This window comes from Butyrivibrio sp. WCE2006, from assembly GCF_000701985.1.
In the GTDB taxonomy this organism is placed as follows: Bacteria; Bacillota; Clostridia; order Lachnospirales; family Lachnospiraceae; genus Butyrivibrio.
Window position 1 is genome coordinate 1 of record NZ_JNKH01000003.1, and the last position, 115,343, is coordinate 115,343.

81 protein-coding genes (1 of these 81 running past the window's edge) are annotated in these 115,343 nt (G+C 41.5%); 71 read left to right on the forward strand and 10 right to left on the reverse strand.

Features of this window, described 5'->3' with window-relative positions:
• The first annotated feature begins 321 nt into the window (after window positions 1-321).
• The 12 genes from T501_RS03165 to T501_RS03220 all read left to right on the forward strand — a co-directional run bounded on the left by T501_RS03165 (window position 322) and on the right by T501_RS03220 (window position 15,567).
• Entirely contained in the window at window positions 322-1,743 is a 1,422-nt protein-coding gene (locus T501_RS03165; RefSeq protein WP_044913270.1) for an L-fucose/L-arabinose isomerase family protein, read from the forward strand.
• 69 nt (window positions 1,744-1,812) lie between these two features.
• On the forward strand, window positions 1,813-2,637 hold the full coding sequence (locus T501_RS03170; protein WP_044913272.1) for a transketolase: 825 nt from the start codon (window positions 1,813-1,815) through the stop codon (window positions 2,635-2,637).
• Between the two features lie 29 nt (window positions 2,638-2,666).
• Window positions 2,667-3,599, forward strand: coding sequence for a transketolase family protein (locus tag T501_RS03175; protein ID WP_026510279.1), 933 nt, complete (start codon window positions 2,667-2,669; stop codon window positions 3,597-3,599).
• Window positions 3,596-5,074 carry an FGGY-family carbohydrate kinase gene (locus T501_RS03180; RefSeq protein WP_044913275.1) on the forward strand — a complete coding sequence of 493 codons (1,479 nt, stop codon included), beginning with the start codon at window positions 3,596-3,598 and terminating at the stop codon, window positions 5,072-5,074. The genes T501_RS03175 and T501_RS03180 overlap by 4 nt, the downstream gene beginning before the upstream one ends.
• A 30-nt stretch (window positions 5,075-5,104) precedes the next feature.
• Entirely contained in the window at window positions 5,105-6,064 is a 960-nt protein-coding gene (locus T501_RS03185; RefSeq protein WP_044913277.1) for a GTP-binding protein, read from the forward strand.
• A 150-nt stretch (window positions 6,065-6,214) separates the two neighbouring features.
• Window positions 6,215-8,242 (forward strand): efflux RND transporter periplasmic adaptor subunit, encoded by a 2,028-nt coding sequence (locus tag T501_RS03190; protein ID WP_197027911.1) that lies wholly within the window; start codon window positions 6,215-6,217, stop codon window positions 8,240-8,242.
• Complete coding sequence (locus T501_RS03195; protein WP_044913281.1) at window positions 8,239-8,961, forward strand: ABC transporter ATP-binding protein; 723 nt, start codon at window positions 8,239-8,241, stop codon at window positions 8,959-8,961. The genes T501_RS03190 and T501_RS03195 overlap by 4 nt, the downstream gene beginning before the upstream one ends.
• Window positions 8,951-10,228, forward strand: coding sequence for an ABC transporter permease (locus T501_RS03200; RefSeq protein ID WP_044913283.1), 1,278 nt, complete (start codon window positions 8,951-8,953; stop codon window positions 10,226-10,228). The genes T501_RS03195 and T501_RS03200 overlap by 11 nt, the downstream gene beginning before the upstream one ends.
• A complete protein-coding gene (locus T501_RS03205; protein ID WP_044913285.1) occupies window positions 10,221-10,928 on the forward strand; it encodes a response regulator transcription factor in 708 nt (235 codons plus the stop codon). The genes T501_RS03200 and T501_RS03205 overlap by 8 nt, the downstream gene beginning before the upstream one ends.
• 2 nt (window positions 10,929-10,930) lie before the next feature.
• Window positions 10,931-12,652, forward strand: coding sequence for a HAMP domain-containing sensor histidine kinase (locus tag T501_RS03210; protein ID WP_050008103.1), 1,722 nt, complete (start codon window positions 10,931-10,933; stop codon window positions 12,650-12,652).
• A 166-nt stretch (window positions 12,653-12,818) separates the two neighbouring features.
• Window positions 12,819-14,249, forward strand: coding sequence for a TldD/PmbA family protein (locus T501_RS03215; protein WP_044913288.1), 1,431 nt, complete (start codon window positions 12,819-12,821; stop codon window positions 14,247-14,249).
• A gap of 37 nt (window positions 14,250-14,286) precedes the next feature.
• A complete protein-coding gene (locus T501_RS03220; protein ID WP_044913455.1) occupies window positions 14,287-15,567 on the forward strand; it encodes a metallopeptidase TldD-related protein in 1,281 nt (426 codons plus the stop codon).
• A 49-nt stretch (window positions 15,568-15,616) separates the two neighbouring features.
• Here the strand turns inward: T501_RS03220 and T501_RS03225 are convergent, their stop codons facing one another.
• The gene (locus T501_RS03225; protein WP_044913290.1) at window positions 15,617-17,158 is read right to left on the reverse strand and encodes a DUF5597 domain-containing protein; all 1,542 of its coding nucleotides are present in this window, start codon (window positions 17,156-17,158) and stop codon (window positions 15,617-15,619) included.
• A gap of 152 nt (window positions 17,159-17,310) precedes the next feature.
• Here T501_RS03225 and T501_RS03230 point away from each other — a divergent pair, with 152 nt between their 5' ends.
• The 40 genes from T501_RS03230 to T501_RS03430 all read left to right on the forward strand — a co-directional run bounded on the left by T501_RS03230 (window position 17,311) and on the right by T501_RS03430 (window position 74,932).
• The gene (locus T501_RS03230; protein WP_044913292.1) at window positions 17,311-18,138 is read left to right on the forward strand and encodes a helix-turn-helix domain-containing protein; all 828 of its coding nucleotides are present in this window, start codon (window positions 17,311-17,313) and stop codon (window positions 18,136-18,138) included.
• 396 nt (window positions 18,139-18,534) lie between these two features.
• Window positions 18,535-20,412 carry an extracellular solute-binding protein gene (locus T501_RS03235; RefSeq protein WP_044913294.1) on the forward strand — a complete coding sequence of 626 codons (1,878 nt, stop codon included), beginning with the start codon at window positions 18,535-18,537 and terminating at the stop codon, window positions 20,410-20,412.
• Between the two features lie 190 nt (window positions 20,413-20,602).
• Window positions 20,603-21,520 carry an ABC transporter permease gene (locus T501_RS03240; protein ID WP_330363585.1) on the forward strand — a complete coding sequence of 306 codons (918 nt, stop codon included), beginning with the start codon at window positions 20,603-20,605 and terminating at the stop codon, window positions 21,518-21,520.
• 14 nt (window positions 21,521-21,534) lie between these two features.
• Window positions 21,535-22,428, forward strand: a complete 894-nt coding sequence (locus T501_RS03245) for a carbohydrate ABC transporter permease (protein ID WP_242832982.1) — start codon at window positions 21,535-21,537, stop codon at window positions 22,426-22,428.
• A gap of 35 nt (window positions 22,429-22,463) precedes the next feature.
• Window positions 22,464-24,731, forward strand: a complete 2,268-nt coding sequence (yicI, locus tag T501_RS03250) for an alpha-xylosidase (RefSeq protein ID WP_044913296.1) — start codon at window positions 22,464-22,466, stop codon at window positions 24,729-24,731.
• A 312-nt stretch (window positions 24,732-25,043) separates the two neighbouring features.
• Window positions 25,044-25,313: a hypothetical protein gene (locus T501_RS03255; protein ID WP_026510263.1), complete on the forward strand. Its 270-nt coding sequence runs from the start codon at window positions 25,044-25,046 to the stop codon at window positions 25,311-25,313.
• A gap of 132 nt (window positions 25,314-25,445) precedes the next feature.
• A complete protein-coding gene (gene hisS / locus T501_RS03260) occupies window positions 25,446-26,714 on the forward strand; it encodes a histidine--tRNA ligase (RefSeq protein ID WP_044913300.1) in 1,269 nt (422 codons plus the stop codon).
• Between the two features lie 103 nt (window positions 26,715-26,817).
• Window positions 26,818-27,477, forward strand: coding sequence for an HAD family hydrolase (locus T501_RS03265; RefSeq protein ID WP_044913302.1), 660 nt, complete (start codon window positions 26,818-26,820; stop codon window positions 27,475-27,477).
• A gap of 47 nt (window positions 27,478-27,524) precedes the next feature.
• Window positions 27,525-28,835: an HlyC/CorC family transporter gene (locus T501_RS03270; protein ID WP_155994779.1), complete on the forward strand. Its 1,311-nt coding sequence runs from the start codon at window positions 27,525-27,527 to the stop codon at window positions 28,833-28,835.
• Window positions 28,836-28,960: 125 nt separating this feature from the next.
• The gene (gene scfA / locus T501_RS03275; RefSeq protein WP_044913305.1) at window positions 28,961-29,107 is read left to right on the forward strand and encodes a six-cysteine ranthipeptide SCIFF; all 147 of its coding nucleotides are present in this window, start codon (window positions 28,961-28,963) and stop codon (window positions 29,105-29,107) included.
• Window positions 29,108-29,293: 186 nt separating this feature from the next.
• On the forward strand, window positions 29,294-30,721 hold the full coding sequence (gene scfB, locus T501_RS03280) for a thioether cross-link-forming SCIFF peptide maturase (RefSeq protein WP_044913308.1): 1,428 nt from the start codon (window positions 29,294-29,296) through the stop codon (window positions 30,719-30,721).
• A 21-nt stretch (window positions 30,722-30,742) separates the two neighbouring features.
• A complete protein-coding gene (locus tag T501_RS03285) occupies window positions 30,743-33,022 on the forward strand; it encodes a protein translocase subunit SecDF (protein ID WP_026510258.1) in 2,280 nt (759 codons plus the stop codon).
• Between the two features lie 121 nt (window positions 33,023-33,143).
• Window positions 33,144-34,925, forward strand: coding sequence for a single-stranded-DNA-specific exonuclease RecJ (recJ, locus tag T501_RS03290; RefSeq protein WP_044913309.1), 1,782 nt, complete (start codon window positions 33,144-33,146; stop codon window positions 34,923-34,925).
• 265 nt (window positions 34,926-35,190) lie between these two features.
• Window positions 35,191-36,687: a UDP-N-acetylmuramoyl-L-alanyl-D-glutamate--2,6-diaminopimelate ligase gene (locus tag T501_RS03295; protein WP_026510256.1), complete on the forward strand. Its 1,497-nt coding sequence runs from the start codon at window positions 35,191-35,193 to the stop codon at window positions 36,685-36,687.
• Window positions 36,687-38,951 carry a replication restart helicase PriA gene (gene priA, locus T501_RS03300; RefSeq protein WP_044913310.1) on the forward strand — a complete coding sequence of 755 codons (2,265 nt, stop codon included), beginning with the start codon at window positions 36,687-36,689 and terminating at the stop codon, window positions 38,949-38,951. The genes T501_RS03295 and priA overlap by 1 nt, the downstream gene beginning before the upstream one ends.
• Window positions 38,952-39,018: 67 nt before the next feature.
• Window positions 39,019-39,510 carry a peptide deformylase gene (def, locus tag T501_RS03305; protein ID WP_044913311.1) on the forward strand — a complete coding sequence of 164 codons (492 nt, stop codon included), beginning with the start codon at window positions 39,019-39,021 and terminating at the stop codon, window positions 39,508-39,510.
• A gap of 62 nt (window positions 39,511-39,572) precedes the next feature.
• On the forward strand, window positions 39,573-41,408 hold the full coding sequence (locus tag T501_RS03310; RefSeq protein ID WP_050008104.1) for a L,D-transpeptidase family protein: 1,836 nt from the start codon (window positions 39,573-39,575) through the stop codon (window positions 41,406-41,408).
• Window positions 41,409-41,736: 328 nt separating this feature from the next.
• Window positions 41,737-43,152 carry a sensor domain-containing diguanylate cyclase gene (locus T501_RS19920; protein ID WP_050008105.1) on the forward strand — a complete coding sequence of 472 codons (1,416 nt, stop codon included), beginning with the start codon at window positions 41,737-41,739 and terminating at the stop codon, window positions 43,150-43,152.
• A complete protein-coding gene (locus tag T501_RS03325; protein ID WP_050008106.1) occupies window positions 43,149-45,047 on the forward strand; it encodes a peptide ABC transporter substrate-binding protein in 1,899 nt (632 codons plus the stop codon). Before T501_RS19920 ends, T501_RS03325 begins: the two co-directional genes overlap by 4 nt.
• A gap of 20 nt (window positions 45,048-45,067) precedes the next feature.
• Window positions 45,068-46,018 (forward strand): ArsR/SmtB family transcription factor, encoded by a 951-nt coding sequence (locus tag T501_RS03330; RefSeq protein ID WP_044913312.1) that lies wholly within the window; start codon window positions 45,068-45,070, stop codon window positions 46,016-46,018.
• A gap of 300 nt (window positions 46,019-46,318) precedes the next feature.
• Window positions 46,319-48,112, forward strand: coding sequence for a glycoside hydrolase family 2 protein (locus T501_RS03335; protein WP_044913313.1), 1,794 nt, complete (start codon window positions 46,319-46,321; stop codon window positions 48,110-48,112).
• Between the two features lie 353 nt (window positions 48,113-48,465).
• Window positions 48,466-49,623 carry an MFS transporter gene (locus T501_RS03340; protein ID WP_044913314.1) on the forward strand — a complete coding sequence of 386 codons (1,158 nt, stop codon included), beginning with the start codon at window positions 48,466-48,468 and terminating at the stop codon, window positions 49,621-49,623.
• A gap of 1 nt (window position 49,624) precedes the next feature.
• A complete protein-coding gene (locus T501_RS03345) occupies window positions 49,625-52,744 on the forward strand; it encodes an alpha-mannosidase (protein WP_044913315.1) in 3,120 nt (1,039 codons plus the stop codon).
• A 203-nt stretch (window positions 52,745-52,947) separates the two neighbouring features.
• The gene (locus T501_RS03350; protein WP_026510249.1) at window positions 52,948-54,960 is read left to right on the forward strand and encodes an ABC transporter substrate-binding protein; all 2,013 of its coding nucleotides are present in this window, start codon (window positions 52,948-52,950) and stop codon (window positions 54,958-54,960) included.
• 203 nt (window positions 54,961-55,163) lie between these two features.
• Entirely contained in the window at window positions 55,164-56,162 is a 999-nt protein-coding gene (locus tag T501_RS03355; RefSeq protein WP_044913316.1) for an ABC transporter permease, read from the forward strand.
• Between the two features lie 72 nt (window positions 56,163-56,234).
• Window positions 56,235-57,071: an ABC transporter permease gene (locus tag T501_RS03360; protein WP_044913317.1), complete on the forward strand. Its 837-nt coding sequence runs from the start codon at window positions 56,235-56,237 to the stop codon at window positions 57,069-57,071.
• 6 nt (window positions 57,072-57,077) lie between these two features.
• A complete protein-coding gene (locus T501_RS03365) occupies window positions 57,078-58,061 on the forward strand; it encodes an ABC transporter ATP-binding protein (RefSeq protein ID WP_044913318.1) in 984 nt (327 codons plus the stop codon).
• Window positions 58,054-59,037 (forward strand): ABC transporter ATP-binding protein, encoded by a 984-nt coding sequence (locus tag T501_RS03370; protein WP_026510245.1) that lies wholly within the window; start codon window positions 58,054-58,056, stop codon window positions 59,035-59,037. Before T501_RS03365 ends, T501_RS03370 begins: the two co-directional genes overlap by 8 nt.
• Window positions 59,038-59,140: 103 nt before the next feature.
• Entirely contained in the window at window positions 59,141-60,685 is a 1,545-nt protein-coding gene (locus T501_RS03375) for an alpha-amylase family glycosyl hydrolase (protein ID WP_044913319.1), read from the forward strand.
• Between the two features lie 119 nt (window positions 60,686-60,804).
• Window positions 60,805-62,394 (forward strand): sensor histidine kinase, encoded by a 1,590-nt coding sequence (locus T501_RS19925; RefSeq protein ID WP_050008107.1) that lies wholly within the window; start codon window positions 60,805-60,807, stop codon window positions 62,392-62,394.
• Between the two features lie 18 nt (window positions 62,395-62,412).
• Window positions 62,413-63,261, forward strand: a complete 849-nt coding sequence (locus T501_RS03385) for a response regulator transcription factor (RefSeq protein WP_242845476.1) — start codon at window positions 62,413-62,415, stop codon at window positions 63,259-63,261.
• 149 nt (window positions 63,262-63,410) lie between these two features.
• Entirely contained in the window at window positions 63,411-65,714 is a 2,304-nt protein-coding gene (locus tag T501_RS19930) for a response regulator (protein WP_050008108.1), read from the forward strand.
• A gap of 277 nt (window positions 65,715-65,991) precedes the next feature.
• The gene (fmt, locus tag T501_RS03395; RefSeq protein WP_044913472.1) at window positions 65,992-66,933 is read left to right on the forward strand and encodes a methionyl-tRNA formyltransferase; all 942 of its coding nucleotides are present in this window, start codon (window positions 65,992-65,994) and stop codon (window positions 66,931-66,933) included.
• Window positions 66,934-66,961: 28 nt separating this feature from the next.
• Window positions 66,962-67,678 (forward strand): zinc metallopeptidase, encoded by a 717-nt coding sequence (locus tag T501_RS03400; protein ID WP_044913320.1) that lies wholly within the window; start codon window positions 66,962-66,964, stop codon window positions 67,676-67,678.
• Window position 67,679: 1 nt separating this feature from the next.
• Complete coding sequence (gene rsmB, locus T501_RS03405; RefSeq protein WP_044913321.1) at window positions 67,680-69,065, forward strand: 16S rRNA (cytosine(967)-C(5))-methyltransferase RsmB; 1,386 nt, start codon at window positions 67,680-67,682, stop codon at window positions 69,063-69,065.
• Complete coding sequence (gene rlmN / locus T501_RS03410; protein WP_044913322.1) at window positions 69,065-70,135, forward strand: dual-specificity RNA methyltransferase RlmN; 1,071 nt, start codon at window positions 69,065-69,067, stop codon at window positions 70,133-70,135. Before rsmB ends, rlmN begins: the two co-directional genes overlap by 1 nt.
• Before the next feature lie 268 nt (window positions 70,136-70,403).
• Window positions 70,404-71,885, forward strand: coding sequence for a DUF1846 domain-containing protein (locus T501_RS03415; RefSeq protein WP_026510237.1), 1,482 nt, complete (start codon window positions 70,404-70,406; stop codon window positions 71,883-71,885).
• Window positions 71,886-72,089: 204 nt separating this feature from the next.
• Window positions 72,090-72,545, forward strand: a complete 456-nt coding sequence (locus tag T501_RS03420) for a hypothetical protein (RefSeq protein WP_044913323.1) — start codon at window positions 72,090-72,092, stop codon at window positions 72,543-72,545.
• 258 nt (window positions 72,546-72,803) lie between these two features.
• Complete coding sequence (locus tag T501_RS03425; RefSeq protein WP_026510235.1) at window positions 72,804-73,316, forward strand: CarD family transcriptional regulator; 513 nt, start codon at window positions 72,804-72,806, stop codon at window positions 73,314-73,316.
• Between the two features lie 200 nt (window positions 73,317-73,516).
• A complete protein-coding gene (locus T501_RS03430) occupies window positions 73,517-74,932 on the forward strand; it encodes a carbon starvation CstA family protein (protein WP_044913324.1) in 1,416 nt (471 codons plus the stop codon).
• A gap of 19 nt (window positions 74,933-74,951) precedes the next feature.
• Here the strand turns inward: T501_RS03430 and T501_RS03435 are convergent, their stop codons facing one another.
• Window positions 74,952-75,926: an AraC family transcriptional regulator gene (locus tag T501_RS03435; RefSeq protein ID WP_044913473.1), complete on the reverse strand. Its 975-nt coding sequence runs from the start codon at window positions 75,924-75,926 to the stop codon at window positions 74,952-74,954.
• Between the two features lie 290 nt (window positions 75,927-76,216).
• On the opposite strand from T501_RS03435, the gene rhaB reads away from it, so the two are divergent.
• Genes rhaB through rhaD form a run of 3 tightly spaced genes read left to right on the forward strand, consistent with a single transcriptional unit; the run spans window position 76,217 to window position 79,901 of the window.
• The gene (gene rhaB / locus T501_RS03440) at window positions 76,217-77,644 is read left to right on the forward strand and encodes a rhamnulokinase (protein ID WP_044913325.1); all 1,428 of its coding nucleotides are present in this window, start codon (window positions 76,217-76,219) and stop codon (window positions 77,642-77,644) included.
• On the forward strand, window positions 77,638-79,059 hold the full coding sequence (locus T501_RS03445; RefSeq protein ID WP_026510231.1) for an arabinose isomerase: 1,422 nt from the start codon (window positions 77,638-77,640) through the stop codon (window positions 79,057-79,059). Before rhaB ends, T501_RS03445 begins: the two co-directional genes overlap by 7 nt.
• 14 nt (window positions 79,060-79,073) lie before the next feature.
• Complete coding sequence (gene rhaD / locus T501_RS03450) at window positions 79,074-79,901, forward strand: rhamnulose-1-phosphate aldolase (RefSeq protein WP_026510230.1); 828 nt, start codon at window positions 79,074-79,076, stop codon at window positions 79,899-79,901.
• Window positions 79,902-79,978: 77 nt separating this feature from the next.
• On the opposite strand, the gene T501_RS03455 is transcribed toward rhaD, so the two are convergent.
• Window positions 79,979-80,755, reverse strand: a complete 777-nt coding sequence (locus T501_RS03455) for a response regulator transcription factor (protein ID WP_044913326.1) — start codon at window positions 80,753-80,755, stop codon at window positions 79,979-79,981.
• A gap of 93 nt (window positions 80,756-80,848) precedes the next feature.
• The gene (locus tag T501_RS03460) at window positions 80,849-82,510 is read right to left on the reverse strand and encodes a sensor histidine kinase (RefSeq protein ID WP_044913327.1); all 1,662 of its coding nucleotides are present in this window, start codon (window positions 82,508-82,510) and stop codon (window positions 80,849-80,851) included.
• A 183-nt stretch (window positions 82,511-82,693) separates the two neighbouring features.
• On the opposite strand from T501_RS03460, the gene T501_RS03465 reads away from it, so the two are divergent.
• The 3 genes from T501_RS03465 to T501_RS03475 all read left to right on the forward strand — a co-directional run bounded on the left by T501_RS03465 (window position 82,694) and on the right by T501_RS03475 (window position 86,245).
• Entirely contained in the window at window positions 82,694-83,602 is a 909-nt protein-coding gene (locus T501_RS03465) for an ABC transporter permease (protein ID WP_044913328.1), read from the forward strand.
• 22 nt (window positions 83,603-83,624) lie between these two features.
• A complete protein-coding gene (locus T501_RS03470) occupies window positions 83,625-84,548 on the forward strand; it encodes a carbohydrate ABC transporter permease (RefSeq protein WP_044913329.1) in 924 nt (307 codons plus the stop codon).
• 98 nt (window positions 84,549-84,646) lie between these two features.
• Window positions 84,647-86,245 carry a type 2 periplasmic-binding domain-containing protein gene (locus T501_RS03475; protein WP_026510226.1) on the forward strand — a complete coding sequence of 533 codons (1,599 nt, stop codon included), beginning with the start codon at window positions 84,647-84,649 and terminating at the stop codon, window positions 86,243-86,245.
• 113 nt (window positions 86,246-86,358) lie between these two features.
• Here T501_RS03475 and T501_RS03480 read toward each other — a convergent pair whose 3' ends face one another.
• The gene (locus tag T501_RS03480) at window positions 86,359-86,790 is read right to left on the reverse strand and encodes a flavodoxin (RefSeq protein WP_026510225.1); all 432 of its coding nucleotides are present in this window, start codon (window positions 86,788-86,790) and stop codon (window positions 86,359-86,361) included.
• A gap of 230 nt (window positions 86,791-87,020) precedes the next feature.
• Here T501_RS03480 and T501_RS03485 point away from each other — a divergent pair, with 230 nt between their 5' ends.
• Window positions 87,021-88,400 (forward strand): sensor domain-containing diguanylate cyclase, encoded by a 1,380-nt coding sequence (locus T501_RS03485; protein ID WP_044913330.1) that lies wholly within the window; start codon window positions 87,021-87,023, stop codon window positions 88,398-88,400.
• A gap of 223 nt (window positions 88,401-88,623) precedes the next feature.
• Here T501_RS03485 and T501_RS03490 read toward each other — a convergent pair whose 3' ends face one another.
• On the reverse strand, window positions 88,624-89,412 hold the full coding sequence (locus tag T501_RS03490; protein ID WP_044913331.1) for a response regulator: 789 nt from the start codon (window positions 89,410-89,412) through the stop codon (window positions 88,624-88,626).
• The gene (locus tag T501_RS03495) at window positions 89,409-89,921 is read right to left on the reverse strand and encodes a hypothetical protein (RefSeq protein ID WP_044913332.1); all 513 of its coding nucleotides are present in this window, start codon (window positions 89,919-89,921) and stop codon (window positions 89,409-89,411) included. Before T501_RS03495 ends, T501_RS03490 begins: the two co-directional genes overlap by 4 nt.
• Before the next feature lie 364 nt (window positions 89,922-90,285).
• On the opposite strand from T501_RS03495, the gene T501_RS03500 reads away from it, so the two are divergent.
• From T501_RS03500 to T501_RS03555, 12 genes are all read left to right on the forward strand, one after another.
• Window positions 90,286-92,346, forward strand: a complete 2,061-nt coding sequence (locus T501_RS03500; RefSeq protein ID WP_044913333.1) for a response regulator — start codon at window positions 90,286-90,288, stop codon at window positions 92,344-92,346.
• Window positions 92,343-95,591 carry a DegV family protein gene (locus T501_RS03505; RefSeq protein ID WP_050008109.1) on the forward strand — a complete coding sequence of 1,083 codons (3,249 nt, stop codon included), beginning with the start codon at window positions 92,343-92,345 and terminating at the stop codon, window positions 95,589-95,591. The genes T501_RS03500 and T501_RS03505 overlap by 4 nt, the downstream gene beginning before the upstream one ends.
• 12 nt (window positions 95,592-95,603) lie before the next feature.
• Entirely contained in the window at window positions 95,604-97,727 is a 2,124-nt protein-coding gene (locus T501_RS03510) for a sensor domain-containing diguanylate cyclase (RefSeq protein ID WP_081675230.1), read from the forward strand.
• Window positions 97,728-97,963: 236 nt separating this feature from the next.
• On the forward strand, window positions 97,964-100,741 hold the full coding sequence (locus tag T501_RS03515) for a family 78 glycoside hydrolase catalytic domain (protein WP_044913334.1): 2,778 nt from the start codon (window positions 97,964-97,966) through the stop codon (window positions 100,739-100,741).
• A gap of 137 nt (window positions 100,742-100,878) precedes the next feature.
• Window positions 100,879-102,651: a sensor histidine kinase gene (locus tag T501_RS03520; RefSeq protein ID WP_197027912.1), complete on the forward strand. Its 1,773-nt coding sequence runs from the start codon at window positions 100,879-100,881 to the stop codon at window positions 102,649-102,651.
• The gene (locus tag T501_RS03525; RefSeq protein ID WP_044913336.1) at window positions 102,641-103,429 is read left to right on the forward strand and encodes a response regulator transcription factor; all 789 of its coding nucleotides are present in this window, start codon (window positions 102,641-102,643) and stop codon (window positions 103,427-103,429) included. Before T501_RS03520 ends, T501_RS03525 begins: the two co-directional genes overlap by 11 nt.
• Before the next feature lie 101 nt (window positions 103,430-103,530).
• On the forward strand, window positions 103,531-105,093 hold the full coding sequence (locus tag T501_RS03530; protein WP_044913337.1) for an ABC transporter substrate-binding protein: 1,563 nt from the start codon (window positions 103,531-103,533) through the stop codon (window positions 105,091-105,093).
• 27 nt (window positions 105,094-105,120) lie between these two features.
• Window positions 105,121-106,047, forward strand: a complete 927-nt coding sequence (locus T501_RS03535) for an ABC transporter permease (RefSeq protein ID WP_155831433.1) — start codon at window positions 105,121-105,123, stop codon at window positions 106,045-106,047.
• Window positions 106,048-106,068: 21 nt separating this feature from the next.
• Window positions 106,069-106,956 carry a carbohydrate ABC transporter permease gene (locus T501_RS03540; RefSeq protein ID WP_026510216.1) on the forward strand — a complete coding sequence of 296 codons (888 nt, stop codon included), beginning with the start codon at window positions 106,069-106,071 and terminating at the stop codon, window positions 106,954-106,956.
• Between the two features lie 123 nt (window positions 106,957-107,079).
• Window positions 107,080-108,420: a carboxylesterase/lipase family protein gene (locus T501_RS03545; RefSeq protein WP_044913338.1), complete on the forward strand. Its 1,341-nt coding sequence runs from the start codon at window positions 107,080-107,082 to the stop codon at window positions 108,418-108,420.
• 20 nt (window positions 108,421-108,440) lie between these two features.
• Complete coding sequence (locus T501_RS03550; protein ID WP_044913339.1) at window positions 108,441-110,339, forward strand: family 43 glycosylhydrolase; 1,899 nt, start codon at window positions 108,441-108,443, stop codon at window positions 110,337-110,339.
• Between the two features lie 139 nt (window positions 110,340-110,478).
• A complete protein-coding gene (locus T501_RS03555) occupies window positions 110,479-112,620 on the forward strand; it encodes an ATP-dependent helicase (protein WP_044913341.1) in 2,142 nt (713 codons plus the stop codon).
• 37 nt (window positions 112,621-112,657) lie between these two features.
• Here the strand turns inward: T501_RS03555 and T501_RS03560 are convergent, their stop codons facing one another.
• The 3 genes from T501_RS03560 to T501_RS21725 form a co-directional block, all read right to left on the reverse strand.
• Entirely contained in the window at window positions 112,658-113,239 is a 582-nt protein-coding gene (locus T501_RS03560) for an ECF transporter S component family protein (RefSeq protein ID WP_026510212.1), read from the reverse strand.
• A gap of 43 nt (window positions 113,240-113,282) precedes the next feature.
• Window positions 113,283-114,263 carry a nucleoside hydrolase gene (locus tag T501_RS03565; RefSeq protein ID WP_044913343.1) on the reverse strand — a complete coding sequence of 327 codons (981 nt, stop codon included), beginning with the start codon at window positions 114,261-114,263 and terminating at the stop codon, window positions 113,283-113,285.
• Window positions 114,264-114,802: 539 nt separating this feature from the next.
• Window positions 114,803-115,343, reverse strand: the 3' portion of a protein-coding gene (locus tag T501_RS21725; protein ID WP_050008110.1) for a methyl-accepting chemotaxis protein. 1,571 nt of this gene lie beyond the right edge of the window; the window shows 541 of its 2,112 coding nt (coding positions 1,572-2,112); its start codon lies off the right edge, out of view; it ends in the stop codon at window positions 114,803-114,805.

Genomic DNA, 115,343 nt, shown 5'->3' on the forward strand with positions numbered 1-115,343 from the left:
ACCCATGATCATGGAGCATCGACACCCTCGCATATAAGAATCCAGCTTAAGATGGACAGATGCGAAACCACACTGCTAGATGGTCGTCCATGCACTTAAGCAAACAGCCAGCCGGTTTGAAGCTAACTTCCATGTCAGGGGAACAGACTTTTAATTGAAGCAACCATTTCTGGTTCAACAGGAGATAATAGAACTATTACCTGATTGACACGGGGACAATTATATCATGGGCTTAACTAAGCCTATTGAACAAATATTTATTAAGTTATCAAGGTACATTTAATGTATCTAAAAATATTATACGAGGAGGTATAAGGATGAGTGGAAAAAGCAAAGATCAGAATCGGACTGGCACCCACAAGAAGAAGCATTTTCAGTGCACCGGATGCTATCAAATTTGCAAATCTTACAAGAGATAAGCTTGATGAGCTTGGTGTTGAATATGTTGACATTAAAGATATAAACGAAGAGGGACTTCTCTATGATGATGACGACCGCATAAAGATTGCGGAGAAATTCAAGAAAGAGAAGGTTGATGGACTTTTCATTCCTCATGGTAATTTCGGTACAGAGTACGAGTGCGCAAGACTTGCAAAAGAGCTGGGAGTTCCGGTTCTTCTCTGGGGACCAAGAGATGAGAGACCTGAACCTGACGGAATGAGACTTCGCGACTCACAGTGCGGACTCTTTGCGACAGGTAAGGTTCTTAGAAGATTCAGAGTTCCGTTCACTTACATGACAAACTGCAGACTTGATGATCCGGAATTTGAGAGAGGTGTTAAGGACTTCCTTGCTGTATGTAATGTGGTAAAGAAATTCAGAAGTATCAGAATTCTGCAGATCGGACCTCGTCCTTTCGATTTCTGGAGCACCATGTGTAACGAGGGAGAGCTTCTGGAAAAGTTCAATATTCAGCTTGCACCGATTCCGATTCCTGAGCTTACAGCAGAGATCAAAAAGGTAAAAGAAAAGACACCGGATAAGGTTTCTGAGGTCGTTAAATACTGTCACGAGAATATGACCTGTGATATTTCAGAGGATCTTCTTACAAATGTGGCAGCACTCAAAATAGCTATGAGAAATCTGGCAGATAAATATGGATGCAGTGCGATTGCAATCCAGTGCTGGAATGCCCTTCAGGGAGAGATTGGAATCATGCCCTGTGCAGCAAATGCACTTTTAAATGAAGAGGGACTTCCTGTAGTCTGCGAGACAGATATTCACGGTGCAATCACACAGATAATCGTCGAAGCTGCAGGCATGAATGAAAAGCGCGGACTATTTGCAGACTGGACAGTTCGTCATCCTGACAATGAAAATGGTGAGCTTCTTCAGCATTGCGGTCCATGGCCGATATCTGTTGCAAATGAAAAGCCTACAATCTGTGTTCCTGTAGCATTTGATCACAACGGTGCAGTTTCAGCTGAGGCTAAGCACGGTAAACTCACACTTGCAAGATTCGATGGAGATAACGGAGAGTACTCCATTTTGCTTGGACATGCAAAAGGCGTTGACGGTCCTTATACAAAGGGGACATACCTTTGGGTAGAGGTTGAGAATTTGAAGCGCCTTGAGGCAAAGGTTGTAGAAGGACCTTACATCCATCACTGTGTAGGAATTCATGAAGATGTAGTTCCGATCATCTACGAGGCATGCAAGTACATTGGTGTTACGCCGGATCTCTATGATCCTATCGAGGACAAGGTCAAGGCATATCTTCACGGCGAAGATGTTGAGTTTTAAAAGAAACACTTTTCCTCTGGAGTTATGAGCTTACTTCAGCAGCGGATGAGGGATAAACAGGAGGCAAAATTGAGTAATTTAAAAGCATTAGCATACAAATTAAGGAAAGATACCATAGACATAATTATGGAGGGTGGCGGCGGTCATATCGGCGGAGATATGAGCGTTATGGAGATTCTGGTTGATCTTTATTTCAAACAGATGAATATATCACCGGATAATCAGGACAGCCCCGATCGAGACTTTTTTATATTGAGTAAGGGACATTCAGTAGAAGCCTATTATGCGGTTCTTTGTGAAAAGGGATTCCTTGACTATGAAGAGGTTAAGAGTAAGTTTTCTAAATTCGGTTCACAGTATATCGGACATCCCAATAACAAGCTTCCCGGAATGGAGATGAATTCAGGCTCCCTTGGACACGGGCTTCCAGTGAGTGTAGGAATTGCGCTGGGTAACAGGATGAATGGCAAAACAAGTCGTACCTATGTGGTTATGGGAGATGGAGAGCTGGCGGAAGGTTCAGTGTGGGAAGGTTTTATGGCAGGAAATATGTATCATCTTGATAACCTCTGCGCCGTCATTGACAGAAACCGTCTTCAGATATCAGGAAGCACGGAGGATGTAATGGCTCATGAGGATCTGTTTAAGAGAGTTCAGAGCTTTGGCTGGCATGTCATAAGCGTTGATGGAAATGACCTTGATGAGCTTGATAAAGCCTTTGAAGAAGCAAAACAGACTAAAGGAAAACCAACCTGCATAATCGCTAATACCACAAAGGGCAAGGGCTCTAAGGTTATGGAAAATAAGGCATCCTGGCATCATCATGTTCCTTCATTGGAAGAATATGAGCAGATAGTAAAGGACCTTGAAGAATGCAGGAGCATGCAAGGCTAATTGATTTTGATAACGGAGGCTGATTTTTCATGAATAATATACCAAACAGAAAAGTAATATGTGATGTTTTGATGGAGCATGCAAAGGATGATCATGACATAGTTGTTCTTTGCAGCGATTCCAGAGGATCCGCGTCACTTACACCATTTTTTGAGAACTTCCCTGAGCAGGCTGTGGAGGTTGGAATTGCAGAGCAGGATCTTGTGAGCATAGCGGCAGGTCTTGCAAAGGTCGGAAAGAAACCATTTGCAGCATCTCCTGCAAGCTTTTTATCCACAAGAAGCTATGAGCAGGCTAAGGTTGACTGCGCATATTCAAATATGAATGTGAAGCTTATCGGAATAAGCGGCGGCGTTAGCTATGGAGCTCTTGGAATGAGCCATCACAGTGCTCAGGACATTGCGGCTATGGCAGCAATTCCCAATATGAGAGTTTACCTTCCATCTGACAGACATCAGACAAAATATCTTATAGAGGCTCTTCTTAAGGATGAAAAGCCTGCTTACATCAGAACAGGAAGAAATCCTGTGGAGGATACTTACGCAGAAGATAACTGTCCTTTTGAGATGGATAAGGCAACTATAGTAAATGAAGGCAGTGATGTAACAATAATTGCCTGCGGAGAGATGGTTAAGCCTTCCCTGGATGCTGCAAAGCTCCTTGAAAAGGAAGGGATAAGTGCAGAGGTTATTGATATGTACTGTGTAAAACCACTGGATACTGAGGCTATTATAAGGTCTGCGAAAAAGACAAAGGCAGTGATCACGGTAGAGGAGCATGCACCTTTTGGAGGACTTGGCTCTATGGTGGCTCAGGTTGTATCAGCAAACTGCCCTAAAAAGGTATTGGAAATTGCTCTTCCTGACGCACCTGTTATAACAGGAACTTCCAGGGAAGTGTTTGATTACTATGGAATGAATGCAGAGGGAATTGCAAAGAAAGCAAAGGAAGCACTCTCATGAGTAAATATATCATTGGAATAGATCAAAGCACTCAGGGAACAAAGGCAGTTTTGTTTGATGAGAAAGGTTCACTTTTAAAAAGAGAGGACCTGCCTCACAGACAGATAGTCGACTCCAGAGGATATGTTGAACATGACCCTGAGGAGATTTACAGAAATGTCATACAGGTTGTGAAAAATCTGGTAGAAGCATCCGGGATTGATAAAAATCAGATTGAGGGCGTCGGCATAAGCAATCAGCGAGAGACCTCAATAGCTTGGACAAGAGACGGAAAACCGTTATATAATGCTATCGTGTGGCAGTGCAAAAGAGCAGAAGATATATGTGACGATATTATGAGCAAGGGCTATGGGCAGATGATAAAGGAGAGAACAGGAATCAATCTTTCTCCATATTTTCCTGCCGGAAAGCTTTCCTGGATAATGAAGAATGTTGACGCAGCAAAAAAAGCGGCAAAGGATAAAAAGCTTTGCTGTGGTACGGTGGATGCATTTCTTGTTTACAGGCTGACAGGCGGAAGAGAGTTCAGGACAGATTATTCCAATGCCTCCAGAACCCAGCTCTTCAATATCGGTAATCTCAAATGGGACGAGCAGATATGCAAAGTATTTGAAGTTCCCATTGAAGCTCTTCCGGAAGTCACAGATTCAGATGGATATTTTGGCGAGACAGATTTTGAAGGCTTTTTGCCACATCCTGTTCCGATACGAGGTGTTCTTGGAGATTCTCACGGTGCACTTTTTGGGCAGGGGTGCTTGTCAGAAGGAATGGTAAAGGCAACTTATGGCACAGGTTCGTCAGTAATGATGAATATCGGTGATAAGCAGGTGCTTAGTTCTCACGGACTTGTAACCTCACTTGCCTGGAAAATCGGCGGAAAGGTTGATTACGTTCTTGAAGGAAATATTAACTATACAGGAGCTGTGATTACCTGGCTTAAGGATGATTTGCAACTGATAAATTCAGCGGCAGAGACAGAGGCCCTTGCAAGGGAGGCTGACCCTGAGGATCATTCATATATAGTACCTGCGTTTTCAGGTTTAGGGGCACCATACTGGGATGGGAAAGCAGAAGCTGTTATCTGCGGAATGACAAGAACTACAAAAAAGGCAGAAATTGTCAGGGACGCACTTGACTGCATCGCCTATCAGATTGCTGATATTGTAGGTGCTATGAACGATGATGTCAGTTTTTCCATTAAGGAGCTTCGCGTCGATGGCGGTCCTACAAAAAATGCATATCTTATGCAGTTCCAGACAGATATGGTAAGGGTACCGGTACTTGTTCCTCCGGCTGAAGAACTATCTGCAATGGGCGCGGCTTATGCTGCGGGAATTGCCCTTGGAATCTATGACAAAAACAAGCTGTTTTCCGGAATAAAGCGCACTGAATATAATGTAAAGATGAGTGAAAAAGAGTACGAAGGCCATTATAATGGCTGGAAAGCTGCTGTCAGAAAAGTTCTGCAGCCCTGATCTTTTACCTCTCTTAGACTGGTGGGTGCAATGGTTAAGATAGACCTGATAACCGGCTTTTTAGGATCCGGAAAAACAACTTTTATAAAAGAATATGCAAAATTCCTTTTGGAAAAGGGTGAGAAAATCTGCATTATTGAAAATGATTATGGTGCGGTAAACGTGGATATGGTTCTTTTACAGGACCTATATGGGGATAACTGTAATCTGGAAATGATTGTTGGAGGAGACGGGCAGGAAGCCCATAGAAGGCGCTTCAGGACGAAGCTTATTTCCATGGGAATGCACGGATATGACAGAGTTATAATTGAACCCTCCGGAATCTATGACGTGGATGAGTTTTTTGATGTGCTCTATGATGAGCCTTTGGACAGATGGTATGAGATAGGGAATGTAATCTCGATCGTCGATGCCAATACCGTGACAGATCTGACGGATATATCCCGTTATATTTTTATGACTGAAGCTGCATGTGCAGGAAAACTGGTACTGAGTAAGCTGCATGATGATGTCAGAGAGTCTGACATAGAAGGTATCGTTAAGAGAATAAATGACATAATGGCTGAGTTTACAACCGGAATCAGTTTCAGTCAGGGAGATGTGATTGCCAGGCCTTTTAATGAGCTTGATGCCGGGGACTTTGAGGGAATCATGGGCTGCGGTTACAGGCATGCTTCCTATGTGAAACTTCCTCTTGAGGACAGGCAGTTTACGCCATTATTTTACTTTGACGTTGAGATATCTGAAGAAGAACTCATTAAAAAGGCAGAAGCACTATTTACTGATGAAAAAGCCGGTCATATCATAAGAATTAAGGGCTTTGTCAAGACCGGCAAGGATGCTCAGGTACAGCTAAATGCCACTGAGAAAAAGACGGAGGTAAAGCCTGTCACAAGTAGCAGAAATGTACTGATAATCATTGGAGAAAACCTTAACAAAGAGTATATAAATGAAATATGGAAGGATTACTGCTCGGTGGTATCCTTGTGATATTCAGGTATAAGGACAAGCCAAATCCTTACAATTAAAACAAAATTTTGAGCCTTTGCTAATCTTAAGAAATCTTAAGATTACGCAAAGGTTTTTTTTATGTGCGGGTTTTATACTTCATTCAACAGACTCTTGAAAGGTGACAAACTTATGAAGATCAAAGAATTTTTAAGTGGAAAAAGAACCAAAGTATTAGTGATAACTTCAATTGTTCTTATTGTTTCAGTGACAGTCGGAACAATTAATTACACAAGGATTACTCATGCCAGTGCAGCTGCAGATGAATCTGTAAGTATGATCGAGACAGCAGAGGTTACACGGCAGGATTTAAAGAAAACAATAAGCCTTAACGGAACGATAACAGCTCTCGACAGTCAGAGCGTTGCAAGTGAACTTACAGGAGTGAAGATTAATTCATTAAAAGTAAGAGTAGGTGACAGGGTTAAAAAGGGCGATGTCATAGCGGTGCTTGATACTACAAGTATAGAAAAGTCCCTTGCACAGGCAAAGGAGGCACTTGAAATAGCAAAGAAAAAGGACTCACTTGAGCTTGCAACTGCACAGAGAAATTATGATGCTGCTGTTGAGACAGCCAGAATTCAGATCGAGCGTGCTGAAAGGGATGCACAAAAAGCTGACAAAGCTTATAACGATGCTATTGCTGCTTCAGATGCTGCAAATGCTGAAAACAGTAGTGCGGAAAGCTCTGTTAACGATATGACAGCCGCTGCAAGCGGAGCAAAGGATGCAGCAGGAAATGCCGCAGCTGAAGTGACAAGAAGTGATGACAAGTATTCAAAGGCCCAGGAAGCCTACGAGACTGCCAATAAAGACGTTGGTGCACTTGCTGATTCCATAAGCACCTTAAAGACAGATTATGAAGCTTTTACCAAAGGCGATTTCACAACGGCTTCAGACAGATTCAGTAAAGCGGGCGATGATCTTACAGCAGCCAATAATGCACTTAAGGATGCTGAGAGTAAAAAGACCGAGCTTGATTCAAATCCTGATGCAAACCCTCAGGATGTGGAAAATGCCCAGGGAGTTCTTGATAAGGCAAGGACAGATGCAGCAACTGCCCAGGGTGTTTATGATGAAGCAAAACAGAATTATGAGAATGCAAAGACTAAGCTTGAAGGTATTCAGAGTGCAATCAGCACAGCAGAGGGGCAGTACGAAGCTGCTGTAAAAGCAAGGGATAAAAAAGAAAAGAAAATGACCAAAGCTCAGGGGGAAAATGAGAGGGCGAAAAAAGACCTTGAGGAAAAGCAGAGTGCTCTGGAGGATGCCCAGACAAATCTTGCGGAGGCTAAGACAAAACAGGCAGAAAAGGAAGCGGATGCCAAGTCAGCAAAAGAGTCAATTCAGAGTGCCAAAGACAATGCAGAGAAAGCAAAGGAAGAAGAGGAAGATCAGAAGAGAGAAAACGGAAAAACTGTTGCGGACTCAAAAGACAGCTTTTCAGAGACACAGCTCAGTCAGGGCAGCAGTACGATACAGGCTCAGCAGGAGGTTGACAAGTACGAGCAGGAGCTGGAAAAAGCTACGATTGTCGCTCCCTGTGACGGACTGGTTACATCCGTAGGTGTAAAAGAGGGCGGTATCTATGATAACGGAAATGAAATTGCGCTGATCCAGAATGACAGTGGCTATAAAGTTACTGCAACAGTTGATCAGTATGATATCTGTGATATCAAAGAGGGTATGAAAGTTACGATAAAGACAGATTCTGTTGATAATGAGATGAATGGAACACTTTCATTTGTTTCTCCGATACCGCAGGGGGCAGCATCCCAGAATAGTCAGGAACAGAGCTCTTCCAGCACCTCCAGTGATTATCCTATCGAGGTTTCCATAGATGGCGGAATGGAAGACAGACTCAGAATAGGAATGACTGCCAAAATAACCATACTTCAGCAGGAAGCTGATAATGTTCTTACTGTTCCCGATAGCTGCGTTCAGACAGCAGAGGATGGAAGCCTGTATGTTGAAAGAGCAGATCTTGATGGAAATGGAAATGCAGTTGCAACAGGTGAACATATCACAGTAAGTTATGGCATAAAAACCGATTATTATGTGGAAGTAAAGGGTGATGGATTAGAGGAAGGAATGAACCTTGTTGTTCCATCCTACGATGAATTTATGAGTACTGATATAACCGGCGGGGTGGAAGGATGACAGATATAGTGACTTCAAATATCATGATTGATGCGAAGGGGATTGTAAAAAGCTTTAATATCGGAAGCGAAAATGAATTAGAGATACTTCATGGCATAGATATATGCGTAAAGAAGGGCGAATTTGTTTCGATAGTAGGTACTTCCGGCTCAGGTAAATCCACGCTGATGAATATCATAGGGCTTTTGGATAAGCCAACGGGCGGTTCATATCTTCTTGACGGTGTGGATGTATGTAAAGCAGGGGATACTGAGCTTTCCCATATCCGAAATAGAAAGATAGGGTTTGTTTTTCAGACCTACAATCTTATTGCCAGAACCAGTGCACTTAAAAATGTTGAACTTCCGATGCTCTACGGAGGTGTGAGGGCAAGGGAGAGAAAAGAGAGGGCAATGGAACTTTTGGAACTTGTCGAGATGAAGGAGAGAATGAATCACACTCCTGATGAATTATCCGGTGGACAAAAGCAGAGAGTTGCAATTGCAAGAGCTCTCGTAAACAGACCTTCAATAATTCTGGCAGATGAGCCCACAGGAGCTCTTGATTCTGCAACCGGAAGGAAAATCATGGACATTTTTCATAAGCTTCATGAGGAGCAGGGAATCACCATTGTTTTCATAACCCATTCACCGGAGCTTGCGCAGGAGACTGAGAGAATACTTACGCTTAAGGATGGCAGGATAGTAGATGAGAGGATGGGAATAAGATATGCTTCTTGAAAATGTAAAGCTTGCGCTTACGGGACTTCTGGCAAACAAAATGAGGACATTCCTTACTATGCTTGGAATTATAATAGGAATTGCTTCTGTAATCGCCATTATGACAGTCGGGGACGCAATGAATAAATCTGTCATGGGGCAGATGGGAGATATGGGCGTAAATAATATCAGCGCTTATGTAATGCAGAAGATGACTGAGGATTTCGATTACTCAGAGGATGCTTATATCCGCGAGATGAAGGATAAGGACTACTTTTCGGAGGATATGATTAATGATCTTTCGGAACATTTTTCAGACAGAATAGAGGGAATAGCACTTAAGAAAAGTGCAGGGGAAATCAAAGCTGAGGACGGTAAAAAATACGCAAACATTACTTTGGAAGGAGTTAACGCAGCAGCCATTAAACAATCAAAGATAAAGCTTATAGCCGGAAGAAGCTTTTCACAAAATGAGCAGCAGGAAGCAAGGAAAGTAATAATAGTATCAGACAGATATGTTAATAACATGCTTCAAGGCGATGCCAAAGCAGCCCTGGGGAAGGCTGTAGAGGTGGTTATAGACAACAAATATTATGACTATACGATAGTCGGAGTCTATGAATATTCGGAGAGCAGCGTCGGAGGTATGAGTGCAGGTAAAAATCAAAAGGATATAAGGACTTTTGCATATCTTCCGCTTCAGACCGCACTTATACAAATGAGAGAAAAGCAGCTCTATGATGAGATGGAAGTTGTTGCAAAAACAGGCGCAGATCAGGGAGCACTTGCACTGGATATCCAACAATATCTGAACAATAAGTATTACAAGGACAATGATACCTATGAGGCATATGCCTACAGCATGAAGGAAGAAATAAAATCGATGGAATCCATGCTGAATACACAGACTTATGCTTTTGCGGCAATTGGTGCCATATCTCTTTTGGTAGGAGGAATTGGTGTGATGAATATAATGATAGTGTCTATCACGGAGAGAACCAGAGAAATCGGCACCAGAAAAGCCCTTGGAGCAACCAACGGATATATCAGACTGCAGTTTATTACAGAGGCAGTTGTGGTGTGTTTTATCGGAGGAATTTTGGGCGTAATCGTTGGTCAGATTTTTGGAATAATGGCCTCCAAAATGATGGGGTATAGCGGTAGTGCTTCAATTGGCGGTATAATATTCTGTGTACTGTTTTCTATGGCATTTGGAGTATTTTTCGGATACTATCCTGCCAACAAGGCTGCAAAGCTGAATCCTATCGAGGCACTCAGATATGAATGATAAAAAGTACAAAATACTTATAGCCGAGGATGATGTTGATATCATAGATCTTCTAAGGCTTTATCTTGAAAATGCAAATTATGAAGTGATATCTGCAGAGGATGGAGAGGCGGCACTTAAAGCTGTTGAGGCTGAGAGTCCCGACCTTTTTATCTGCGATATTATGATGCCTAAGTTAAATGGTTATGAAGTAATAAGAACTATCAGAGAGAGGCAGAACAGCATTCCGGTTCTTGTTCTTTCTGCCAAAAATCAGGACAGTGACAAGATTCTTGGCCTCGACATTGGCGCTGATGACTATATGGTAAAGCCTTTTAATCCGCTTGAAATCGTTGCCAAGACAAAGGCTATGCTTAGACGTTTCTATAAATTCGGAAGCAGCCTTCCAAAGAACAATGACATCACGGTTGTGGGCGAGCTTTCCCTGGATGTGCCAAGGGCGAAATTCACAAAGAACGGAGTTGAGATTCTTCTTACTCCCACAGAGTTTAGAATCATGACTCTTCTTATGAATAATCCCGGAAGAGTTTTTACCAAGGTGCAGATCTACGAGTACATCAACGGCGAGTACTATGAAAATGATGACAATGCTCTTATGGTACATATGAGTAATCTCAGAGACAAAATAGAGGATGACAGCAAAAATCCCAAATATATTAAAACGGTGCGTGGGCTTGGTTATAAAATGGAGCGGGGCTGAAAATGAAATTATTTTTTTCTTCGATGAGGCGTGAAAAAGGTACGCTTTATTCACTTGTTACCAGGTATTATATTTTCTTTGCAGCAGCAGTTCTGCTGCTCGCTTTCATTGTGGTAAGACTGACTGATGAATCATTGGAAATGGCAAACATTACCATTGATGTAGACAAGATAATAAACAACAAAGAAGCGCTAAAGAGCGAAAAGTATGACAGACTAAGCACCGGAGGAATGCCTGGTAAAGGCAGCTATTTTGAAGTACTTGATGAAGCTGCAAAGGTCATTTACTCAAGCGATAAATCAAAGAGTAATGAATATAGTCCTGAGGTGCTTCAGTTTATTCCGGATGTATCAGGAAATACTTACTATTATCTTGACTCTGTTATTGGAGATGATGGGAAAAACAGGGGATATATCCTAAACAAATATATGACTGTGACTTCAGATGAGGATGAACAGTTTGGGCTTGGAGGAATAGCTGTTTTTGATGAAGACAGGAATGTTATTTTTCAGAATGAGGGAATAAACATTAAGCATATTTCAGACTCTGAATATAAGATATTGTTCGAGAATGATGAAGATACATATCTTCAGAAATTTGAGTTTACTACAGGTAGCGGTGATGTGAGAACTATGCTGATCCATCAGGATTTCAGCAGTTCTTCTGCAAACAATGCGTACAGGAAAATCTATATGACCGCAATTCTATCCTTCCTGTTTATCCTTTCTATTTTTGTGGTGTTCTTTGTTCTAAATACTGCATTTGCAGTGAGAAAGCCCATAAAAATGCTGCAGAATGCCATGGATGATTTTGGCAGTGGAAATAAGGATGTTGCGATAACCTACTCAGGACCCAAGGAATTTGTACAGATAATGGATTCCTTTAATGAAATGGCAGGGAAACTTGCCACAGCGGAGAGGGAGAAAGAAAAGCTTGAGGAAGAAAGGCAGAAGATTCTTGCTGATATTTCCCATGATTTAAAGACTCCTGTAACAGTAATTCAGGGATATGCCAGAGCAGTAGCAGACGGGCTTGTTCCGGAATCTGAAGTAAATAAGTATCTTGAGACCATCAGCCGAAAATCAGATAACCTTGCTGAACTTATAAATTCTTTTTATGAATATTCAAAACTTGAGCATCCTCAGTTTAGGATCTACAAAAAAGAATGTGATATCTGCGAGTATTTCAGAGAATATCTCGCTATTAAATATAGTGAGCTGGACTTATCAGGATATGAGATGGAGATCAACATACCTGAAAAGGTGATTAAAAAGAGCATTGATGAAGCACAGCTTAAACGGGTATTTGAAAATATCATCTCTAATTCTGTAAAGTCCAACCCAAAAGGCACCGTGATCTATGCAGGAATGGAAGTGCTTGAGGGTAAGACTGATATAGATAATAAAGTCTATAGAAATGATAATGTCAGCAAAACAGCTGGCAGTGAAAGAGGTAGTAAAAATGATAGAATGGCCCAAAACTATGATGACAGAAGTCCCAAGGTAGTTATTTATCTTGGAGATAATGGGGTAGGAGTCCCGGCTGCTATCAGGGATGATGTTTTTAAACCCTTTATAGTCGGAGATGACGCCAGAACCAGCGGGAAAGGAACAGGCCTTGGCCTTGCCATAGCAAAGCAGATCATTGAAGCCCACGGCGGAACAATAAGACTTATGGATGAAAATGAATCAGATTATTCAACAATGTTTGAAATAATATTGTGATGATGGTGGCAAAAGGTCATATATAGACAAAGTTTGCAATTTTTACATGGATTATTGCTTATGACATTTTAAATAATGTAAAATAAAACTCTGGGCTTGCTTATAGCTCAGAGTTTTTTAGTACAAATAACGAGGGGAATTAATATATTTGGAGGTAATGAAGTTAATGAAAGCAAAATTTTCATCATATCTGGAAAAGCTTGCACCAAGCCTCAAACAGCTGATTGATGCACTTTCTTCAGATTATGATTATGTAAGCGTTCTTGCAAGTGATTCCAAGGGCTTCTCTATCCAGGCATCACAAAAGAGCAAGGCGATAACAGGTGAAAACATGACAACAGAAAGAGGTTGTGTTGTCAGAGTTTATAAGGATGGACTTTACAGTGAGTATTCTTTTAATAAGCCTGATGTGGATGTGCAGGCCATGGCAGCTAAGCTTAAGACAATTCTCGATGATCAGATAGAAATCCTGAAGAGGACAGGTACAGAAATTTTTGATACTGCAAAGCTTGAGGATGAGCCGATTGAAGTCTTCACAGAGATGGAGACAGATGTGATGCCAGAGGATGTTGATCTTGGCGCTCTTATGAAAAAGCTTCAAAGCTACAGTGATAAGGCGGTTTCTCTTAAGGAGTTTATGATCGACGCTCCGGTTTCTGCAAAGTCTACTCATGTTTGTAAGCTTTTCCTTACAAAGAACAGAGATATGCGTCAGAGTTATGTGTATACTGAAGGATCTGTTCTTGCAATTGGTATGAAGAACGGAAGAAATACCATGACAGTTGAGGGCGTATCTGGAAGAACAGGCGCAGGCATACTTGACGGCCTTGAAGAAAAGGTTGAGATTGCAGTAAATGCAGTGGGAGATATGCTCAGTGCTTCTCCTGTTGTTCCCGGGGAATATGAGATTATTACAAGCCCCGAAGTTACAGGACTTATTGCCCATGAAGCCTTTGGCCACGGCGTTGAGATGGATATGTTTGTAAAGAAAAGAGCACTTGGAGCAGAGTATATCGACAAGCGCGTAGGTTCAGATCTTGTATCTATGCATGAAGGTGCAAACTGTGTTGTTGATGTTGCAAGCTATGCCTTTGATGATGAGGGTACTCTTGCCGGTGATGTGACAGAAATAGATCACGGAATTCTTAAGACAGGAGTCTGTGATGCTCTTGCGGCTCTTAGACTTGGAACCAAGCCCACCGGTAATGGAAAGAGAGAAAACTTCGAACACAAGGTTTATACAAGAATGACCAATACCATGTTTGATAGCGGAAGTGATTCCAAGGATGACATGATTGCGTCTGTTAAAAAGGGATATTATCTCGAGGGTATGTTCTCCGGCATGGAGGATCCCAAGCACTGGGGAATCCAGTGTATTGTGGCAAGAGGCCGCGAAATCATAGATGGTAAATTTACAGGAAAAGTAGTGGCACCTGTTGTAATGACCGGTTATGTGCCGGATCTTTTAGGATCAGTTTCCATGGTCAGCACCGACCGTGAATCCTTTGGTAATGGTGGCTGCGGTAAGGGACATAAGGAATGGGTCAAAGTATCTGATGGCGGCCCGTACCTTAAGGCAGTAGCAAGACTTGGATGATTTCACTGATTATAAGGCATATACGAAAGGAAACAAGATGACCGATAAAATTATAGAAATACTCAAGGCATCTTCTGCAGATGGCTTTGAGATTACAGATACAGTAACTCTTGGTTACGAATTTTACTTTATAAAGCATAAGCTTGATCAGAACAGAGTAAGAGACGTTGAACATATAAATGTTAAAGTTTATAAGAAGCTTGATGACGGGAAAATGCTTGGAAGTGCGTCTGGCGAGATATATCCTACACTTTCAGAGGAAGAGATAAAAGATGAGATAGATAAACTCATAGGACGTGCGGAGAACGTAAAGAATCCCTTTTATGAGTTAAATAAACCCGGTGATTTTGAGGCTTCAAAGGAAAGCAATGTTGATGTTTCAAAGATAGCAGAGAACTTTGTTGCTGCAATGAAAGAGCTTCCGGAGACTGACACAGAATACATAAACTCCTATGAGATTTTTGCTGAAAAAAACAAGAGAAGATTTGTCAACTCTGAGGGAATAGATATCACTTTTGAATATCCCTCATCAATGGTTGAAGTCGTTGTCAATGCGAAAGACAATGACCATGAGATAGAGCTCTACAGAATGTACAAGGCAGGAACCTGTGACAAGGAAAACTTAAAGAAGGATATCTCAGAGGTTCTTAAGTACGGAAAGGATAAGCTTATAGCAAAGCCTACACCGAAGCTTTCCAAAGCAGCAGTTGTATTTCCTACAAGTGATGCAGTTCAGATTTACAGCTGGTTTGTAGAAAAGTGTAATGCAGGATTTATCTACAGCAAGTATTCCGATTGGGAAATTGGCAAGGATGTTGCTCCTAAAGCGAAAGGTGACAAGGTTACACTTAAATCAGTGAGAAATCTTCCAAACTCATCCAGGAACTTTGATGTGGACGAAGAAGGTGCAGCTATTTACGACATGACAGTTCTTGAAAACAATGTGCCTCAGACTTTCTTTGGTGGCAGGAGATTCAGATATTATCTGAATATTAAGGATTCTTATCTTGCATACAATTTTGATGTTACAGGCGGAAGCAAGACAGCAGAGGAAATCAGAAGCGGTAAGTATCTCGAAATAGTGGAGTTTTCTGATTTTGAGGTGGACTCTATTTCTGGTGATATTGCAGGTGAAATCAGACTTGGCTATTACCATGACGGAGATAAGGTGACACCTGTAAGTGGTGGCTCCATCTCAGGATGCATGGAAAACTTTATTAATGAAATGTATATGTCAAAAGAGAAAAGACAGTACGATAATTTCAATATTCCGGCTCTCACAAGACTTGAAAATGTTATCGTTACCGGAGTTGAGTAAATAAATGACTTCCTGCGGGCAAAGTAGAAGTGCCCGCAGGAAGAAATTATCAATATTTATACAGTTCGGCAATGTATGCCTTAGGTATATCACCGAATTTCAAAGTCATCTTTTCATCGCCATTTAGAATGCGTCCGGGTTTCCATTCTCCGTTAATGAATTCACCTTCTTCAAGTTTTAAATAATCTGCCTTTTTATCCTCACCTGGCTTTGCTCTGAACTTAAGGGAGCACTCTGCCCCGACAATTATGAACTTATTGGGAGAGAGCTCGAATATGGATACATTTCCAAGAGGATGAGTTGCCATTCTCGGAGAATATGAGATTGCTACATCATAGCTTTCAAAACCGGCAAATACTCCAAAGTCATTTTCACCATGCCTTACAAAGGATTTAAGATGCTCTGTTCCTCTGTATTTAAGATATATTGGCTCCATGTTTTTGATAAGTCCGTAAGCAGCACTGAGTTTTTCCTTACTTCCCGTGATATCAAAGGCTGACGGATCGATATTGAGTGCAATCATCACTTCCATCGGCGGCTTGTCCACTACAGACGGATCAAGCGAAAGCTCCTCAATTCCAAAGGGTGAAAAGCATATTGCATTTTTACCAAAGAAGGAATACAGGCAATATGATGAAGCCACAGCATCCTTGCGGATTTCCGGAATAAACAGGGGATTCTCATCATATGTATATTCATCAATTACATCAGCACAATATGGCACATAAATATCAGGCGCCAGAGCAAAAAGGCTTTTTGCAATTTCCTTCCATATCTTATGAACGCCTCTTACAGGGCCGCCGGTGGGGTAGGAGCCTCTATACCAGGGGTATTGCTTAAGCCAGGCATTTACATAGCATGGAAGATCATATTCCTTTTTACCTGTACTTGCGATTTCCTCCACAGCTTTTGCATAGTAATAAGCCATGAAATATTCTTCTGCATCATCACCAAAAGCTTCCTTCCAGCTTCCTTTGGCATCGTAGATTTTTTCAACAACCTCAGGTATTTTACTGTCAAATGCATCGTTTGCAATCTTGCAATAATCCCTTTCACTGCCGAGTACTCCTATTTCATTTTCAACCTGCATAACGATGACAGTAGACTCTTTTTCATCATATTCTCTGATATGCTTCATGATATTTGAAAAAGCGCTCTTATCCTTTTCAACGGCCTCCCGGCAAAGGGGGGATATGATATTTAGCTTTTCTCCGTTTACCTTTTCTACATGAAAATACTTTTCCTGATCCTTTTTCATCCAGCCCGGAACATACATGGATTCACTGTTTTTCCAAAGTCCAAACCACAGAAAAATCAGCTTCATATCTTCCTTGCGAGCTTTATCAATTATACTGTCAATAAGTGTGAAATCATATTTGCCTTCCTCTTCCTCGATTTGTTCCCAGTAAAGCGGCACTATTACTGAGTTCATGTTGAGTCCGCTTAGCCTTTCCCACACTTCTTTTTCCATGAAATCCATGTTGGATGCGCTGGAGTTGTGAATTTCACCGCTCCTGCAAAAGAACGGTTTATCGTTTACAAAAAGTGTATATATTCCTTTTTCATCCTTCTTTACAACTGGTGTACTCATTCTGTTTCCCTTCCTTGTATAAAAATAATTCTGCTGTCACAGCTTTATCGACGCTTTGCTTTATGGATATTCTATTATTGACCGGTTGTCTGTCTCAATATTAAAATAGTGTTATGAATATAAATATTTTAATGTAATCTATAGAGGTAATTATGATTGAGTCATTTGAAATTATCCCGGGTGAGAGAAAAATGCTTCCGCTTATACTAAGAATGATAGGTATAAATCACCACCAGGAGCCTATAAACAGGCCAAGAGGACTTCCTGTTTATCAGTGGTTTTACTGCTCAGAGGGAATCGGAGAACTAATAATAAATGATGAAAAAAGGATAATAGAGGAGGATACCGGATTTTTTATAAATGCAAATGAAGGTCACAGCTATAAAGGACTCTCTGATAATTTCACTCTTCATTTTATTGGATTTGAAGGGCCGATCTGCAGCGTCCTGTTACAGACACTTGGACTTGTAAAATCGGGAACCTATCATCTGCGTTCCCCTGAGGAATTTTGCAAAAAACTGGAAAGTCTTTATCGGATGACAAAACGTGATATACCTGACAAAAAGTATATGTTTTCAGAGATTCTTTACAGTATTCTGGTTCAGCTATCCTTAAATATTTCCATGATAAATGATTTTACCAAAGTTGTTGATTCCCCTCTTGTTAAAGAAATAATGCTGGAGTTGGAAAACCACTATCAGGAGAATATTTCTATCACTGATATCAGTGGAAAACTTGGGAAAACACCTGAATATATCTGTACAATTTTTAAGCACCATATGAATTCTACTATCATTGCTGAACTTACAAAAATCCGAATGATGCACGCACAACATCTGCTTATTGATAATCCTGAGAAAAAGGCCTCAGAAATCGGAGAATTGTGCGGCTTTCAGAGCCCCAGCTATTTTGGCATGGTGTTTAAGAAAATGATGGGAATGACTCCAAATGAATTCAGAATGAGTAAATTAAAGAATTGATGGAACTTTTTTGATAGATGGTTGGTGATTTATAAGCATAGTATCTAAAAAAACACCCTACTTTTTTGACATCTTAGTAAATATGACTAAATTGTATTGACTTAACCACAATATATATCCATAATGTATTACAGAACAACTAATTTCGATAAATTCATATACAAATTTCACAAAAAGCAATACAAGTTGAATACATTTAAATTTAGATCAAGGAAAAACTCAATGCTAATGGGTTAACGTTAACACTGAATAAATATTCAATCAGATCATGTTTTTATGATTATATCTGAGAATATTGCTTTTTGACGAAAAGCAGGAAGATGCTTTTGATAAGACGAAGGCTGATCCTATATGGACAGAGAATTTATCGACAATATTTTTCTAAGGAGGGTGAATATGAAAAAGAAGGTTTTAGCAACCTTGCTGGCTACGGTTATGACAGTCAGCATGACAGCATGTGGAGGGTCAGGAAGCTCTTCAGGCGGAACTGCTCCGGAGAGTACAGATTCCGGCAAAACTGAGACGACCACAGAGGATTCTTCCAAAGATACTGCATCAGAAGAAACAGCAGCAGATACTATAGAAGAGAGCAGCGAGCCTGCAGCATCAGGTGAAGGAATTCAGGCTATCTGGAAGTCAGCAGATTCCGAGGCAGATGATGCGGTTCCCGGAGAGAATGATGACAGAGCATTCAAGAAGTTTGATCATGTAGTAGAAGTTCATTACGGCTATCAGGTTAATCCTGTAGATACCACACTTCCTGAGGGTGATGCGGTTGATAATAACCAGTACACAAGATATCTTCTTGATAACTACAACATTAAGATGGTTTGTGACTGGACAGCAGGTAATAATGCAGATTTCCAGCAGAAGGTTTCTCTTGCTATCGCATCTGATTCACTTCCGGATGCAGTTATAGCTCCTAACCGTAATTATCTTGTTCAGGCTGCAAGAGCAGACGAGCTTGCTGATTTGGGTTCAGTATTTAATGATTATGCTTCCAAACAGGTTAAGCAGATTGTAGAGACAACAGGCACGAGAGCATTTGAAAATGCTACGGTTGACGGAACATTCTGTGCACTTCCAAATATCACTGTTGATACAGATGGTGTTTATATTTACTTTATCCGTCAGGACTGGCTTGATAAGCTTGGTCTTGAGGCACCTAAGACAGTAGAAGAGCTTGGCGAAGCAGCTAAGAAATTTAAGGAAGAAGGACTTTCTCCTGATTATTCAATCGCAGGCATAGATGCAGGCGGACGTACATATTCAAACTTCCTTAATTCTTCAAATAACGGATATGGCTTTGATGCCCTTTATCAGGCATTTGATGCAACACCCGGATATTTCCTAAGAAATGATGCAGGTGAGCTTTATTGGGGAACAACAACTGATGAGATGAAGGAAGCTCTTACAACACTTCATGACTGGTATGAGCAGGGCCTTATCAATCCTGAGGTTGGTATCACTACAAACGGCGATAATGCAAACGGTGTTAAGAACGGTACCTGCGGTATCTTCATGGGACCCTGGTGGTCACTTGGATACGGCAATGGCGATTCCTTCAGAAATGATCCTAATGCTGACTGGCAGGCTTATCCTCTTTACAACAATAAGGGTGAGTGGAACATTCACATGAAGGATATCGGAACCACATACACAATGGTAAATAAGAATGCTTCTGATGATGTTAAGCAGGCTGTTATCATTGCTAACAACGTACTTGTAAGAGATGAGTCAATATTTGATACATCCGTGGCTATTGACTGGTATCCGCTTAGAAATACCATGGCAGCAGCAGATGAGTGCGAATATGAATATGAAGCTTTGATGAGTATTCTTAAAGGTGAGACTTCTGTTGAAGATTATCAGCAGGGCGGCTCAAAGTTCAATGGACTTTACAAGAATCTTGCAAATGATGCTGCTACACTTTCAGAGGTTATATCCCCTGATTACGATCCCAACAATGAGCTTCATGTAACAGATATGGATGTTATGACAAACAACGGCCAGTTCAATCGTTTCTATGCTATTTTCATAGGCGACCGTCCATATGCTACCGTTACACCTGACAAGAAGATCTATTCAGAACTTTATTACACAATCGATGGTATGGATACATACTGGACAACAGTATCTGATCTTGAGGATGCAGAAATCCTTAAGTTCATCACAGGTGCAAGAAGTCTTGATGAGTGGGATCAGTTCTGCTCAGACTGGCATGTTCAGGGTGGTGATCAGATTCTTGAGTTGGTTGATGAGTTTTTGAAATAATCCAGAATGCTTAATTAACCATTACTAAAGTTAGTCCGAGGCATTCCGGCAAAGAATTGCCGGGATGCCTTTTTAATACGAGGAAATTCCTTCGGATTTCCTATTGAATAAAAAGCGCTCCGCTATGGGGATGCGCATTAGAGCGCATAGCACTTGACGAGATTGTAATTACATAAAGGGGGTAATTGATTTGGCAGAAAAGAAATCTTCAGCAAAAGGAAGGACGCGCAGCAACGGTATAGCATACTGGATAATGGTAATTCCGGGATATATATGGTTGTTTATGTTTTCCATAGTACCTATGGTGGGTATCATAATGGCGTTTCAGGACTATAACCCCAGCAAGGGCTGGTTTGGATCAAAATGGGTAGGATTTAAATGGTTCGAATACCTGCTGGTTATACCTGATGCAAAGAGGGCGCTGGCGAACACTCTTATCATCGCTATATCTAAGGTGGTACTCAATATCGTGATACCCCTTATATTTGCACTTCTCTTAAATGAGATAAGGAATATGAAATTCAAGAAAACCGTGCAGACGATAGTTTACCTGCCTCATTTCATCTCATGGGTTATTCTGGCAAATATTGTCACAAATATGCTTGGTTCCAGCGGTATTTTGAATCTGATAATAAAGACCTTCGGAGGTGAACCCATACTTTTGATGACAATGCCTAAGACCTTCAGGCAGCTTCTTATCGGAACCGATGTATGGAAGGAATTCGGATATAACGCTGTTATTTACCTTGCAGCTCTCACAGGAATAGATCCTACATTATATGAAGCTGCAGCAATAGACGGATCCAGTAAATGGCAGTCTGTATGGCACATCACTATTCCCGGTCTGATCCCGACAATAGTACTTCTTACTACTCTTGCAATGGGTAATGTTTTAAATGCAGGTTTTGATCAGGTATTTAATATGTACAACTCACTGGTTATGGAAACCGGTGATATTCTCGATACTTATGTTTACAGAATAGGTATCACCAACATGCAGTTCTCACTTGCAACTGCAGCAGGTCTGTTTAAATCTGTTGTAAGCTTTATTTTGGTTGTGACATCTTATGTTCTGGCAAATAAGTATGCCGATTACAATATCTTCTAAGGGGGTTGCTGAATATGAATATGATCGAAAGTAAATCTCTGGGAAGTAAGATTTTCAAAATTTTTAATTACACATTGCTTACAATACTTGCCTTTAGTTGCCTGTATCCTTTGTGGTACACATTATGTGTATCTTTGTCGAACAAACTGGCAGCAGAGGGAGGTCTTGTTACTTTTTATCCTATAGGACTGACTGCAGCGACCTATAAGCTTATCATGAATGACGGTGCCTTCTGGAATTCCTTCAGAATTTCCATTATAAGAGTTGTTCTTGGTACGATATGGTCGATGGTTGCCATGATCATGATGGCGTACCCGCTTTCAAAGTCAAACAAGGTGTGGAAACCTAGAGGAATCCTTATGTGGATTCTGGTGTTCTGCATGCTTTTTAACGGTGGTACAATTCCGTGGTTTATTACAGTGAAAAATTATGGTCTTATTGATACTATGGCTGCACTGGTATTTGCAGGTTCAGTGCCGGTTTTCAATGTGCTCCTTCTGATGAATTTCTTCAGAAATCTTCCTTCAGATCTTGAGGAGGCAGCAGCAATTGATGGCGCAGGTCCCTGGCGTATACTCTGGCAGATCATCGTGCCTTGTTCAAAGCCTATAATCGCAACTGTAGTGCTCTTTGTTTCAGTAGGATACTGGAACGAGTATTTCCAGGGATTGGTTTTGATGAATAAGGAAACGAATTATCCGCTGCAGACATACATAAGACAGATATCCGTTCAGATACCTGTTGGAGTAACTCTTACAGCAGAGCAGTATCAGCAGTTGTCTCAGAATTCAAACAAATCATTGGAGGCTGCAAAGGTATTCATATCTATGGTGCCTATGCTTATAGTTTATCCTTTCCTGCAGAAATACTTTGTTACAGGTATCACAATAGGTGCAGTAAAGGGCTGATATGAAGGATTATTCTTAGGGAAGGGAATGACAAAATGAAATTTATAGATGGAAACTGGCTCATGGCCGACGGTATAAAGCCGGGATATGGTTTTAATATATTTGATTATGATATGACAGAGGACTCACTTACATTCTATCTGGCTGAAAGACCGGGTATGGACAGGCATACGGCGGTATCCTTACCATATGATACTGAGACGATCACTTCACCCATGGAAGGAGTTATAAAAGTAAATCTTGTCCACTTTGCCGGACAGGCTGGAAAAGTGCCTGCATTTAACATCAATGAGCAGCCGGTGAAGCCGAAAGTCAGCTATGAAAATAATGAGTTTTCCTTTAAGACAGGCGGCCTTGAAATGAAGGCTGCCCGCACGGAACCATTTGATATCCTCTTTTATGGGGACGGGAAGCTTTTGACTTCCTCAGGAACGAGATCCATGGCACATATGGAGGATGTAAAAAATGGTAAGACCTACATGACAGATGAACTAAGACTTAATGTAGGTGATATGGTTTATGGACTTGGAGAGCATTTCACGAATTTTGTTAAGAATGGTCAGAGTGTTGATATTTGGAATGAGGATGGCGGGTCAGGTACATGGCAGGCCTATAAGAATATTCCTTTTTATATCACAAGTTCGGGTTATGGCGTATTTATAAACACTCCCGGCAGAGTATCCCTTGAGATAGAGTCACAGAGAAACTTTAAAGTAGCGCTGTCTGTTCCCGGAGAGGAACTGGAGTATTTCATAATATATGGAGGAACTCCAAAGGGGGTTATTGAAAAGTATACAGCTCTCACCGGAAGACCGCCCATGGTTCCCGCATGGACAATGGGATTGTGGCTTTCAACATCATTTACGACAGAATATGACGAAGAGACTGTTACCAGCTTTATTCAGGGAATGGCAGATAGAAAGATTCCTTTGAGAGTATTCCACTTTGACTGTTTTTGGATGAGAGAAAACGAGTGGTGTAATTTCAAGTGGGATGAGAGATTTTTCCCTAATCCTCCTGAGATGTTAAAGAGACTAAAGAGCAGGGGAGTCAACATCTGTGTATGGATAAATTCCTACATAGGTCAGAAATCCTATCTTTTCAAAGAAGGAAAAGAGAACGGGTATCTGTTAAAACGTCCTGACGGAACGGTCTGGCAAAATGATGACTGGCAAGCAGGAAAAGCCATAGTGGATTTCACTAACCCTGATGCAGTTAAGTGGTACAAGGAAAAGCTTCGTGAGCTTCTCAAAATGGGCGTTGATGCATTCAAGACTGACTTTGGTGAGAGAATACCCACAGATGTAGAGTATTTTGATCACTCTGATCCAGAGCGTATGCATAACTACTATACATATTTGTATAACAAAGCAGTTTATGAAGTTATACAGGAGGAAAAGGGCGAAAAAGAAGCTGTACTTTTTGCCAGAAGTGCCACAACAGGCTGCCAGCAGTTCCCGGTTCACTGGGGAGGAGACTGTTTTTCAAATTATCAGGCAATGGCTGAAACCCTCCGTGGCGGACTGTCCCTCGGACTTGGTGGATTTGGTTATTGGAGTCATGACATAGGAGGCTTCGAAGCCACAAGTACTGAGGATGTTTATAAGCGCTGGATTCAGTTCGGACTTTTATCCTCACACAGCCGTCTCCATGGAAGCGGCTCCTACAGAGTACCGTGGAACTATAGTGATGAGGCCTGTGATGTTCTTAGAACCTTTGTAAATCTGAAGATGAGGCTCATGCCTTACCTTTATCTGACAGCAAAGGATGCAAGTGAGCATGGTTATCCTATGATGAGAGCGATGTTCCTGGAATTCCCCGAGGACAGAAACTGTAAAGTGCTGGACAGACAGTATATGCTGGGTGAAAACATCCTTGTGGCACCTATTTTCAATGATCAGGGAATTGGAGAGTACTACCTTCCTGATGGTACCTGGACCCATCTTATTTCCGGAGAAAAGAGAGAGGGTGGTAAGTGGTATACAGAGAAGTATGATTACTTCAGTCTTCCGCTTTTTGCAAGGCAGGGTTCAATAATTCCGTTTGGTGCGGATGAGACCAGGCCTGACTATGACTTTGAAGATGGAGTAACCTTCAGAATATTCCCTACTGATGAAGAAAAAGAAGTGACCTGCACTCTCGTAAAGCAGGATCAGACTTCAGGCTGCTCACTGACCGTGAGATTTAAGAAAGACAGTATAAGCTATAGCTATAAAGCAGAGGGAGAAAAGAAACCATACAAACTTCAGATTGGAGAGAAAGTGATAACTCCGGAATCTGATGAAGGAACAATAGAATTGTAATTACGAAAAGGCGCAGCTATAGGAGGTTGCGCCTTTTGTTGCAGTTTATATAGATTTTATGGAAGAATTACTAAAACATTAATGGATTACTCTTAGGATAGTCCTTGGTAAATATTGGATTAATATATTTTTTTAGCAGGATGATGATAGATAAATGGCGGATTTGACAAGGATAATATGAGCCTTGTCAGGTTCGCCTGTCTTTTATGCTTTGGTATGGTGCAGAAATCATATTGTCGACTGACTTGTAATTTTTGACGTTTACGTTTATTATTTTTGGATGAATATATTTCTTATTATGAGGGTAAAAAGATGAAGAATTTCGGGCAGTCGTTTAAGATGACACAGACAGGGTTCCTTACATCAAAATCAGGAAAGACCTTTATCCGGATTTATTTTACAAGACCCAGGAACCTTAGAGAGAATGATACAGCAGAAGGGATTATTCCAGGTTATAAGATTCTTAAGTCCGACGGCTTTAAAGAGGATGAAATCGCTGCGCTCGAATTCTATATCAAGCATAACCGTGAGGAAATAGTGAAAAGGGCCAGAGAGCTCAGCAATCCACTTAAATGGCTGTGAGCACCTGACGAGGTATTTTCGAGTCTGGTGCGAACGTGTCATGGCGAGCAAAGCGAGAGCATGACTTCCTTGGCTTTTCACCTGACGAGGTATTTTCGAGTCAAATTATAAAATAAAGAAGAGGTAACCTATATGGCATTAATTAAGAAACCGGTGACAGGCATGAAAGACATTCTTCCTGAGGAGATGAAGCTCAGGGACTATGTTATTGGAGTTATCAAGGAGACCTATGCCGGGTTTGGATTTACATCTATTGATACACCCTGTGTTGAATCACTTGCTAACCTGAATAGTAAGCAGGGCGGAGAGAATGAAAAACTGATCTTCAAGATTATGAAGAGAGGTGAGAAGCTTAAGCTTGAATCGGCTAAAGAGGAAAATGATCTTACTGATTCAGGACTTCGCTATGATCTGACAGTTCCGCTTGTAAGATATTATTCAAATCATCAGAATGAGCTGCCTTCACCTTTTAAGGCACTTCAGATGGGCTACGTGTGGAGAGCAGACAGACCTCAGAAGGGTAGATATCGTCAGTTTATGCAGTGTGATATTGATATCCTTGGCGAACCTACAAACCTCGCTGAAATTGAGCTTATCCTTGCAACCACAACTACTCTTGGAAGACTTGGATTTAAGGGCTTCCAGATAAGAATAAATGAGAGACGTATGCTCAAGGCCATGGCGGCTTACAGTGGATTCCCCGAGGAGAGCTATGATTCTGTTTTCATAACTCTTGATAAGATGGATAAGATTGGACTTGAGGGTGTTGCAGAGGAACTGGAGAAGGACGGCTTTTCCAAGGAGAGTATTGATAAGTACCTTAATCTTTTTAAGAACGTGGAAGGAAAGGGCGCAATTGACGGCATAAGATTCCTTGCAGATGAACTTGGTGACTTCCTTGATAGTGACGTAAAGAACAATCTCGAAGAGATTATCTCAAGTGTAGATTCCACTAAGAGTGCTGAATTTGAGCTTGTTTTTGATCCTACGCTTGTTCGCGGAATGTCATATTATACAGGAACAATTTTTGAGGTTGCTATGCCTCAGTATGGCGGAAGCTGTGGAGGCGGCGGACGTTATGACAAGATGGTAGGTAAATTTACAGGTCAGGATACACCGGCCTGCGGTTTCTCAATCGGATTTGAACGAATCATCATGATCATGATGGATGAGGGCTTCAAGATTCCTGATGAGAAGGACAAGGTGGCATTTCTTGTTGAGAAAGGCATCGGAGGAGAACAGCTTTCAGAGATTATTTCTGAGGCTCAGAAAGAAAGAGCCAATGGTAAACAGGTTCTGGTGGTCAGAATGAATAAAAACAAGAAGTTCCAGAAGGAACAGCTTACCAGCCAGGGCTATAATGACTTTAAGGATTTCTATAAGACAGAACTTAAACACTAATGTATGTAAATTAATTGCCGGATGAGGTTCCTCATCTGGCAATTTGCACGATATGAAACAAAAATAGTTTCCAATTGGAAACGGAAAGGCAGTATTGTCATAAATGTCAAAATTTAAAGCAGTAATATTTGATCTGGATGGTACACTTTTATATACTCTGGAAGATTTGAAAAACAGTGTAAACTATGCCCTGGCCAGGCATGGGATGGAAACCTGTACGCTTGGAGAAATACAGTACAGAGTAGGAAACGGTGTTCAAAAGCTTATGGAAAGATGTGTCCCTGATGGACTTTCAAATCCGGAATTTGAAGATACTTTTCAGGACTTTAAAGATCATTATAAAATACATTGTAATGATAACAGCGGCCCTTATGAAGGGATTCCTGAAGTTCTAAAAAAGCTTAAGAAAAACGGATATAAGCTGGCTATAGTATCGAATAAGTTTATGGATGCCACAAAAGAGCTTGCTGATCTGTATTTTAAGGATACTATTGACGTTGCCATAGGAGAGACTAAGGATATTCGAAAAAAACCGGCTCCGGATACAGTAATTGAGGCAATGAAAATTCTTGGAGTAACTTCGGATGAATGTATATATGTTGGAGATTCCGACGTGGATATAAATACAGCGAAGAATTCCCAAATGCCCTGTATAAGCGTGGCATGGGGATTCAGAACCAGGCAGGAGCAGATAGATGCAGGTGGAACAATTTTTGCTGAGAAACCTGACGATATTTTTGGTATAGTAGAAGGTAACAGATAATTTTTGAAATTCTATCAAAGAATATAAGACCTAAGGAGGTTACTAGCTTGCAACAGAACATAATACAGATGATCATTTTGATTCTTCTGGTATTCTTATCTGCATTTTTTTCATCTGCAGAAACAGCCATGAGCTGTGTCAGCAGAGTAAGGATAAAGACTCTTGTGGATGAGAATAACAGGCAGGCTCTGAGAGTCCAAAAGATATTGGATGATTATCAGGATATGTTATCTGCAGTACTTATAGGTAACAATATAGTCAATCTTTCTGCTTCAGCTCTGGCTACGATCTTTGTCCAGAGAATATGGGGCGACTGGGCGATAAGTATAGGAACCGGTGTACTAACGATAGTTGTACTTATACTTGGTGAAATTATTCCCAAGACTATAGCTACGACCTATGCTGAAAATATGGCTCTTTTTTATGCCGGAATAATCCTCTTTATAATGAAAATCCTTACTCCGCTGATCTGGATAGTGAATGCGGTGGCTGACATGGTCCTTAAGATTTTCAGAGTGGACAGAAATAATCATAAATTGATGACTGAAAATGAATTAAAGACATATGTTGATGTAAGCCATGAAGACGGTGTTATAGAGAGCGGCGAAAAGGAAATAATCTACAATGTGTTCGAATTTTCGGATGCAGTTGCCAAGGATGTAATGATCCCCAGAATAGACATGAGCTGTGTCAGCTCTGACGCCGAATACCATGAGGTATTAAGAGTTTTCAAGCAGGAGATGTACACAAGAATTCCGGTGTACGAAGGAAATCAGGATAATATCATAGGTCTGATAAACATTAAGGATATGGTTCTTGTTTCAGACAAAGATAATTTCAAAATCAGTGACTATCTGCGTGAAGCATATTACACCTACGAATATAAAAAGACAGCCGATCTTCTTATGGAGATGAGAAAAAATGCTCAGAATGTTGCGTTTGTTCTGAGTGAGTACGGAGCTACCGTCGGAATGATAACCCTTGAGGATCTTCTTGAGGAGATTGTCGGTGAGATCAGAGATGAATATGATTCTGATGAGGAAGAGCAGATAAGAGAGCTTGGTGATGGCAGATTCCTTGTAGAAGGCAATATGAAGCTTGATGATGTGAATGATGCTCTTGGAACTGCTTTTGAATCTGATGATTATGACTCGATTGGTGGTCTTATGATTGAAAACTTAGACAGACTTCCCAGAGGTGGCGAGACCACAAAGCTTCCAAATGGCGTTGAACTTACAGCAAGTGCCATAAAGAGAAACAGAATTACGGATGTTCTTGTCTATATTCCGGAAGGGGCATTTGAAGAGAAGGAAAGCATGGCAGAGGCTGAACAGCCCACTGAAGAGATTGTGAAATAGTCATATTCTTAAATTTATATAAATCCAAAAAGTTGCTTTTCGCAGTGCTCAAATTATGATATACTACTGAATTGTGGAAAACTGTTGTTTTTCAGTATTATTCCTGAATGAAAAGGAGACGTATTATGAAGCATGTAAAAACACTTGCAACAAGAAATCTTAAGGAGTCCATGAAGAAGGGTGGCTGCGGCGAATGCCAGACATCTTGCCAGTCTGCCTGCAAGACTTCCTGCACAGTTGGTAACCAGAGCTGCGAGCAGGTTGCTAAGTAATAGTTGTTTAAACTAAATAGTTTTTTAAAACCAGGCAGCGGCCATGCCGCTGCTTGATTTATGAAAACTATATCCGGCAAGAATCCGGCAGGATTTAAGGAAACTAATGAATTGGCAGAGAGGGCTGTAGCCTGTATGTCGATCAATTAGTCATATTTTAATTAGAAAAGGTAGTGAGAATTTTATATGGTACATGCATACAAGAACAACGGATACGATATTGTTCTGGATGTAAACAGTGGTTCTGTTCACGTAGTGGATGACATTGTTTTTGATCTCATCCACCCTGTGGAAGAGAATTTGATTAAGCGCTTTGGCTCTGCAGATATTACTGCAAAGGGCGCAGAGGCTGTAAGTGATGAGGTGCTTTTGGGAGAGCTTCTTTCTGAAGTGGCTGATAACTTTTCACAGTACAGCACAGAGGATATAAGTGATGCGATATCTGATATACTTGAGCTTCGCAGAGGCGAGGTTTTGTATACGGATGATGTATATGAGAATTATGTTGAGGAATTCAAGGAGAGAGATACCGTAATCAAGGCTCTTTGCCTTAATATCGCTCATGATTGTAACCTCAGATGTAAATACTGTTTTGCTGACGAGGGTGAATATCACGGAAGGAAAGCCCTTATGACCGAGGAAGTCGGTAAGGCAGCTCTTGATTTCCTGATTAAGCATTCAGGAAACAGGAAAAACCTTGAGGTTGATTTCTTTGGTGGTGAGCCTCTGCTTAACTGGGAAGTAGTTAAAAAGATTGTAGAGTACGGAAGAAGCCTTGAGAAGGAACATGATAAGAACTTCCGCTTTACACTTACAACAAATGGTACACTTCTTAATGACGAAATTTTAGAGTTCGCCAATAAGGAAATGGGTAATATAGTCCTTTCCATAGACGGACGTAAGGAAGTCAATGATAAGATGCGTCCTATGCGTGGCGGACAGGGTACTTACGATAATATAGTTCCCAAGTTTAAGAAGGTGGCAGAGAGCCGTCATCAGCTCAGATATTTTGTGAGAGGAACCTTTACTCACAACAATCTGGATTTCTGTGAGGATGTTAAGCATCTTGCAGATCTTGGATTTAAGCAGATATCTGTTGAACCGGTTGTGGCTAAGCCTGAGGACTGGTATGCTATCAAGGAAGAGGATATTCCTTATCTTTGCGAGCAGTACGATGAACTTGCAAAATTCTATCTTCAGAGACAGAAGGAAGGAAAAGGGTTTAATTTCTTCCACTTCAATATAGACCTTGAAGGTGGTCCATGTGTTGCCAAGAGACTTTCAGGATGCGGTTCAGGGTGTGAATATCTGGGTGTAACACCCTGGGGAGATCTTTATCCCTGTCATCAGTTTGTTGGTAATGAAGACTTTATTATGGGTAATGTTTTTGAAGGAATCACAAGACCTGATCTTCAGAAACAGTTTAAAGAGAGCAATGTGTACTCCAGACCTGAGTGTCAGAAGTGCTTTGCGAGATATTATTGCAGCGGAGGTTGTGCTGCAAACGCCTACAATTTTAACGGCGACATAAATACAACCTATCATACGGGATGTGAACTGCAGAGAAAGCGTGTAGAATGCGCTATAATGATCAAAGCAGCTCAAGCCGAATGAGCTTAATGGAGGGTGAAAGAAATGAAAAGAGTAAAATCAGTAGTCGCTTTGCTTGTGGCACTTTTGCTGCTTGCAGGTCTTGGGTTTACATCTGTGTATGGCCTGGGAAGCGATAAGTCAGGATCACTTAAGAGTATTGATCTCGGACTTGATCTTGCGGGTGGTGTCAGCATCACTTATGAAGTACTTGGGGATGGAACTCCCAGTGCTGAAGACATGTCAGATACTATTTACAAGCTGCAGCAGCGTGTAGATCAGTACAGCACAGAGTCACAGGTTTATCAGGAAGGTTCAAACCGTATTAACATCGAAATTCCCGGTGTTACAGATGCTAACAAGATTCTCGAAGAACTTGGACAGCCCGGTAATTTGTACTTCATTGCGCAGACTGACAGTGAGGGTAATGAAAACTATACATATAATTCCGGATTCACAGTTGATGATGACGGCAATTATGTTCTTAGTGAAGATGGTCAGATAGGCTATGCTCTTAACAAGTCTATCGAAGAGCTTGAAGCAAACGGTTCAATCGTACTTAAGGGTGAGGATGTTGCTGATGCTCAGGCCGGCTATCAGAATTCAGGTACAGCAAATACACAGGAAGTAGTTGTTTCTCTTGAGTTCACTGATGAAGGAAAACAGAAATTCGCTGATGCTACAAAGAAGGCATTTGCAAATGGCGAGTCAATCGGTATCTACTATGATGGAGAGTTTATTTCCGTTCCTAATGTTCAGGCTGAGATTACAGACGGAAGAGCAGTAATCACAGGTGAGGAATCATTTGAGTCAGCTTCAAACCTTGCTTCAATGATCCGTATCGGTGGACTTAAGCTTCAGCTTAATGAACTTCGTTCAAACGTTGTAGGTGCCCAGCTTGGTTCAGATGCTATTCATACAAGTATGATCGCTGCTATTGCAGGTTTTGTAGCAATCGTCCTGTTCATGATCGTGTTCTATAAGCTTCTGGGTGTAGCTGCGAGTGTAGCTCTTGCATTCTATTGCGGACTTGAGATACTTCTCCTTTCAGCATTTGAGATTACACTTACACTTCCCGGTATCGCAGGTATCATCCTTTCAGTAGGTATGGCGGTAGATGCTAACGTGCTTGTATTTGCCCGTATCAGAGAAGAGATTACAGGCGGTAAAGATGTTAAGGCTGCTATCAAGACCGGCTACGGTAAAGCTCTTTCAGCTATTCTTGATGGAAATATCACAACACTTATTGCTGCAGCAATCCTTGGTCTTCGTGGAACAGGTACCGTTAAGGGATTTGCTTCAACACTTGCACTTGGTATTGTTGTATCAATGTTTACAGCTCTGTTTGTTACAAGAGCAATCACAAATATCTTCTATGGCCTTGGTTTTGAGGATAAGAAGTGGTATGGAAAAGCTAAAGAACTTAAGCTTCGCGATTTCACCACAAAGAGAAAGATGTTCTACGGAATATCTGTTGCAATAATCGTTATCGGTTTCGTAGTTATGGGTATTAACGGCGGACGTGGCGAAGGCGCATTTAACTATAGTCTTGATTTCGTTGGCGGTACATCAACAAGTGTAACATTTAATGAGGCATGGACAACAGAGAAGCTTGATAGTGAAGTAGTTCCTAAGATCAGAGATCTTACAGGCGTTGATTCAGTTCAGGTTCAGACAGTTGCCGGTTCAAACCAGGTTATCTTCAAGACAGTAACACTTACTGTTGCACAGCGTGAAGCTATAGATAACATGTTCAGAACAGATTATTCTGTTCCTGCTGAGAACATTTCAGCTGAGAGTATCAGTTCAACAATCAGTAATGAGATGCGTGCAGATGCTACATCAGCTATGATTATTGCACTCATACTTATGCTTGCATATATCTGGATCAGATTCAGAGATATCAAATTTGGTGCAGCTGCAATTATTGCACTTGCGCATGATGCACTTATTGTTATTACCTGCTATGCACTTACAAGAATTCAGGTTGGCGGTACATTTATCGCAGCAATCCTTACTATCATTGGTTACTCAATCAACGATACAATCGTTACCTTTGACCGTATCCGTGAGAATCAGGTATTCATGAATCGTAAGGATCAGCTTGAAGAACTTGTTAATAAGAGTGTAAGTCAGACTATTACACGAAGCCTGTTTACTTCAATTACAACCTTTATCATGGTTCTTTCACTGTTCATTTTCGGTGTGCCGGATATTCGTAACTTTGCACTTCCGCTTATGACAGGTGTAGTTGCAGGTACATATTCATCAATCTTTATCGCATCACCGATATGGCTTGATCTTAAAAAGAAGTTTTCAAAATAATTATTTTAAATAATTTTCAGAGGGGCTGCCGCATACGCGGCAGCCTTTTTATCTTTAAGGGGCATTACTTTTGAATGGACTTTGAACTGTAAAGCCCCAAATGACAAGACAGAGGTTTAATATGGCAAAATGGTTAGAAATCAGAAAAGGTGCGGATTTTCAGAAAATAGCTAAGGATCATGGAATTTCACCAATAACTGCACGCATATTACGAAACAGAGATGTTTTTGAAGATGCAGATATAGATATGTACCTTAGCAGGGATGAAAAGTATCTGCATGATCCTCATCTTCTGAAGGATATAGATCTTGCAGCTGATATCATGAAGAATAGGATAGAGGCAGGTGATTCCATAAGAATAATAGGTGATTATGATGTAGACGGAATATGCTCATCCTACATATTGCTTGCAGGAATTAAGCTCTGCGGTGGAAATGTAGATGTTGTATTGCCACATCGTATTCATGATGGATATGGACTTAGCGTTTCACTTGTAGACAAGGCCTATGAAGATGGAAAGCAGATGATCATTACCTGTGATAATGGTATCGCCGCTATTCCTCAGATAGCACATGCTAAGGAACTGGGAATGACAGTTATTGTAACAGACCATCATGAAGTGAGCTATTCAGAGGAGGACAAGGATCAGATGGTTTTACCACCGGCTGATGCTGTCGTTGATCCCAAAAGAAGGGATGAGATTTATCCTTTTCATGAGATATGCGGAGCTATGGTTGCATATAAGTTCATCCAGGTTCTGACTGAAAAAATGGGACTTACAAAAGAGAAGGATCTTAGACCATTTTTTGATGAAATGACCATATTTGCAGGATGGGCTACGGTATGTGATGTCATGCCGCTTAAGGATGAGAACAGAATAATTGTCAAAAGATCCTTTGATGCCATAACACGAACCGGTAATGAAGGTTTAAAGGCACTTCTCAGGGTTAATGATATAGATCCCTACAATGTAAGCTGCTATATCTACGGGTTTGTAATCGGCCCTTGTTTGAATGCCACAGGAAGGCTTGATACTGCAATGAGAGGCATTGAGCTTTTGACGGAGCAGAATGTGAGTAAAGCGGCTGAGATTGCCCTGGAGCTTAAGGAACTAAATGACAGCAGAAAGGATATGACTCAGCAGGGAAAAGATGAAGCTATGGAGCTTCTTTCTGAATATGGTGATAATTTGCCGGATGTTCTTGTTTTGTACATGCCAGAGCTTCATGAATCATTGGCTGGAATAATTGCAGGTAAGGTTAGGGAAGAAGTAAACCATCCGGTAATGATAGTAACTGATGCGAAGGATGATCTTGTAAAGGGCTCTGGAAGATCAATAGAGGCGTATCACATGTTTGACGGCTTAAGCCAGTGCAGAGAACTTCTTACAAAATACGGCGGACATAAGCTTGCTGCAGGATTTTCATTAAAGAAAGAAAATCTTGAGATGTTCAGGGAAGCGCTTAATAAGAACAGTACTTTGAAAGCCGAGGATTTTGTGGAGATTCTTCACCTTGATATGGAGCTTCCCATAAGATATCTTTCTTTGAATCTTTTAAGAGAAATTGAGAGTCTCGCACCTTTTGGACAAGGAAATCCCGAGCCTCTTTTTGCAGCCAGAAATGTCAGGCTCATAAAAGGACGCATTATTGGTAAGAATGCCAATGTTGCAAAGATGACGGTAAGAGATGAAGAGGGCCAATGCTTTGAAATGATGGTGTTTGGAAGCATTTTCGACAGATGGAATGAATTTCTTGACATTAACTTTGGTGCAGAGAGAAGAGAAAAGCTATATAATGGTGGATGTAATGATAATATGTCAATTAAGATTGCATATCAGCCAAAGATTAATGAATTTAGAGGTGAAGAAAGTGTACAGATTATACTCAAGGACTTTTGCTGAAAATCTTTCAAAAATAAAAAGGACTTTATCTGCTGAATCTATATGGTTCACAGATAAGTCCTTTATAATCTTCAAAAATTTCTTCATAAACCACAAAACACACGCTTAAAAAGCGTGTGTCTGCGGTTTCTTATGAGGGGGAGATAGTTAGTTCATCAACTATCTTGATAATAATATACATTTAAAATGTGAACTGTTTGTGTTCAAAAACTTAAGAAAAACAGTAGATTTATTTATGAATTTATTAAGAATAGGAGAGAGAGTTATGAAACTTGAAAAATTGCTTGAAAAGCTGGAATTTGAAGCTTATGTAGGGGGAACTGACAAAGCTGCTGATGTATCTGCAGTAGAGATAACAGAAGTGGTTAATGATAATAGAAAGATCACTCCCGGATGCCTTTTTATCTGCATTGAAGGCATGAACTTTGACGGACACAGTGTCGCTAATGAGGCAGCTAAGAAAGGAGCTGCAGCTATTCTTGTTCAGAAGGATGTAGAGATTGAAGAAGGAACAGATACAGTTGTTGTTAAGGTAGACAGCACTAGATATGCCATGGCATTCGTATCAGCCCAGTGGTTTGGCAATCCTGCAGAAAGTCTTAAGACAATAGGTATTACCGGAACAAAAGGAAAAACCACTACAACTTATCTTATTAAGAATATGTTGGAAAATGCAGGACATAAGTGCGGACTTATCGGAACGATTGAGGTAATAATTGGTGATGAGCATATTCATGCTGAAAACACCACACCTGAGTCCTACGATCTTCAGAGATATATGCGCAAAATGGTAGATGCCGGTTGTGATTGTGTTGTTATGGAGGTGTCTTCACAGGCGCTTATGCTCCACAGAAGTCAGGGCTTTATATATGACATTGGCGTATTTACCAATATCGAAGCTGACCATATTGGTCCTGGTGAGCATAAGGACTTTGAGGATTATATGCACTGTAAGGGATTATTGTTTAAACAGTGCAGAATTGGTATTGCCAATGCAGATGACCTTAGAATGGAAGAGGTTACAAAGGATCACACCTGCAAGCTTACAACCTATGGATTTTCAGAAAAAGCGGATCTCAGAGCCATAAATCTTGCATATCTTCACAAGCCGGGTGAACTTGGTGTTATGTTCGATACCACAGGAGTAGTTGAGATGCATGCACAGGTTCCCACACCTGGTAGATTTAGTGTCTATAATGCTCTTTGTGCAATCGATGTTGCAAAGCAGCTCGGATGTGAAGAGGATGTAATAGCTGAAGCACTTAAAAAGGCTCATGTTAAGGGAAGAATTGAGATGGTCAAGGTGTCAGATGATTTTACGCTTATGATAGATTACGCTCACAATGCAATGGCACTTAAGAGTCTTCTCAGCACTCTTCGTGATTATCATCCTACACGTCTTATCAGTGTATTTGGATGTGGCGGTAACAGATCAAAGCTCAGAAGATTTGAAATGGGTGAAGTCAGTGGAAAACTTGCTGATTTTACTATCATAACCTCAGATAATCCACGTTTTGAGGATCCGATGGATATCATGAATGATATTGAAACCGGCATGAAGAAGACCGATGGCGAATATATTAAGATTGAAGACAGAAAAGAAGCTATACGTTATGCTATAGAGCATGGAGAGCAGGGAGATATTATTGTACTTGCTGGAAAAGGACACGAGGACTATCAGGAAATCAAGGGTGTTAAGTATCCTATGGATGAAAGAGTCCTTATACAGGAGATTTTGAAGGAAATTCAGGAAAAGGCTTGATGGAAAAGCAGAGCTACTCTTTTGCAAACATAATAGTTGATATCTCACATGAGAAGGTAGACAGACCTTTTCAGTACAAGATTCCTGCTGAGCTTGCAGACAGAATTAAACCGGGGAACTGCGTTAGTATTCCATTTGGGAAAGGAAACACGGTAAGAACGGGTTATGTTGTTGAGATAACTGACATCCCTAAGTTTGATCCGGAAAAGACCAAGGAAATATTAGGTCTGAATGAAGGAGAGATGTCGGCAGAAGGCATCATGATAAAGCTTGCCGCCTGGATGAAAAATAACTACGGCTCAACGATGATAAATGCTTTGAGAACAGTTATTCCTGTGAGGAAAAAATCAAAAGCGCTTACACATCGCTATGTAAAGCTAAAAGTTGACAGCAAGGTAGCCCGGGAGCTTTATAACACTTTTGTGAAAAAGCATCAGGTTGCAAGAGCCAGGCTCCTGGAAGCTCTGCTTGAGAATCCTGCGGAGCGGATTCCTTATGAGCTTGTGACAGGAAAACTTAATGTAACCTCGGCAGTTATTAAGGCACTTTCTGATAAAGGAATCATTCTGCTCGAGAGTGAAGAGTACTACAGGAATCCTGTAGGAGATGTCAATGCTTTAGAAAAACAGATTGTTCTTAGCAATGAGCAAAGAGAAATAGTCGACAGTGTGATAGGTGACTATGACAATGGAAAAAGACAGACATATCTTATCCATGGGATAACAGGAAGCGGCAAAACAGAAGTATATATCGCCATGATAGATGAGATAATAAACAGAGGGAAGCAGGCAATAGTGCTCATTCCTGAAATAGCGCTTACATATCAGACACTTATGCGATTTTACAGGCATTTCGGGGAGAGAGTTTCAGTTATGAACTCAACGCTCTCTTCGGGAGAAAAGTATGATCAGGCAAGGCGCGCGAGAGAAGGAGATATAGATATAATTATCGGACCAAGATCTGCGCTGTTTACACCTTTTCCTAATGTGGGACTCATCATAATTGATGAAGAGCATGAAACCTCCTATAAAAGTGAAACAATGCCTAAGTATCACGCAAGAGAGACAGCAATTGAACTGGCAAAGCTTGTTCCGGGAGGAGCCAGCGTAGTACTTGGGTCAGCAACTCCATCACTGGAAGCTTATTACAGGGCGCAGCTTGGAGAATATAAACTTTTTGAGCTAAACAGAAGGCTGACCGGAGGTACACTTCCTGAGGTTGAAATTGCAGATCTCAGGGAAGAGCTTAGGAGTGGAAATAGATCAATTTTCAGCAGAAGTCTGCAGGAAAAACTGCAGGATTGTCTGGATACAGGACACCAGGCGATGCTTTTTATCAACAGAAGAGGACTTGCGGGCTTTGTGTCATGCAGGTCCTGTGGCTATGTATTTAAATGCCCTCACTGTGATGTTTCAATGTCAGAGCACAGAGGCGGCATGCTGGTATGTCATTACTGCGGATATACAAAGCCTGTTTCCAGAATTTGTCCGGAATGCGGATCTAAATATGTTTCAGCTTTCAGAGCAGGAACTGAGCAGATAGAGAAGGAAGTAAATAAGCTTTATCCAAAGGCACGAGTACTTCGAATGGATGCTGATACTACAAGAGCCAAGGGCAGCTATGAGAAGATTTTGTCAGCCTTTGCGTCAGAAGAGGCAGACATCCTCGTGGGAACTCAGATGATAGTTAAGGGGCATGATTTCCCAAACGTGACACTGGTAGGAATCCTGGCAGCTGATATGTCTTTAAATGCCTCAGATTACAGGGCAGGAGAGCGTACATTCCAGCTTCTGACCCAGGCTGCAGGAAGAGCCGGAAGAGGAACTCATCCCGGAAATGTAGTGATACAGACTTATCAGCCTGACAACTACGCAGTGGTAAGCGCTGCAGCTCAGGATTACAAGGCTTTTTACGAGGAAGAGATTTCTTACAGGAGTCTCCTTCGTTATCCTCCTGCGGCGCATATGCTGGCGATACAGATATGGGCTAAGGATGAGAGCTTTGGAAAAGAACGGTCAAATCAGCTCAGAGCCTACATAGACAGAATGCAGATAAGAGATGCTGCTGTCATAGGGCCTTCTTTTGCTGCTATAAGTAAGATTAACGATATATATCGCATAGTTATTTATGTAAAGCACAAGGATCATGCTGAGCTTATGAGAATAAAGGATGTATTGGAAAAAGTTCTCGATACATGGGAGATGAAAGGCATTATGAGGCAGCTCCAGGTACAGTTCGATTTTGACCCGATGAATTTTATGTAATTATTTATATTTCTGTGTTATACTAATGTACTAATTATATTAATTATTATTATAGAAAGGTAGAAAAATGGCACTTAGAGAAATCAGAGAATATGGTGATGATGTACTTGTACGCCCCTGCAAAGAGGTTAAGGAAGTTACTCCCAGAATCCGCGAACTTATAGATGATATGTTTGAAACAATGTACGATGCAAATGGTGTAGGTCTTGCTGCACCTCAGGTTGGAGTTTTAAAGAGAATTGTTGTTATCGACTGCTCACCTGAGTGTGATGAGCCTCATCTTCTCATCAATCCTGTTATTTTAGAGACCAGCGGAGAGCAGACAGGATATGAGGGATGTCTTTCAATCCCCGGAAAATCCGGAATTGTAACAAGACCCAATTATGTTAAGGTAAGAGCTTTGGATATAGACATGAAACCTTTTGAGCTTGAAGGAACAGAGCTTCTTGCCAGAGCCATCTGCCACGAATGTGATCATCTTGACGGACACATGTATGTTGAGAAGGTAGAGGGCGACCTTGTTAATAACGAGGATTTACAGCAACAGGAAGAAGAATAAACTTGAATTGAGGAGTTTGTTTTTATAGAGGGGTTCGGGGGCTTCCCCGATTATGAAAAAATATGAGTAAAGTTAAGACAAGAGGCAACATGGCAGGCTTTGTCATCGGAGCTGTAATTCTGGTTCTGGTGGCTGTTTATGTAGGAATATCAGTATATTTTATGAGTCATTTCTCATTTAATACTTATGTTAATGATATTCCTTCTTATAAACTGACTGCAGCTGATATTGAAAAGATTGTAACAGACGGAGTAAAACAGTATTCCCTTACAGTTCATGCCAGAGGTGATATTACTGATGTCATCAGTTCAGATGATATCAGTCTTTCTCTCAGGATGGACGGGCAGTTTGAGGATGCACTCAAAAAGCAGAATCCGTTTCTATGGCCGAAGTATCTTTTTACTGAGACTCATCTTACGACGGATAATATTGTTGTTTATTCCAAGGATGTTGTAGAGGCTAAGATAGCTGCACTTGATCTTTTTTCACCGGCCAATGTCATAGAGCCTGTGGATGCTTATATTCCAGAGGAATCAGGTGAAGACGGATTTTACATTGTACCCGAGGATTATGGGCAGACACCGATAATGGAAAGCGTTTCTGAAAAGATATGTGCTGCTCTGGACGTTCTTGACAGTGAAGTAACAATCGATGATGAATGCTATAAGGTTCCTGAGATATACTCAGATAATGCTGAGCTGGTTGCATTTTGTAACAATTTAAATACCTACTGTAAGGCATCAATTACCTATGAGTTTGGTGCTGATACTGTTGTGGTAGATGGCACTAAGATCAAGGAATGGTGTAATATAAACGGCACAGAGGTAAGCCTTGATGAGGAAAAAGTCAGAGACTTTGTAAATAGTATGGCAAGGCAGTATGACACTTTCGGAAAAGACCGGACAATCACTTCTCACAGCGGAGAGCAGGTTACTGTAACAGGCGGTGATTATGGCTGGTGGATGGATAGGGCAACTGAGACATCAGAACTTATCGCTGCAATCAAAAATGGAGAAAAAGGAGTAAGAACTCCTGTCTATTTTGGAACGGCTGCTCAGTACGGCGAGAACGACTGGGGGAATTCCTATGTCGAGATTGATCTTTCGGCACAGCATCTTTGGGTATATCAGGATGGTGCGATGGTTATTGATTCTGATTTTGTCTCAGGCTGCGTTAATAAGAAGAGAGCGACGCCCAGAGGCTCCTATGCCATCACATATAAGGAGAGAGATGCTACCCTTGTCGGAGAGAACTACGAATCAGCAGTAAAATACTGGATGCCCTTTAATGGCAACGTGGGTATGCATGATGCGAGCTGGAGATCCAATTTTGGAGGTTATGACTACATTCTCAATGGTTCACATGGATGTGTAAATCTTCCTACAGCCAAGGCAGAACAGATTTACGAAACAGTTACTAAAGGAGAAGCTGTTTTTGTATACGGCGGACTAACGGATCCTGTCCCTGTCGTGGAACAGGAGATTGTTAATCCGGAAACCGGTGAAGTTACGATAAAAAGAGTTCCTGTGATTAACGGAAAAATAGCAGGAACAGATACTCCGGTACAGACTACATCACCTGCGGAGACAGCACCGGCAGCAGAAGGTCAGGCACCTGCTGCGGAGACAACACCAGCAGCGGAAGGTCAGGCACCTGCTGCGGAGACAACACCTGCGGCAGAAGGTCAGGCACCTGCTGCGGAGACAACACCTGCGGCAGAAGGTCAGGCGCCCGCAGCGGAGACAGCACCAGCAGCAGAAGGTCAGGCACCAGCTGCGGAGACAACACCAGCAGCAGAAGAGCAGGCGCCCGCAGCGGAGACAGCACCAGCAGCAGAAGAGCAGGCGCCCGCAGCGGAGACAGCACCAGCAGCAGAAGAGCAGGCGCCCGCAGAATAGTCATCCCCGGAAACAGAAGTCTAAGTCAGGCTGTCACACTATTATTTAGTGTGACAGCCTGTTTTTCTGTACTCCATAGTGGCGATTTGTGTACATCTTTCAGTAAATCTAATTACTTCCGATAATCCATATTTAATAAATAAATTCATAAAAAAACTATAAATTCAATGTCGCTGAAGGCATTAGATTTAGATTTTTACTGATAATTCTTAATTCTTAAATAATATATTCCCGTTTATTTTATAGTTTGTATATATTGCGATGCTATAATCAAGCTAGTTAAGTTTACCCTTTTTTATTTATGTGATTAAGTGAGAACTTAAATAGAATGAGGAATAAGGAACAGGATAGTTATAAAAAGTATAGCTTGATTGCTACAATTCTGATGGTTGTATGTATCAGTATTTTTTCTGCTATCTACGTTATTGTAATTTACGGATACACCTACGATCAGAGCTTTATGAAGCTTAAGAGCGCAACAGAGGAAACCATCGATTCAATCGAGGGTGAGTTTCGTGCGGACAGAAATATGCTTCGAATTATAGCTAATATCATATCGTCTTCAGATGATTCACTACATGCACTAAGTGTAAATACATACCTGAATATGTATGATGTGAACTCGCTTATTTCTGATATTGCCATCCTCACATCTGACAATAAAGTCATTAGAATCAGTGGCATGGATCTGGACTCGGAGGGAGTCCTTGATTTTGATGAGATTAAAACCCGTGGAGAGCATATTTCCACGCTTCTTAAGGATCTGGAAAAAGAAGGAGTATATGACTTAAGAAGCTTTGTACCAATTAGAAGAAATGATGAGACTATTGCATTTTTGTATGGAACTACAACTCCGGAAGACATCCTGAATGCATGGGTTCCTGAGATTTATGACGGACATGCCACAGTAAGTGTGATAGAGAGAAGCAGTGGAATTTTCCTCATAGATGGAGCCGGCAGAATGAATAAAAACCTTGCTGACGTGGATATAAATGTTACGAGCATAAGTGTTGATGATACACTGAAAAATGCTATTTTAAGTGGGCGAAGAGGCTATGCCATAGGTAAAGACAATGAGACAGGTATCACGAAGTACTATTGTTTTTTGCCTATGAGGCTGGCAGATTGGGAGATGGTTGTAAGCGTATCCGAGGAAGATGTTTTTGCTCAGGTTAAGCCCATGAGAGTATATCTGTATGCTTACCTTTTGGTGGTTATTGCGACACTTGTAGGATATCTGCTGTTCCTTCTTAGAATAACCCATGGATCCCTTGTAGGAATTGAAAGAAGAGCCAATATGGATGCCCTTACGGGATTGCAAAACAGAAACCGGTACGAATACTTTTGCCAGCATCTGCAGCAGGGAACAGATGGCCTTGCATGCATTTATTTTGATGTAAACGGGCTGCATGAAATTAATAACACTATGGGACATATTGCAGGCGATGCGATGCTTAAGACCGTAGCCAGGATAATCAGTGAAGAATTTGGCGAAGCTAATACTTACAGAATCGGCGGAGACGAGTTTGTGGCGTTTCGCTACGAGAGAGAAGAGGAAAATGTAAGAAAAGACCTTAGGAAGGTAGAGAAGGAAATCGAGGAGAAGGGATATCATGTTGCCAGCGGCCTTGCTATGGCTACACCTGATAAAAAGCTAGCGGTTGTAATTAAGACTGCTGAGGAGGAAATGTACGACAACAAGCGTAAATACTATGAATCCATAGGAAAGGAGATGAGAGGATGAGCAGGAGACTAGGTGTTATTCTTGGCTTTTTTTTCATCCATATGGTGATTCTTTCCGGGTGTGGATCCAAGCTGCCGGATATCGAAAATCATGTTTTTGAGGAAGCTTTTAAGGATGATGCACAGGTTTTCAGGACTCTGTATTCATCCGAAGTGCAGGATCTTCATTATTTGAGAACAATCTCAGCGGTTGATACTGCTATTACGGCAAATATAGTTGATGCTCTTGTGGATTATGATTCCAAGGGTAATATTATCCCCGGGCTTGCAAAAAGCTGGGAGTCTAACGATGATGCCACAGAATGGACTTTTCATCTGAGAAACGGGATAAAATGGGTTGACTGTGAAGGAGAATATTACGCAGATGTGGTAGCAGATGACTTTGTTACTGCAGCTGAATATGTTAATAATGCAGCAAATGGCTGCGACTGTCAGTACATGTATTCCACCGGATCCGTTGTTTTAAATGCTCAGGAGTACTATGATTACACATCATATCTGATTTCTCCTGACAGTTTTAGTGAAGCTCCTAAGAAGGTCGAGGCGTCGGAGCTTGGGGTCATAGCGCTTGATAGTAAAACTCTTGTCTACAAGCTGGAACGACCCTGTACATTTTTCCCAAGCGTTTTGTCATATACATCATATCTTCCCATATGCAGAAAGTATTTAAATGAAGTCGGCAGTATGTTTGCAAGAAGCAATAAAAATTTGCTCTATAACGGTGCCTATATCCTGGAATACTATCAGCCCCACGAAAAGCAGATTCTTGTAAAAAATCCTTATTATTGGGATTCTGATCATGTATATATAGACAGGATTGAGAATTACTATGACACAGAGAGCGTTTCTATTGCTCCTGAGCAATATATGGAAGGTAACATTGATAAAGCTGTCGTAAGTCCTGATAAATTGGACGAATATATGGAAAATCCGCAGATCATGGATGAAATTCATCATTCAAGACCGGATGTTTCTTTTACATATTTCTATGCATTTAATTTTGCTCCTAATTTTGATTCCAAGTATCAGCCTGAGAACTGGTCTAAAGCTGTCGTAAACAGTTACTTTAGAAAAGCGATAATGGCATCAATCAATAAGAGTGAAATAATGAAAATATACGAGCCCTATAATCCTGAAAGTCTCGTAAACAACACATTCACGCCTCAGGGAGTGTTGTCGATAAATGAAATTGATTATACTTCTATGGGCGGTCTGGAAGCCATAAAGGAGAGGGACAGCTATAATCCTATATTGGCTAAAAAGTATGCAAAAGTTGCCAGGCAGGATTTATCCAACGAAGGAGTTATGTTTCCTGTAAAGGTTCTCATGCCCTACAATCCCAATGTGAAAGGCTGGCAGGAAGAGGCTTATCTTATAGAAAAACAGATAGAGTCTACTCTGGGAAAAGACTTTATAGATATCAATGTCCAGGTTGGAGGTGATACGGGATATCTTATAGGGGCCAGAAGAAGTGGAAAATATGCCTTTATGAAATGCAGATGGGGAGCTGATTATGAGGATCCACAGACCTGGACAGAACCCTTTATGGATGATGGCGAGTATATGTTCTGGCATTTGACTGACAATAGTAATATAATGAAAATCCGTGAAGAATGGAATGCCCGAATTGACGAAGCTTCCAGGATCACCTCGGATATTGAAAAAAGAATGGAAACCTTTGCACAGGCAGAGGAGATTATACTGAAAAACACAATTGTAATACCATTATCCATAATGAATGGTGAGGGGTATGTCATGTCAAAGCTCAATGATTTTGAGGGCGAATATGCACCCTATGGAATGGCAAATCAGCGATATAAGAATTATAAGCTCCATGAAGATTCAATGAATATCGAGGAGTATGAAGCTGAGTATAAAAAGTGGTTAGTGCACTAAAAACAGACAGGAAAAATCTGATGGCTAAAAATATTTATCTTAACCTGGGAAAACCCGACGAATTAACCGCTGTCGGAAGAGCGTTGTCGGTACCAATAAGAGCCCGCATACTTTCTATTATTTCAAAGGAACCGCTAAGCATAGCAGATATCGCAAGGCAGCTTAATATTCCCGCATCCAGTTGTGCAGCACATGTTAAAGCGTTGCAGGAAGCCAGCCTTGTGAGGATAGAGCAGGTTCCCGGGACCCGGGGAAGTGTAAAAATGTGCAGACGAAGCGTTGACAGGATCGATATCAGGCTGGTGGAACCAACCGGAAATGTTGATGATGTCATCAGGATTGAGATGCCTATAGGTGCCTATACGGACTGCCAGGTGTTTGAGACCTGCGGACTTGCAGATGAGAATGGCCTTATAAGTATGGATGACCGGGAGGAAAACTTTTATCTTCCTGAAAGGACGAGAGCCAAAATACTTTGGACATCAAAAGGCTATATAGAGTACTCTTTTCCTAATCAGATTTTCTCACTTCCGTTTAAAGCAAGGCTTAACAGGATATCCGTCTCTGCTGAGATGTGCTCAGAGGCACCGGGATTTAACCCTGACTGGAAATCAGATATCACGCTCTGGATAAACGGAGTCGAGTGTGGAACCTGGACCTGCAGGGGGGATTATGGTGAGAGGAAAGGACTTAATAATCCTGACTACTGGAGTAGCGGAAGAACCCAATATGGTGAGCTTACCATTTGGGAGATAACAAGGAAAGGCGCTTATATAAATAATAACAAGGTTGGCGCGCTCACCATTGATGAGCTTGGCATAATGGATTCCCACAGAATCAATGTGAGAATCGGAAATAAAGAAGATGCCAAAAATGTTGGCGGATTTAACCTTTTTGGTAAAGAGTTCGGAGATTATAAACAGGATATAGTTATGGGACTTGCATATGAATATGCAGGTGGGAAACATTAGAACACAGAGAATGTCGCTTGCGACATTCTTTTTGTATGTACGGAAAAAAATCACGGTATTTAAACAAAAATCATGTTTAAATACCCCGAAAACGTTAAAATTCTGCATGTTTAAACAATATCTTCGTTGAATGAATCACCGCATTTTTCTATAGTTTAGATAGGGCTTTCCGGTATCAGTATCAAAACGAAATTAGTAAGAGGAGCATCGCTCAGGAAAAAAATGAGTGGGTTACGATACTGGTGACAGACCGGATTGAGTCACATAAAAACATTTATTTATAGATGAGGAGAACGAGTGATGAATAGCTATATAAAAGATTATCCAAGGCCGCAGCTTGTAAGAAGTGATTGGATTAACTTAAACGGACCCTGGGATTTTGCCTTTGACGATGATAACTGTGGTGAGAAACATGGGTGGACGAAGGGCTTTGATGCCGATTATGAGATAAATGTACCTTTTACCTATGAAACAAAAATGAGCGGAATAGGAATAGAGGAAGCTCACGAGCATGTGTGGTATCACAGAGAGCTTAATCTGACAAAAAAGGAACAGAAGAGATACATCATTCACCTGGAGGGGAGTGATTACAATTCCAGAATCTGGGTGAACGGGAAGTATGCAGGATCCCATAAGGGGGCGTATGAGCGTGCAAGCTTTGATGTCACTGAGCTCTTGAATGATGGAAACAATAATATAGTAATTTCTGTGTCGGATTCAAATAGCATAAGGCAGCCAAGGGGCAAGCAGCGCTGGATCAAAAACAACTTTGGCTGCTGGTATGTGCAGACCACCGGAATATGGAAAACCGTATGGCTTGAGGAGATTCCGGAGAAGCATATAAAGAGTATCAAGCTCACTCCTGACCTTGATAATGCAAGCATTATTATTCAGGCAGAATTCGGGAATATTCCGGTTTCTGTATTTGAAGATGAAGATAAGCCATATTCACTGTCAGGAGAAATATCCTTTAGCGGCGCTAAAATCAAGGAGTTTACTTCATCAATAAGCAGTGACCATTTGAAGGTAGTAATTAAGCTCTCCGATTACGCCGAGGCTGAGTGGGGAATACACGCCTGGACTCCTGAAAATCCCGAACTGTATGATCTTTCACTGACCCTGAAAGAAAATGGAGAGGACATTGATACTGTACTATCCTATTTTGGAATGCGAAGTATCAGTACAGAAAACGGGCAGGTTTTGTTAAATGGGACGCCTCTTTACCAAAGGCTTATCCTGGATCAGGGCTATTGGAAGGATTCCCACCTTACACCTCCAGGCGAAGAGGCTCTTATAGAGGATATAGATAAGATAAAGGAGCTTGGCTTTAACGGATTAAGAAAACACATGAAAATTGAGGATGAGAGATTCCTTTATTGGTGTGACGTTAAGGGAATGCTTGTGTGGAGTGAAATGGCAGCCTGTTATGACTTTGATGATGAAGCAATAAGTGCGTTTACGGATGAGTGGAAGGCTGTGGTTATGCAGAACTACAATCATCCCTGCATCATTACCTGGACACCTTTTAATGAATCCTGGGGAGTCTCTGACATCAGGATAAACGAAAGGCAGCAGGACTTCACAAAAGCCATATACTTTATGACTAAAGTCATCGATCCCATGCGCCCTGTTATAACCAATGACGGCTGGGAGCACACTGTTTCTGATGTTTTGACTCTCCATGATTATGAGGAGGACGGAGCTGTATTTGCTGAGCGTTATACCACAAAAAAAGATGAAATACTGAGTGGAACCTTTGCCCATAGCAAATATAAGAATGCCTTTGCAAAGGGATATACCTATACCGGTCAGCCGGTCATAATCAGTGAATATGGCGGCATTGCGTTCAACACATCAAAAGAAGACGAGTGGGGGTATGGAAATACCGTAGCTTCAGAGGATGAGTTTGTCGAGAGATACAGACGCATAACGGATGCGATATTAGACATTCCATATATTGTGGGCTTTTGCTATACGCAGGTCAGTGACGTGCAGCAGGAGGTCAACGGACTCATGACTATGGACAGAGAGTTCAAGGTTGATCCTGGAAAAATAAGGGCAATAAATGAGCGTGCCACATCTTTTCATAAGTAGATGACTACGACTTTTTGAATTGACAATGATATGGAAAATCTTGTGATACAACATGCCAATTTTTTATATTAATTGCCAATATATTTCATTTATGCCAAAAAAGATTGATGCTAATATCTAAGAAACCAATCAAAGGATAATAAAGTAATCATTTGATAGAATCGGGCTAAATGGAAACGATTTTTGCAGGCTAATCACCGTAAGCACGAATTTATGGGGACTTGCGGTATCTGACAGTTATAAAGCAAGGTGCCGTTCAAGAATGCGAAACATGATTGTGAACGGTACCGGTAGCAGACCGTAGTGAGTCTGATAAAAGGATTGGTTATAGATGTGGAGGAGTAGGGGATGCTATGAAAAAAGGTCATTTATTTCTGATCAATTCATTCATGTACATTGCCTGCGCGATATACATTCCCTTTTTGAATCTCTATTACAGACAAAACGGAATCACTTCTACCCAGATAGGAATTCTGGGAATGCTGGCCTGTGTCTCATCTTTGTTTATTCAGCCCCTGTGGGCGAAGAGAGTTGATGATACGGGAAAGGCGAAAAAGTATGCAGTGCTGATCGTATTGGGGACAGCTTTGGCACTGCAGACTTATTATCTTGGTACAAGTTTTGCCAGCTTTTTCTTTGCAGCATCATTCCTGGCGGTGTTTTCGACAACCATAATACCGCTGACAGATACCATAACACTGAGGAATGCTGCAAGATACGGCCATAGCTTTTCAATAATAAGACTTGGCGGGACCATTGGATATGCCATTGCAGTATATCTGTTTGGTATTTATCTGAAGGGAAGACCTGAGAGGTCCTTTGCAATAGCAGGGATAGCGTACCTTATAATGGCAGCTCTGCTCATAGGGCTTCCGGCACATGAAAACAGCCTGCCGATAGCTGCCCGGCATACTAAGAAGCAATTTCGCATATCTGAAATTTATAAGGACAATACCGTATGGCTGTTGCTGGTTCTGGCATTCTTTTTCCAGCTGGGAGCGAGCTTTTACAATGGCTTTATCACAGTTTTTGCAGCGGATAGAGGAATGGGCGAATCAGGAGTTGGACTTTTGCAAAGTATTTCAGCACTGAGTGAAATACCGATACTTCTGAGTTTTGGACTTATACCCAAAAAGGCCAGAGGTCTAAAACTCCTTTCCCTTGTGACAGTGCTTATGGGACTAAGGCTTCTCATAGCATCGATAGGAGTATTGCCTGCATTTCTTGTATCCCAGTCAATGAACGGACCAAGTGGAATGATATTTTATCTCGTCTGCATGGAATATATCTTCAGTCATGTTAAAAGCGGGAAAGAAACTGAGGGACAGAGCGTTCTTTACATAGTTCAGGCAGGCGCAGCAAGCATTCTGGGTAATCTTGCCGGAGGCGTTGCAATTGATGTACTGGGAATAGAAAAGGCGTTTGCATCATTAGGAATAATAGTAGCCTTAAGCGCGGTGATAATACTTTTATCACTCATGTTCAAGGCAAAAGACAGGGGAGGACATTGAGATGAATGTTATGCATTCAGAATGGAGAGGCAGAATATCTCATTGGGTGCGGACTTTAAAGGACGACTTCTATACGCCTCTTGGAGAGATTAAATGGGAAGCAGCAAGAACCATGGAGGAGCTATCTTTTGATGATCTTGGCTCTTTGAATTTTAGCAAGGTGAAACCCGGATTTACCTGGGGAAATGTCTGGGAATACTGCTGGTTTAGAGGCAAGGTTGCACTTCCAAAGGAGGCTGAAGGAAAACGAATAGTATTAAAGCTTAATCCCGGAGGAGAGAGCACTCTTTTTGTAAACGGGAAAAGCTTCGGAACCCACCGGGCAGAATGGGTATGGGTGCCGCATCATTACATAGAGGATAATGCGCTTACTATTTGCGGAAAAGAAGGGCAGGAATTTGAAATCCTGATGGAAACCTATGCAGGACATTATTATCCTGAGGCTCCGACAGGGGGCTGTGCTACAGGACCTGTTCTTCCGGGAAGCTATGAGGATCCTCTAAAGGAGGGCGAGAGAAGGACTCTTGGACTTTGCACCTATGGCATCTGGGATGAGGATGCATATCAGCTTTATATGGATGTTGATACATTGCAGCAGCTCCTTGATACGCTTGATCAGTCATCTCTTAGGGCTTCCAAAATAGCAGAGGCACTGGAAAAATTCACATTAGTAGTTGATTTTGAGCAGGATAAGGAAAAGAGGCAGCAGAGCTACAGGGAAGCCAGAGAAGTGCTAAGGCCTGTCCTGGAAGCGGAAAATGGCAGTACGATGCCAACCTACTATGCAGTGGGCAATTCGCATCTTGATCTTGCATGGCTATGGCCCATGGCTGAAACCTACAGAAAGACAGCAAGAACTTTTGCGGCACAGCTAAGGCTCATAGAGCAGTACCCTGAATATAAATACATTCAAAGTCAGCCGGCTGCATACGAGATGGTAAAAGAGTATTATCCCGAACTGTTCGAAAGAATAAAGGAAGCTATAAAAGGCGGCCAGTGGATTGCTGAAGGAGCAATGTGGGTTGAACCCGATACCAATATGGCAGGTGGTGAAGCTCTTATCAGACAGCTATTGTATGGAAAGAAATATTACAAAGAAGAACTCGGAGTAGACAGTATAGTTTTGTGGCTTCCGGATACATTCGGATACACAGCAGCACTTCCGCAGATACTTAATGGATGCGGAGTAAAGTATCTTGTTACTCAGAAAATCTTCTGGTCATATAACGAGGGCGATATCTTCCCATATCATTACTTCACCTGGGAAGGAATGGATGGCTCGAAAATAACAGCTTTTTTGCCCACAAGCTATACCTACAGAACAGACCCTTCACAGCTTGATGAAGTGTGGAAGGGAAGAAGCCAGGTGAGGGATCTTGATGCATTTCTTTTACCCTTTGGCTATGGTGACGGAGGCGGCGGACCAAGCAGAGACTACCTTGAATATGCCAAAAGAGAAAGTAATCTCGAAGGGGCACCAAAGGTCAAACTGGCAGGACCTGTAGAGTTTTTTGAGGACATGGAGAAAAAGGGAGGGCCGGTAAATACCTACACCGGAGAACTTTATTTCTCAGCTCACAGAGGAACTTATACCTCACAGGCTAAGGTTAAGAATAATAACAGACGCGCAGAGCTTGCTCTAAGAGATATGGAAATATTGGGCGCGGCAGCTCTTGTAAACGGAGCTTCCTATGACACTAAGGAAGCAGAAATCTTCTGGAGAGAGCTTTTACTTCATCAGTTCCATGACATACTTCCGGGCTCAGGAATACAGAGAATATATATTGAGTCCAATGAACGGATGGAAAAACTGATTGAAAAAGTAAGAAGCAATACAGAAAACTTTGCTGCAGCTGTTTGTAAGGAATCAGATGAAGCCGTAACAGTATTTAATTCATTATCTTTTGAGACCACAAGTCTCATAGAACTGCCAAAGCAGTTTGAACACGGAGCATCCTGTGATAATGGGGAAATAGTTCCGGTTCAGGTAGAAAATGGCAAGGTTATGGCACTTGTAAAGCTTCCTTCACTTGGTGCGGTTACTCTTATACCGGCTGAGGGTAATAGCTGCAGGGACATTGCAACAGCAACAAAGGAAGGCAATGAGTTCATCCTTGAAAATAAGAAGGTAAGAGCTTCGATAAACGAAAAAGGTGAAGTGACAAGCTTTAAATTAAAAGCCCCAGATACTGAGTTTGTAAGCGGAATCTCCAATCGTTTCCATATGTATAAGGATGTACCGAGATTATTTGATGCATGGGATATAGATTCAAATTATAAGCTTCAGGAGATAGAGGGAGTACGTAACACAAAGCTGGAAATAATAAGTGATTCGGGTCTTAAAGCAGCGGTTATGGTCACAGGTGAAATAGGGAATTCCACATTCAGGCAGGTGATATCCCTTAGATGCGATCTTGACAGAATAGAGTTTGAAACCGATGTCGAGTGGAATGAACTGCACAGACTCTTAAAGACAGAATTTGCCACAAACATTTACGCAACTGAAGGCATAAACGAGATGCAGTTTGGATATGTAAAGCGTCCGACCCACAGATCAAGGGCATATGAAAAGGACAGATTTGAAGTATGCAATCACAGATATTCAGCTCTCGAGGATGGAGGAAGAGGAGCAGCAGTATTAAATGACAGTAAGTATGGAATAAGCATGAACGGAAGCTCTTTGGAGCTTACCCTTTTGAGAGCTGCAGCATCTCCTGAGATGAGAGCAGATAATGGACATCATCACTTTACATATGCTTTTACAGCCTGGGAAGGCACTTTTGCAGACAGCGATGTGATCCGCGAAGGATATGAGCTTAATGTAAGTCCACTGATTACAGCAGGACATGCAGAGAGATTCTCAATGGCGCAGGTTGATAAAAAGAACATCTTTATTGATACGGTAAAACCTGCTGAAGACGGAAGCGGAGACCTGATACTCAGATTATATGAGGCAGCAGGGGCAGCAACAAAAGCGAAGGTTACAACAGACTTCAGGGGAGCAGCATACAACTGCAATATGCTTGAAGAAGATAAAAAAGAAATCAGCTTTGATGAAGGAATTCTTGAACTTGAATTTAGGGGATTTGAAGTTAAGACAATAAGAATTTCATTAGACTAAAAGAGTTAATTAAAAGCTGACCTTAATGGACTTCCCGGATGTGTCCGGATTGCAGGCTCCAAGGTGATGAGCTTGCACAGACATTGGGAAGAAGCTGGTACCTATCTGTGACAAGGGATAAATAAAAAAGGGAGGAGGCTTATAAGGGGAAAAATCTTTTGTACAGATCAGATATGACAATTTAGAGGAGGTATGACAATTATATGAGAAAGAAATTGGTTTCCATTTTAATGGCATCTGTGATGACTTTTTCACTCATGGCATGTGGTGGTGGTTCAGCTCCTGCAGGGACAGGTGGAGATACCGGAACATCTGCAGGTACATCAACTGACACTTCCGCTTCAGAGCAGACAGATGCGACTGCTGCAGAAAGTACAGATACATCTGACAGTAATGCTGAGTCAGCTCCCAGTGGAGAAATGACAGAAGTAGGAACACCGCGTAACGAGACACTAATTGTTGAAACACAGTCACCTACAGATGTTCCCGGACAGTTCAACACTTATATGCAGGGAACACAGGCAGGCTTTGGTATACATCAGCTTATGTCAGCTATGATGTGGGAAATGGACACTGCAAAGGGTGAGCAGTTTGGTGAAGTTGCAGATGGCATGCCGGAGTCGAATGAGGACTTTACAGAGCATACCGTAAAGATCAGACAGGGTATCAAGTGGTCAGATGGTGTGGATCTTACAGCTAAGGATGTGGCATTCACATTTAACATGATTATGAACACTCCCGGCATTGCAGCAAGTGATTACTACAACTCAATATTTGAATCTGTTGAAGCAACAGATGACTATACCGTAAAGATTAAGACTAAGGAATCTTTCCCGAGACTTGCACTTAAGATGGGTGTTACCATCTGGGGAAATGACCTTCGTATCGTTCCTGAGCATATCTATTCACAGGTTGACGATCCTTCAACCTTCAAGGATGAAAATCCTGTAGTTGCAGGTCCTTATACAGTTAAGTCCTATGATCCTCTTGGAAAATGGATTCTGTATGAGCGCCGTGAGGATTGGGAGAACACCACAGTAGGCGTAGTAACAGGAAAACAGTGCCCGGCAAAATATGTATGGATTCGTTATCTTGGCGATGACACAACTCGTCAGATGGCTATGATCCAGAATGAAGTTGATATCCTCTGCGAAGTTACTCCTGAGATTCTTCAGACTATGATGAGCTCAAATGATAAGATTTCAGCATGGTATAACGAATTCCCTTATGCTACAAGTGATGACCCCTGCTCTAAGGGCCTTGCTTTCTCAGAAGGACAGGGAGCTCCTTATGACAGCGCAGATTTCCGTTGGGGTATTGCACTTGCCATGAACTTTGATGAGATTTCAATGAACGTCTTTGACGGTGCCGGAAGGTCATCACCGTTCGGTATCCTTTGCAATACATCAGCTTTCCAGGAACTTTATGGAAAACCGCTTGAAGGATGGCTTAAGGATTTCGAGCTTGATCTTGGCGATGGAACCACAGTAAAGCCTTGGGATTCAGAATATAAGAATCGTATGGCTGAGAAACTTGGTATCACAGGCGATGATGCATATCTTGAAGATATGTTCGGTATGGGATGCATTAAGTATGACCCTGAAGCTGCAACAAAGCTTCTTACTAAAGCCGGCCTCGAGAAGAAGGATGATGGCTGGTACTTTAACGGTGAGCCTTTCACAATCAATCTTACTTACCTTGCAGACACAGAAGCGCAGGCAGGACGTGGCGTGCAGGCAGCATATGACCAGCTCACAAAGTTTGGTTTGAACTGCAACATTTCTTCTGAGTCATCTGCAACATGGGATGCAAATGGTGGAACAGGTAACTTTGAAATTGCAGGCTACTGGCCTACAGGTTTCATAACAAAGGACATCTACTCACAGATTAACGGCTGGGATGCTGATCTTATCACTCCTCTTGGAGAGATAGGCTCAGGTCAGGGTTCAAGATGGAACAATAAGGAAGCTACAGAGATTATTCACAAGCTTGCAAAAGTTTCTCCTGATTCTGATGAAGCATATGAGCTGGCAACTGACTTTATAAAGGTTCAGTTTACAGAGATGCCTTTCGTTTCTTTCCATTCAGGTGTTAAGTTTGTTCCTACAAATGCAACATATTGGGGCAACTATCCTAATGCAGATAATGCTTACAATGGACCATGGTGGTGGTGGAGCTGCTTTAAGTATATTCTTGCTGAATTCACTCCTCAGTAATATGGCAGCTTGGTTTATATTTTAGATTCTTGTTTTTCTAAGGAAATTCAGGGAAATGTTAAATTCGTATCTTGAGATTATCTCAAAAGCGAATGAAGATCGGGAGGCCGGATGGATATGTAGGGGTATCCATCCGGTGCAACCCACAACTATTAGTAATATATAAAGCAGATGCAGAAAACTAGTTAAAGGTTGGTGGTTTTGTGAAATTCAGGACATATTTCTTAAAACGTCTTTTGACGTGGGCGCTGACCATATGGATTGGCGTTACATTTATATTTTTTATACCCAGAATGTTCCCCTCTGACCCCGTAGAATCCATGATAGGACAGATATCTGCCCGCTCGGGTTCAATGGATCCTGTTCAGATGGAGTCTCTTAGAAGGTCACTCAGAGTCCAGTTCGGACTTGAAGGATCTTTGATGGAACAATATACAACATTCCTTTGGAAAGGACTTTTACATTTTGACTTTGGACCTTCTCTTATGAGTTATCCTGAGTCAGCAGGTAATATTATTTCGACTTACCTGCCTTATACTGTAGGACTCTCCATGACCGCTACTTTGCTGGCATGGATAATAGGTAATATCATAGGTCTTTTGGCAGGGTTCAGGAAAAACAAAAAATCATCGAAAATTCTGGAGGGCATTGCTATTTGCATATACCCTATCCCATATTTCATAGTTGCACTTGTTTTGCAGATTTTCTTTGCATATGTTTTGGGATGGTTCCCTCTTACAACTACTATAAATAGTTTTCAGGGATTTGCAGTATTTTTTGCTTCACTGATAAAATCCTCAATCCTTCCTGCAATATCTCTGTTACTTGTCGGAACAGGCTGGTGGATCATATCCATGAAATCTCTTGCAGCAACAACATCAGAGGAAGATTACGTACTCTATGCCCGTTACAGAGGCTTATCAGAGGGAGTAATAGGAACAAAATATGTTCTGAAAAACTCAATTCTTACTCAGGTAACAGCCCTTGCAATGAGTCTTGGTGGTGTGTTTGGCGGTTCAATCATGACAGAGATCATCTTCGGATATCCCGGCGTAGGTACGCTTATCCAGAAGGCTATACTTCAGTCTGATTATAATATGATACTAGGCTGCATAACAATTTCTATTGTAGCTATTGCAACCGCAACACTTATTGTGGATCTGGTATACCCGTTCATCGATCCCAGAATCAGGTATTCTTAGCATCGCACCGACCGACATGGCAGGATTACGAAGTAATCGTGCCGTTACATAATAATAAGAGAAGGATGAAGGATGAAAAAGTTTTGGAAAAATGCTAATTTCGCCCTCCGCTCGGGCTTGATAATAACGTCTATATTTTTGATCATTGGGTTTGTAATTTACCTGATTCCTCATAATGATCCATTTATGTTTAACACTTATGATCCGAAGCTCGGTTCAAGCAGTGAACATCTTTTGGGGACTACCTCAATGGGGCAGGATGCTCTGTGGCTTCTTATTGAAGCTATCCATAATTCACTGGTTATAGGTCTTATCGTTGCCACAATAGGAACCGTTGTTGGAGTTTTTGTGGGACTTCTCTCAGGATTTGCAGGAGGTGCACTGGACAGAATTCTTATGGTTATCACTGATACCTTTGTGGTAATCCCGTCACTTCCTATTTTGATTCTGATGACATCCCTCATGAAGGGAACATCTACGGTTATTCTTATAGCTTTGGTTCTGGCCATGTTTGCATGGGCATGGCCGAGCAGACAGATAAGATCAATGGCGCTTACTCTCAAGGAAAGAGACTTTATACAGACAGCAAGATTTTCAGGGGAGAGCACTATTCAGATAGTTGTGACAGAGATACTTCCCTTTGCACTTACCTGGTCACTTTCAAACTTCATGAATGCGACTTTGAATGCTATTGCTTCTGAATCATCCTTGGCAGTTTTGGGACTTTCACCTGCAAACCTTGTATCCCTTGGAAACATGATACAGTGGGCAAGGGAAAGAAATGCCATATTTAATAAGCAATGGCTCTGGATCGGATCACCGATCGTGGCTACTATCGTGATGTTTATAGGCTTGTTCCTGCTGATCACGGGATATAACGACTATCTGGCAATGAAGAGAGGCAGGTGATTATAAATGATAAAGGTTGAGAATCTGTCGACTTCATACAAGACGATCGATGGAGATGTACATGTTTTAAATGATCTTAATTTTACTATAGGCGACAATGAAATTTTTGGAATAGCCGGGGAGTCAGGCTGCGGTAAGACAACACTTCTTAAGACGCTTTACGACATCATTGAGTGGCCCCTGGTAATAGATAAAGGACAGATTGTACTGTCAGGAAAAAAGAACGGCAGGGATTTTGCCTATTCCTCAGGTGAGATCAAAAAGACCTGGTGGAACAACATAGCATATGTTCCGCAGGCTGCCCAGTCGGTTCTTGATCCCATAACAAGACTAAAAAAACAGTTTCTTGATTCCATTCCAAAGGAGGACAGGAAAAAGGAAACAAAAGAGGAGACTCTTAAAAGAGTGGCTAATTATCTTGAGGAGCTAAGTCTTTCACCTGATATTCTTGAAGCATATCCCTTCCAGCTGTCAGGCGGAATGAGACAGCGCGTTATCATAGCCCTCGCAACATTTATGTCGCCCAATGTTGTTCTGGCAGACGAACCTACAACTGCGCTGGACGTAGTTGTTCAGAGGGGAATTCTGATGATGCTTATGCGTTTGCAGAAGCAGCTCAAAAATACCATGGTAATTGTCAGCCATGATATGGGTGTTCACTATCAGATTACAGACAGAATGGGAATAATGTACTCAGGAAGCATGATTGAACTTGGACCTACGGAAGATATTTTCGAAGACCCGATTCATCCCTATACAACAATGCTTGTAAATGCGCTTCCAAAGGTTGGCGATAAGAGTGCGAAGGTTGGTATTCCCGGAAGACCTCCGGCACTTAGGAATCCTCCGCCGGGATGCAGATTTGCACCGCGTTGTCCCTATGCTACAGATAAGTGCAAGGCATCTGTTCCGGAATTCAGGGAGATCAGGCCCGGAAGATTTGCTGCATGCCACTTACTGAAAGAGGGAGGTGGAATGATCAATGTCTGATAAATATTTACTTGAAGTAAAAGGCGTTACCAAAAATTTCCGAATAGGCGGAATGATCAGAGGAAAAAAGATGACGGCTGTTGATAACGTATCGCTTTCAATAGATGCTGATAAGCCTGTCATTTTATCAATAGTTGGAGAGTCCGGATGCGGTAAGTCTACACTTTGCAAGATGATCTTAAGACTTCATACACCGGATGGAGGAGATATCATCCTCAATGGAAAATCCTACAGTGACAAGGAAAAGTATGACGCAAAGCAGTTCAAACTGGACGTACAACCGATTTTCCAAAATCCTTATGAATCTTTTTCTCCAAGAAAAGCTGTGGATACATATTTGTATAACACCGCGTTAAAGCTTGGAATAGCTAAAAATCAGCAAGAGGCAGAGCAAAAGGCTGACGAAGCTCTAAAGAGTGTAGGAATGTCCCTTGCAGTTGTAAAAGGTAAATATTCAGCACAATTTTCAGGTGGTGAGCTTCAGAGAGTTTCCATCGCCAGAGCGCTAATAACAAGGCCAAAGCTGATAATAGCAGACGAACCGGTTGCGGCTATTGATGCTTCAATGAAGATGAACATTGTCAATCTGTTCAAGGAGCTTAAGGATAAGTACAACATTTCATTTATATATATCACCCATGATCTGTCAACGGCATATTATGTGTCTGATTATATAGCAACTCTTTATCGCGGAGGCCTCATTGAGTACGGCCCCGCTAAGGAACTTATGGACAATCCCGCTCATCCCTATACACAACTGCTTATGGAAGCAGTTCCGAGAGTCGGGGACAAATGGAACCAGGAATTTGTCATGCCGGACATGGAAGCAAAAGAGTATGCGCTTACCTGCTGTAAGTTTGCACCACGCTGTCCTTATGCTACAGATGAATGCAGACAGAATAAGCCGGATGAAACAAAGCTTGATGGCGGACGAAGTGTTTACTGCTTCCATCATTTAACCGCTAAAGAAGCATAGATTCCTGTTTTCCTCAGAAAAAAAGTGGTTTCAATTTAAAGTAAAAAAAATCTTTGATGGGAAATAAATTTAATTTTTTGAAAGAAAGGAATAATAATCTAATATGGCAGCTACATGGTTAAAGGATACAGTGTTTTATGAGATTTATCCTCAGTCCTTCTATGACACAAATGGGGATGGAATCGGAGATTTTAATGGAATTATAGAAAAACTTGACTACATAAAGTCCCTTGGATGCAACGCACTCTGGATCAATCCCTGCTTTGATTCACCTTTTGCAGATGCGGGATATGATGTGAGGGATTATAAGAAGGTTGCTCCAAGATACGGTTGCAACAATGATCTTTACAGATTATTTGGAGAAGCTCATAAAAGAGGAATAAAAGTTCTTCTTGACCTTGTTCCCGGTCATACATCAGAGGAACATGAGTGGTTCAGACAGAGCCAGAAAGCTGAAAAGAACGAATACAGCAACAGATATATCTGGTCAGATTTTTGTTTTCAGAGGACAGCGGACCTTAATTATATTGGTGGCGAAAGTGAGAGAAGCGGGACCTATGCTCTTAATTTCTTTAAATGCCAGCCTGCTCTTAACTATGGATTCTTAAACCCCGAGGAGCCCTGGCAGCTTCCGATCGACCATCCTGACTGCATTGCAACAAGAGAAGCCATAAAGGATGTTATGAGATTCTGGCTCGATCATGGTTGCGATGGATTCAGAGTAGATATGGCAGGATCACTTGTAAAGCATGATGATGAAAAACAGACAGGAACCAGTGCGGTATGGCTTGATATCAGAAAAATGCTTGATGAAGAGTATCCGGAGGCTGCAATGGTCGCTGAGTGGAGCAGACCTTCAATAGCATTAAGAGCCGGATATGACATGGATTTTTATTTGAATCATCCGGGAAATGGCTATTCCACTCTTATGAGAGATTATTTTGTAAATGATAAGGAAAAAGAGGATAATTCATTCTTTAAAAAGGATAGTGATGGAGACATAAATCGTTTCCTTGATGAATATGTGAAGTGGTATGAGGATACAAAGGATATAGGTTATATTTCCATGCTAACCTGCAACCACGACACAAACAGACCCAGATATACACTTGAACCCGATGAGCTTAAGATAGCCTATGCATTCATCTTTACTATGCCCGGTGTTCCGTTCCTGTACTATGGTGATGAGATCGGCATGAGATATTTGGAGCTTCCCACAAAGGAGGGTGGCTATTACCGTACAGGTTCACGTACTCCCATGCAGTGGAAGAAGGGTAAAAACCTTGGGTTCTCCGAGGGCTGCAAGGACAGCCTGTATCTGCCTGTTGATGAAGCAGAAGATGCTCCTACCGTCGAGGAGCAGGAGAAGGATAAGGATTCACTTCTTAATGTAGTAAAAGAGCTCCTTAATCTTCGTCACAGAGAAGAAGACCTTCAGGCAGATGCTGAGTTTAAGGTTCTCTGCGCAGAAAAAAATGCTCCTTTTGTATATAAGAGAGGAAGTCTTACAATAGCGGTTAATCCTTCTTATAAAGAAAAAACTGCAGCTTTAACAGTAAAGGGAGAAAAAATATACAGTCTTGGAAATGCTGAAATTGGAGAGGATAAGCTTACTCTTTCTCCTCAGTCTTTTGTAGTAATACGTTAAAATAGCAAGAAACTAAGGCAATACCTTTCAGTTTTTACCTTTCCTATGCAACCCCGGTGCTATAAAATGGTACCGGGGTAAATGCGCTTTTAAATATTTTGACTTCCCGGAGGAATTTTTTGAAATCTAAAACGCTTTTTATACTGTTTTCAATATCATGGCTGATTCCAATAGCAGTATTGTTATCATTTATATTTAATCAATATCAGAACGCGTACATAGACAGAACTGAAAGTGAGGTTATGAATGCGGTCAATGTCTCGGGGGTCTTATTAAAATCCCATATTGATGAGGCGGCCTCGCGAATATACCGCCAAAGTTCCGGAGAAGAGTGGAGAAGTAATTACAGAAAACTCCAGACGGGGAATCTTAGCAAAGAGGACTATCTGACCTGGATCCGTCTTCAGATTATCAGTAAGTTTTCTCCGGATGATCAGTTTGCCTTTACGGCATTTTATCTGATAAATGAGGATGAGCCTTCGGTTTATGCTGCAAAAAGTGATTTTAATTATGATGACTATATGAAAAATGTGGATGGCTATTTAAAGCCCTTTGTTCACAATAAAGAAAAGCAGGCTCAGGTTGCCATAGTCGGTGATCAGATTTATCTTGTTCAGAATCTGTTTTTCTCAATATATGACATCAGTTATGGCGCAGTGGTAGTAGGTCTTGAAAGAGATAAATTCTTTAAGGACATACCTTTGGAAGAGCTTGAGAACATTTTTGTTGAGGTAAATAAAACCGGATATTTTCTCACATATTTCGGAGAGGTTAAAATTCCTGACAACAAAATGAATGTCCTTAGTGGGTTACGAAGCGGCTCCGCAGAGAATCATGAAAGGGGAATACGAAGAACCTTTCAGACAGGATATACAGGCTATAGATATAATGTTGATGAAAGTAATTACAGTCTGGACTTTTACTATATTAAGGATATGGGAGATCTGTACTATGAGATTTCCAGAGTCAATCTGATAGTAATAATTTCTGTCCTTGCAATGCTTCCAATAATGATAATGACCTATTATTACATGCAGAAGAACTCCAAGTACCAGCAGAGAATGGCCACAAAGGATGCCCAGATTGCAGCGCTTCAGGCTCAGATAAATCCGCACTTTTTAAATAATACGCTGGAGATGATGAATTGGCAGGCCAGGATGAACGGGGATACTGAAGTTAGCAAAATGATCGAGGCACTGGGAACAGTTCTTTCTTCCGGAATAAACAGGGACAATGTTGTACTCACAAGATTATCTGATGAAATCAGGTGCGCTGATGCATTTTTATATATCATGTCCATGCGTTTTGGTGACAGGCTGGAGGTTGAAAAGCTGGTGGACACTAATCTTGTAAATGCACTTGTTCCTCAGCTTATTCTGCAGCCAATATTGGAAAACGCCATAAAGCACGGAGTAGAGAGTGTAAGTCATGGTACAATCTGGCTTAATATCTTTGAAGAAAATAATGAGCTTATTATAGACGTAATAAATAGCGGAAAGAAAATGAAGACTGAGGATATCGATAGGATAAGCAGGATTATAAGCGGGGAAGATGCTCTTGATAAAAGTGTTCCCGGAGTTCATACCTCAATTGGAATATATAACGTAAACAAGAGAATAGAGCTTATTTTTGGAGAAAAGTATGGTCTGTCCGTTCATCTCATCGATGAGGATAAGATGCAGTTCAGGATGGTAATGCCACTATCCTGAAGCAGGTAGTACAAATCAATGAATATGGAGTATGGTAACCAGATGTATAAAGTGATGATAATAGATGATGAGCCGATAATAGTGGAAGGGCTTAGGAGAAGTGTTGCATGGGATAAGTTTGGCTGTGAAGTAATTGCTACAGCTTACAACGGAGTTGAAGGAAAGACGCTTATCACGGAAAAAAAGCCCGACATGGTTTTCCTTGATATATGCATGCCAGAAATGGACGGACTAAGCATGGTGGCAGCCCTTAAGTCAGAATACAGTAACATGCAGGTGACAATACTTACGGGCTTTCGCGATTTTGAATATGCAAAGACGGCCCTGAATCTGGGGGTTCGACGTTTCCTCCTAAAGCCTTCAAATATGGAAGAGATTGAAGAAGCGATTGCATTTATGGTAAGTAAGCTTGACTCTGAAAGCCAGTATGACAAAGCTGTATCAGAAGTGGATGCTGAGCCCGATTTATCAAAAGCAGGAGACCGAAAAGATGCAGATAATGGGAGCAGCATCGGGAGAAAGGCTGATAAGCATGAGGATGCTGCCAATAATTTCATAGTCAGAAATGCAATAGCATATATGGAAGAGCACTACAGTGAAAAAATAATGCTTGCAGAGGTCTCCGAGAAGGTATATGTGAGCCAGTGGCATCTTAGTAAGCTTCTAAACAAGGAGATGGGACAGAATTTTTCAGAGATATTAAACGGCATACGCATTAGAAAAGCCGAGGATTTTCTTAAAAATCCATCGCTACGGATAGCTGATGTTGCGGAAATGGTCGGCTTTGGTGAGGTCAATCATTTTTCTAAAGTATTTAAGAAAATAAATGGTGTTTCACCTAACGAATACCGCAATCATGGTTCCTGAAGTTTCCTAAAATGATTCGTTATTTAATAAAAAATTCATGTGCAATAGCGATAATATCAAATTATAATTAAATTAAGATATTGCGACTTCTTGTGGGCAAGAATTTAATGCGATTATTCTTATAAAGATATTTTATAATTGGAGAGATTATGAATTATTCAGGGTTTGGATTATTATCGCTTGCTGTGTATGTGATCATAAACAACAGACTTCTAAGGTCAATATCTAAAAAAGAGTTGTCTGAAAATGATATTAAATACAGATCTTTTCTTATAAGTGTCATACTCTATATGTTCACGGACATCATATGGGGAATTGCGTATGAATGGCATCTGATTAGGCTTGTTTATATTGATACTGCCGTTTATTTCATGCTGATGGCCCTTTCTGTTTTGATGTGGACAAGATTTGTGGTTTCATATCTGAATAACGGCAATTTGTTTGATACAATTCTGACATACACAGGGTGGATAATGTTCACCTTTGTAATGTCGTGTCTTTTAGTTAATTTCATGTATCCAATTCTTTTCTCATTTGATCAGAACGGAGTGTACACTCCTCATCCTGTCAGATATCTGTTTCTTATAGCCCAGGTTTTTCTGTTTGCAGCAACAACTTTATGTGCCCTGATTACATTTTTTAAGTCATCGGGAGAAAATAAACAGCATACAATTACGATAACTATTTCATGTATTGTCATGATCATATTTATAATTCTGCAGACCTGTGCGCCATTACTGCCTCTTTATAATATTGGCTGCCTTTTTGCATCGTGTCTTGTTCATGTTTTTCTTGAAGAGAATGAGGCTCGGAAGAAGAACAGGAAGCTTTCGAAGGCATTGTGGGATGCTGAGAAGGCAAGTGCTGCAAAGGCAGCTTTTCTGGCAAATATGAGTCATGAGATCCGCACTCCCATAAATACTATCATTGGAATGAATGAGATAATTCTTCGCGACAGTAATGATGATAAGGTCATATCCTGCGCAGAAAAAATCAGGGAGTCTGCCACCAGTCTGCTGAGAATAATAAGTGGAATTCTTGAGTTCTCTAATGTTCAAATAGGAGAAACAGAGCTTGTAAATGTAGAATACTACATGCCTGAACTTATAGATGATCTCTACAATTTTATCCGTTTCAGAGTGGAAGATAAGGGATTGGAATTACATATGGATATAGATCCAAATCTTCCTAAAAGAGTGATGGGTGATGAACTAAAGATAAAGCAGGTCATCACGCATCTTCTGACCAATGCAGTGAAGTTCACGGATAAAGGCAAGATAATTTTCAGGGCACGACTACGTGGCATAGAAGGAGAAAATGCCCATATCAGATTTACTGTCACCGATACTGGTCTTGGAATCAAGGATGCGGATAAGGAAAAACTGTTTATAGCATTTGAGCGTATAGATACTGAAAAGGAAAATTCAGAAAAAGGCCCAGGTGTAGGTCTTGCCATGTCAGCCCATTTGCTTGATATGATGGGATCAAAATTTAATGTTCAAAGTATCCATGGCATGGGCTCTGAATTCAGCTTTGAACTCACTCAGCAGATCACTGATAAAAATATTATCGGTTCAAACTGGAAGAATGAAGTTAACTCAGTAACTGAAACTAAAAAACAAGAGCACCATTCATTTAAAGCGCCTGATTGCAGAATGCTTCTTGTTGATGATACGGATCTTAACCTTGAGGTTATCTGCGGACTTCTTGAGCCTACAAAGATAAAGATAGATACTGCAAGTAGTGGAGAGGAATGTATCCGCAAATTCGGAGAAAACTCCTATGATATTGTTTTCCTTGATTATATGATGCCTAAGATGGATGGAATTGAGACATTAAAAAGGATGAAGGAAGACTATCCGGAAAAAACTCTGGCAACTCCTGTGATATCCTTTACCGCAAGTGCTGTTTCAGGAGAGCGGGAGCGTATGCTATCTGAAGGCTTCACCGATTATCTGACAAAACCGGTCGTGATTTCCAAAATGATGGATATGCTCATTAAGTATCTGCCGGAAAGTAAGATCAGTACAACGGATGAAAGCGATTTACAGGCTCAGGATGTAAGTTCTGAACAGACTCGTGAGGTCAGCTTTGAAGGAATACCCCGTGAGCTTTCTGAGCTTCCATGGATTAATGTAAGTGAAGGTATCGATTACTGTGGAACCCCGGAAACCTATATGCTGGCACTTTCAACATTCGTGAAGGGAATAGAGGAGAAGGCGGCGTTATTGGAAGACTGCCTTTCAAAGGATGATATAAAGCTGTTTACGATAAATGTTCACGCAATAAAGAGCAGTGCGCTTACCGTAGGTATGGCTGATATTTCAGCTAAGGCAAAAGAACTTGAACTGCTTGGCAAAGCCGGCGACAGGGAAAAGATTGACGATAAGTTCCCTGGCTTTATTGAAGATTTCAGAAATCTTGCGACGGTTTTGGAGAAGCTTGTAGGCTGAATTTTCTCTGAATAATATAGACTGGCAGAGTAAAAATATTGTTTTTAGCAATAACTTCGCTTATTGTAGTAAAATGTTTGTATATTTTGAATATCGAATTTCTGAAGAAATTCGGTATCCTATAGATTATTGAATTTCTTCAGAAATTCGATAATCGTATTGGACCAGTTCCTTGCGAAGCAAGGGGCGTGTCTGGCGAAGCCAGATTTCCGAACGATTTTCCTTGTTATCGTTCGGAAAGTCATAACTTATGTACTGCGAAGGAGATGGAAACGATATGAGAATTGTTTATATGGGAACGCCGGATTTTTCCGTGCCGCCTCTTGAAAAGATGATAGAAAACGGACATGAGATAGTAGCTGTAGTTACTCAGCCTGATAAGCCCAAGGGAAGAAGTGACAAGCTTATGCCCTCACCTGTAAAGGAGTGCGCATTAAAGCATGGACTTAAAATTCTGCAGCCGGTGAAAATAAGGGAAAAGGAGACAGTCGAGGAGCTAAAGGCTCTAAATGCAGATATTTTTGTTGTTGCTGCATTTGGTCAGATTTTATCCCAGGAGGTTTTGGATATTCCTAAGTTTGGATGCATAAACATTCATGCTTCCCTTCTTCCGAAGTACAGAGGGGCTGCTCCGATACAGATGTGTATCCTGAACGGAGACAAGACAACAGGTGTTACAATTATGCAGATGAATGCAGGAATGGATACCGGTGATATACTTATAACCAGGGAGATTCCCATTGAAGAGGAGGATACTGCAGGTACACTTTTTGATAAGCTCATGTATCTTGGAGCTGATCTTGTAGTTGAAGCTCTTCCCATGATTGAAAAAGGTGAGCTTACACCGGTACCCCAGAATGATGCAGAGGCTACAAAGTGCGGCAAGATTTCCAAGGAAATGGGACATATTGACTGGAATGATTCTGCAGAAAAGATTAACAACCTTGTAAGAGGCATGAATCCATGGCCCAGTGCATATACAGGTCTCAACGGGAAAATGCTTAAGATCTGGAAGGCAGGAATCTGCAGAAGCGCTGATGAGAAAGCTACGGCAGGGCAGCCGGGAACCATTAATTCTGTTTCCAGGGACAGTTTTTTCGTTAATACTGGTGACGGAATCCTTGAAGTCACAGAGATTCAGCTTGAAGGAAAAAAGCGCATGCCTGTTTCAGCTTTCCTTGCAGGAAACAGTATAGGTGCAGGGGATAAGCTGCAGTAAAAGATTTATAGATGTGGAGGAATGAAAAATGTATTCATATGGATATTACGGCGGAATGATGTTTGATTACACATATATTCTGGTTTTAATAGGTGCACTTCTTTGCATGCTTGCAAGTGCAAGGGTGAATTCAACCTATAACAAATATGCAAGAGTAAGAAGTATGTCAGGCATGACAGGTGCACAGGTCGCAGAAGAGATATTGAGGAGAAACGGAATTAATAATGTCTGTGTGGCGCATGTTCCGGGTAATCTTTCAGATCACTTTGATCCGAGGAATAATACGGTTAATCTGTCTGACAGCACCTATGGCTCAACCAGCGTAGCAGCCATCGGTGTTGCTGCTCATGAGTGCGGTCATGTACTTCAGCATCATCAGGGCTATGTGCCGATCAAGATCAGGTCTGCACTTGTTCCTGCAGCTAACTTTGGTTCGAAGATAGGGCTTCCTATTATTATCATAGGCCTTATCATAGGTATGACACCTCTTGCTAAAATAGGAATTTGGGTGTTCTCACTGGCAGTTTTATTCCAGCTTGTAACACTTCCTGTAGAATTTGATGCTTCTCACAGAGCACTTGTAATGCTGAATGAATACGGAATCCTTGCTGAGGATGAGGTAGATAAATCAAGAAAAGTTCTTAATGCAGCTGCACTTACCTATGTGGCAGCGGCCGCTTCATCTATTTTGCAGCTTCTCCGTCTGGTTTTGATTGTAAATGGCGGAAGACGCAATAGGAGGTAAAATGGCTGGAAAGGTCAATGAAAGAAAAATCGCATTGGATATACTGACAGAGATGGGAAAAAGTGAATCCTATCAGAAATCTGCAGTAAAACTGGCGCTTAATAAATATGATTTCCTTGAATCAAAACAGAAGGCTTTCATAAAATACCTCGCAGAGGGAACGATAGAGCGTCAGATAAGCCTTGATTATGTTATAAGTCAGTTTTCCAAAACTCCTATATCAAAAATGTCTAAGGTGATCCTGTATATAATCAGGATGGGAGCCTTCCAGATACTGTACATGGATTCAGTGCCTGATTCAGCTGCTGTAAATGAAGCAGTAAAGCTTACTTCCAAGATGCATTTATTTGGATTGAAAGGTTTTGTAAATGCAGTGCTTAGGAATATTTCCAGAAATAAGGATGAAATAGTATGGCCAAATCCCGGTGAGTCAAAGGAATCCAGGATAAAGTTTTTATCGGTTAAATATGCTGAGCCCGAGTGGTTATCAGAGATGTTTCTTGAGAACTATGGCTTTAAACAGACCAGAGATATTTTTAAGTTCTTCCTGGAGCCAAGACCTGTGACTGTGAGATTCAGCTCCAGGTTTAGCAACGAGGAGCTTCGTAAGATTCTGCTTAAGATGAAGCATGCAAATAACGGTACGATAGAAATGAAGCCAAGCTCTTTACTTCATTACGCCATGGATCTTTATCATACAGACAATATAAGATATCTGCCCGGATTTGAGGAGGGTGCTTTCATGGTTCAGGACATCAGCTCCATGCTGGTTACTGAGGTGGCAGGCATCAAAAAAGGTGACACAGTTATTGATGTCTGCGCTGCTCCCGGAGGAAAGAGCCTTCATGCAGCTGACGTACTTAGTCAGACAGGAAAGGTTATAGCAAGAGATATATCTGAAAATAAGTGCATTTTAATTCGTGAAAACGTCATGAGAATGAAGCTTTCAAATGTGACTGTTGAAGACTATGATGCTGAGAAGCACGATGCGGGACTTGAGAATAAGGCAGATGTTTTGTACTGTGATCTTCCCTGTTCAGGACTTGGAGTTATTGCAAGAAAGCCTGATATCAAAATGAATACGGACATAAATGCAATAAATAACCTTCAGATAAAGCAGCGCAATATCTTAAACAGCGTCTGGAATTATGTAAAGCCCGGCGGTACACTTATATACAGTACATGTACCATGACTAAGCAGGAAAACGAGGATAATTTCAGATGGATACTGCAAAATCTTCCCTTTGAAGCAGTGAGTATAAAGGAGCGACTTCCTGAGAAAATGAGGGAGATTCCTACAGCAGGTGCGGGATATATTCAGATTATTCCCGGAGAATATGGAACTGACGGATTTTTTATAGCAAAGTTTAAGCGTAAGGAAAACTAATGACAGATATAAAATCACTTACAAAAGAAGAATTAACAGACTTTATTAAAGACATGGGTGAGCCCGGCTTCAGAGCCGGGCAAATTTATGACTGGATGCACAAGAAGCAGGCAGCAGGTTTTGAGGAGATGACTAATCTCTCAAAGGGACTCCGTGACAAGCTCTCGAAGGAGTGCGAATATGTATCTCTCAAAATTGAGAGAGTACAGGAATCCAGGATTGACGGAACAAGAAAATACCTTTTTGAGCTTGCTGACGGCAATCTTATAGAGAGCGTTTTCATGAAATATCGCTTTGGAAACAGTGTATGCGTCTCATCACAGGTAGGATGCCGCATGGGATGCAGATTTTGTGCGTCAACTATCGACGGAGTTGAGAGGAATCTCAGACCCTCCGAGATACTTGATCAGATCTATGCAATAATGCGCGACACCGGGGAAAAGGTATCACGAGTTGTTGTCATGGGAAGCGGAGAGCCCCTCGATAACTATGATAATGTGATCAGATTTGTAAAACTCTTAACTGACGAGAACGGATACAACTTAGGGCAGAGAAATCTTACAATTTCAACCTGTGGCATAGTTCCTAATATGAAGAGACTGGCAGAGGATAAACTTCAGATCAATCTTGCGATTTCCCTCCATGCATCCAATCAGACAAAGCGTAAGGAGCTTATGCCTATCGCTAACAAGTACTCGATTGAAGAATTGCTTGATGCCTGCAGGGATTACTTTGATAAGACCGGACGCCAGCTGACATTTGAGTATTCACTGGTTGGTGGTGTTAATGATACGGATGCTGATGCTGATGAGCTTGCAGGTCTTCTTAAGGATCTTAACTGCGTGGTAAATCTCATTCCTGTTAATCCTATTAAAGAACGTGAGTATGTAGAGAGCACAGCTGAGAGAGTTCAGGCCTTTAAGAGGATGCTTGAAAAGAGGCATATAAATGCCACAATAAGGCGAGAGATGGGAAGAGATATCGATGGCGCCTGCGGACAGTTAAGACGCCGCCATATAAGTGAGAAGAAGGGTTACTGTTCAGACAGCTCTGCGCACTTGCTGCGCTGAGCGTGAGAATGTTCTACGTCTTGAATATAGGATTTGCCCCTTTGCCGAAGGCAACTGGAATGGGCAAATCCAGTTGCTGTGAGCACCGTAAGGTGTGAACAGTAACGAAGAAGCAGGAAAACTGAGAAATTAAAACTTTTTAGAATTGACAGGAAAATTGCAGTTGACTATTTTCCCTAATTCATTGTAAAAAATATTTTGGCTTGCATATTCTTGACTATCGGATATAATGCTAAAGAAAAACTTTGTAAGAAGAGAGGAATCATACATGAAACAGGCATTTGATAATGACAAATATCTCCAGATGCAGTCTGAGCGGATCCGTGAAAGAATCGGACAGTTTGGCGGAAAGCTCTATATGGAGTTCGGAGGAAAGCTTTTTGATGATTATCACGCTTCAAGAGTTTTACCCGGATTTCAGCCTGACTCAAAAATCCGCATGCTCACTCAGTTAAAAGAGGATGTTGAAATTGTTATAGTTATAAATGCGGGAGATATCGAGAAGAACAAGGTCAGAGGTGATCTTGGAATCACTTATGATATGGATGTTCTCAGACTTATCGATGCTTTTCATGGATATGGTTTATATGTAGGTTCTGTCGTACTTACAAGATATGACGGAACTGAGCAGGTGGTTGCTTATCAGAAAAAACTTGAAGCACTTGGACTTAAGGTTTACAGACATTACACAATTCCCGGATATCCGTCCAATATTCCTATGATAATAAGTGAAGATGGATACGGAAAGAATGAGTATATAGAGACCAAGCATTCTCTTGTCGTTGTGACTGCACCGGGTCCCGGAAGCGGAAAGATGGCAGTTTGCCTCTCACAGCTTTATCATGAAAACAGACATGGTGTTAAGGCAGGTTATGCGAAATTTGAGACATTCCCTATCTGGAATATTCCTCTTCAGCACCCTGTAAATCTTGCGTATGAAGCAGCTACCGTAGACCTTGCAGATATGAATATGATCGATCCCTATCACCTTGAGGCCTATGGCGTCACAACTGTTAACTATAACCGTGACGTTGCGGTATTCCCTGTTCTTAATACGATGTTTAAGCAGATTTACGGCGATTCACCCTACAAGTCACCTACTGATATGGGTGTTAATATGGCAGGTAACTGCATCATTGATGATGAAGCAGCACAGGCAGCAGGTAAGCAGGAGATAATAAGACGTTATTTCAAGGAATTGTGTGAACAGAGAAAGGGAGAAATCAACCAGGATAGAATTGATACCCTTGAGATTTTGATGCAGAAGGCCGGCTGCAGTATTCAGGACAGAGCTCCGGTTGCTGCCGCAAATCTGAAGGCTGAACTTACAGGTGCTCCCGCAGCAGCCATAGAGCTTCCGGATGGACAGGTTGTGACAGGTAAGACCAGTGCACTTATGGGTGCTACAAGTGCCATGCTCCTTAATGCTCTTAAGGTAATGGCAGGAATTCCTGATGAAGTAGAGCTGATATCCCATACGATCATTGAGCCTATACAGAATCTTAAGGTTCAGCAGCTTGGAGGACATAACCCTCACCTTCATATCGGTGAGATTCTCATTGCCCTTACAATCTGTGCTGCTACGGATGAAACTGCAAAGGCAGCTTTGGACCAGGTTGATAAGCTGAGAGGACTGGAGGTTCACTCCACAGTAATCCTTTCTCCCGCAGATGAGTCTACATTCCATAAGCTTGGAGTAAATCTTACCTGCGAGCCTAAATATCAGACCAAGAAGTTGTTCCACGGCTGATAATACGATTCTCTGGATGTCATAAGCAAAGGATGATTCCTTTGTATGACTTGTAATAAAGAAGCAGATATGAGCAGAGTTTTACACGCTTAACGAAAAAACATTTACTTCATAATGATTTTAGATATTGTTCAGAATTGTTTTTAACAGAGCGTGCTATAATTAACTCATGAAACTTATATCGGCGTGTGTAGGAGGTTCTCTATGAATCAGAGCTTATACGATGCGGTATTTTGTGTGGATGTTGGTGGACAGAAGATTGATCCGTTTGCAGCTGCCACAATCGATTTTGGAAGAGTTATTGGCGATATGAAACTTGGCGGATATGAGATTACATCTCTTCATGTGGCTGAGTTCATAGTTCTTCATTGGCTTGATGATATAAGAAAAAATAAAACGCAGCTTATCCATGATACTATGGATATGGATAACAGAGATGATTTCTGCAGACAGAAATATGGATTATCCTGGAAAGACATCGACGCCCTGGATCCGACTTCGGATTTTGAATTCGATTTAAAGAGCGGACAGGTTATTCTGTTCCTGGCACATGATGCTCAGTATAAAGAAGATGCTTATATGAAGATGTTTGGCCAGGAACTCAACAGATTCTGTCAGGAGACAGGATTCCTTTATACGAAGCTTGGCGAGGCTATTTAATTACCTTGCTTTACATTTTATTCCTCCTTTCCTTTCTAAAATATTGTTACAAAGATGGCCTGACGAGAGTATACCTCCGCCGGGTCTTCTTTTTGCGTGAAATAGCAGAGCCATGTGGTTTGAAAAACGACTTAATCCTTTTAGTTTCTTAAGGTTTTCTTAAAAACAATCCTCCAATATTATATTTTTATTACAAATTTGCTATGATATTTTTAGTGTCGCCTTAGTCTTTTTTGTTTTGTAATAGGAGGAAAAAATATGCTGAATAGAGGAGATTGCGTTGTTTATGGTAATCATGGGCTTTGCGAGGTAAAAGACATTTTGGTTCCGTCTTTCCTTGAGAGAGGTAACGAAACGCTCTACTACAGCATGGTTTCAAGTATTGACAATAAGGGAATCCTTTATGTTCCTGTTGATGGAGCAGAGGAGAAGATGAGAGAAGCTATTGATGCTGATGAAGCAGAAGAGCTTATCGATGAGATTGAGGAGCTTGAGGTTTATGATATTCCTCAGGGTAAGAAAGCAGAAGCAGTTATCGTTGATGTTATTAAGAGAAATAAGGCTCCTGAGATGATGTGCCTTGTTAAGTCACTTCGTCAGATCAAGGCTACCAGAGCCGCTGAAGGCAAGAAGTTTGCATCCATGGATGAGAAGTATTTAAGCATTGCAGAGAAGCTTCTTTATTCTGAGATGGCTTACTCCATGGAGTCAAAACTCGATGAGGTTAAAGAGAGAGTTTGTGGTGAACTTTCACAGCTTACTCTTGTTTGATTAAAATTTAATAAAAGAATTATAATGAATTGCTAAAGATGTCAGTGATTTTTCTCTGACATCTTTTTTATTTTTATTTTATAAAATTTATAGCCATTAAAACGTATAATTATTACATAGATATATTATTATTTCTTTTGATGCACACATCATATTTTCAGGAAGTGCAAAAAATAAAGTTGCAGAATGGAGGACTTTATATGGTTTCATTTCTGATTGCTTTAGGAGTACTTGTTATAGGATATAACGGATATGGAAGAATGGTGGAGATGATTTTCGGACCGGATGATCGGAAAACTCCTGCCTATGAGATCAATGATGGAGTTGACTTTATTCCCATGCCAACCTGGAAGGCACTTCTTATTCAGTTGCTAAACATTGCAGGTACAGGACCGATTTTTGGTGCTATCATGGGGGCATGCTTTGGACCGATTGTATTTTTCTGGATTGTGCTTGGAGCTATATTTGGAGGTGCAGTACATGATTTCATGTGCGGAATGATTTCAGAGAGACATAATGGTGCCTCTATATCAGAGCTTTCCGGTATATACATGAACAAAGTAGTGCTGTATATAATGCGTGTATTTTCACTGATTCTGCTGATTCTAACCGGAACTGTATTTGTTACCAGTCCTGCGGCGCTTATTGCCAGAATTACGCCGGATTTTCTGACGGAATCATTTTGGGTAGTTTTGATACTTATCTATTATTTGATTGCAACGCTTTTACCTATTGATAAGGTTATCGGTAAGCTTTATCCGATTTTTGCCGTAGTACTCATTATAATGGCTTTTGCAATTGCAGGTGGAACGCTTTTTTCAAAACAATATCATCTTCAGGAGATTTCACTTGTAAACATGCATCCGGACGGATTACCGGTTTGGCCATATATGTTTGTGACGGTAGCCTGTGGCGCTATTTCGGGATTTCACGCGACTCAGTCACCGATGATGTCCAAGTGTATTATAAGTGAGCGCAGAGGTCGAAGGGTTTTCTATGGAGCGATGATAATTGAGTCTGTCATTGCTCTTGTGTGGGCTGCCGGAGGATTGGCTTTTTATGGCAATACTACAGACTTAAATTCAGCAATAGCAACCTTGGGACAATCCGGGACAGTATATGACATCAGCAGCACCATGCTTAAAGGAGTTGGAGGTTTGCTGGCAATTATAGGTGTTGTTGTATGTCCTATAACATCCGGGGATACTGCATTTAGAAGTGCAAGACTCATTCTTGCAGAGTGGACCGGGCTTGATCAAAAGAGCATAAAGAAACGACTTATTCTCACGATTCCGCTCCTGCTGATCGGAGCGGTGCTTACACAGCTTGACTTTAATGTACTGTGGAGATATTTCTCATGGAGTAATCAGACACTGGCCATGATAGCACTGTGGATTGCTACATCTTATCTGATCAAAAATGGAAAAAGAAGATTCGATTCATTGATAACAGCGCTTCCTGCAACATTTATGTCAGCTGTCAGCATGACCTATTTCATGATGGGTAAGGAATGCCTTGGAATGTCAAAGACTATAGGTTATCCTATCGGAATTATTTTTGCAGCAGCTCTGTTTATTGTATATTTAAGGATAAATGCAAAACAGTGGAGCAATTAAGAATGACCTCTTAACTCTGTCAGGACTGGGGCTGACCAAGGCGGTAATCTCTGGGAGAAAGTCCATAGGCTTCCTTGAATTTTCTATAAAAATAGCTGCTATTGTCATAGCCGATGTAGGTGTAAATATCTTCAATAGTGAGGGTGGTATGGCTTAGAAGATAGGCAGCCTGTTGAAGACGCCTTGCAAGGAGCTGCTCTTTAAAATTTTTACCGGTATGCTTTTTTAGCAGTCTGCTTATGTAGTAAGCAGGCTGCTTTGTTTGTTTAGCGATAGTTTCAAGGGTTCCATGTTTGTAATGATCATCAATATACTTCAAGACCGTAAGCAACAGATTCTGCTCATACTGAGAAGGAGTCCCCTGGTTTACAAGTCCTGCATAGACAGACAGGGTTTGCAACAGAAGCCCCATAGTAGTGCGGTTGATGGTGTTTATAACTGTCTCGGATTCCTGATACAAAAGGGTGTATATCATGTTTTCCATAAGGTTCTGCACCGGAAGAATGTCTGAAGTAGGAAAGTGCAGGTAAGTAAGGAAGGATGAATCCGGAGAGAGGACTGAAATCAAAAAGTCTCTTAGAAGATCACCCTCCGGGATCATGTTCAAAGCTTCATCAAAGAATTCCGGTAGCAGTATGAAATTAACGGCAATATCATTTTCACCTGCGGGCATTATCTCCTGAGTAGTGTTCTGATTAAGAAAAAGCAGCTCGCCGGCTTTTAAAGTAATCTCATCAGTATCATTTAAAATGTGATGTGTTTCTCCCAAAACCATGTAGACCATTTCAACATAGTTGTGACTGTGCTTTGGAAAATGCACAAAGCGGGTATGGGGACGAATCTCTATAAGACGTCCCTTTTTTAATAACAGATCACTGTTAATTATGAAATTCTGACCTGTGGAGTATCGGCTCTTGTCAATTTCAAGACCGCTTAATATCTCTTTTTCTTCATCTGTCAGCTGCCTTAGCTGCTCTATAATCTGCTTATTCATAGCTATATTATAAATTTTTCGAATATGCAAATAAAGTCCTATTTTTTGTAGTATAAGGTCCTTAAGAATGGAGGTTCATATTTATATAATAATTTTAGATTCATGGGAATCACCTGGCATAAGCATTTGTAATCGTAAACTTATGTCAGGTGAAGCATATCCTTAGAATCTACAAGAGAAGTTTACAGAGGCGGAACCATCATGACGAAGTCATGATTTGGAATGGTTCCGACCGATAGGGCAGGATTACGAAGTAATCGTGCCGATACACACAGTGAGGAATAATTATTATGGGTAAGTATTACTTGGCGGTTGATATAGGGGCTTCAAGCGGACGCCATATGCTTTTTCATATGTCTGATGGGAAAATCCGCATGGAAGAGATCTATCGCTTTGAAAATGGCATGGTCTCAAAGGATGGGAAACTTCTCTGGGACACAGATAAACTGTTCAGGGAAATTGTAAGTGGAATGAAGGAATGTAAAAAACTTGGGAAGATTCCTGTTTCGATGGCAATAGATACCTGGGCGGTTGACTATGTTCTCCTTGATGAAAACGACAGGCTACTGGGTGACACCTATGGCTATCGAGATCACAGAACTACAGGGATGGATGAAGAGGTTTATAAGTGTATTCCGGAGAAGGAATTATATAGCAGGACAGGTATTCAAAAGGCAATCTTTAATACAATATATCAGCTCACTGCTGACAGGATTAAGAGACCGGATGTATTAAGAAGTGCAAAAACTTTTTTGATGATTCCGGATTATCTGAATTTCCTTCTTACAGGAAATAAGGCATCTGAATATACAAATGCCACCACAACACAGCTTGTAGATCCTGAGACAAAAAAGTGGGATAAGGAGCTTATCAGAAAGCTTGGACTTCCCAGGGACATTTTCCTGGATTTGCAGCTTCCCGGAAATGAAGTCGGAAAACTCAGGGATGAAATAAAAGAAGAAGTAGGCTTTGACTGCAGCGTAATCCAATGTGCAAGCCATGATACTGCATCAGCTGTAATGTCCATGCCTGATCCCGGCGATGATGGCTTATATATAAGTTCAGGAACCTGGTCACTCATGGGAGTAGAGACAAAAAAGGTGCTTTCAAGGGAGTGCGACAGGGAAAAGAACTTCACTAATGAAGGCGGTTATGATTACAGATTCAGATATCTTAAAAATATCATGGGACTTTGGATGATTCAGTCGGTAAGACATGAAGCTGATGATCAGCTTAGCTTTGCGGAGTATGCAAGTCTTGCGAAAGAGGCGGACAGCTTCCCGTCTTTAGTGGATGCAAATGACGACAGATTCTTATCACCTGAGAATATGACTGAGGAAATAAAAAGAGCCTGCAAGGAGTCAGGGCAGGAAGTTCCACAGACTCCGGGAGAAATAGCGGCGGTCATATATAAGAGTCTTGCCAAATGCTATGGAAATACCGTAAAGGAAATCATCAGCAACACCGGAGCGGATTACAAAGCGGTCCACATCATAGGTGGGGGCTGCAAGAACCGATATCTTAATCAGCTTACCGCAGATGCTACAGGACTTAAGGTTCTTGCAGGACCTTCTGAGGCAACAGCCATCGGAAATGCGATGGCTTTGATGATAAGAGAAGGAGAGCTGAAAGACCTTTCCGGAGCAAGAAATGTAGTCCGCGATTCATTTGAAATAGAGGAATTTAATCCTAATAGTAGGAGGATAATAAAATGTTAGTAGAAACAAAAGCGAGAGTTGGGGTATTCTCAATTGCTTTAGGGGCATATTTACCGCAGTTTCCCTCACTTGTACCTGAGTTTAACAAGCAGTTTGAGGATTTTAAGGCATCTATGCCTGATACGGTAGAGGTTATTGATGGGGGAGTTGTAACAACAAAGGAACAGTCACAGGAGGCAGGAGAGAAGTTCCGAGCAGCAGATGTTGACCTTGTTTTCATGCAGCTTCTTACATATGCTACCTCATACAATATGCTTCCTGCAGTAAAGGACCTGGATGTTCCTGTGGTTTTGGTAAATCTGCAGAAGCTTAAGGCACTTGATTATGATACAGCAGGAACAGCGGAGTGGCTTGGCGAAGCTTATGCCTGCGGTGCAGTAGGAGAGATGGTTGCAGATCTTAACAGATATGGCAAGCGCTCTGCGGTTATCACGGGTGTAGTAGAGGGCGGAGACCCGGCAGTAGCAAAGCAGATTGATGAGTGGTGCCGCGCTGCACAGGTGAGAAGACGTTTCAGAGATACAAACCTTGCCCAGATCGGAAGACCTTATCCCGGAATGATGGATCTTTATATAGATGAATCAAATCTCTACAGAAGAATGCATGTGTACACAAAACAGTTCGACTGGGAAAAAATCTGGGCTATTGCCGATGATATCACAGATGATGAAGTGATAAGGGCAAAAGCACAGGATATACTTGATACCTTTGATGTTGAAGGCGGCGGAACCATTGAGAAGGTATATGAGATGGCTAAATATGTTGTTGCTTTTGAGAGATGGGTAAAGGATGAGAAGCTTGGCTTTGTTGCTTCGCATTATGACGGATATGCGAAGGGACAGGCAGGTGTCGTTGACAGTCTTCTCATTCCGGCATTCTCAATGCTTATAAAGCAGGGAACAGCCTGTGCAGTTGAAGGCGATATCAAAGTGGCAATGGCTATGAGTATCCTTAAGACAATAGCAGGATCCGGCCAGCTTGCAGAGATGTACACCATTGACTTTAATGATGATGTTACACTCATTGGTCACAGCGGCTCTGGAGACTACGATTTCTCAACAGCAAAGAAGCCTACCATGAAGATTGTGGACGTGTTCCACGGAAAAACCGGTGGTGGATATCTAACACAGTTTTATCCACCTGCAGGAGATATCACTTATCTTGCAATCACTCAGGATGGTGACGGACATTTCAAATTCGTTGCAGCTGAAGGTGTTAATGAAGAGGGAAAAATCCTCCAGAACGGTGACACTATGATGCGTACAAGATTTGCATGCTCTGCAGCTGAGTTTGTTACAAAGTGGAGTGAGTGCGGACCTACCCATCATTTTGGTGCTGCAATAGGTCATCATATCGATACAATTGCAAAGGTTGCCAAGATATTTGATGTACCGCTTGAAATTGTGACCAGATAATAAAAGGAGAAAAAATGAGTATTTTAGATGTTAAATTTGTTAAGGGATTTATTCGTATGGCTAACGATGGATGGGAACAGGGCTGGCATGAGAGAAATGGCGGTAACCTTTCCTACAGAATGAAGGATGAGGATGTAGAAGCCGTTAAGGAGTACCTTAAAGAGGACGGTCCGTTTGCCGAAATCGGTACCGAGGTTCCGGGACTTGCAGGTGAGTATTTCATGGTAACAGGCAGCGGTAAGTATTTCCGCAATGTGATCATCGATCCTGAAGATTCAATCGGTATCATTAAAGTGGATGAGACCGGAACTAAGTATCAGATTCAGTGGGGCTTTGTAAATGGCGGGCGTCCTACCTCAGAGCTTCCTTCACATCTTATGAACCTTGAGGTTAAAAAGCGTGTTACCAACGGAAAATACAGAGTTGTTTATCATGCTCATACAACCAATACTATTGCACTTACATTTGTTCTTCCTTTAAAGGATGAGGTGTTTACAAGAGAACTTTGGGAGATGGCTACTGAGTGTCCTGTTGTATTCCCTTCAGGAATAGGCGTTGTTGATTGGATGGTTCCGGGAGGAAAAGACATCGCTGTTGCGACCTCTAAGCTAATGGAACAGTATGATGTAGCAATATGGGCTCATCATGGTATGTTTGCGGCAGGTGAAGATTTTGACCTTACATTTGGTCTCATGCACACTGTTGAGAAATCTGCAGAAATACTGGTAAAGGTATTGTCAATCACACCAAATAAGCTCCAGACCATAACACCTGATAATTTCAGGGATCTTGCAAGGGATTTCAAGGTTGAACTTCCTGAAAAGTTCCTGTTTGAAAAATAATAGTATTGTGCAACAGATATTACTTTTGCGGACTGTTTCATCTTTTTCGCAAAATGGCATATATTTGTTGCACTTTTTTATTCCGGAGTATCATCACCGCGGCCACGGTATTCAATAGGAGTGATGCCAAAGCTCTTTTTAAAAAGCCTTGTGAAGTAGGAGTAATTATCATAGCCCACATACTGTGAGATATCGTGGATTGGATAATCAGACTCTGATAACAGTTCTTTTGCAAGAGATAGGCGTTTTTCTATGACATAGTTTTTGTAGCTCATCCCGGTCTGTTTTTTGAAAATTTTTGTGATGTAATCAGGATCAAAGAAGAACATGACAGATAGCTGTTCACGGCTTATGTCTTCTCTGAAATGATCATCAACATATTTCAGCATTGCAGTGATGTTAGATTCATTTTCAATAGAATCTGTACTGATATCAGGAATATCAATCTTGCCTTCAGGGGACAGTGATTTCTGGTTTTGGACTTCCTCAGCTTCCTTTAATGCCTTTTTTATTATTCGTGTAAGTTCAGCATAATCTATAGGCTTTAGGAAATAGTGGAAGCTCCGCAGTTCAACGGCCTTCTGAGCATAGGAGAAATCTGCATAATTGGTAAGGAAAATAGTCGGTACGTTATTTCCCTGCTCACGAATATATTTCAGGAGATCCAGGCCTGTTCCATGGGGCATATCAATGTCGCTAAGGAGCAGGTCTATATCGTTGCTCTCCATTATTTCCTTTGCACTGTTTATATTATTTGCTGTAAAAACTTCGGTTATTCCAAGGCTCTCCCAGGCTATTCCCTTTTGAAGAGCTGCAATAACAAAGCGGTCATCATCAACCAGTAAAACTTGCATAGTGTATATCCTTTATGCTTTCTCTTAGCTTAAATACTTAGTTAATTTTGGGAATCTATGACTGTTCTGCTGTGTTTTTAGGGATACCTAAAATCACAACTCCGCCACCATTTTCCATGTTTTCAAGTCTGATTCATAATCGTCATTATAAAGAAGTTTAAGTCTTCTTATGCAATTGGTTATACCGATTCTTGCTCCATCGGTAGTAAGGTACTCACCATTTCTGATCTTTTCAATAACTTCAGAGGGGAATCCCTGTCCGTTATCTCTTATGGAAATCTCCAGGTAATCCTCACCATTTCTCACGTAATCCTTTCCGGTGATTGAGATTTTCAGGCTGTCCTCATTGGGCTCGGCATACTTGATGATATTCTCCACAAAACTGATCACAAGAAGAGGAGGTATAAGCACATCAAAGTCCTTTTCATCAATATCACAGGTGTATTCAATATCATCGGAAAGACGCATCATCTGGATATCAAGGTAATCCTCTGCATGGGCAATCTCACTGCTCAAGGGAACGAAATCCTTATCAGCCTGGAAAAGGTACCTGAAGTACTTCGAAGTAAATTGAAGCATCTTCTGGGCTGCTGATACATCACCAAGGCTCAGCATGCTGTCGATGGTTGTAAGGCAGTTCAGATAAAAGTGCGGCTTAATCTGCTGCTGTAAAAACAGGATTCTGAATTTATTCTGGTCAAGCTCAGCCTCATAAATGTTGATTTTCAGTCTTGTAATTTCATGGATCAGACTCTTAAACTGATCGTTTATCTGGTTCAGCTCCTGTATCTTACTGTCTGTAAGATCAAGTGAGAGAGAAGCTGTATCAGATATAGAATCCATCTTTGAAAGATTACTCGAAAAAATCTTTATGGGAAGTATCACTCTTTTATAGGTCGCAAGTATGTAGCCGCCCATGATGACGCTAAGGGCAAGGGCTGTCAAAAATACCAGAAACTGTAAAAGAAAAATTTTTCCATAGCTTCCAAGCATATCTGAGTCAATAACAAGAGTAAAGGGAAGTCCAGACTTTTCACCGGGGAAATACAGCTTATTGTAGTAATGGCTTAAAAATCCCCTGGGACTTTCCGCAGTCTCATAGAAGGACTCATCATTAAGATTCTGAAGCTTTATGTTCCCATAGCGTCCAAGGTTAGTCTTGGAGAGTGGAGCAACAATATCCTCCGCTGCGACAAACGCCACAAAGGTGCGGTGATTATAGGTTATCTGGTAGTAAAGGTATGGAACCCCGTCAACTACGCAGGTGTTCCAGGAAAAGCCCTCCGCACCGATTATCTTTACCGTATCCATTATGACTCGTTTTCTTATGGCCTTATAGGTTTTATAAGATACCTTGAGCTCAGAAGCATTCATAAAAATGTTCCCCTGATCCCAATAGAAAAAGTACATAAATTCGGAACCGGTTGAATACTGCATATCGCTTACTCGTAGTCTCAGATCATTTCCTGCCTGCCTGAAGATTCCTATGCTGTTATCCAGTGAAAAGGAATCCAGGATTGGATCGTGAACTACAGTCCATTGAACAAAATGTGCAACGGCATTAAGTTTTCCTTCTAATTCTGTTTGATAAATATTTACTGCATTCTCAACTGCAAGATTATTTTGTTTTCTTATTTCCAAAAAAGAAAAACTACTTATGATCACGAAAATTATCACAACCGGAATAGCGGACCAGAGAGTTTTTCTTAAAATCTGTACAACCGTGTATGCTCTGCGTTTTTCTAAATTTTTCATACGTTCATTATAATTAAAAGCTTTTTGTATCGCCACTTATTTTGTCAGCATGTTCGGAAAAGTGCTATCCATAAAACAGAAAAGTGCTATTTTTGGATCCCTAAAAACGATAAGATTTGAACTGTCAAAAATACAAGTTTTAATCAGCTTAAAGAAATTACGTTGAAAAGAGGATCGGACATAATGAAAGAAAAAGCCCTGAAAAACATTAAAAAGTATTATCAGTTGTATCTGTTACTATTACCATCAGCGGTTCTTTTATTCTGCTTCGCATACCTGCCCATGGCTGGGATTGTGATAGCATTCCAGAATTATTCACCGGCGCTTGGAATATTCAAAAGTCCGTTTGTTGGAATGAAAAATTTCATACAGTTTTTCAAGTCTTATCAGTTCACGGTAACGATAAAGAACACACTGGTGATTAGCTTGTATAGCATTCTGGTAGGATTTCCGCTTCCGATTCTTCTGGCACTTATGTGCAATCAGATGAAAACGAAGATGTTCAAGAAAGTCTTCCAGGTTATTACATATCTGCCACATTTTATATCAACCATGGTTATGTGCGGTTTGATACTGATCTTCCTTTCACCAAGCAGCGGTCTGTTCGCCAATCTTTTCAGACTGTTCGGACAGGAATTTCCAAATCTTATGTCAAGCGCAAGCGGATTCAAACACATCTATGTATGGAGCGATATCTGGCAGCACCTTGGATGGGACAGCATAATCTATCTGGCAGCTCTGGCAGGAATCGATCCTACCTATTACGAGGCTGCAACAGTAGACGGCGCAAGTACACTACAGAAGATTAAATACATAGATATACCGATGATCCTGCCAACAGCAATGGTACTTCTTATCATGAGAGCAGGCAGCATCCTGGGAATAGGATTCGAGAAGGTTTTCCTTCTTCAGAATGTTCAGAACATAATGAGCAGTGAAATCATATCAACCTATGTTTACAAGATGGGTATGCAGAGCATGCAGTACAGCCTTTCAACAGCAATCGGTCTGTTCAACACAGTGGTAAATGTAATTGTTCTGCTTTTAGTAAATCTTCTTGCTAAAAAGTTAACTGATAGTAGTTTGTTCTAAAAACAAATAAGGGGAATGGAAAATGGAATTAGTTGTTAGAAGTGTAGAAGAGACAGAAGTTAAAAAGAAGAGAGTATTTACTCAGGATAAGCTGGTGAATATTCTGTTTCATCTGATAGCAGTAATTATGATAATTGCGGTCATATATCCACTTTGGTTCGTTATCATAGCATCCTTTAGTAATCCTGCGGATGTAGCTAATGGAAAAGTCTGGTTATGGCCAAATGTAATTGATGTAAGGGGATACCAAAAGCTCTTCGAACAGAGTCAGATCTGGAAGAGTTATTGGAACACCATTGTATATACCTTCACCGGCACGTTCGTCGCGTTGTTCGTTAATATCACTGCCGGTTATGCTATGTCAAGAAAGGATCTGCCCGGAAGAAAATGGATCAATGTATTCTATTTGATTCCAATGTTTGTCGGAGGAGGCCTGATACCAACCTATCTGATAGTTAAGCAGTTCGGACTTCTTGACAATTTCCTCGTAATGATCGTTCCATTTGCGGTATCCACTTACAACATCATCGTGGCAAGGACATTCTTCCAGAACTCTTTGCCAGAATCCTTATGGGAAGCAGCCCAAATAGACGGATGCAGCACCTTGAGATACTTCGTTCAGTTTGCAGTACCTCTCTCCAAAGCGGTAATCGCTGTAGTAGGACTTTGGACCGCGGTAGGTCTTTGGAACTCCTGGTTCAATGCTCTGATTTATCTTCAGAACGAAGATCTCATACCGCTGCAACTACTTCTTAGAAGAATTCTTATTGCCAATGAATCTCTTCTTGGTGCAGCGACAGGTACCATGGCTCAGGAGCTCAGACAGCTCTCAGACATGATGAAATATGCTTCAATCGTGGTTTCTACATTGCCAATCATGGCTCTCTATCCGTTCTTGCAAAAGTACTTTAATCAGGGAGTAATGATAGGCGCAGTAAAGGGTTAATCAGGCTCAGTTTTTTATGAGCTGAAGATTCCTGAATACATTTTCATTTGTGTTTTCAGGAAGTCACTATTTATATAGTTAAGGAGAAGGAGAAGAAAATGAAAAAGACACTAAAAATGACAGCAGGCGTGTTAGCACTTAGCACTGTACTTGCAGCATGTGGTCAGAGCGCACAGGTTTCTGAGAATGCAGGAAACACAAAGACTGAGACTTCAGCAGATACTGTAGCTGCTTCATCAGAGACTTCCTATAAGGTTGCGACTGTAAGATGGGCAGACTGGGGTGAGGATTACCATACAGGTTTTCCGGATGCTGCAGCAAGTGAAGCGGGAATAACAGTTAATTGGGATACTATCCTTAATTCTGACTGGGGCGATAAAAAGGCTGTTCTTCTTGCAGGTGGTGATCTGCCTGATGCATTTATGGGTTCAATATGCTTTTCAGAGTCAGACATACTTACTAATACAGGATCTTTCATAGCTCTTGATGATTACATCGATGAGTATATGCCTAATTTCAAGGGCATAATTGAAAGTGATCCTACAATGAAGGCACTGGCAACATCAGCTGACGGTCATATCTATGGTCTTCCTTCCAAGAAGCCCTGCAGACCTACTGTTGCAAACCAAATGTTCATAAATAAGCAGTGGCTTGATAATCTTGGACTTGAAGTTCCTACTACCTACGAAGAATTTGAAAATGCTCTTGTTGCTTTCAAAGAGCAGGATGCAAACGGCAACGGTGATCCTAATGATGAGATTCCTTTCGGACAGGGATATGCTGATTCTGTAATGTTCTTCAGCCTTCCTTTCGGAACAACATTAGGTGCAGACGGAACATACATGATGGCAATTCAGAACGGTGAGCCTGTATACCTTCCTGTTACTGAAGGATACAAGGAAGGTGTTCAGTGGATGCACGAGTGCTTTGAAAAGGGCCTTATCGATCCTGAGCTTTTTACAGAAGATTCTTCCATGCGTGATGCTAAGCTCATGAACGAGACACCTATTATCGGTGCAGCTCCCGGCTGGACAGCAGATTCAACCTTTGGTGCAAATGCAGGAGAGTACGTTGCACTTCCGGCTCTTACAGGTCCCAGCGGAGAAAGCTATATCTCATCTGATCCTGAGCATTGGAACTACAGCAGATATGAGTTCGTTGTAACTTCTTCATGTGAGAATCCCGGTCCCCTTCTTTCATGGGTAGACAAGTTCTACACAGAGGATGCTTCAATCCAGAACTTCTATGGTTCATTCGGTGTTGGTATCGAGAAGAATGATGCAGACGGAACATACACAGTTCTTGAGCCTCAGGACGGAAATTCAGCAGATACATTTGCATGGATCGAGTCACTTCGCGATTTTGGTCCTAAGTATGTAGCTGAAGGCTTTAACGATAAGGTTAAATATGCTGCAGAAAACGGTGATGCTTCCAAGCTTGCTCTTGATAAGGAACTTGGAAAATATGCAAAGGAAGCATTCCCTAATGTAAGTTACACAACAGACCAGCTTAATACACTTTCTACACTTTTCACAGACCTTGATGCTTATGTTGCATCTAACCAGGCAACATGGGTAACAGAGGGCGGAATTGATGAGCAGTGGGATGATTACATCAAGATGCTTGAGACAATGGGCTACAATGAGTTCATCAAGATCCAGCAGGATGCATACAATACCTACAACTCAAATAAATAAGGTGATCTGATAAAATAAAAACCACCATTTCCTTGAAGCGGTAAGGGCTTGACCGCTAACAGAATATGGTGGTTTTTGGTGTATAAACTATAAGAAGTGTTGATGGAAATATATCACGCCTGGGCCAGCATTCTTCCGAGATCTTCGCACTGGGAAACTGCATCATCGTCAGGTGCATTGTTGGCAATCACGCCTTCTCCGCCGATGATTGTAGCTCCTGCAGCTGCAAGCCTGTCCTGCCAGTCTCTCATCCACTGACCATCTCCCCATCCATAAGAACCAAAAAGTGCAACCTTTTTACCGCTGCATTTTGTTTCATAATCTGCAATGAAAGGCTCAACAGTGCTTTCTTCAAGTACCTCTGCACCCATAGCCGGGCATCCGAATGCAATTACGGACTCATTTGCTGCATCGGAAGGAGTGATAGAACCAAAAGTTGCAACTTCTGCTTCGCCCCCTGCACTCCTTATACCATCTGCTACTGCATCTGCCATAGCCTGTGTATTGCCACTTCCACTCCAGAAAATTACTTTAACTTTACTCATACTTCCCATCCTTTCTAGGTTTTGAATCATTAAAAATCATATTACCTTCGGAAAATATGTTAGCAAATGCTAACAAATTAATCAAGACAGCTTAATGATAATAGTTATCACGGAGGTTTTTTTGAATAAAAATAAAATTTATAATAATTTAATCATTAATTCACGAAATTATAGATAAAATAGTAGTATGAAATCATGTGGGCATTTCAATCTTTTTTATGGTGATAAGTATGGATTTTAAAGCTATTATTGATTCGCTGGTATCAACTTCATGCATAATGTCAGTGGAAAAGCTTCCTGATGATGAAATAGGGGAAATACGCATTGTTGCAGCCAACAAAAGGTATAAGCAGGATTTTTCAAGCTATTATGACGGGATACTTTATACTGAACTTTTCCCAAAGGAAAGGAAGTTTGAGCATTTTGTTTTTACTGCAGCTATAAAGCATAAGCAGATACATACATATATTGAAGCAAAGGTCATCAATATGTGGATGGATCAGGTTTATATTCCACTTGAATCAGACAGGGATGACACAGGCTACTGTATATTTTCATATGAACTTACTGAGAAAGCAGATCCCGACAGGCTTGGAAACGTAACAATGGACACAGCGAGCTCTGTGATAAAAAGCTGCGCTGTATTTCGTACTGCTGACAGTTTTAAATCTGCTGTTGATGAAGTTGTGAAGGAAATTTTAGAGAAGTGTGGGGCTGAAAGAGTTTCGGTTGTCAGCATTGATGAAGCGACAAATGGGGTCAGATATATCGGTGGTATAGCAAGAAGCAGAGATGAAGAGACACGTGGGCGTGACATTGAGGATATCCCTCCGGATGTTGTAAAAACCTGGGATAAAACAATAGAGAAGAGTAATTGTCTTATCATCACAGATGAGTCAGATATGAAGTCTCTTGAGGAGAGGAATCCTGCCTGGGCAAAATCGATGACAGAAGCAGGTGTTCAGAGCATTTGCTTTGTGCCTTTGCAGCAGAACAGGAAAACTATAGGTTATCTGTATGTGGTGAATTTCGATACCGACCGCACTATAGAGATAAAGGAACTGCTGGAGCATACTTCATTTTTCCTGGCAGCGGAGCTGGCTAATAATAATCTTATGGAAAAAATGAAGGAACTCAGCAACAGTGACATGCTGACAGGTGTTATGAACAGAAACGCCATGAACATCAGGGTTGATGAGTTTGTATCAAGGCTTGAGCTAAGATGCAGGCCATACGGCGTGGTATTTGTTGATCTTAATGGACTAAAATATGTCAATGATAAATATGGGCATGAGGCAGGAGATCAGATGCTTTGGTCCGCCGCATCCATTATTTCATCAGTCTTTGGAGATGATGAGATATACAGAGCAGGCGGAGATGAGTTTACGATTATAACCACTGGTAAGTCAGAGGATGAGTTCCTTGACAAAATATCAAAACTGAGAGATAAGACGACGTATCCTTCAGAGATAACCATGTCTATAGGGTATTTTTATTCAAGCGGAGGAGACGATATTCGTATTGCCATGAGAAATGCAGATATTCTCATGTACAAGGATAAGGAGGAATTCTACGCAGTCCATCCTGAATTAAAGAGCAGAAAAATCTAAAAGACAAGAAAGAATGTCGCTTGCGACATTCTTGCGCCGAGCGCGGTTGCTGAAGGCAACATATTCCTATCGCGCGAGTGCGCATCCATAGCGGAGCGCTTTTTATGATATAGGAATTTCGGAGAAATTTCCTATATCAAAAAAAGCAGGACATGCAGATAGCGGCATGATCCTGCTTATTATATAATCACTGAAACTTCGAATACCCAAAAAAATCTCCGGGTTAATATTCATCCAGATCCGCGATATAGTATTCTGACCAGCTATACTGGTTCATATATTCTCCGTTATATTTGTATTTGGAGTCCTTACCCTTTTCAAGATAGTCATAGAGATCACACTCAATCTTATCCTTGGCGATAGCCATGCTTCCACGCTGCTTAAGTATGATGCCATCGAGCTTATACTTCTTGAAAGTGTTCTGAAGGTCCTGTCTGAGGTTGCATAAATAGGACATTTTTCTGTCAGGATCACCGTCATCTTCCCACAAAGATGCGATTATTTCTCCGTTGGTTGTCTGTGCACCCTTGTTGCTTATTAGTAGGGCAACAATTTCCTTTGTTCGTTTGTACTTGAATTCGATGGGTTCCCCATCTACAAAAAATTCGAAATTCCCAAAGGTCTGGGCAAATACACGCTTATATTTTTTCCTTAACTCCGGATATCGCAGCATCTGAAGTTCATTTTTTACTTCAGAGTCAGAGCCCGGCTTTTTTATGAAACCACTGGCGTGGATTTTCATTGCATCATAAGCTTTGTCAGTGTGCTCGGTAAGATATATTAGATTGATAAAAGGATGAAGCTCCTCAAGATATCGCCCAAGGTTAATTCCATCCAGCTCAGGCATGTTTACATCAAGAATTGCCACATCTATTTCTTCTTCGCGGGCTTTTGCCAATGCAGAAAGTGAATTGTCATAGTAAAAACAAGTGGAATCTGGTGATACACTTGTAAGTATTTTTTTTACTGTATTTAAGGAAGTCTTATCGTCGTCTACTGCTAATATGTTCACTTTTGACCTCCCCAAAATGTAGTTACAGGCTTGATGCTCTGATTTTTTCTCTGCTCAGCTGTCATGCTCAATGGATTGGATTCCCCTACAACCAGGGTTTCACCATCATTTAAGGCTGCATCATGAAGCGGACCTGCATTCATGTCTGAAAGTACGAGAGCAGCGAATCTGTCATAGTTATCATCATCTATCACCGGGAAGTGATATTTCATACGATACCAGTGCTGCGGATCATATTCTGCACGGCCGATATAAAGTCTGTCGGCTGTGCCTGCAACATCATCAACATCAGCCTTGTCACCCGGACCAAGGTCTGATTCCTCACAGAATAGTATGGCATATGCCTTAAGAATTCTGTCTCTTACGGTTTCTTCACTGCCATCCTTATTTGTTCTTCCGGTCAGTGTGTCCATTGCTTTGTAATAATAATCTTTTGACTCATCACTATCATCAAAATGAACAATTGATTCATAAAATGTTTTTGGATTTATTTCGTCTGCTAAAGCCATTTCCCCCTCCTGATTCAGTTATGCATTTAAGCCTCCGACGCGGCAAACGACATCAGACAATTTCCGGTGTCGTCTCCGATAAATAATCTAATCTTAAGTTTATCGCATTTAAAAGGAAAAACAATATCAGATTTTCAGTGTCAGAATATGAAATAAGAAGTATTAACGATTGGGATTTTTGAAAATGAAGTTTATACAAAATTTATTCATATTTAATTGCGTTCATGCAGTAATTTTAGTGTAATTATAAGGAGGGTACTGTGTCTTTTTGTGGGTACAAGCGGAGAAATCCCGCAGGATTTTTGTACTGAGCACTGTAGTTAAATTTACGACTGCTAAGAATCCGTAGAGTGGAGATATAGTTGTGGGCGAAAAAAATGATCAGATAGCCAATAAGCATAATGTCGTAATTATCATTATTTCCACCGCCAGTATGGGTGTTTTGTTAGAGAGCATTCTGCAGGGATGGGAGTTCTGGATGCCGCCCCTTATTATACTTGGCATTGTTATATGCTGGGCTATCCATGTCAGAAGCTATCTTGAGCCAAAGATCAGAGAAAATATCTACATGATTTACTCGATGTTTTTGGCGTTTTATCATGGTGGGCATGGAAACAGCTTGTTCGATGCCGTTGTTTTTTCAATTCTGATGATGGTCACGGCAACGCTTCTCAAGCGTGAAGAGTATCTTTTCCCATTATTGATAGAGTTTTTTGCAATCATAATCATGCAGTTGTTATGGATTGCCGGAAGCAAAGAAGTGGACCTTAGTGGATATGATCTGCTTCGTATAGCGTTTCAGGTGCTGCTTGAGATATGCTGTTACAGAGCCTTGAAGGCTGTACTTAAGAATGAGCGCACGGTAGAGGATGAACTGCAGAGTAAGAATGACGATGAGGAAACTGAAAGCATAGGACTTGAGGATTTCCTTGTAAACATATCCCATGAGCTTCGTACCCCTGTTAATGTTATAAACGGTATGACAAGTCTTATCTTAAAGAAAGTAAGAAACAATGATGTTATAGCGATACGAGATGCAGGTGTAAGGCTTTCTCTTCAGATCGAAGATATTCAGGATTACAGTGAAATACAGCGTGGAGATGCCAGACTTGAGGAGGACAGATATGAGCTGGCATCGCTTCTTAATGACATCATTACCAATTACAATATACTTTCAAAGGATGAAAGTCTCGAATTCGTCATTGATCTTGATCCCAATATGCCTTCTCTTCTAAGGGGAGATGCTGCTAAAATCCGTAAGATCGTAGATCATCTTCTTGATAATGCCTTCAAATTCACAAGCGAGGGTGGCGTTTATCTGAAAATATCAGGCATAAAAAAAGCATATGGAATGAATCTGCTAATCGAGGTATCGGATACCGGTATCGGTATGACTGACAGTGATATCGAAAGGATAACCAGAGGACGGTATCAGGTTAATAAGAGGCGTAACAGAAGCACCAGCGGAATAGGTCTTGGTCTGTCACTGGTATTTGGATTTACCAGGCTTATGAAGGGTTTTGTTACGATCGAGAGTCAGAAGAGGAAGGGCACAACTGTACGAGTAAGTATAGCCCAGGAAATCATAGATCCCTCCCCTTGTATGACAATTATGGAAAAGAAATTCATAAACATTGCCTTTTATTTTATCCCCAATAAATACAAGCGGCAGGAGGTAAATGAATTTTACAAGTCTATGGGCATGAATTTTGCCGTGGGATTAAGAATTAATTTGTATGCAGTACCAAATATGCTTGAGCTGAAAAGACTGATAGAAAAAGGTAAGATCTCACATATATTTATCGGTATTGAAGAATACAGTATTGATCCGGATTATTTCGAAAGTATTGCATCAGATGAAGTGATAGTTGCTGTGTCCAGTAAGTATGATTTTGCCCGTCCCGGAAATAGCAGAGTGATCCGGATTGCAAAGCCTGCAAGCGGTTTTCAGATGCTTAGAGTATTGAACGGAGATACCTACGTTCCTTCACTTTTGTCAGATGAGAAAAAGCCTGTACTCGACGGAGTTCGTGCGCTTATTGTTGATGACGAACCCATGAACCTGGTTGTGGCTTCGGGGCTTTTTAAAGAATATAACATGGATATCGATGTTGCTCATAGCGGAGCCGAGGCACTGATCAAATACACGCAATCCTTCTATGACGTAATATTTATGGATCATATGATGCCGGAGATGGACGGTATTGAAGCTATGAAACAGCTTAGGAGAATTGCTTTGGATAATCGCAGGAATGTCTGTGTGATAGCACTGACTGCCAATGCCATAAGCGGTGCCAGGGAGATGTTCCTTCAGGAAGGCTTTGATGGCTTTATCAGTAAGCCTATTAATCTTAGTGCATTTGAACGTGTAATGAACCGTGTCCTTAAAGACGGAACTCTTCAGAAAAGAGGAGGTGCAAAATGAAACTACACTTCCTTGACAAACTGATAAATACGGTAAAAGACCCGGGACGCAGCTTCAGGGAGCGTGTCTTTGTGCTGCTCACCATTATCACGGAATTCTTTGTATTATGTGGACTGGCGGGGGATGTTGTTTTTTCTGAAAATCCGGTTGAAACCACCATGGTTGCAATAGTTGCGATTATCATCCCGCTGGTGACTTATGTAGGTGTTAAGACAAATAAGGTAAAATCTGCCATAAGATTTATTGTTATCGGTATTGTTCTGGTATTTTTACCGATATTGTTCTTCTTCGGTGGAGGAATAAGGGGCGGCGGACTTCACTGGATAATTTTTGCCTATCTGTACACGGGACTGGTTCTTAGCGATAGATGGAGACCGCTTATGCTTGTTGTGCTTACGATAGAAGCAGGCATTTTCTATGTGAACGGATATTTCTATCCAGAAATCGCAAACCAGCATCAGGAAAGCATGTTTTACATAGACTCGTATATTTCCCTTATTCTTGTAGGACTTATCTGTTGTGTTATGGTCTGGTTCGAGGAATGGCTTCTTAATGAGGAAAACAAAAGAGCCAGGGAAGAGACCAAAAAGGTTGAGGAACTGAACCGGACACAGAACCGCTTTTTCTCAAATATGAGCCATGAAATAAGGACTCCCATCAATTCAATCCTTGGTCTTAACGAGATAATTTTAAGGCAGGAGGATGCTTCAGAGGAGATACTTAAAGATGCTGCCAATATTCAGGGGGCCGGAAGAATGCTCCTTGCCCTTGTAAATGATATCCTTGATTTTTCCAAGATCGAAGCGGGGAAAATGGATATTATCCCTGTTAATTATAATCTTGAGATCTTGCTTTCCGAAATAGTAGGCATGATATGGAAGCGTGCTGAGGAAAAGGGGCTTGAGCTCAATATCGAAATTGATCCTTCAATACCGGCAGAGCTTTTTGGCGATGAAATGCGTATCAAACAGATACTCATAAATCTTTTGAACAATGCCATAAAGTACACCAAGCATGGTTCAATCACTCTTACCGTGGAGAAGGAAGAGATAAGAGAAGAACAGATAATGCTGCTGTTTTCAGTCTCTGATACAGGTATGGGTATAAAGCAGGATGCAATTCCTTATCTCTTTGATGCTTTCCAGAGAATGGATGAGGATAAAAATATCAAGATTGAGGGAACAGGTCTGGGTCTTGCCATAGTTAAGCAGCTGGTAGAACTGATGGGAGGAAGAATCACAGTTAACAGCGTTTATACCCAGGGATCGACCTTCATGATCGCCCTTTGGCAGCAGGTTTCAAGAAAGGATGCCATAGGCGATGTAAGCTTTGTTAAATTTGGAAATATCAGAAAGACAGAGAAATATATCCCGGCATTTACAGCTTCTGAAGCAGCAATACTTATTGTTGATGACAATGAGATGAATCTGGAGGTGGAGAGAAAGCTTTTGTCAGATACGGATATTACCATACATACTGCAACAAGCGGACAGCAGGCGCTGTCTATGACTCTCAGCTATCGCTATGATCTGATTCTTATGGATCATCTGATGCCGGAGATGGATGGTATTGAATGTCTGCAGAATATCAGAAATCAGGAGGGCGGCTTAAACAATAATATACCCGTTGTAGTTCTTACAGCCAATGCGGACAGTGAAAACAGAGAACTCTACAGCCGCAGCGGTTTTGATGATTATCTTGTAAAACCTGTCACGGGACTGCAGCTTGAAAACATGTTGCTGAATCATTTGCCTGAAATAAAGATCAATATGACGGAAGGGCAGGATGGCGAAAAGGCTCAGATGAACACTGCAAGTGGTTATAGCAAGAAGCTTTCTGTTGCCATCTGTACAAGCACGATGTGTGATCTGCCATCTAAAGTGGTAAATGGGAAAAATCTGGATATATTACCGTTTAGTGTTATCACCGGGGACAGATCTTATAGAGACAAGGAAGAGGTTAGTACAGAGGATCTTGTTCACTATATGCATGAGGGTATTGAGTTTAATTCAGCGCCGCCTACAGTTGAGGAATTTGAGAATTTCTTTGGCCGTGTGATGAAAAAGGCACACCAGATAATCTATCTGACACTGGCTCCTACGTTTAGCAAAGAATATGAGAATGCAAAGACTGCAGCAAGGGCATACGAGAATGTAATAATATTCAATTCAGGCTTCAATTCCTGTGCACTTGGACTTATGGTACTCATTGCACACAGAAGTGCCATGCAGGGAAAAACAACTGATAAGATACTTGAAGAACTTACGAAAGTAAAAGAGAAGGTAAGGTGCAGTTTTATCACTACTGATGCCTACTTCATGATGAAGAGGGGGATTATCGGTAAAACCCTTCATGGAATCATGAGTACTTTTTCCTTCAAACCCGTAATCCGTGTCATCAACGATAAGGTGACAGTATGGCGCCTGTTTATGGGAGAGAAAGAGGAGTGCTATACAAAGTATATAGACCATGTTCTTAACAGGTTTGAGAATCCTGATACAGACCTCATTATTGTGGAACACATTAATCTTACGGAAGCAGAAAAGGACATGATAAGAGAGAGAATCAGTAAGAGGTTCCATTTTGAGCACATAGTATTTCAGAAGGTCTGCGCAGCAATGACCATTAGTTGTGGTGCCGGAGCAATTGGTTTGTCATTCCTTGAAAAGGGAGATGTGCCCTATAATCTCAGCATGATGCTTTCAAATGATAAAAATGATGAAGAAGAAAGCTTATCTGATGAGGTAGAGCTTCAGGAAATCGCTAAGAAAGAATCTATATATTATCCGGTAAACAACTCCTATGAAAAGGTGGGAGATGAGAGTATAGAGAGGATTGCGGATGAAACATCATATATAAACAGAGATGATTTAAAGGTATCTCCAAAGGAAGAATATGCAGAAGAAATCTTCGAGAGTATCGAGGGAATAGATTATTATAAGGCTCTTGAAATAGCAGGCTCAAAGAAAACACTGAATGCAGTTTTGAAGCTGTTCTATCAGACTATTGAGCTAAATGCCAGTGAAATAGAGAAATGCTACAAGGCAAATGACTGGGATAATTACATAATTAAGGTTCATTCCCTAAAAGACTCAGCAAGAATCATAGGTGCAGACGAATTATCAGAGCTTGCGTTAAAGCTCGAAAATGCAGCAAAAGACGGAAATACTGAATTTGTTCATAAGAATACTGACAGACTACTTGGCAATTACAGAAAATATCTGAAGTATCTGGCAGAAGAATGATAAAAAGGAAGCATGATGAAAAAGAGGTCAGGGATAGCAGGAAAAGTATATAATATTCTATTTGGTATTATTCTGGCATGTTTTTTCATTGTAATACCAATCAGATCAGATATTCGTAGCACCAGATATACGCAGGTGCCTATTAGCTTTTCAGAAAAATGGAGGGTCGGGTCAGAGCCTGTCAAAAGGATAGAGCAGGTTATGGCAGGTGAGCATGGTGGAACCGTAATACTTGAAAAGAGACTTCCGGCTCGTCTTTCTGAGAAGGATTCGCTATGCTTTGAATCTCAGAATTCTAATTTATCTGTTTTTATAGATGATAAATTGGTGTACAGCTTTAGAACTAAAGAGAATCTTACCGGCAGAAGTACAGGTATAGTATTTCATGAGGTTGGAATTGGAACGTCCAATATTACAAAGACCGTGAAAATCATAAATTCATGCTGTTATGACAGGCAAAAGACAGGCAGAATCATGAATGTGTATATCTGTCCGCCATCTGATTATATGCGGCTTACCTTCAGGAGAATGCTGGGTGCCTGCATCTATTGTATACTCATGATACTTTTTGGCGGATTGCAGATGCTGGTATACAGATCAGTTCCTGACAAGGATACGCTGCCATTCAACATAAGAGCCCTTGGTCTTACATCCATAATAGCGGGAACGTGGCTTTTTATAGATACAAATGTCATGCAGGTGCTTACAGGCTCCATATATGCATGGCGCGGAATGAGTAAAGTTCTTCCGTTTATGGTGGGATATCCTCTGATAGCTTTCTTTAATTCACTCACAGTAAGAAAGCGTAAAATATATCAGCATATCAGCTTCTGGATGTCGATATTTTTTGAGATAGCCCTCATAGGTTCCAGATATCTTTTGAATATGGATATGGCATATTCCTTTTCTCTTTTCCTGATACCGTACATAGTTCTTGTGATGCTGATAATGCTTATCATAGCCAATGATAATGCTCATTATTGCAGGGTCAACGGTCTGGCAATTGAGATCAGGAGTATATATTTCATAATTATTTTTGTACTCGGCTGTGGACTTTTGGACCTTATTAAGGATTTCACTGATCAGACTTTTACAGATGTTCAGGGAATATATACCAGGGCGGGCATGGTCATATTTGTAGTGTATATGAACTTCAAATTCCTGAAATGGTGGACCAAGGATCATGCTCAAATTATGCGTGAACGATTTATAAATCACGCTCTGCAATATGCTGTATCTTCAGATTCTCCTGAGCATAACATAAAGGCTATGCTGAATTTTATGGGAACTGAGCTTGAAGCTGACAGGATATTCATCTTTGAGAGTCAGATCAACGGAACATTCCGTGGAAGCTATGAATGGTGCAGGGACGGATTAAAGCCTGAATCGGTTGAACTCATACATTTAACGTATGAGGGGGTCCTGGATAAACTCTATAAGCGATACCTGGATAATGGCAGAAAATTTATAGTAAATGATATAGAGCAGTTAAAATCAACAGATCCATATTTTTATGATATTTTAAAAAATTATAAAATAGATAACCTGGTGACGGGTGCCCTTGAAATTAATGGTAAATTTATGGGAATCTGCGGAGTGAGCGGAGCTCCTGAAGATAAACTTACGGATATATCAGAGATAATAAATCTGATATCCTACTTCCTCTCTCAGCTGATCCTCCAGAGGGAAGAGCAGAAGAGAATGTTTTCATATAATTACAGGGATGCGCTTACAGGTGCAAAAAATCATATGGCTTACAGAATGTTTCTTGAAAATTCGCTTGATATGTCCAAGACCTTTGGATATATGAGAATGGGAATTATTGGACTTGAGGATGTAAACAGGGAGCAGGGCTATGATGTGGGAGACAGGATTCTGATAGAGGTTTCGAAGTGCCTCATGGAAATCTTTGGATCTGAGAATGTCTACCGCATGAACGGTAATGAGTTTGTATGCTTTGGATTTGAGACAGAGGAGTCATACTTTGATAATGACGTTGAATGTGCAAGGAGAATGATAGAAAGGAAGGGCATAAATATTTTTGTCGGAGCTGCCTACTGTGCCAACGGAACGACTGATATGGAGATAGTGTTCAGTCGTGTGGATGAGCTGATGCAGGAAGATCTGGTGCACTGAAACATACATATTCTTCGCAATTTGATTAAAGATGAACATGTCAGTTCTTGACCCTTACATCATTATGATAGATAAACCAGCTTAAAAAATGTCGGGTTTTACTGAAAAGCACCTATGGAAAGCAGGAGTGGTTTTTATGTATCATTAAGTGATAAGAGTATGATAAGAGGTGCGTGTACCTGTCATGGTGACAGATACCGCAAAATGTATCGGACTAATTCCGGAAAGGACTGAACATGCTGATTAAAGAAATGAAAATAAATGGGGTAAAAGAGCCCATAGGATACCTTACAGAATACCTTACTGCGACCTTTAAGATCACGGATACTAAATCTCACAAGGCGGATATATGCAGGCTGGAGGTAGCGCAGGACGAGAATTTTGATGATATCATTTTCACAGAAGATAATGCCAGCCCTATAGGGACAGCTATAAATATCGAATTAAAGCCAAGAAGCCGTTATTTCTTCCGCGCCTATGTCAAGGGAGATATGGGAGATGAGGCGACAGGAATGTCCTTTTTTGAGACAGGTAAAATGGAAGATGAATGGGCTGCGGACTGGATAACAGCAGGGAAGGGTGACCTTCATCCCATACTTCGCAAGACCTTCACCACGGAGAAGGATGTAAAACGTGCCAGACTCTATATCTGCGGTGTAGGTCTGTTTGAGGCATACCTAAATGGTGAGAAGGTGGGGGATGAGTATCTTACTCCTTATGTGACCAATTATGAAAAAGGGATTCAGATCATTACTTTTCCTGTAGAAAACTACCTGCAGGGCGGCAGAGAGAATGCCTTGGAAATATATCTGGCAAAGGGATGGTATATGGGAACCTTCGGCCTTGAAGGTACAAAAGAAAACTTCGGGAATCAGATGGCAGCCATCGCTGAACTTCACATTGACTATGAGACCGGAAGCGAACTGATAAAGACTGATGGTTCCTGGGAATACAAAGGCTCTGATTTTGAGGATACAGGTATATATGACGGTGAAGTATTAAACAGAACACTATGGGATGGAAAAGAAAACGAATGGAAGAGTGTGTCGGTAATTTCAGAACCTCAGGATGACAAGGGCACCGCTAACCTTGTAAAAAAGAACCTCAGGGACAGACTCTCCATCCCCGTAGTTGTCAGAGAAGAGATAAATGCAAAAGAAGTTATTGCCACACCCGCCGGGGAGAGGGTGGTAGATTTTGGCCAAAATTTCGCAGGATTCGTCGAATTTAAGGCCGATTTCCCCAAGGGCACAAGAATTGTACTTAACTTCGGTGAAATCCTCCAGAAGGGCAATTTCTACAATGATAATTACAGAGAGGCAAAATCTGAATACGTTTATGTCTCCGGGGGAGAGAAGGAGACAGTAAGAGCACATTTCACCTTCTTCGGATTCAGATATATGAAAGTCTCAGGGTGGCCGGGAGAGATTAGCACCAATGATTTTACCGGAAAAGTATTGTGCTCTGACGTAAAAAGAACCGGTTTTATTGAGACAGGAAATGCAAAGATAAACAGACTCTATGAGAACACTTTGTGGGGCCTGTATTCCAATTTTATAGACATGCCGACCGACTGTCCCCAGAGAAATGAGAGGCTGGGCTGGACAGGCGATGCGCAGGTATTCTCTTCAACCGCAACCTACCACACTGATACCCTTGCTTTTTTCAGAAAGTTCAACAAAGACCTGAGGGATGAACAAGAGCTTATAGACGGTGCAATCCCCAATTATGTGCCTAATATAGGCCATAAGAAGGATGCAGGTCCTATATGGGGAGATGTGGGTACAATTGAACCCTGGAATCTCTACAATGCCTATGGGGATAAGGAATTCTTGAGATCAGCCTATCCGATGATGAAGGACTGGGTTGATTATATAGACAGAGAGGATGCAAAGAGGGGTGAAAGAAAATACATCAATGATTTCTCCTTCACATTTGGTGACTGGCTTGCACTGGACGGGGCTACTGAAACCAGCTTCAAGGGCAGCACGGAGGATGCATATCTGAGTACTGTGTATGATTACAGATCTGCGGTCATAGTGGCTGATGCGGCGAAAATACTGGGGTATGAACAGGATGAGATGAAATACAGAGTCCATGCCGAAAAAATCCGTGAGGCAATTTTAAATGAGTATTTCACCCCCAACGGACGTCTTGCAATGGATTCACAGACGGGGATTCTTGTGGCACTTAAGTTTGGCATCTGCAAAGACAGGGAGAAGCTCATATCGCAGCTTAAAGCCAGATTTAAAAAGGATATGTACAAGATCAAGGGAGGCTTTGTCGGAGCTACCATGATGTGCACCGTTCTTGGTGAGAATGATATGTCAGACATTGCCTATGATTTTCTCTTTAACGAGAGTTTCCCGGGATGGCTCTACGAGGTGAATCTTGGAGCAACTACCATCTGGGAGAGATGGAACTCTGTCCTTGAGGACGGCACAATATCTCCTACAGGCATGAACTCGCTAAATCATTATTCCTACGGTTCTGTCGAGGAATTCATGTACGCTTATGCTGCGGGAATAAGACCTAAAACTGCAGGATACAGAGAGATAATTATAGATCCGCATCCGGACGTGAGACTAAAGTTCCTCAAGGCTTCCTACAACAGTGTCAGAGGAAAGATTGTATGCGAGTGGAAGATTCGTGATGATGGAGATATCAGCCTCCATGTGGAGATCCCCTTCGGAACCCATGCAACTCTCCATCTTCCGGGGAATTCTTCGGAATCGGTAAAGGAGCTTGAAAGCGGAGTGTATGATATTACCTACACACCTGACAGAGATTACAGGAAGCCCTTTGGATGGGATTGCAGACTTTCAAGACTTGCAGGTAATGCAGATGCCGAGAACATTCTCAAAAAGTATGTTCCGCCCCTTGCGGGGATGCTGCATGACCCTGAGACTTCATGCAATACCTTCAGAGAACTGTCCCATATGGGATTTTTGCCGATAGATCCTGAGGGACTTAAAAAAGCAGTGGCAGAGCTTGAGGAAGTAACTGCCAGGTGAATGGCAGACACTAAACTTATTTGATTACTTACAGAGACATTCGGCAGAAGTCAGTGAATATTCTGTTCCCGGGAAAAAGAGCAAAACCGGAGAGATTAATAAATTGGAATGGGTATTATCGTTCCAAGGAGTTTAATGTGAAAGTAAAACGAGGACAAGCTATATCAAATATGGGAAGTTTTCGCAAGGCTCTTTCGATGTACACCGTGAGAGCCTTGTTTTTTGTGTCGGGATTTGTAGTTGTCATATGCATGATCACAATCTTTCTTGTAGTTACTGTTATGAACGGATTGTATACCCAGCAGAAAAATAATGCTGAGTCTGCCATAAAGGTGTATGTGTCTGAACTGGACAATTCCATATTGCAGGTCACAAAGCGCATTGCCAAGGAGGCCTCCGAGAACTACGATTTTTCATATCTGAATGATGCTGATATTGCAAGAGAAAATTATTACAAGATGATGGAAAGTGTTGTCAGTGTCCGGCTCAAAATGGATGACATCAGAACGGATAATGGCCTGGTATCAGGAGTATATATTGATTATCCGGATATTGATATGTTTCTGGTAAGCAATAATGATACAACAGGAAACAGCATGGTCGTCTTGCAAGAGTATGTCAGGGATACAGAAAAAAGCGATGAGGCGCAGGGAGCCTGGAAATTTGTGGATACAGGCGAAATGAAGCTTCTGGTATATGTAAGACAATTCAGAAATGCTTATTATGGTGCGTGGTTCGACATTGATAACTGCGCAAAAGAGTTCTCTTTTTATGATACCGATATGGCGAATATCAGCGTTTTTTGTGACAAAGAAGGAACGGTAATAGGGCCGACTGACAGGCTTGCGGATAACTTCCCGGATAAGGTCCCTTCGGAAAACAGCTGGAGTAATTCCAAAGGATTTCTCTATGAGGTTGCACGGGTTGAATCTGCTGTTGCCGATTATGAGATTGCTCAGCTGATTCCTCTAAATTCAGTTCTTAGCGGGGTGCCGTCACTCATATGGATATTGGTTATTCTGACTGTCCTGTCTATACTGATGGTCCCGGCCGTTATCTATGTCCTTAATAAGTGGATGGTAAGACCTATCACAGATCTTAACCTGGCGATGGATGAGATAGGCTCGGGAAATGTGGAATACAGAATTAAGGAAAGCGGTGCAATAGGAGAATTCGAGAAGCTAAACCATGAGTTTAACAAGATGATGGATGATGTGCAGCGTCTCCAGCAGGGAGTTTATGAGGAGCGTCTCAAGGAGCAGAATGTTCGCCTGAAATTTTTAAGCCAGCAGATTCAGCCACATTTTATCATGAACACTCTAAATATCCTGTACAGCTATGAGCAGGACGAATATCCCCTTATACAGAAGATGCTGATAAATCTTTCAAGATATTTTGCATACATAGTCAATGCCAGCAGGGATGAGGTGCTTCTCAAGGAGGAGATGAAACATATTCAAAACTATTTCGCTATCCAAAAAGTCAGATATCCCGATACTTTTTCCACGATCATAGAGTGGGAAGATGAGGTGGCAAATTGCCTGATTCCGCCGCTTCTTATCCAGAATTTTGCAGAGAATACCATAAAACACTCCATCAGGATAGGAGAGGAGATTCAGATTATCATAATAGCCAGGAGATACGATAAGGACCCGAATAAAGTTCAGGTGCTTATGCTCGATACGGGCAAAGGCATCAATGAAGAGACACTTGCAGTAATTCACAGATTTCAGGATACAGGGGTCAGGGAATCCCAGCTGGGCGTGGGCATTCAGAACGCCATAGAGAGGCTGAAAATCCTCTACGGCGTAGAGACCAGACTGGAAATAATGAGGGATGAGCCTCATGGAACAAGAATAGAGATAATACTGCCGCTCAAGCTGGCAGAGGATGAGGAAGATGATGAATAGGAAGCTTAATGCGCTGATTGTGGATGATGAAGCGGTTGTATTAAATTCCATGAAAAAAAGGATCATGTGGGACAAATACAACGTGGAGAATGTATATGTAGCAGGTTCGATGGCGATAGCCAAGAAGATATTTGAGAGGGAACATATTGATTTTATGCTCTCTGATGTGGAGATGCCGCAGGGCTCGGGGCTTGAACTGTTCGAATGGGTGAAGCTTCACTACCCTGCAACAGAGTGCATATATGTGACCTGCCACCCGGAATACGACTACATGAGAAAAGCGATGCTGCTCGGAAGTGTCGACTATATATTGAAACCAATAGACTACAGTGAACTTGATGAGATACTGACTAAGCTCGTGGAGAGGCTCCAAAGTGAGAGAGAAAAGGAGGAAATCCCTGGGGATATAGTCATACGTGTTGCAGTGCAGGAATCACAGGAAAATCATAATCAGTCTGTCCATGATGCCAAACGGTTCATATTAGAGCATATTCAGGAGGATATCTGCGTGGATGATATAGCTATGACTGTACATCTGAATGCCAGTTATCTCATGAGGACCTTCAAGAAAGAAACGGGGGTTTCGATTCTTGAGTATATCACGAATGAAAGGATAAAACTGGCGAAGGAGATACTTTTATCTACTGATTATCCGGTCACCAAAGTAGCGGAACTTGTGGGGTATCCCAACTATTCATATTTTACCAAAATCTTCAAGAAATCCGTTGGAGTTGGACCAAAAGGCTATAGGAATGAAAATGCAAAAAGTCATTTTTGAACATATAACAGGTAAGGATTTTTCTATTTTGAAAAATCCTTACCTGTTATCATTTGAGCAGTAACAAACATCAAAGTTGTAAATGGGAGGTAACAAAAATTATGAAGAAGAAACTTGTCAGTATTCTTACAGCCGGAGCTGTTGCAACAATGACTCTTGCTGGCTGTGGAGGAGCTTCAGATACTGCAACAGGTGAGGAAGAGACAGCATCAGCTGAGACCTCTGAGGGCACTGCAGGTAGTGAAGATAGCACATCTGATGCGGCTATAGATATGAGCGAAGAGCCTTACGAGATTGCGGTTCAGTTCATAGGACTTAATGAGTCTAACAATGATCTGGAGGCAGTTGAGGCTGCTATAAATGAGATTACTCTTGATAAGATAAATGCGACGGTTGACCTTCAGCCTCTTTTTATTGGGGATATGGGGACAACCACTTCCATGGGTATCGCCGGTGGTGAGAAGATGGATATTGTGACTGTCGGCCTGGTATACGCCATGAGTTCAGCAGTGAAGGATGGGGTGCTTCTTGAGTTGGATGACCTTATCGCAGAGAGAGGAAGCGCTATCTCAGAGGTATGTTCAACTGTTGAGGCAGCTCAGAGAATAAACGGCAAAACCTATGCGGTTTCCGGCTATCCTTATCCGGCAGTGGCAGGAGGCTTCGTATATAACAAGACTGTTGCCGATAAACTCGGACTCGATATGCATGACGGAATGACAATCGACGATCTAACAGCAGTGGGAGAGACTTTAAAAGAGCATGGCATGTATCTTACAAGTTTCTCTAATTCCGCACAGCTCAATTTCAAATTTATGAATTCCGTAGATGTTTACGGTGCTTCGGGAGACTATGGCGTAGTTATGGATCCTTCCAATGACACTACAGTAGAGAATGTATTTGCAACAGATGAATTTAAGCATTACTGCGAGACCGTAAAGACATGGTTTGACAACGGATATCTTCCGGAGGATCAGATGACAGATACAACTTCTGTTCAGCAGCATTTTGCCAATCAGAAAGTGTTTGGAACATCTACTGCATATACACCTGATCAGATAGCTGTATGGACAAACCCTGACTTTGAGACAGGAATAGTATCTATGAGTAATCCTATTATCCAGACATCCTTTGCCCAGGAGATGATGCTCGGCATTGCTGCAACATCAGAGAGACCTGACAAATGTATGGATCTTATCAACCTTATCTACTCTGATGCAGATGTTGCCAACCTCTTTAATTACGGTATTGAGGGTACAGATTATGTTGCAGTTGATGGAACCGATAATGTTATCACATATGACGGCACAGCCAATGCAGATCACAGCGGATATTACACATCCTTTATGCACTTTGGCAATCCCACAACAAGACATATTGTGGCTCCTCTTACAGATGAGTATGTGAATGATCTTGAAGCATTCAATGATTCTGCAGTTGTTTCCAAGGCTTTTGGATATGCATTTGACGCAGAGGCTTACAGTACACAGGCAGCCGGAATATCTGCAGTACTTGCAGAACAGCTTCCTCTGTTAAATGCAGGACAGGTCGAGGACGTGGATGCAGCTATCGAGAAGCTTGTCGGTGATCTTCAGACAGCAGGAATTGATGAGGTAATAGCAGCCAATCAGGAACAGCTTGATGCTTACCTCGCAGGTAATTAAGAGCAGGAGTTTTGAAGGAGCATGAGCATGAAAGGTAATAAAAAATCTCTCGGGAAACAGCTTCTGCACTGGCTTCCGTTTTATCTTATGGGACTTCCCGGATTGACTTATCTTTTTATAAATAACTATATGCCCTTGGCGGGTCTGCAGATAGCTTTCAAGGACTTTAACTACGCTAAGGGCATGTGGGAGAGTCCCTGGAATGGGGTAAAGAATTTTGAGTTTTTGTTTAAGAGCAATGACGCATTCGTTATGATCAGAAATACCCTGCTTTACAATATCCTATGGATTTTCCTTGGGATGGTACTTGGGGTTGGAGCGGCTATTCTCTTAAATGAGGTAAAAAATGCTGCGGCAAAGAAATTCTATCAGACAGTGATACTTCTCCCTTATCTGATGTCGATGGTTGTAATTGCATACCTTGTATATGCTTACTTATCGCCCACATCAGGCCTTATATCAAAAATGATCGGGAGAATTACAGGAAGCATACCTCAGTTTTATCAGGAGCCAAAATACTGGCCGTTTATTCTGACCTTTGTGAATCAGTGGAGAGGCATAGGCTTCGGAATGATCCTGTATCTGTCGAGCCTGCTGGGAATAGATCCCGCATACTACGAAGCCGCCTCATTGGACGGAGCCTCGAAGTGGCAGCAAATCCGCCTGATAACGATACCGCTCTTAAAGCCGACTATTCTCATGCTCCTGATATTAAATATGGGGCAGATTTTCAGATCCGACTTTGGTCTGTTCTATCAGGTTCCCATGATGCAGAGTGCGCTTATGCCTGCGACACAGACTATTGACACCTATGTGTACAGGGCGCTGCTTAAGCTCAACAACGTGGGTATGTCATCTGCGGCATCATTTATTCAATCAGTTGTAGGCTTTATATTCATCGTCGTTGCCAACAAGATTGTAAGCAGGCTTGATGAAAACAGTTCGGTATTCTAAGAAAGGGGCTATACAGGATATATGAAAACAAAGACACAAAAACGCTGGTCTTTAGCAGCGAATATCATATTGACAATCAGCTCACTTCTGGCAATACTGCCGTTCATACTGTTGGTGATTGCTTCATTTACTGATGAGGAAGTTGCCATGAATGACGGCTTTTCATACCTGCCAGCAAAGCTGTCTATGGCAGCCTTCGGGTATATTGGACAGCAGTGGGCGATGATAGGAAGAGCGTATCTGATGACGATTATTGTCACAGCAATTGGAACCGGTGCAAGCGTTGTAATGACAGCAATGCTGGCCTATATGCTCTCTCAGAGGAAGCTTCCGGGAAGAAAGATTTTGAATTTCCTTGTAGTATTCACCATGCTGTTTAACGGAGGCCTCGTTCCCACCTATATCATGTACGTGAGAATTTTTCATCTGAAAAACAGCATAGGAGGACTTATAGTGCCAAACCTCATGCTGAGCGGTTTCATGGTAATGCTGGTGAGAAACTATTTTGAAAACAGCATTCCCGAAGAACTCTATGAGGCTTCGAGGATAGATGGGGCAGGTGAGTTTTACAACTTTTTCCATATAGCCCTTCCACTGTCTGTTCCGATACTTGCCACCAGCGGACTTATGACGGGACTTGCATACTGGAATGACTGGCAGAACGGATTGTACTATCTTGATTCCAAGGGAGCAAAACTCTATACGGTACAGAACATTCTCAACAACATAAATGAGAATATCCAGTTTCTTGCATCCAATGCGACAGGCGGTGTTAACGTAGGAGATCTTCCGACAACTACAGTGAGGATGGCTATTGCATTGGTTGGAATACTTCCTGTGCTGATAATATATCCCTTCTTCCAGAAATACTTTGCAAAAGGTCTTACAATGGGCGCTGTGAAGGGATAATAGGATTTGGGACTATACTTTATGCCCGGGCTACGGCTCGGGCATGACTTGTATATGAAGAAGAGTCATAATGGCTTGATGTGCCGACAGTAGAGGATTAAGATTAATTGAGGAGCAGCGATCATGATAATAGATACAAAATACGGAAAGATACAAGGGCTTGATAAGGAGGGGTATTCCTGCTTCCTGGGAGTACCTTATGCGAAACCACCAGTGGGAGATCTCAGATGGAAGGCACCTGTGGAACCTGAGCACTATAGCGGTGTAAGGAAGGCTACGGCTTTTGGGAACAGATGCATGCAGGAGATTATCGAAGATGATCTTTACACGAAGGAATTCTACAGTAACAATGAGTACAACTGTACCATGTCCGAGGACTGTCTGTACCTGAATATATGGACGCCATTGACAGCAAAAGACGAGTGGGATTTGCCCGGTTCTGCAGAAAATAAGCGCTATCCTGTTGCCTTCTGGATTCATGGCGGGGCGTTTATGGGCGGCTATGCCAGTGAGATGGAGTTTGACGGTGAGGCCTACTGCAAAAGAGGCGTGGTGCTTGTAAGTGTTGAATACAGGTGCAATGTATTTGGATTTTGGGCACATCCCTGGCTGACAGAGGAGAATGAGAAAAAGATATCCGGCAATTACGGGATACTTGACCAGATAGCAGCACTTAGATGGGTTCATGATAATATTGCAGCTTTTGGAGGTGATGCTGATAACATTACTATTTTTGGACAGAGTGCGGGAGCGATGAGCGTGCAGACACTTCTGTCCAGTGAGCTTACAAATGGCCTTTATTCGAAAGCCATAATGCAGAGCGGCGGCTCCTATAAATATGGGCTTCACAGGGATATAACCCTGGGGGAACAGGAAAAAATAGGAAGAATGCTGCCGGAGGTACTTGGCGCAGCCGGTCTTGAGGAAATGAGAAGCCTTGATGCAAAGACAATAATCAGAAAGATGGGAGCATTTATTGGCAAGGGAATAGCCTCTTTTGACGGTTTATTTCTTATTCCGACAATTGATGGATATGTACTAAAAGATGGCTACTATAAACTTATGGATGAGGGTAAAATGCCCGACGTGCCATGCCTGATCGGATCAAATGCAGATGATATACTTCAGGATGAAGATAAGAGCGGTATAGCCAAAAAGCAGCCGCTTCATAAAGGAAGTGTAGCTTATAGCTTAAAACTTGAGGAGACGGGAAATCAGCCTGCCTATGTGTACTTTTTTAACAGGAAGCTTCCGGGGGATGATCATGGAGCCTTCCACTCAGCGGAGCTGTGGTATATGTTCGGAACACTTGGCAGATGCTGGAGACCGATGGATAAGCATGACTATGAGCTATCTGATGAGATGATGGATGCCTGGACCACGTTCATGAAACAAGGTCAATTTGGGGATGATGAATGGAAGAGGTGCATAAAGAGCGAACCTTATTACAGGGTATTTGAGTAGAGTTTGAAAGGAGTATAGCAATGAAAAAGTATTTTTGTAACCCGATAAACATCGATTATCACTATCAGTTTATCAAGGACAGTCTTAGAGGCGGAGAACTCCATATCTCGAGGGAGGCAGCTGACCCCACATTTTTATATTGGAAAGGGAAATATTATATTTTTGCTTCAATGAATCTCTCGGTGTGGGTGTCTGAGGATCTTGCGAATTGGAAGAGTGTGAAACTTCCTGATAATCTGCCGCTTGATGATTATGCACCAGATGTCAGAGTGATTGGAGACTACGTATATTTTTGTGCATCTAAGAGGGGCGAGATCTGTAATTTCTACCGCACCAAGGACATAGAGAACGGACCCTATGAAGAAATCCCGGGTACTTTTGATTTCTGGGATCCCGATCTTTTCTGGGATGATGATGGGAAGGTTTATCTATACTGGGGCTGCTCAAATATGACTCCCATATGGGGCGTAGAGCTGGATCCCGAGACGATGAAGCCGCTTACTGACAGGGTGGAACTTGTCCACGGAAGACCCAGGGAGCTTGGCTATGAGAGAGTGGGTGAGGACCACTGTAAGCCTCTTATCGAGGGCGAGGAGCTGGATAAACTCTTTGAAGAAGCCTCTAAAAAGATGGGAGAGGCAATCATGGCCAATGCTTCAGATACAGACAAGGCTTTTTTCAAGAGCATGCTAAGTAATAATCCGTTTATTGAAGGCGCTTATATGAATAAGCATGACGGAAAATACTATCTTCAGTATGCAGCAACAGGAGCTGAGTACAATGTTTACTGTGACGGTGTATATGTATCTGATTCACCCCTTGGACCATTCGAGCTTGCTGAGAATAATCCCTATTCTTATCAGCCGGGAGGCTTTATGCCGGGTGCCGGACACGGATCAACCATGGAGGATGCAAATGGTAACTTATGGCACACCTCGACAAGCCGCATAAGTCTTAATGACAGTATGGAGAGAAGGTGCGGCATATGGCGCGCAGGTTTCGACAAGGACGGCGAGCTCTTCTGCAATATGGGCTACGGCGACTGGCCGCAGTACGTGGATGGGGGCAAACTGGATCCCTGGCAGGAGCCTGAATGGTATCTTCTTAGCCGCGGCGCTAAGATGACAGCATCTTCTTACTGCGTAGGCGAGGGAAGCGGCGAAGGCGAAGGAGATACGAAAGTAGCAGTATGGGACAGCATATCAACCGCACCGGACAATGCTCCTTCAAGAGCTTCAGAGGAAGATGACAGAACCTGGTGGAGAGCTGCCGGGAAGGACGCCGGTGAATGGCTTATGATGGACCTTGAAGAGGTGAAGGACGTACGTGCAATTCAGATAAACTTTGCAGATGACCGCGTTGATGCACAGCCGGAAAAACAGATAACAGGACAGGGTATGGGCGTAAGGCTGATCGACGACAGAACTCATCACACCAGATGGACTTTGGAAGGCTCCTTGGACGGTGAGACCTTTGCTGTTTTGATGGATAAGTCCGATGCGGATACAAACCTTCCTCATGACTTTATAGTTTTGAATGATGGTGAAGGTCAAAAGCTTCGCTACATCAAGCTGACTGTTTGTGAGACACCCTTTGATCAAAATGCTGCCATATCAGGGCTTCGCGTATTTGGTAAGGGCAATGGAGAAAAGCCCCAGGAAGTGAGTTTTGAAGCGTCAAGACTCGATGACCTTGATATGCGTGTATCCATGCAGGCTCAGGGTGCAGAAGGCTACAATATCTGCTGGGGTCATGCTGCTGATAAGCTCTATCACAGCTGCATGTTTTACCCTGCGAAAGGTGCTGACAAGGCTGAGCGCATCATTGGCGCACTCATTTCCGGACAGGATGTATATGTAAGAGTTGATGCATTCAATGAGAACGGCATAACCTGCGGCAAGGTCAGGAAGCTCAAATAACGCCTTAGTTCTTAAAATACTTTCAGATTTGCCCCTTATTAATGTTATGATATATCTTACTTTAGTGAAGTTCCTTTCCGAATGTTGCTGGTAAAGCCTTCAGAAAGGCTGAATAAAAGGAGATTGCGTAACTGTTCTCATGACGGAAAATGAATTTTTTGAAAAATATGCCATAGGACTTAGCGAGCAGCAGCTGGATGCAGTAAGGACGGTGAAGGGACCGGTACTTCTTCTTGCTGTTCCGGGGAGCGGAAAGACTACGGTTTTGGTTAACAGACTTGGCTATATGCTTTTTTGTAAAGATATAGCACCGGAGAATATTCTGACCCTGACCTACACGGTGGCGGCTACCAGGGATATGGCTGCCAGGTTTGAAAAAATATTTGGAAGTGACATATCATCATTTCTTGAATTTCGCACTATCAATGGAATATGTGCAAAGATAATTGCCCATTATGGACGTCTTATCGGTAAGAATGCTTATCAGCTGGTCACTGATGAAAAGGTGATAAGTAAGATTCTTACCGAAAACTATGTCCGTATCTATGAAGAATATCCCACGGAGAGTGATATAAAAAGCGTGAGGACGCTTATCACCTACTGCAAGAACATGATGCTGACGAAGAAAGAAATCATGGAGCTTGAGAAAGAGGAAGATACGGCCATTCTGGATATATATGAAGCCTATAATAATGAGCTTAAAAAGAGAGAGATGATGGACTATGACGACCAGATGATCTATGCATACAGAATGCTTAAATCATCCCCGGATCTTCTTTCTTTTTACAAGAATAAATATCGTTACATCTGTGTGGATGAAGCCCAGGACACATCGAAAATACAGCATATGATAATAAGTCTTCTGTCAGGGACGGAGGGCAATCTTTTCATGGTAGGAGATGAGGATCAGAGTATTTATGGTTTTAGAGCAGCTTACCCTGAGGCACTCCTCAATTTTGAAAAGGATCATCCCGGAGCCAGAGTCCTTATAATGGATAGGAATTACAGATCTAGTGCCAATATTGTAGAGGCAGCAGACCGGTTTATACTTCACAACAGCATGAGGCATGATAAGCATATGAAGGCCAACAGGGAAAAGGCCTCTGATATTGGATATATCCATCTCAACAGCAGGAGAAATCAGTACAATTATCTGCTTAAGGTGGCAGCTGATGTGACAAGTCAGACGGCGGTTCTCTACAGAGATAATGAGAGTATTCTTCCCCTTGTGGATATTCTTGAGAGGGAGAATATTCCATATAGGATAAAGAGCGCTGATATGGCATTTTTTACTCACAGAGTAGTGACGGATGTCATCAATATGCTGCAGTTTTCCATTGATCCCTATGACAGCGATATTTTTCTGAAAATATATTTTAAATTCCAGACCTATCTAAAAAAGCCACAGGCTGAGAGGCTCTGCAGGATTTCTGCATCAAGTGATATTCCGATACTGGATGCTCTTGAAGAGACAGATATGATAAATGCAAGGGTAAAGGGTAAATGCAGATCAATAAGAACCCACTTTGCAAATATGAGGCACGAAGCACCGCTAAAGGCGCTGAATAGAATAGAGCAGTACATGGGATACGGCGAATATATGGAGGATAATCATCTCGATACCAACAAGATGTTCATTCTGAAGATGCTGGCAATGAGAGAGGAGTCCATCGATGGATTTTTAAGGCGGTTTGAAACTCTCAGGGATTTGATAAGCAATAAGGTTCCGGATTACAAGGCACAGTTTATTCTGTCGACCATCCATTCCAGTAAAGGATTAGAGTATGATGAAGTCTATCTGATGGATGTCTGTGACGGAGTATTTCCGGATGAAGTAATCAAGAATTACAACAGGGCGACACTTAAGGAAAAACGGGATTTTGAAGAAGAACGCAGAATTTTCTATGTGGGAATGACGAGAGCCAGAAACAAGCTTAATATATTCCTCTACAATGACGAAGAATCCACATTTGTAAAGGAAATCACCAGCATCTCAAGAAATGAAGAGCAGAGTATAAAAGAGAATGTCAAAAAAGCCAGGGCTTCCATAAAGAAGAGTCTTGAACCAAATAAAAGGAATCAGAGTACTACATCAGAGTACCCGTCAGATCTGGTGATCGGGCAAAAGATTGCGCAGCCCAAATACGGAAATGGCACTATAACTGATGTAGTCTATGATGATGATAATATCCCCTCCAAGTTTTCTGTAGTATTCGAGGATGGGAAGGAGAGGCTGTTTGCTTATCCCTTTGCATTTGTCATGGGGATGAGGCTTGTGTAATTAGTTCCATAAAGGCTCATTCAATATTGCAGTTTTATTAAAATTTAGGAGTATCTGCGTTATTTTCAATGTCATCAAAGTGAGTAAGCTCATAGGGAAGACGCTGCATGCATTGATAAACAAGTATAATTGCAATCACCTTATCAACATAGTCTGTAACAGCCTGTGTTAAGAAGGCACTTCCCAAAAGCTTTAATGCTGTCTGCGAGAGAGCCTGAACAAGAAATGTTGTGAATGCTGCAGAGGTTATTCCTCCAAAGAGGAAGGTCTCTATACATGCTGAAAGGGCAGAAGCAGGAACTGTAACAATAAGACATTTCCAAAGAATGGAAGAAATCATTATTCTCTTATTGTAGAAAAGAAGACCGGCAATTATGCCCATAAGCACACCGCTGAAGGAAAAGTATATTGCGTAGATATCTCCCAGCACGCCGTTTATTAAGCCTCCAACAAGTGCTGTAAGGCCGCCGGCTATAGGACCTAAAGCCATTCCGGCGAGCATGGTTCCGATACTGTCTAGAAATATCGGAAGATTAAAAAGCAAAGCAATCTTGCTCCCAATAATATTAATGGCAACCGCAAAAGCGACTAAAGTGATTTTTTTTGCATTGTTTTTCACGATTTATAATTCTCCTGTTTTTCGTCACTTGAGATTCCTAATGTCACCTCAGAATCAAATTACTGAATTTTGCCTTGCAATATTCAGGTTCTATATTAAGTACTCTTGTCAAAAACATTTCCCAGAACACAGCTTTGTCTACTTTCGTGTAGATGAGTGCATTACTTTCTTTCCTGTAAAAACTCATGGAATCAACTACTGTCTGACCAAGGCTTATGCCACCTGTTTCCACTTCTGTAAAGGCTTCAAATCCTGACAGGATATCAGGGTTTAAGAACTGTGCAACAGCAAGAGGATCATTTATGACGCAGCCTCTTATGTGCTCCCATTCCCAGTGAAATTTAAAGTAGAAGCTGGTGATTTTTTCGATGAAATCACCTGTAATGGGATTGGCTCTTTTCATTTCAGTCAAAATCTCAGGGGTAAGAACAATTTCTCTTGTTACATCAAGGCCAACCATCTCAATCTTCTTATGGTTCTCATAGAGCGTGTCGAAGACGAGCTTTGCACTGTCGGGATCCTCCCAATAGTTGTATTCTGCAACGGGAGAGCAGTTTCCGTGACTTCTGAAATTGCCGCCCATGGAAACCAGTCTTTTGATGGAAAGAAAAGCGGAAGGGGCCTTATCAATAAGCTCTGCCAGATTAGATAAAGGACCTAGTGCTATAACAGACACATCGCCTTGAAGTAAAGACTCATCCATAAACTTTACTGCTGATTTTTCAGGAATCTCCTGACCTTCCACCTCTGGCAAAAAGCTCTCACCAAGACCGTCACTTCCGTGAGTATCAAGGGCATTTACGTACTCTCTTTTTCTGGGCGCTGAAGCACCTGCATATACCGGTACATCGAGCCTTCCGAGGAATTTAAGTATACGTTTTGCATTTTTAAAACCAAGCTCCACCGGAGAGTTGCCGGCTACGATGGTTATTCCGATGACATCTATCTCCGGACTGTTAAGAGCCAGCATAATAGCTAAAGAGTCATCGATACCCGGATCGCAGTCAATGATTACTTTGTTCATAAATAACAACCTCTTAAAATGTCATATGTAAAAGACTATAGTAAATTTTTTTTGCAGGGCAGTATGTTACTTCATAAAATTATAATACATGCAATTCAGAATAGTTAACAAAAAAAGTTATTCAGTCGTTTCTGTTTTGTAAATTTTGGAAAATATTTAAGAGCAATTGTTATTGTTAATGACATGAATATTGTTTGATGATATAAATATACTCACTACTTACGACAGCAATTATATCGGAGGAAAAACATGGCTGAAGCAAATGATATGGCGATGCTTTCGCAGGAAGAAATTGACAAGCTGATCAAGAAATTGGAAGAAGAAAAAGAGTCATAAAATTTACCAAAGCGTTCATTTGGAGCAGGTTCCACCAAGGCCCTAATAGATTTTGCCAGGTGGACTTACAAGGCTCACACTTGGCTCGTATAAAAAACTATTAAGTGTGCGGCTCAAAGTCAAAAGGCGAAGACATCAGGTATTTACCAAAATGTCTTCGCCTTTTGAGCATATTTATAAGAAAAGAAATCTGATTATTTATATCAGGATTTGAAGAACTGCATTTCCTCGTTGAGCTTTTCAGCTATATCCTTAAGTGTTGAAGCGGAGCCTGCAAGTGTAGTAACCGTAGCTGAAAGTTCCTGCATGGATGCTCCTGTTTCTTCTGAAGAAGCTGCATTTTCTTCAGATATTGCGGAGAGTGCGCTCATGGTATCAACAACTGCATTCTTGGAGTTCTCACAGGTGTTTGCGCCTTTACTGATAAGCTGAACACCGCCAACGGTACTTCCGATATCTTCAAGCATACCGTTTACAGCAGCAAGGGTATCACCAAGGGCTGTCTGTTGGTCGATATTGCCCTGACGAACATCTTCGGCGGCATCAACAGCAGCTTTAGCCTGATTAAGGAGTGACTCCATTTCAACCTTGATATCATCAGCAAGTTGCTTGGAGTTTTCAGCAAGTTGTCCGATCTCCTCAGCAACAACCGCAAATCCTTTTCCTGCTTCGCCGGCTCTTGCTGCTTCGATAGAAGCATTGAGGGAAAGGAGATTGGTCTGGGTAGCTATGGAGGTAATACCT

Excerpts from the sequence above, each read along its gene's own strand:
- T501_RS03400 (WP_044913320.1), top strand. The coding sequence starts at position 66,962 with ATGTATTCATATGGATATTACGGCGGAATGATGTTTGATTACACATAT.
- T501_RS03360 (WP_044913317.1), top strand. The coding sequence starts at position 56,235 with ATGAAAAAGTTTTGGAAAAATGCTAATTTCGCCCTCCGCTCGGGCTTG.
- T501_RS03435 (WP_044913473.1), bottom strand. The coding sequence starts at position 75,926 with ATGAATAAGCAGATTATAGAGCAGCTAAGGCAGCTGACAGATGAAGAA.
- T501_RS03445 (WP_026510231.1), top strand. The coding sequence starts at position 77,638 with ATGTTAGTAGAAACAAAAGCGAGAGTTGGGGTATTCTCAATTGCTTTA.
- T501_RS03220 (WP_044913455.1), top strand. The coding sequence starts at position 14,287 with ATGACCGATAAAATTATAGAAATACTCAAGGCATCTTCTGCAGATGGC.
- rsmB (WP_044913321.1), top strand. The coding sequence starts at position 67,680 with ATGGCTGGAAAGGTCAATGAAAGAAAAATCGCATTGGATATACTGACA.
- priA (WP_044913310.1), top strand. The coding sequence starts at position 36,687 with ATGGAAAAGCAGAGCTACTCTTTTGCAAACATAATAGTTGATATCTCA.
- T501_RS03385 (WP_242845476.1), top strand. The coding sequence starts at position 62,413 with ATGAATATGGAGTATGGTAACCAGATGTATAAAGTGATGATAATAGAT.
- T501_RS03540 (WP_026510216.1), top strand. The coding sequence starts at position 106,069 with ATGAAAACAAAGACACAAAAACGCTGGTCTTTAGCAGCGAATATCATA.
- T501_RS19920 (WP_050008105.1), top strand. The coding sequence starts at position 41,737 with ATGAGGAATAAGGAACAGGATAGTTATAAAAAGTATAGCTTGATTGCT.
- T501_RS03495 (WP_044913332.1), bottom strand. The coding sequence starts at position 89,921 with ATGGCTTTAGCAGACGAAATAAATCCAAAAACATTTTATGAATCAATT.
- T501_RS03565 (WP_044913343.1), bottom strand. The coding sequence starts at position 114,263 with ATGAACAAAGTAATCATTGACTGCGATCCGGGTATCGATGACTCTTTA.
- T501_RS03225 (WP_044913290.1), bottom strand. The coding sequence starts at position 17,158 with ATGAGTACACCAGTTGTAAAGAAGGATGAAAAAGGAATATATACACTT.
- T501_RS03555 (WP_044913341.1), top strand. The coding sequence starts at position 110,479 with ATGACGGAAAATGAATTTTTTGAAAAATATGCCATAGGACTTAGCGAG.
- T501_RS03470 (WP_044913329.1), top strand. The coding sequence starts at position 83,625 with ATGGAATTAGTTGTTAGAAGTGTAGAAGAGACAGAAGTTAAAAAGAAG.
- T501_RS03475 (WP_026510226.1), top strand. The coding sequence starts at position 84,647 with ATGAAAAAGACACTAAAAATGACAGCAGGCGTGTTAGCACTTAGCACT.
- scfB (WP_044913308.1), top strand. The coding sequence starts at position 29,294 with ATGGTACATGCATACAAGAACAACGGATACGATATTGTTCTGGATGTA.
- T501_RS03200 (WP_044913283.1), top strand. The coding sequence starts at position 8,951 with ATGCTTCTTGAAAATGTAAAGCTTGCGCTTACGGGACTTCTGGCAAAC.
- T501_RS03515 (WP_044913334.1), top strand. The coding sequence starts at position 97,964 with ATGCTGATTAAAGAAATGAAAATAAATGGGGTAAAAGAGCCCATAGGA.
- T501_RS03505 (WP_050008109.1), top strand. The coding sequence starts at position 92,343 with ATGAAACTACACTTCCTTGACAAACTGATAAATACGGTAAAAGACCCG.
- T501_RS03365 (WP_044913318.1), top strand. The coding sequence starts at position 57,078 with ATGATAAAGGTTGAGAATCTGTCGACTTCATACAAGACGATCGATGGA.
- T501_RS03485 (WP_044913330.1), top strand. The coding sequence starts at position 87,021 with ATGGATTTTAAAGCTATTATTGATTCGCTGGTATCAACTTCATGCATA.
- T501_RS03455 (WP_044913326.1), bottom strand. The coding sequence starts at position 80,755 with ATGCAAGTTTTACTGGTTGATGATGACCGCTTTGTTATTGCAGCTCTT.
- T501_RS03265 (WP_044913302.1), top strand. The coding sequence starts at position 26,818 with ATGTCAAAATTTAAAGCAGTAATATTTGATCTGGATGGTACACTTTTA.
- T501_RS03345 (WP_044913315.1), top strand. The coding sequence starts at position 49,625 with ATGAATGTTATGCATTCAGAATGGAGAGGCAGAATATCTCATTGGGTG.
- def (WP_044913311.1), top strand. The coding sequence starts at position 39,019 with ATGGCACTTAGAGAAATCAGAGAATATGGTGATGATGTACTTGTACGC.
- T501_RS03210 (WP_050008103.1), top strand. The coding sequence starts at position 10,931 with ATGAAATTATTTTTTTCTTCGATGAGGCGTGAAAAAGGTACGCTTTAT.
- T501_RS03350 (WP_026510249.1), top strand. The coding sequence starts at position 52,948 with ATGAGAAAGAAATTGGTTTCCATTTTAATGGCATCTGTGATGACTTTT.
- T501_RS03230 (WP_044913292.1), top strand. The coding sequence starts at position 17,311 with ATGATTGAGTCATTTGAAATTATCCCGGGTGAGAGAAAAATGCTTCCG.
- T501_RS03330 (WP_044913312.1), top strand. The coding sequence starts at position 45,068 with ATGGCTAAAAATATTTATCTTAACCTGGGAAAACCCGACGAATTAACC.
- T501_RS03430 (WP_044913324.1), top strand. The coding sequence starts at position 73,517 with ATGGTTTCATTTCTGATTGCTTTAGGAGTACTTGTTATAGGATATAAC.
- T501_RS03185 (WP_044913277.1), top strand. The coding sequence starts at position 5,105 with ATGGTTAAGATAGACCTGATAACCGGCTTTTTAGGATCCGGAAAAACA.
- T501_RS03525 (WP_044913336.1), top strand. The coding sequence starts at position 102,641 with ATGATGAATAGGAAGCTTAATGCGCTGATTGTGGATGATGAAGCGGTT.
- T501_RS03480 (WP_026510225.1), bottom strand. The coding sequence starts at position 86,790 with ATGAGTAAAGTTAAAGTAATTTTCTGGAGTGGAAGTGGCAATACACAG.
- T501_RS03255 (WP_026510263.1), top strand. The coding sequence starts at position 25,044 with ATGAAGAATTTCGGGCAGTCGTTTAAGATGACACAGACAGGGTTCCTT.
- T501_RS03190 (WP_197027911.1), top strand. The coding sequence starts at position 6,215 with ATGAAGATCAAAGAATTTTTAAGTGGAAAAAGAACCAAAGTATTAGTG.
- T501_RS03325 (WP_050008106.1), top strand. The coding sequence starts at position 43,149 with ATGAGCAGGAGACTAGGTGTTATTCTTGGCTTTTTTTTCATCCATATG.
- T501_RS03215 (WP_044913288.1), top strand. The coding sequence starts at position 12,819 with ATGAAAGCAAAATTTTCATCATATCTGGAAAAGCTTGCACCAAGCCTC.
- rlmN (WP_044913322.1), top strand. The coding sequence starts at position 69,065 with ATGACAGATATAAAATCACTTACAAAAGAAGAATTAACAGACTTTATT.
- T501_RS03335 (WP_044913313.1), top strand. The coding sequence starts at position 46,319 with ATGAATAGCTATATAAAAGATTATCCAAGGCCGCAGCTTGTAAGAAGT.
- T501_RS03195 (WP_044913281.1), top strand. The coding sequence starts at position 8,239 with ATGACAGATATAGTGACTTCAAATATCATGATTGATGCGAAGGGGATT.
- T501_RS03425 (WP_026510235.1), top strand. The coding sequence starts at position 72,804 with ATGCTGAATAGAGGAGATTGCGTTGTTTATGGTAATCATGGGCTTTGC.
- T501_RS03550 (WP_044913339.1), top strand. The coding sequence starts at position 108,441 with ATGAAAAAGTATTTTTGTAACCCGATAAACATCGATTATCACTATCAG.
- T501_RS03370 (WP_026510245.1), top strand. The coding sequence starts at position 58,054 with ATGTCTGATAAATATTTACTTGAAGTAAAAGGCGTTACCAAAAATTTC.
- T501_RS03245 (WP_242832982.1), top strand. The coding sequence starts at position 21,535 with ATGAATATGATCGAAAGTAAATCTCTGGGAAGTAAGATTTTCAAAATT.
- hisS (WP_044913300.1), top strand. The coding sequence starts at position 25,446 with ATGGCATTAATTAAGAAACCGGTGACAGGCATGAAAGACATTCTTCCT.
- T501_RS03465 (WP_044913328.1), top strand. The coding sequence starts at position 82,694 with ATGAAAGAAAAAGCCCTGAAAAACATTAAAAAGTATTATCAGTTGTAT.
- T501_RS03310 (WP_050008104.1), top strand. The coding sequence starts at position 39,573 with ATGAGTAAAGTTAAGACAAGAGGCAACATGGCAGGCTTTGTCATCGGA.
- T501_RS19930 (WP_050008108.1), top strand. The coding sequence starts at position 63,411 with ATGAATTATTCAGGGTTTGGATTATTATCGCTTGCTGTGTATGTGATC.
- T501_RS03510 (WP_081675230.1), top strand. The coding sequence starts at position 95,604 with ATGATGAAAAAGAGGTCAGGGATAGCAGGAAAAGTATATAATATTCTA.
- T501_RS03530 (WP_044913337.1), top strand. The coding sequence starts at position 103,531 with ATGAAGAAGAAACTTGTCAGTATTCTTACAGCCGGAGCTGTTGCAACA.
- rhaD (WP_026510230.1), top strand. The coding sequence starts at position 79,074 with ATGAGTATTTTAGATGTTAAATTTGTTAAGGGATTTATTCGTATGGCT.
- T501_RS03295 (WP_026510256.1), top strand. The coding sequence starts at position 35,191 with ATGAAACTTGAAAAATTGCTTGAAAAGCTGGAATTTGAAGCTTATGTA.
- T501_RS03545 (WP_044913338.1), top strand. The coding sequence starts at position 107,080 with ATGATAATAGATACAAAATACGGAAAGATACAAGGGCTTGATAAGGAG.
- T501_RS03535 (WP_155831433.1), top strand. The coding sequence starts at position 105,121 with ATGAAAGGTAATAAAAAATCTCTCGGGAAACAGCTTCTGCACTGGCTT.
- recJ (WP_044913309.1), top strand. The coding sequence starts at position 33,144 with ATGGCAAAATGGTTAGAAATCAGAAAAGGTGCGGATTTTCAGAAAATA.
- T501_RS03235 (WP_044913294.1), top strand. The coding sequence starts at position 18,535 with ATGAAAAAGAAGGTTTTAGCAACCTTGCTGGCTACGGTTATGACAGTC.
- T501_RS03205 (WP_044913285.1), top strand. The coding sequence starts at position 10,221 with ATGAATGATAAAAAGTACAAAATACTTATAGCCGAGGATGATGTTGAT.
- T501_RS03460 (WP_044913327.1), bottom strand. The coding sequence starts at position 82,510 with ATGAAAAATTTAGAAAAACGCAGAGCATACACGGTTGTACAGATTTTA.
- rhaB (WP_044913325.1), top strand. The coding sequence starts at position 76,217 with ATGGGTAAGTATTACTTGGCGGTTGATATAGGGGCTTCAAGCGGACGC.
- yicI (WP_044913296.1), top strand. The coding sequence starts at position 22,464 with ATGAAATTTATAGATGGAAACTGGCTCATGGCCGACGGTATAAAGCCG.
- T501_RS03415 (WP_026510237.1), top strand. The coding sequence starts at position 70,404 with ATGAAACAGGCATTTGATAATGACAAATATCTCCAGATGCAGTCTGAG.
- T501_RS03175 (WP_026510279.1), top strand. The coding sequence starts at position 2,667 with ATGAATAATATACCAAACAGAAAAGTAATATGTGATGTTTTGATGGAG.
- T501_RS03340 (WP_044913314.1), top strand. The coding sequence starts at position 48,466 with ATGAAAAAAGGTCATTTATTTCTGATCAATTCATTCATGTACATTGCC.
- T501_RS03375 (WP_044913319.1), top strand. The coding sequence starts at position 59,141 with ATGGCAGCTACATGGTTAAAGGATACAGTGTTTTATGAGATTTATCCT.
- T501_RS03420 (WP_044913323.1), top strand. The coding sequence starts at position 72,090 with ATGAATCAGAGCTTATACGATGCGGTATTTTGTGTGGATGTTGGTGGA.
- T501_RS03285 (WP_026510258.1), top strand. The coding sequence starts at position 30,743 with ATGAAAAGAGTAAAATCAGTAGTCGCTTTGCTTGTGGCACTTTTGCTG.
- T501_RS03180 (WP_044913275.1), top strand. The coding sequence starts at position 3,596 with ATGAGTAAATATATCATTGGAATAGATCAAAGCACTCAGGGAACAAAG.
- scfA (WP_044913305.1), top strand. The coding sequence starts at position 28,961 with ATGAAGCATGTAAAAACACTTGCAACAAGAAATCTTAAGGAGTCCATG.
- fmt (WP_044913472.1), top strand. The coding sequence starts at position 65,992 with ATGAGAATTGTTTATATGGGAACGCCGGATTTTTCCGTGCCGCCTCTT.